The organism is Desulforhopalus sp. IMCC35007 (assembly GCF_005116575.1).
In the GTDB taxonomy this organism is placed as follows: domain Bacteria; phylum Desulfobacterota; class Desulfobulbia; order Desulfobulbales; family Desulfocapsaceae; genus Desulforhopalus_A.
Window position 1 is genome coordinate 1 of record NZ_SWCN01000005.1, and the last position, 115,343, is coordinate 115,343.

General features: G+C 44.7%; 110 protein-coding genes, 7 tRNA genes and 2 pseudogenes (1 of these 119 running past the window's edge). 46 read left to right on the forward strand and 73 right to left on the reverse strand.

What is annotated here, in order from left to right:
• A pseudogene (locus tag FCL48_RS06600) lies at positions 1-262 on the reverse strand (hypothetical protein); the annotation flags it as partial.
• 364 nt (positions 263-626) lie between these two features.
• Between FCL48_RS06600 and FCL48_RS06605 the strand changes: the two are divergent.
• The 4 genes and pseudogenes from FCL48_RS06605 (at position 627) to FCL48_RS06620 (ending at position 4,614) form a co-directional block, all read left to right on the forward strand.
• Entirely contained in the window at positions 627-1,022 is a 396-nt protein-coding gene (locus tag FCL48_RS06605) for an RNA-binding S4 domain-containing protein (RefSeq protein WP_136871475.1), read from the forward strand.
• Between the two features lie 9 nt (positions 1,023-1,031).
• A pseudogene (locus FCL48_RS06610) lies at positions 1,032-1,607 on the forward strand (IMP cyclohydrolase); the annotation flags it as partial.
• Between the two features lie 47 nt (positions 1,608-1,654).
• Complete coding sequence (locus FCL48_RS06615; protein ID WP_136871477.1) at positions 1,655-2,239, forward strand: formyltransferase family protein; 585 nt, start codon at positions 1,655-1,657, stop codon at positions 2,237-2,239.
• 113 nt (positions 2,240-2,352) lie between these two features.
• Positions 2,353-4,614, forward strand: coding sequence for a peptidase U32 family protein (locus tag FCL48_RS06620; RefSeq protein ID WP_136871478.1), 2,262 nt, complete (start codon positions 2,353-2,355; stop codon positions 4,612-4,614).
• A 20-nt stretch (positions 4,615-4,634) separates the two neighbouring features.
• Here the strand turns inward: FCL48_RS06620 and FCL48_RS06625 are convergent, their stop codons facing one another.
• Positions 4,635-5,732 carry a cyclic nucleotide-binding domain-containing protein gene (locus tag FCL48_RS06625; protein WP_136871479.1) on the reverse strand — a complete coding sequence of 366 codons (1,098 nt, stop codon included), beginning with the start codon at positions 5,730-5,732 and terminating at the stop codon, positions 4,635-4,637.
• 326 nt (positions 5,733-6,058) lie between these two features.
• Here FCL48_RS06625 and rpsT point away from each other — a divergent pair, with 326 nt between their 5' ends.
• From rpsT to FCL48_RS06655, 6 genes are all read left to right on the forward strand, one after another.
• Complete coding sequence (gene rpsT / locus FCL48_RS06630) at positions 6,059-6,331, forward strand: 30S ribosomal protein S20 (RefSeq protein WP_136871480.1); 273 nt, start codon at positions 6,059-6,061, stop codon at positions 6,329-6,331.
• A 261-nt stretch (positions 6,332-6,592) separates the two neighbouring features.
• Complete coding sequence (gene trpE / locus FCL48_RS06635; RefSeq protein ID WP_136871481.1) at positions 6,593-8,098, forward strand: anthranilate synthase component I; 1,506 nt, start codon at positions 6,593-6,595, stop codon at positions 8,096-8,098.
• Positions 8,099-8,100: 2 nt separating this feature from the next.
• Entirely contained in the window at positions 8,101-8,706 is a 606-nt protein-coding gene (locus FCL48_RS06640) for an aminodeoxychorismate/anthranilate synthase component II (RefSeq protein WP_136871482.1), read from the forward strand.
• A gap of 54 nt (positions 8,707-8,760) precedes the next feature.
• On the forward strand, positions 8,761-9,795 hold the full coding sequence (gene trpD, locus FCL48_RS06645; protein WP_136871483.1) for an anthranilate phosphoribosyltransferase: 1,035 nt from the start codon (positions 8,761-8,763) through the stop codon (positions 9,793-9,795).
• A 37-nt stretch (positions 9,796-9,832) separates the two neighbouring features.
• The gene (gene trpC / locus FCL48_RS06650) at positions 9,833-10,612 is read left to right on the forward strand and encodes an indole-3-glycerol phosphate synthase TrpC (protein WP_136871484.1); all 780 of its coding nucleotides are present in this window, start codon (positions 9,833-9,835) and stop codon (positions 10,610-10,612) included.
• Positions 10,613-10,616: 4 nt separating this feature from the next.
• Positions 10,617-11,270, forward strand: coding sequence for a phosphoribosylanthranilate isomerase (locus FCL48_RS06655; RefSeq protein ID WP_136871485.1), 654 nt, complete (start codon positions 10,617-10,619; stop codon positions 11,268-11,270).
• A gap of 3 nt (positions 11,271-11,273) precedes the next feature.
• Here FCL48_RS06655 and FCL48_RS25640 read toward each other — a convergent pair whose 3' ends face one another.
• Together FCL48_RS25640 and FCL48_RS06665 are read right to left on the reverse strand one after the other, a co-directional pair.
• Positions 11,274-12,047, reverse strand: a complete 774-nt coding sequence (locus FCL48_RS25640; RefSeq protein ID WP_136871486.1) for a septal ring lytic transglycosylase RlpA family protein — start codon at positions 12,045-12,047, stop codon at positions 11,274-11,276.
• 6 nt (positions 12,048-12,053) lie between these two features.
• Positions 12,054-13,514, reverse strand: a complete 1,461-nt coding sequence (locus tag FCL48_RS06665; RefSeq protein WP_136871487.1) for a cytochrome c3 family protein — start codon at positions 13,512-13,514, stop codon at positions 12,054-12,056.
• 195 nt (positions 13,515-13,709) lie between these two features.
• Here FCL48_RS06665 and FCL48_RS06670 point away from each other — a divergent pair.
• From FCL48_RS06670 to FCL48_RS06695, 6 genes are all read left to right on the forward strand, one after another.
• A tRNA-Thr gene (locus FCL48_RS06670) sits at positions 13,710-13,785 on the forward strand.
• A gap of 394 nt (positions 13,786-14,179) precedes the next feature.
• Positions 14,180-14,788: an Abi family protein gene (locus FCL48_RS06675; protein WP_136871488.1), complete on the forward strand. Its 609-nt coding sequence runs from the start codon at positions 14,180-14,182 to the stop codon at positions 14,786-14,788.
• Between the two features lie 35 nt (positions 14,789-14,823).
• Positions 14,824-15,231, forward strand: a complete 408-nt coding sequence (locus FCL48_RS06680) for a hypothetical protein (RefSeq protein WP_136871489.1) — start codon at positions 14,824-14,826, stop codon at positions 15,229-15,231.
• Positions 15,232-15,405: 174 nt separating this feature from the next.
• Entirely contained in the window at positions 15,406-15,768 is a 363-nt protein-coding gene (locus tag FCL48_RS06685; protein ID WP_136871490.1) for a PEGA domain-containing protein, read from the forward strand.
• Positions 15,769-15,782: 14 nt separating this feature from the next.
• Complete coding sequence (locus FCL48_RS06690) at positions 15,783-16,142, forward strand: hypothetical protein (protein WP_136871491.1); 360 nt, start codon at positions 15,783-15,785, stop codon at positions 16,140-16,142.
• 14 nt (positions 16,143-16,156) lie between these two features.
• Positions 16,157-16,759 carry an OmpA family protein gene (locus tag FCL48_RS06695; protein WP_136871492.1) on the forward strand — a complete coding sequence of 201 codons (603 nt, stop codon included), beginning with the start codon at positions 16,157-16,159 and terminating at the stop codon, positions 16,757-16,759.
• A gap of 358 nt (positions 16,760-17,117) precedes the next feature.
• Here the strand turns inward: FCL48_RS06695 and FCL48_RS06700 are convergent, their stop codons facing one another.
• Complete coding sequence (locus FCL48_RS06700; protein WP_136871493.1) at positions 17,118-18,428, reverse strand: histone deacetylase; 1,311 nt, start codon at positions 18,426-18,428, stop codon at positions 17,118-17,120.
• The gene (locus tag FCL48_RS06705; protein ID WP_136871494.1) at positions 18,428-20,104 is read right to left on the reverse strand and encodes a hydantoinase/oxoprolinase family protein; all 1,677 of its coding nucleotides are present in this window, start codon (positions 20,102-20,104) and stop codon (positions 18,428-18,430) included. The genes FCL48_RS06700 and FCL48_RS06705 overlap by 1 nt, the downstream gene beginning before the upstream one ends.
• Before the next feature lie 602 nt (positions 20,105-20,706).
• Here FCL48_RS06705 and FCL48_RS06710 point away from each other — a divergent pair.
• Together FCL48_RS06710 and FCL48_RS06715 are read left to right on the forward strand one after the other, a co-directional pair.
• Positions 20,707-21,963, forward strand: coding sequence for a putative DNA modification/repair radical SAM protein (locus tag FCL48_RS06710; RefSeq protein ID WP_136871495.1), 1,257 nt, complete (start codon positions 20,707-20,709; stop codon positions 21,961-21,963).
• Between the two features lies 1 nt (position 21,964).
• Complete coding sequence (locus tag FCL48_RS06715; RefSeq protein WP_169309113.1) at positions 21,965-22,738, forward strand: TIGR03915 family putative DNA repair protein; 774 nt, start codon at positions 21,965-21,967, stop codon at positions 22,736-22,738.
• Positions 22,739-23,109: 371 nt separating this feature from the next.
• Here the strand turns inward: FCL48_RS06715 and FCL48_RS06720 are convergent, their stop codons facing one another.
• From FCL48_RS06720 to FCL48_RS06750, 7 genes are all read right to left on the reverse strand, one after another.
• Complete coding sequence (locus FCL48_RS06720; protein ID WP_136871497.1) at positions 23,110-23,313, reverse strand: hypothetical protein; 204 nt, start codon at positions 23,311-23,313, stop codon at positions 23,110-23,112.
• A gap of 258 nt (positions 23,314-23,571) precedes the next feature.
• Positions 23,572-24,195 (reverse strand): hypothetical protein, encoded by a 624-nt coding sequence (locus FCL48_RS06725; protein WP_136871498.1) that lies wholly within the window; start codon positions 24,193-24,195, stop codon positions 23,572-23,574.
• An 85-nt stretch (positions 24,196-24,280) separates the two neighbouring features.
• Positions 24,281-24,889: a class II aldolase/adducin family protein gene (locus tag FCL48_RS06730; RefSeq protein ID WP_136871499.1), complete on the reverse strand. Its 609-nt coding sequence runs from the start codon at positions 24,887-24,889 to the stop codon at positions 24,281-24,283.
• Between the two features lie 76 nt (positions 24,890-24,965).
• Positions 24,966-25,054: transfer RNA gene (locus tag FCL48_RS06735), tRNA-Leu, on the reverse strand.
• A 191-nt stretch (positions 25,055-25,245) separates the two neighbouring features.
• Complete coding sequence (locus FCL48_RS06740) at positions 25,246-26,442, reverse strand: pyridoxine 5'-phosphate synthase (RefSeq protein WP_240744774.1); 1,197 nt, start codon at positions 26,440-26,442, stop codon at positions 25,246-25,248.
• An 11-nt stretch (positions 26,443-26,453) separates the two neighbouring features.
• Complete coding sequence (locus FCL48_RS06745; RefSeq protein ID WP_136871500.1) at positions 26,454-27,410, reverse strand: PhoH family protein; 957 nt, start codon at positions 27,408-27,410, stop codon at positions 26,454-26,456.
• A gap of 11 nt (positions 27,411-27,421) precedes the next feature.
• Positions 27,422-28,288, reverse strand: a complete 867-nt coding sequence (locus tag FCL48_RS06750) for a thioredoxin domain-containing protein (protein ID WP_136871501.1) — start codon at positions 28,286-28,288, stop codon at positions 27,422-27,424.
• Between the two features lie 346 nt (positions 28,289-28,634).
• Between FCL48_RS06750 and FCL48_RS06755 the strand changes: the two genes are divergently transcribed.
• The 9 genes from FCL48_RS06755 (at position 28,635) to FCL48_RS06795 (ending at position 35,139) form a co-directional block, all read left to right on the forward strand.
• Positions 28,635-28,719 (forward strand) — tRNA-Leu (locus tag FCL48_RS06755).
• A gap of 157 nt (positions 28,720-28,876) precedes the next feature.
• Entirely contained in the window at positions 28,877-30,220 is a 1,344-nt protein-coding gene (gene tig, locus FCL48_RS06760; RefSeq protein WP_136871502.1) for a trigger factor, read from the forward strand.
• A 161-nt stretch (positions 30,221-30,381) separates the two neighbouring features.
• Positions 30,382-30,984 (forward strand): ATP-dependent Clp endopeptidase proteolytic subunit ClpP, encoded by a 603-nt coding sequence (gene clpP / locus FCL48_RS06765; RefSeq protein WP_136871503.1) that lies wholly within the window; start codon positions 30,382-30,384, stop codon positions 30,982-30,984.
• Positions 30,985-32,253 (forward strand): ATP-dependent Clp protease ATP-binding subunit ClpX, encoded by a 1,269-nt coding sequence (clpX, locus tag FCL48_RS06770; RefSeq protein WP_136871504.1) that lies wholly within the window; start codon positions 30,985-30,987, stop codon positions 32,251-32,253.
• A 54-nt stretch (positions 32,254-32,307) separates the two neighbouring features.
• On the forward strand, positions 32,308-34,626 hold the full coding sequence (gene lon / locus FCL48_RS06775) for an endopeptidase La (RefSeq protein ID WP_136871696.1): 2,319 nt from the start codon (positions 32,308-32,310) through the stop codon (positions 34,624-34,626).
• Positions 34,627-34,740: 114 nt separating this feature from the next.
• Positions 34,741-34,816, forward strand: a tRNA-Val gene (locus FCL48_RS06780).
• 19 nt (positions 34,817-34,835) lie between these two features.
• Positions 34,836-34,912, forward strand: a tRNA-Asp gene (locus FCL48_RS06785).
• Positions 34,913-34,968: 56 nt separating this feature from the next.
• Positions 34,969-35,044 (forward strand) — tRNA-Val (locus tag FCL48_RS06790).
• A gap of 18 nt (positions 35,045-35,062) precedes the next feature.
• Positions 35,063-35,139: transfer RNA gene (locus FCL48_RS06795), tRNA-Asp, on the forward strand.
• A 55-nt stretch (positions 35,140-35,194) separates the two neighbouring features.
• Here the strand turns inward: FCL48_RS06795 and FCL48_RS06800 are convergent.
• The 3 genes from FCL48_RS06800 to FCL48_RS06810 all read right to left on the reverse strand — a co-directional run bounded on the left by FCL48_RS06800 (position 35,195) and on the right by FCL48_RS06810 (position 37,488).
• Positions 35,195-35,491, reverse strand: a complete 297-nt coding sequence (locus tag FCL48_RS06800; protein ID WP_136871505.1) for an EscU/YscU/HrcU family type III secretion system export apparatus switch protein — start codon at positions 35,489-35,491, stop codon at positions 35,195-35,197.
• Position 35,492: 1 nt separating this feature from the next.
• Positions 35,493-36,530 carry a hypothetical protein gene (locus FCL48_RS06805; protein WP_136871506.1) on the reverse strand — a complete coding sequence of 346 codons (1,038 nt, stop codon included), beginning with the start codon at positions 36,528-36,530 and terminating at the stop codon, positions 35,493-35,495.
• A 268-nt stretch (positions 36,531-36,798) separates the two neighbouring features.
• Complete coding sequence (locus FCL48_RS06810) at positions 36,799-37,488, reverse strand: PilZ domain-containing protein (RefSeq protein ID WP_136871507.1); 690 nt, start codon at positions 37,486-37,488, stop codon at positions 36,799-36,801.
• 362 nt (positions 37,489-37,850) lie between these two features.
• Here FCL48_RS06810 and FCL48_RS06815 point away from each other — a divergent pair, with 362 nt between their 5' ends.
• On the forward strand, positions 37,851-39,047 hold the full coding sequence (locus FCL48_RS06815) for a flagellin (RefSeq protein WP_136871508.1): 1,197 nt from the start codon (positions 37,851-37,853) through the stop codon (positions 39,045-39,047).
• Between the two features lie 149 nt (positions 39,048-39,196).
• Here the strand turns inward: FCL48_RS06815 and FCL48_RS06820 are convergent, their stop codons facing one another.
• From FCL48_RS06820 to FCL48_RS06830, 3 genes are all read right to left on the reverse strand, one after another.
• A complete protein-coding gene (locus tag FCL48_RS06820) occupies positions 39,197-40,057 on the reverse strand; it encodes an IS3 family transposase (protein WP_169309114.1) in 861 nt (286 codons plus the stop codon).
• Positions 40,015-40,329: a transposase gene (locus FCL48_RS06825; protein ID WP_169309115.1), complete on the reverse strand. Its 315-nt coding sequence runs from the start codon at positions 40,327-40,329 to the stop codon at positions 40,015-40,017. The genes FCL48_RS06820 and FCL48_RS06825 overlap by 43 nt, the downstream gene beginning before the upstream one ends.
• A gap of 375 nt (positions 40,330-40,704) precedes the next feature.
• Positions 40,705-42,780, reverse strand: coding sequence for a 6-hydroxymethylpterin diphosphokinase MptE-like protein (locus FCL48_RS06830; RefSeq protein ID WP_136871511.1), 2,076 nt, complete (start codon positions 42,778-42,780; stop codon positions 40,705-40,707).
• 358 nt (positions 42,781-43,138) lie between these two features.
• Between FCL48_RS06830 and FCL48_RS06835 the strand changes: the two genes are divergently transcribed.
• The 5 genes from FCL48_RS06835 to FCL48_RS06855 all read left to right on the forward strand — a co-directional run bounded on the left by FCL48_RS06835 (position 43,139) and on the right by FCL48_RS06855 (position 47,197).
• A complete protein-coding gene (locus FCL48_RS06835) occupies positions 43,139-44,341 on the forward strand; it encodes a flagellin (protein ID WP_136871512.1) in 1,203 nt (400 codons plus the stop codon).
• Between the two features lie 93 nt (positions 44,342-44,434).
• Complete coding sequence (locus FCL48_RS06840; protein ID WP_136871513.1) at positions 44,435-44,794, forward strand: flagellar protein FlaG; 360 nt, start codon at positions 44,435-44,437, stop codon at positions 44,792-44,794.
• Between the two features lie 59 nt (positions 44,795-44,853).
• On the forward strand, positions 44,854-46,299 hold the full coding sequence (gene fliD, locus FCL48_RS06845) for a flagellar filament capping protein FliD (protein ID WP_136871514.1): 1,446 nt from the start codon (positions 44,854-44,856) through the stop codon (positions 46,297-46,299).
• 10 nt (positions 46,300-46,309) lie between these two features.
• Complete coding sequence (gene fliS / locus FCL48_RS06850) at positions 46,310-46,756, forward strand: flagellar export chaperone FliS (protein ID WP_136871515.1); 447 nt, start codon at positions 46,310-46,312, stop codon at positions 46,754-46,756.
• Positions 46,757-46,774: 18 nt separating this feature from the next.
• Complete coding sequence (locus FCL48_RS06855; protein WP_136871516.1) at positions 46,775-47,197, forward strand: hypothetical protein; 423 nt, start codon at positions 46,775-46,777, stop codon at positions 47,195-47,197.
• 120 nt (positions 47,198-47,317) lie between these two features.
• Here FCL48_RS06855 and fliW read toward each other — a convergent pair whose 3' ends face one another.
• The 41 genes from fliW to FCL48_RS07060 form a co-directional block, all read right to left on the reverse strand.
• Entirely contained in the window at positions 47,318-47,752 is a 435-nt protein-coding gene (gene fliW, locus FCL48_RS06860; RefSeq protein ID WP_240744775.1) for a flagellar assembly protein FliW, read from the reverse strand.
• Position 47,753: 1 nt separating this feature from the next.
• Positions 47,754-47,987, reverse strand: a complete 234-nt coding sequence (csrA, locus tag FCL48_RS06865; protein ID WP_136871517.1) for a carbon storage regulator CsrA — start codon at positions 47,985-47,987, stop codon at positions 47,754-47,756.
• Positions 47,988-48,065: 78 nt separating this feature from the next.
• Positions 48,066-49,676 carry a flagellar hook-associated protein FlgL gene (flgL, locus tag FCL48_RS06870; protein ID WP_136871518.1) on the reverse strand — a complete coding sequence of 537 codons (1,611 nt, stop codon included), beginning with the start codon at positions 49,674-49,676 and terminating at the stop codon, positions 48,066-48,068.
• Between the two features lie 15 nt (positions 49,677-49,691).
• Entirely contained in the window at positions 49,692-51,131 is a 1,440-nt protein-coding gene (gene flgK, locus FCL48_RS06875; protein WP_136871519.1) for a flagellar hook-associated protein FlgK, read from the reverse strand.
• Positions 51,132-51,134: 3 nt separating this feature from the next.
• Positions 51,135-51,488: a flagellar protein FlgN gene (locus tag FCL48_RS06880; RefSeq protein WP_136871520.1), complete on the reverse strand. Its 354-nt coding sequence runs from the start codon at positions 51,486-51,488 to the stop codon at positions 51,135-51,137.
• A gap of 1 nt (position 51,489) precedes the next feature.
• Entirely contained in the window at positions 51,490-51,777 is a 288-nt protein-coding gene (gene flgM / locus FCL48_RS06885; protein ID WP_136871521.1) for a flagellar biosynthesis anti-sigma factor FlgM, read from the reverse strand.
• A 14-nt stretch (positions 51,778-51,791) separates the two neighbouring features.
• Positions 51,792-52,370 carry a hypothetical protein gene (locus FCL48_RS06890; protein ID WP_136871522.1) on the reverse strand — a complete coding sequence of 193 codons (579 nt, stop codon included), beginning with the start codon at positions 52,368-52,370 and terminating at the stop codon, positions 51,792-51,794.
• Positions 52,371-52,504: 134 nt separating this feature from the next.
• Positions 52,505-52,816 (reverse strand): rod-binding protein, encoded by a 312-nt coding sequence (locus FCL48_RS06895; RefSeq protein WP_136871523.1) that lies wholly within the window; start codon positions 52,814-52,816, stop codon positions 52,505-52,507.
• A gap of 16 nt (positions 52,817-52,832) precedes the next feature.
• Positions 52,833-53,951 carry a flagellar basal body P-ring protein FlgI gene (locus FCL48_RS06900; protein WP_136871524.1) on the reverse strand — a complete coding sequence of 373 codons (1,119 nt, stop codon included), beginning with the start codon at positions 53,949-53,951 and terminating at the stop codon, positions 52,833-52,835.
• Positions 53,952-53,994: 43 nt separating this feature from the next.
• Positions 53,995-54,681, reverse strand: a complete 687-nt coding sequence (locus FCL48_RS06905) for a flagellar basal body L-ring protein FlgH (RefSeq protein ID WP_136871525.1) — start codon at positions 54,679-54,681, stop codon at positions 53,995-53,997.
• A 1-nt stretch (position 54,682) separates the two neighbouring features.
• Positions 54,683-55,633, reverse strand: coding sequence for a flagellar basal body P-ring formation chaperone FlgA (flgA, locus tag FCL48_RS06910; protein ID WP_136871526.1), 951 nt, complete (start codon positions 55,631-55,633; stop codon positions 54,683-54,685).
• Positions 55,634-55,635: 2 nt separating this feature from the next.
• Positions 55,636-56,421: a flagellar basal-body rod protein FlgG gene (flgG, locus tag FCL48_RS06915; RefSeq protein WP_136871527.1), complete on the reverse strand. Its 786-nt coding sequence runs from the start codon at positions 56,419-56,421 to the stop codon at positions 55,636-55,638.
• A 36-nt stretch (positions 56,422-56,457) separates the two neighbouring features.
• A complete protein-coding gene (flgF, locus tag FCL48_RS06920; protein ID WP_136871528.1) occupies positions 56,458-57,207 on the reverse strand; it encodes a flagellar basal-body rod protein FlgF in 750 nt (249 codons plus the stop codon).
• Positions 57,208-57,467: 260 nt separating this feature from the next.
• Positions 57,468-57,896: a hypothetical protein gene (locus FCL48_RS06925; protein WP_136871529.1), complete on the reverse strand. Its 429-nt coding sequence runs from the start codon at positions 57,894-57,896 to the stop codon at positions 57,468-57,470.
• 24 nt (positions 57,897-57,920) lie between these two features.
• Positions 57,921-58,652: a FliA/WhiG family RNA polymerase sigma factor gene (locus tag FCL48_RS06930; protein ID WP_136871698.1), complete on the reverse strand. Its 732-nt coding sequence runs from the start codon at positions 58,650-58,652 to the stop codon at positions 57,921-57,923.
• An 8-nt stretch (positions 58,653-58,660) separates the two neighbouring features.
• On the reverse strand, positions 58,661-59,560 hold the full coding sequence (locus FCL48_RS06935; RefSeq protein ID WP_136871530.1) for a MinD/ParA family protein: 900 nt from the start codon (positions 59,558-59,560) through the stop codon (positions 58,661-58,663).
• Complete coding sequence (gene flhF, locus FCL48_RS06940) at positions 59,553-60,956, reverse strand: flagellar biosynthesis protein FlhF (RefSeq protein ID WP_136871531.1); 1,404 nt, start codon at positions 60,954-60,956, stop codon at positions 59,553-59,555. The genes FCL48_RS06935 and flhF overlap by 8 nt, the downstream gene beginning before the upstream one ends.
• Positions 60,946-63,042 (reverse strand): flagellar biosynthesis protein FlhA, encoded by a 2,097-nt coding sequence (gene flhA, locus FCL48_RS06945; RefSeq protein ID WP_136871532.1) that lies wholly within the window; start codon positions 63,040-63,042, stop codon positions 60,946-60,948. Before flhA ends, flhF begins: the two co-directional genes overlap by 11 nt.
• Positions 63,042-64,112 carry a flagellar biosynthesis protein FlhB gene (gene flhB / locus FCL48_RS06950; protein ID WP_136871533.1) on the reverse strand — a complete coding sequence of 357 codons (1,071 nt, stop codon included), beginning with the start codon at positions 64,110-64,112 and terminating at the stop codon, positions 63,042-63,044. Before flhB ends, flhA begins: the two co-directional genes overlap by 1 nt.
• Before the next feature lie 106 nt (positions 64,113-64,218).
• Entirely contained in the window at positions 64,219-65,001 is a 783-nt protein-coding gene (gene fliR, locus FCL48_RS06955) for a flagellar biosynthetic protein FliR (protein WP_136871534.1), read from the reverse strand.
• An 8-nt stretch (positions 65,002-65,009) separates the two neighbouring features.
• Positions 65,010-65,273, reverse strand: a complete 264-nt coding sequence (gene fliQ / locus FCL48_RS06960) for a flagellar biosynthesis protein FliQ (RefSeq protein ID WP_136871535.1) — start codon at positions 65,271-65,273, stop codon at positions 65,010-65,012.
• A 33-nt stretch (positions 65,274-65,306) separates the two neighbouring features.
• Entirely contained in the window at positions 65,307-66,080 is a 774-nt protein-coding gene (gene fliP, locus FCL48_RS06965; RefSeq protein WP_136871536.1) for a flagellar type III secretion system pore protein FliP, read from the reverse strand.
• The gene (locus tag FCL48_RS06970) at positions 66,073-66,477 is read right to left on the reverse strand and encodes a flagellar biosynthetic protein FliO (protein ID WP_169309116.1); all 405 of its coding nucleotides are present in this window, start codon (positions 66,475-66,477) and stop codon (positions 66,073-66,075) included. The genes fliP and FCL48_RS06970 overlap by 8 nt, the downstream gene beginning before the upstream one ends.
• Positions 66,478-66,487: 10 nt before the next feature.
• A complete protein-coding gene (gene fliN / locus FCL48_RS06975; RefSeq protein ID WP_136871538.1) occupies positions 66,488-66,856 on the reverse strand; it encodes a flagellar motor switch protein FliN in 369 nt (122 codons plus the stop codon).
• Between the two features lie 13 nt (positions 66,857-66,869).
• Positions 66,870-67,844, reverse strand: coding sequence for a flagellar motor switch protein FliM (locus tag FCL48_RS06980; RefSeq protein WP_136871539.1), 975 nt, complete (start codon positions 67,842-67,844; stop codon positions 66,870-66,872).
• A gap of 16 nt (positions 67,845-67,860) precedes the next feature.
• A complete protein-coding gene (gene fliL / locus FCL48_RS06985; RefSeq protein ID WP_136871540.1) occupies positions 67,861-68,361 on the reverse strand; it encodes a flagellar basal body-associated protein FliL in 501 nt (166 codons plus the stop codon).
• Positions 68,362-68,405: 44 nt separating this feature from the next.
• Positions 68,406-69,185: a flagellar motor protein MotB gene (locus FCL48_RS06990; protein WP_136871541.1), complete on the reverse strand. Its 780-nt coding sequence runs from the start codon at positions 69,183-69,185 to the stop codon at positions 68,406-68,408.
• Between the two features lie 11 nt (positions 69,186-69,196).
• Positions 69,197-69,964 (reverse strand): motility protein A, encoded by a 768-nt coding sequence (locus tag FCL48_RS06995; RefSeq protein ID WP_136871542.1) that lies wholly within the window; start codon positions 69,962-69,964, stop codon positions 69,197-69,199.
• A gap of 324 nt (positions 69,965-70,288) precedes the next feature.
• A complete protein-coding gene (locus tag FCL48_RS07000; RefSeq protein ID WP_136871543.1) occupies positions 70,289-71,560 on the reverse strand; it encodes a flagellar hook protein FlgE in 1,272 nt (423 codons plus the stop codon).
• 54 nt (positions 71,561-71,614) lie between these two features.
• Complete coding sequence (locus tag FCL48_RS07005; RefSeq protein ID WP_136871544.1) at positions 71,615-72,454, reverse strand: flagellar hook assembly protein FlgD; 840 nt, start codon at positions 72,452-72,454, stop codon at positions 71,615-71,617.
• 10 nt (positions 72,455-72,464) lie between these two features.
• The gene (locus FCL48_RS07010) at positions 72,465-74,030 is read right to left on the reverse strand and encodes a flagellar hook-length control protein FliK (RefSeq protein WP_136871545.1); all 1,566 of its coding nucleotides are present in this window, start codon (positions 74,028-74,030) and stop codon (positions 72,465-72,467) included.
• 7 nt (positions 74,031-74,037) lie between these two features.
• Entirely contained in the window at positions 74,038-74,622 is a 585-nt protein-coding gene (locus tag FCL48_RS07015) for a MotE family protein (RefSeq protein WP_136871546.1), read from the reverse strand.
• Positions 74,573-75,034 carry a flagellar export protein FliJ gene (locus tag FCL48_RS07020; RefSeq protein WP_136871547.1) on the reverse strand — a complete coding sequence of 154 codons (462 nt, stop codon included), beginning with the start codon at positions 75,032-75,034 and terminating at the stop codon, positions 74,573-74,575. Before FCL48_RS07020 ends, FCL48_RS07015 begins: the two co-directional genes overlap by 50 nt.
• 25 nt (positions 75,035-75,059) lie before the next feature.
• On the reverse strand, positions 75,060-76,412 hold the full coding sequence (locus FCL48_RS07025) for a FliI/YscN family ATPase (protein WP_136871548.1): 1,353 nt from the start codon (positions 76,410-76,412) through the stop codon (positions 75,060-75,062).
• A 90-nt stretch (positions 76,413-76,502) separates the two neighbouring features.
• Entirely contained in the window at positions 76,503-77,306 is an 804-nt protein-coding gene (locus FCL48_RS07030) for a FliH/SctL family protein (RefSeq protein ID WP_136871549.1), read from the reverse strand.
• Complete coding sequence (fliG, locus tag FCL48_RS07035; protein WP_136871550.1) at positions 77,293-78,297, reverse strand: flagellar motor switch protein FliG; 1,005 nt, start codon at positions 78,295-78,297, stop codon at positions 77,293-77,295. The genes FCL48_RS07030 and fliG overlap by 14 nt, the downstream gene beginning before the upstream one ends.
• 6 nt (positions 78,298-78,303) lie before the next feature.
• Positions 78,304-79,920, reverse strand: coding sequence for a flagellar basal-body MS-ring/collar protein FliF (fliF, locus tag FCL48_RS07040; RefSeq protein WP_136871551.1), 1,617 nt, complete (start codon positions 79,918-79,920; stop codon positions 78,304-78,306).
• 67 nt (positions 79,921-79,987) lie between these two features.
• Complete coding sequence (fliE, locus tag FCL48_RS07045) at positions 79,988-80,287, reverse strand: flagellar hook-basal body complex protein FliE (protein WP_136871552.1); 300 nt, start codon at positions 80,285-80,287, stop codon at positions 79,988-79,990.
• A 3-nt stretch (positions 80,288-80,290) separates the two neighbouring features.
• Positions 80,291-80,722 carry a flagellar basal body rod protein FlgC gene (gene flgC / locus FCL48_RS07050; RefSeq protein WP_136871553.1) on the reverse strand — a complete coding sequence of 144 codons (432 nt, stop codon included), beginning with the start codon at positions 80,720-80,722 and terminating at the stop codon, positions 80,291-80,293.
• Between the two features lie 34 nt (positions 80,723-80,756).
• Positions 80,757-81,173, reverse strand: a complete 417-nt coding sequence (gene flgB, locus FCL48_RS07055) for a flagellar basal body rod protein FlgB (RefSeq protein ID WP_136871554.1) — start codon at positions 81,171-81,173, stop codon at positions 80,757-80,759.
• A 42-nt stretch (positions 81,174-81,215) separates the two neighbouring features.
• Complete coding sequence (locus FCL48_RS07060; protein ID WP_136871555.1) at positions 81,216-83,624, reverse strand: hypothetical protein; 2,409 nt, start codon at positions 83,622-83,624, stop codon at positions 81,216-81,218.
• Positions 83,625-83,932: 308 nt separating this feature from the next.
• Between FCL48_RS07060 and FCL48_RS07065 the strand changes: the two genes are divergently transcribed.
• The 4 genes from FCL48_RS07065 (at position 83,933) to FCL48_RS07080 (ending at position 88,084) form a co-directional block, all read left to right on the forward strand.
• A complete protein-coding gene (locus tag FCL48_RS07065) occupies positions 83,933-84,304 on the forward strand; it encodes a response regulator (protein WP_136871556.1) in 372 nt (123 codons plus the stop codon).
• Between the two features lie 23 nt (positions 84,305-84,327).
• The gene (locus FCL48_RS07070; protein WP_240744776.1) at positions 84,328-84,783 is read left to right on the forward strand and encodes a chemotaxis protein CheX; all 456 of its coding nucleotides are present in this window, start codon (positions 84,328-84,330) and stop codon (positions 84,781-84,783) included.
• An 85-nt stretch (positions 84,784-84,868) separates the two neighbouring features.
• Positions 84,869-85,342 carry a chemotaxis protein CheX gene (locus FCL48_RS07075; protein WP_136871557.1) on the forward strand — a complete coding sequence of 158 codons (474 nt, stop codon included), beginning with the start codon at positions 84,869-84,871 and terminating at the stop codon, positions 85,340-85,342.
• A 276-nt stretch (positions 85,343-85,618) separates the two neighbouring features.
• The gene (locus FCL48_RS07080) at positions 85,619-88,084 is read left to right on the forward strand and encodes a chemotaxis protein CheX (RefSeq protein ID WP_136871558.1); all 2,466 of its coding nucleotides are present in this window, start codon (positions 85,619-85,621) and stop codon (positions 88,082-88,084) included.
• A 55-nt stretch (positions 88,085-88,139) separates the two neighbouring features.
• On the opposite strand, the gene FCL48_RS07085 is transcribed toward FCL48_RS07080, so the two are convergent.
• Complete coding sequence (locus tag FCL48_RS07085; RefSeq protein WP_136871559.1) at positions 88,140-89,606, reverse strand: sigma-54 dependent transcriptional regulator; 1,467 nt, start codon at positions 89,604-89,606, stop codon at positions 88,140-88,142.
• A 37-nt stretch (positions 89,607-89,643) separates the two neighbouring features.
• Positions 89,644-90,132: a cyclic nucleotide-binding domain-containing protein gene (locus tag FCL48_RS07090; RefSeq protein ID WP_136871560.1), complete on the reverse strand. Its 489-nt coding sequence runs from the start codon at positions 90,130-90,132 to the stop codon at positions 89,644-89,646.
• Between the two features lie 552 nt (positions 90,133-90,684).
• On the opposite strand from FCL48_RS07090, the gene FCL48_RS07095 reads away from it, so the two are divergent.
• Together FCL48_RS07095 and FCL48_RS07100 are read left to right on the forward strand one after the other, a co-directional pair.
• On the forward strand, positions 90,685-91,083 hold the full coding sequence (locus tag FCL48_RS07095; protein ID WP_169309117.1) for a thermonuclease family protein: 399 nt from the start codon (positions 90,685-90,687) through the stop codon (positions 91,081-91,083).
• 147 nt (positions 91,084-91,230) lie between these two features.
• On the forward strand, positions 91,231-92,463 hold the full coding sequence (locus FCL48_RS07100; protein ID WP_136871562.1) for a pentapeptide repeat-containing protein: 1,233 nt from the start codon (positions 91,231-91,233) through the stop codon (positions 92,461-92,463).
• A 16-nt stretch (positions 92,464-92,479) separates the two neighbouring features.
• Here FCL48_RS07100 and FCL48_RS07105 read toward each other — a convergent pair whose 3' ends face one another.
• The 6 genes from FCL48_RS07105 to FCL48_RS07130 form a co-directional block, all read right to left on the reverse strand.
• Positions 92,480-93,049 (reverse strand): response regulator, encoded by a 570-nt coding sequence (locus tag FCL48_RS07105; RefSeq protein WP_136871563.1) that lies wholly within the window; start codon positions 93,047-93,049, stop codon positions 92,480-92,482.
• A gap of 16 nt (positions 93,050-93,065) precedes the next feature.
• Entirely contained in the window at positions 93,066-93,899 is an 834-nt protein-coding gene (locus tag FCL48_RS07110; protein ID WP_136871564.1) for a protein-glutamate O-methyltransferase CheR, read from the reverse strand.
• Positions 93,900-93,939: 40 nt separating this feature from the next.
• A complete protein-coding gene (locus FCL48_RS07115; protein ID WP_136871565.1) occupies positions 93,940-95,082 on the reverse strand; it encodes a chemotaxis response regulator protein-glutamate methylesterase in 1,143 nt (380 codons plus the stop codon).
• 7 nt (positions 95,083-95,089) lie between these two features.
• Positions 95,090-95,548 (reverse strand): chemotaxis protein CheW, encoded by a 459-nt coding sequence (locus tag FCL48_RS07120; protein WP_240744777.1) that lies wholly within the window; start codon positions 95,546-95,548, stop codon positions 95,090-95,092.
• Between the two features lie 82 nt (positions 95,549-95,630).
• A complete protein-coding gene (locus tag FCL48_RS07125; protein ID WP_136871566.1) occupies positions 95,631-98,531 on the reverse strand; it encodes a hybrid sensor histidine kinase/response regulator in 2,901 nt (966 codons plus the stop codon).
• A gap of 200 nt (positions 98,532-98,731) precedes the next feature.
• Positions 98,732-99,178, reverse strand: a complete 447-nt coding sequence (locus tag FCL48_RS07130; RefSeq protein ID WP_169309118.1) for a peptidylprolyl isomerase — start codon at positions 99,176-99,178, stop codon at positions 98,732-98,734.
• Positions 99,179-99,520: 342 nt separating this feature from the next.
• On the opposite strand from FCL48_RS07130, the gene hisI reads away from it, so the two are divergent.
• The 5 genes from hisI (at position 99,521) to FCL48_RS07155 (ending at position 105,266) form a co-directional block, all read left to right on the forward strand.
• Complete coding sequence (gene hisI, locus FCL48_RS07135) at positions 99,521-99,904, forward strand: phosphoribosyl-AMP cyclohydrolase (RefSeq protein ID WP_136871568.1); 384 nt, start codon at positions 99,521-99,523, stop codon at positions 99,902-99,904.
• A 44-nt stretch (positions 99,905-99,948) separates the two neighbouring features.
• A complete protein-coding gene (gene hisG, locus FCL48_RS07140; protein ID WP_136871569.1) occupies positions 99,949-100,824 on the forward strand; it encodes an ATP phosphoribosyltransferase in 876 nt (291 codons plus the stop codon).
• 88 nt (positions 100,825-100,912) lie between these two features.
• Positions 100,913-101,497: a ribosome biogenesis GTP-binding protein YihA/YsxC gene (gene yihA, locus FCL48_RS07145; protein ID WP_136871570.1), complete on the forward strand. Its 585-nt coding sequence runs from the start codon at positions 100,913-100,915 to the stop codon at positions 101,495-101,497.
• 246 nt (positions 101,498-101,743) lie between these two features.
• A complete protein-coding gene (locus FCL48_RS07150; protein WP_136871571.1) occupies positions 101,744-103,432 on the forward strand; it encodes a hypothetical protein in 1,689 nt (562 codons plus the stop codon).
• A gap of 13 nt (positions 103,433-103,445) precedes the next feature.
• Positions 103,446-105,266, forward strand: coding sequence for an ATP-binding protein (locus FCL48_RS07155; protein WP_136871572.1), 1,821 nt, complete (start codon positions 103,446-103,448; stop codon positions 105,264-105,266).
• Here FCL48_RS07155 and FCL48_RS07160 read toward each other — a convergent pair.
• The 3 genes from FCL48_RS07160 to FCL48_RS07170 form a co-directional block, all read right to left on the reverse strand.
• Positions 105,242-106,438 (reverse strand): O-antigen ligase, encoded by a 1,197-nt coding sequence (locus FCL48_RS07160; protein ID WP_136871573.1) that lies wholly within the window; start codon positions 106,436-106,438, stop codon positions 105,242-105,244. The genes FCL48_RS07155 and FCL48_RS07160 overlap by 25 nt on opposite strands.
• A gap of 53 nt (positions 106,439-106,491) precedes the next feature.
• Positions 106,492-108,219, reverse strand: a complete 1,728-nt coding sequence (gene msbA / locus FCL48_RS07165; RefSeq protein ID WP_136871574.1) for a lipid A export permease/ATP-binding protein MsbA — start codon at positions 108,217-108,219, stop codon at positions 106,492-106,494.
• A 130-nt stretch (positions 108,220-108,349) separates the two neighbouring features.
• Positions 108,350-109,273 carry a lysophospholipid acyltransferase family protein gene (locus tag FCL48_RS07170; RefSeq protein WP_136871575.1) on the reverse strand — a complete coding sequence of 308 codons (924 nt, stop codon included), beginning with the start codon at positions 109,271-109,273 and terminating at the stop codon, positions 108,350-108,352.
• 398 nt (positions 109,274-109,671) lie between these two features.
• Here FCL48_RS07170 and FCL48_RS07175 point away from each other — a divergent pair, with 398 nt between their 5' ends.
• The gene (locus FCL48_RS07175; protein WP_169309119.1) at positions 109,672-112,527 is read left to right on the forward strand and encodes a pitrilysin family protein; all 2,856 of its coding nucleotides are present in this window, start codon (positions 109,672-109,674) and stop codon (positions 112,525-112,527) included.
• A 199-nt stretch (positions 112,528-112,726) separates the two neighbouring features.
• Positions 112,727-113,122: a hypothetical protein gene (locus tag FCL48_RS07180; protein ID WP_169309120.1), complete on the forward strand. Its 396-nt coding sequence runs from the start codon at positions 112,727-112,729 to the stop codon at positions 113,120-113,122.
• Between the two features lie 77 nt (positions 113,123-113,199).
• On the opposite strand, the gene sppA is transcribed toward FCL48_RS07180, so the two are convergent.
• Positions 113,200-115,056: a signal peptide peptidase SppA gene (gene sppA / locus FCL48_RS07185; protein ID WP_136871578.1), complete on the reverse strand. Its 1,857-nt coding sequence runs from the start codon at positions 115,054-115,056 to the stop codon at positions 113,200-113,202.
• A 55-nt stretch (positions 115,057-115,111) separates the two neighbouring features.
• Positions 115,112-115,343, reverse strand: partial view of a DNA polymerase IV gene (dinB, locus tag FCL48_RS07190; protein WP_136871579.1) — the end only. The gene runs 881 nt beyond the window's last position; only the last 232 of its 1,113 coding nucleotides appear in the window; its start codon lies beyond the right edge, outside the window; its stop codon occupies positions 115,112-115,114.

The following is a 115,343-nucleotide window of genomic DNA, read 5'->3' on the forward strand; positions in this document are numbered from 1 at the left end:
AATGCAGGTTTTGCGGTTCTTTTTGTCGCTGTTTGTCAAAAGCAAGAAGGGATGGGTGCTTCAACTGAAACACTGCCAGGCCGGACATCAGTGCATCACCCAGTGAGATTGTGCAATTGGCACCTCTGTTGTCAGGGATTTGTTGAAAATCCTTGTGTACTGCTGCAAACAGGCTATCGGCATTAAGATGTTTTCTCACTTTTCGTTGGGCAGTTGTGGTTGGTCTTGTCGCATTGGTCGAATTGTAGCTTTTTGATTTCATCGTTTTCTCCTATGTATTTATTTGGAATCACATAGAAAAAACGATTTTTCACTAGCAGCTTTGTCAAGTATAAAATGGCATAGCCGGAAAGTTTTTTATACTATATTTTTCAGTGTTTATACCTCATAAAAGTTGCAAAAGTTTACGAAAGAGCTTTTTAATATATTAAGTTATTTCAAATATATAACTTTTGAGCGGGAATTGCTGTAATATTTCCATGGTGTCTGCTTGTCGGCAGGTGTTGTTTGGCGGAAAATGGGTTCTCCGCTGGTGCCTTCGCTCTATTAATGGTATAAATGTGCCGCTGGTATCTTACTTTTATAACAGGCGTTTTACGCCTTAGGACACAGATCAGTAAAAACATATGGAAAATGACAATTCTGCACTGCGAGTGGATAAATGGCTGTGGGCTGCACGTTTTTTTAAAACACGTTCCATGGCGGCAAAGGCGGTAAGTGGTGGAAAGGTGCATCTGAACGGCTCCAGGGTTAAAGCTTCCCGTACCGTTGCAATTGGCGATCAACTGGTTATCACTATCGGTGTCATGTCGTTTCATGTGGTGGTCTTGGGACTGTCCGGTTACAGGCGACCGGCAAAAGAAGCTCAACTGCTCTACAAGGAATCGGAAGAGAGTATCAAAACGAGACAGGAAGAGAGAGAGCTGCGTCGTATGGCAAATCAGGGATATGTTGCGCCGGGAACAAAGCCGACAAAGCGTGACAGAAGAAAAATAATATCCTTTACGAGAAAGGATGAATAGGAGTCGATTATGGGTAAAGTAGAAAGGGCGTTGATCAGTTTGACAGATAAATCCGGAATTGAAGGTTTTGCCAGCGAGCTCGCAGGGCTTGGAATCGAGCTGCTTTCAACCGGTGGTACTGCCAAAAAACTAAGAGACGCAGGGCTCAAAGTCATGGATGTCTCTGAATTTACCGGTTTTCCGGAGATGCTTGATGGTCGCGTGAAGACATTGCACCCCAAGGTGCATGGGGGGATTCTCAATCAGAGAGAGAATGAGGACCACAAGCGTCAATGTGCAGAGCATGGTTTGAAGAATATCGATATTATTGCCGTCAATCTTTATGCCTTTAACAAAACCGTAGAAGATCCAGACTGTAGCCTCGCTGATGCCATCGAAAATATTGATATCGGTGGCCCAACCATGCTTCGTGCTGCGGCCAAAAACTTTCAGGATGTAACCGTCATTGTAGATCCTGCTGATTACCCCAGAGTTATTCAGGAGATCAGGGAAAATGGGAATACAACGCTGAAAACCAGGTTCTATCTCATGAAAAAAGTCTATGCCCTGACCGCCTCCTACGATACCGCTATTTCTGCCTGGCTCGAAAAAGTAGATGTGGATGCCAACAGTTATTTTGACGGAGAGTAATCATGCTAAAGATGGCAGTATTGCTCTCAGGTAGCGGGCGGACACTGGATAATTTTCATGAACGAATCGAAGATGGGCGTCTGCGGGCTAAAATAGAGGTGGTTATCTCAAATGTCCCCGGGGTTCTTGGTCTGGAAAAAGCAGAAAAGTATGGTTACCCCGCTTTTTGTGAAAGCGATGATGAAAAAATAAACGAAATCATCGGCCGCTACGATATCGATATAGTTTGTTTAGCGGGGTATCTGAAACTGTATATGCCACCACAAAACCTGTTGAGGCGGGTAATTAACATCCATCCTTCGCTGATCCCAAGTTTTTGCGGGGACGGATTTTATGGCCACCACGTGCATGACAACGTGAAAAAACGAGGCTGTACTGTAAGCGGCTGTACTGTCCATTTTGCCAATGAAAACTACGATGAGGGTCCGATCATACTGCAACGGGCCGTTGATCTCGACTACGACGACGATGCAGACACCATTGCCGCAAAGGTTTTTGCCATTGAGTGCGAGGCATTTCCTGAGGCGATAAACCGGGTGGCAGACAAGGGTGTGGACTTTTTCTGGAACAGGATAGGAACAGAATAAAAACTTTTCAGGGTTGCAGAAAATGGATCTCAGATCCAAAGAGTATCTCCATAACGAAGACGTACCACTGCTGTATAGGACATTTCAGTCCACATGAATAAGACACATGCTCTATGAGCTCTTTAGTGTCGAGGGTTGTAAAAGCAAAACAAATGAGTGATATCGAATTATTAGCACCGGTCGGCACAATAGAGACGTTTCATGCAGCACTGGATGGTGGCGCTGACGCCATATATGTAGGGGCGCCGGGATTCAATGCCAGAAATCCTGCAAAGCCTCTTCAACTCGACGAGATCGGGGCGATGACCCAGCACTGCCATGGGCTTGGGAAAAAACTCTATGTCGCTGCAAACTCGGTAATTTTTGAAAGAGAACTTGGTGATGTGATTGAAAAACTCAGTCTCTTTCAAGAGTTGCAGGTCGATGCACTTATTGTTCAGGATCTGGGCCTTTTGCAACTGGTAAGAAAATATTTCCCAAAACTTGCTCTCCATGGCTCTACACTGATGACTGTACATAACTCAGATGGTGTTCGGTTTCTGGGAGAGCGTGGTTGCGAGCGTGTTGTGGTCGCCCGGGAACTTACCCTAAAAGAAATAGAAACGATAGCGGGTAAGAGAGGAGATGTTGAGCTTGAGGTCTTTATTCACGGGGCCATGTGCTTTTCGTTTTCCGGTCTTTGCCTCTTCTCGTCGTATCTCGGGGGGAAAAGCAGCCTGAGAGGGCGCTGCGTTCAACCCTGCCGCCGCGCCTATAGCAGTGGGGCAAAGGGCGGGGCCAAAGGCAAGACCAAGGGCAGTGAGTCGAGTCGTTACCTTTTTTCCATGAATGATCTGACGGGCCTTGCGGTAGTGCCGGCCCTGAAAGACTTGGGGATATCTTCTCTTAAGATTGAAGGCCGGCTTCGCTCGGCGCATTATGTTCAATCTATCGTTGAAGCATACAGGATGGTGATCGATGCAGACAACGACAATATCGAGCAGGTTCTTGTCAAAGCCGAAGCAATGGCAGAACAGGCCATGGGGAGAAAGACAAGCTCAGGGTATTTTTTTACACCTCAACCCCTTGAGGCAATTACACCCTACCATTCCGGGAATATGGGGACCCATCTCGGCCGTTTCAGTGCTGTGAAAAAAGCGGGAGACGATCTGATATGCAGGTTTGTTGTCAAGTCGCCCATTGGAGTAGGGGATCGCCTACGGCTCCATATCGAGCCGGGTGGTGAGCGTATTGCATTTCGTTTGAACTCCATTTTTGTAACCGGTGAAAAAAGGGATGCAGGCCAGGTGGGAGAAAAGGTATCCATAGGTTTGCCGCAAGGTTTTGAGGTGCCCGATGGCGGTCGTGTTGAGGTGTATAAGGTTGACGGCGCAAATAGTGGGGCGACCGGGACAAAGGGATTGCCGCTCAAGCGTGTGGCCGAAGAGCTGAAAGAAAAGAGACGGTTGGTACAACAATACGTCAACCTTGTAAAAGATGAGGTTTGCGCTGACATGAGCGATGTCGAAGGTGCTGGTGAGAGTAAGCTGCCATCCCATCCTGCCAGCCAGGCGTATCATTCCAGTCACCGAAAGATCAGAAAAAAAGTTGGTATAGAGTGGTGGCTTAAAACAGATTCCGTAAAGTTGGTGCTTGGCACACTGCCCTATAGCCCGGATCGGTTTTTATTGCCGTTTGAAAAACAGCTGCTCAGTCAGGTTAGCCAGATAAAAAAAGGTCTGGGCAGCCGCTCGAGAATGGTCACCTGGGCTTTGCCGCCACTTGTCATGGAAAATGATCTTGGCAGGATGAGAAAACAGATCAATCTCTTGATACGTACTGGATTCCGTTCGTTTCAAATTGGACATGTGAGTCAGGTTCTCTTGTTTAAAGGTGAAAAGGTGCATTTATTTGCAGACTACACCCTAAATATCAACAATAGTCAGGCGGTAAGAGAGCTTGCGGCAATTGGTGTCGAGCAGACACAGGTTGGTATTGAACTGGATAAACAGACACTCCACCAGCTATTAAACGGCGTGGCCAGCAGGGGGGGTGGGAAAAAGGTGACGTTGGGTGCCTATGTGTATGGAGCGCCTGCTCTGTATACCTCAAGGATTGCTGCAAAGCATTTTCAATATGAACAGCTTATACAGAGTCCCAAAAAAGAGCTGTACCTGATCCGCAAAAAAGAAGGCTACACCCAGACCTTTCCTGAAAAACCGTTGTCGCTGCTTCCCTACCTGCCGGAGCTGAAAGAAGCGGGCATCCGTTATGCTGTCGTTGATATCTGCGGGCAGGATTCCAAGCGTGGTCTGGAAGAGCTAGCTGACAGGCTTGCCAATAATGGCAGGTACTCAAAATTGCCTACCTTTAACTATCTTGGTGTTTTGGAGTAACGGTTGTTTTGGAGTCAGGGCTAATTTGTTCTCGGCCCTTTGTTCTCATCAAGCCTGCGCATTCCTTCCATCAGAAGCTTCATGAAAAAGCCGATTTCAGGAGTATCGAAATCATCCTGGGATATTCCCGGGGTGAAACGAAATCGGCCGGACTCCTCTTTGAGTATTTCGTAAAACGCCATATCTCCCACATGGGTATGGTATTTCGCCTTGATGAGAGCACCCTGTCTGAAGGAGAATCGTGCTGTTCCCTTGGTGAGGTTGTTGATAGTCAGGATTCCTGTTTTATGGTTCATGTTGAGGGTCTGGAAGAGCGCTTCTGCAGGGATCTCTTTGAGGTCACCGACAATTCCCGAACTGAGGTCCTGGGCGCGGATAGCATTCGACTTGTTCAGTCGCTCCGCCATGATTCTTGAAAAGTACAGCTGAATATCCGGATAGATATCGAGGATTTTGTGAAAATTTGGCTGATCGATGTCCAGAATGGTTGCCTCGTTTTTCACCTGTATTGTTGCAGTTACGGCGTCATTACATATGAGGCTCATTTCACCGAAGACCTCACCTTTGTCCAGCACGGAGATGATAATTCCGGCGTCGTTGAGCACATTGACACTGCCTGATGCGATGATGAAGAGTTTTCCTCCCGGGTCTCCTTTACGGATGACGATATCCCCAGGTTTATATTTTTTGAGATTAAAGAAGCCGACAACTCTGTCGAGGTTCTTTTCTTCAATATTTTTAAAAAATGGAAAGGTTGAGAGAAGGTGCATCATAGATCCGATTTCATCGGATAGAGTATTTTCTTCCTGGCCGTAGAGTGATTTATCTTTTTTGTATTCAAGTCGAATGGAACCTGTACAGCCGGAGCAAGCCAGCATGCAGACCGGAATCTTATCACTTCTCTCATAGTTGATTATGAGTTTGCTCAGGTCTCCATCGAGGATTCTGCAGTTTCTCTTCCCCGGCGGGTGGGTAATAATGGTGGTGGTGATAACACTGTTGTTGGTGGCATTCTTAAGTGGAATTGCTATTCCCGAGAGTTCAAAGGTGTCGTTATATTTATAGAGCGGACAGCTGTTGTTTTCAGTGATGGTGAAGATTATTTTAGGAAATCCCATTGTTTTGCCTTTTGGGGAATCGATAGTTGATTTTCTGTATATTTACAAACAGAGATTCAATTGTATTGTTGCAAGTACAGCATATCGTAACAGTCAATGGCGTGTCAAATTTGTACGACCGGTTCAGCTGATGATCTATCTTGACTAAAGCCGTACGATAACTGTTGACTTTATAGAAATCTTGCATTATAAATTGCTCTCTTTATTTTATTAACTACTAATGTTCCGCCTCGAAATTGCTTCCAGGATGCTCTGAGGGCGGGCATTGATGATACAAGATATCTAACTATACGAATAGACAAGATAATAACAGGAGGAGTATTTTCGTGGCAAATCATAAATCCGCAGAAAAAAGAAATCGTCAGGCTCAGGCTGCCCGTTTACGCAACAAAATGAACAAGAAGAGAATGAAGACTGCAATTCGTAAACTTGATGAAGCCGTAACTGCTGGTTCCGCGGATGAAGCCAAGGTCGCTCTTCACGCTGCAACCATTGTTATTGCCAAGACTGCAAGCAAGGGAACCATTCACAAGAAAAATGCATCCCGCAAAATTTCACGTCTTGCAAAACGTGTTAATGCGATGACTACTGCCGCATAATCCCTCGATTATCCCAGGTAGGTTGGAGCTTTTTCAACTGCAGGAAATATAAAGGCCATGGAACGCAATGTTCTATGGCCTTTTTTCTTTTACACTTTTCGTCGTAACGAGAGATAATCATCTCTCGCATTTCTTTTGCCTTATTGAGGCGCTTTATCTGCTAAGATACTGGACAAAACAGGCAAACAGCTGGTATGTTGCATCTTTTGTGACCAATTGTCAGGTGGATGAGATGAACGATGTAAGCCTTTCCGAGAAGATATGCCAAAAGTAAAATATTCCCCCGCTAGAGAGAAATTTGCCGAAGACAGAGCGGTTTCAAAATTGATCCCGATATGTACAGAGATTATCGCGGATCTTGATACCCCGCTTACGCTGTTTGCGAAAATTGCAGATGAAGGTGACCATGTCTTTTTATTTGAGAGTATGGAGGGGGGTGAAAAATGGGGGCGATATTCCTTTATTGGCTACGACCCTTTGGTGACGTTTTCTTCTCTTGGAGACCGGGTCACTGTTGCTGAGGCCAGAACAGGACTTGAAAATTCCACGACCTTTACCTCCGATCCGCTGGTTGCTCTAAAGGATATGATTGAGGGTTTTAATGCCGCTGAGTACGATTTTCTGCCTAAATTCTGCGGAGGTGCGGTTGGCTCTCTTGGCTATGATATGGTCCGCTTCATGGAAAATCTCCCTGATCATCGGGCGGCCTCGGATCTTCCTGATTCGGCGTTTATGATTCCCCGTATTGTTCTGGTGCATGATAGTTTTAAACAGACGGTCACCGTTGTCTGCTGGGTGCAGACGGACAATGACGATACAAGCGAAACCCTCTATGAGCAGGCCATCGAGGGTATTTCACATGTCATTGAAAAAATAAAAAAGCCCGTTGACAGCAAGCTGTTTGAAGAGGGCGGCAAAGGCCTTGATACACCCCACACCTTCACTTCAAATATGGATAAGGCTCAATTTGGCGAGATGGTCGAAACTGCCAAAGAGTACATCAGGGCAGGCGATATCATTCAGGTGGTTTTATCCCAAAGGTTTCATACTACAACGGAGCTTTCACCACTGGTTTTGTACCGGGCGTTGAGACATATCAATCCAAGTCCATACCTGTTTTACCTGCAACATGGTGATCTTGTTCAGATAGGCTCTTCCCCTGAAATACTTGTTCGAAAAGAAGGGCGGAACATTGAACTCAGGCCTATTGCCGGAACGCGCAAAAGAGGTAGAACCGCAGAAGAAGATCTTGCCCTTGAAAAAGAACTGCTGGCAGATCCCAAGGAACGGGCCGAACATATGATGCTGGTTGACCTCGGGCGCAATGACGTCGGCCGGGTGGCAAAGGGGGGCTATGTAAGGGTTGAAGACTTACTCGTTATCGAGAGATATAGCCATGTCATGCATATTGTTTCTGGCGTTCACGGGGTCATTGATGATGGCAAGGACCAGTTTGATGTTATGTCCGCATGTTTTCCAGCCGGAACGGTAAGTGGTGCGCCCAAGATCAGGGCCATGGAGATCATTGATGAACTCGAACCGGAGAAACGGGGGGCATATGCCGGCTCTGTAGGGTATTTTGGTTTCTCGGGTAATATGGATTTTTGTATTACAATCAGGACATTCGTGATGAAAGGAAAGGATCTCTGGATTCAGGCTGGTGCAGGCATTGTTGCAGACTCCGATCCGGTAAGCGAGTTTGAAGAGACCGTGAATAAGTCACTTGGTTTGCGTCGTGCAGTTGAACTTGCAGAGAAGGGTTTTTAGAGATGATTGTTATTATAGATAATTACGATTCTTTTACGTATAACATTGTACAGACCATTGCCTCCAATGCCCGCGAGGAAAACCGGGTTGAAGATATCAGGGTATATCGAAACGACAAGATAACTATTGCCGAAATAGAGGCCCAGAAACCTGATCGGTTAATGATTTCTCCTGGCCCCAAGTCTCCCAAGGAGGCTGGAATATCTGTTGAAGCGATACAATACTTTGCCGGAAAGGTTCCAATACTCGGTGTTTGTTTAGGACACCAGTCCATTGGTGAGTGCTTCGGAGGTTCTGTTGTCCGGGCACGGCGCCTTATGCATGGTAAAACAAGCCCAATGAACCATGATGGCAAGGGTGTTTTCACCGGCTTACCCAAACCGTTTGACGGAATGCGTTACCACTCCCTCATTGTTGAAGAAACCGATTTACCGGCTTGTCTTGAGATTACCTGCAGAACCGATGAGGGGGAGTTAATGGGCCTTCGTCACAGGGAACTCTCCATTGAAGGTGTTCAGTTTCATCCAGAGTCAATCTTGACCCCGGCAGGGATTACTCTCCTGAAAAATTTTATGAGTGATGGGTATCCGGAAATGCTGAGAGGGTAGGGGCTACCGTCTCCATTATTGTAAAAAAAATACAGAACAAGGCGTATGACATATATGAATATCAAACAGGCCATAGGCGAGGTAATTACTGGAAAAGACCTGACTGAGACCCAGATGGTTTCAGTTATGAATGAGATCATGTCCGGTGCTGCAACGGAAGCTCAGATAGGCAGTTTTATCACCGCTCTTCGGATGAAAGGCGAGACCATTGATGAAATCGTCGGTGCAGTGCGGGTTATGCGGGAAAAAGCCACCTTTGTCGATACCGGCGTCGATACAAAGAGCGGTGAAGTGCTCATGGACATCGTTGGTACAGGTGGGGATGGTTCCGGGACGTTTAACGTCTCTACAACCACGGCTTTTGTTGTGGCAGGTGCGGGGGTGACTGTGGCCAAACATGGCAACCGAGCTGTCTCTTCCAGTTGCGGAAGCGCCGATGTCCTTGAGGCATTGGGCGTTGATCTCAGCCTTGGTGTCGATGCAGTTTCAAAGTGTGTGCGCAGTGTTGGCATAGGCTTTCTCTTTGCCCCGATGCTTCATGGTGCAATGAAATATGCCATAGGTCCACGCAGAGAGATTGGTATCCGCTCCATTTTCAATATTCTTGGACCAATGACAAATCCAGCAGGAGCCAATGTGCAGTTGACAGGGGTTTTTGCCAAAGAACTTACCACAACCCTTGCTGAAGTCCTGGTTCGCCTGGGAATGCGTCATACCCTGGTTGTCTGGGGTGAAGGAAATATGGATGAACTGACGGTGACAGGCACATCATATGTTGCAGAAGGAAGAGACGGTAAGGTGACGAATTACAGCATAGAACCTGAAGATTTCGGACTGGCACGCGCAGGTCTTGCTGATATCAAGGGTGGAGCTACCGCAGAGGAAGCAGCAGAGCAGGTACGGCAGGTTCTCTCAGGACAACCTGGCGCAAAGCTTGATATGGTTCTGCTCAATGCAGGGGCTGCACTTTTTGCCGCCGGAAACGCAAGCAACATCAAAGAGGGTGTGGAACTCGCCCGTACAGTCATTGACTCCGGCGCTGCTTTTGAAAAACTGAATAAGCTGGTTGCCTTCAGTTCACAGCAATAAAGGCTGTTTTGTCTTAGGTAAAGGTATAAAACGTAAAATGGCACAGATATTAGACACAATAGTTGCAACCAAGAAAAAAGAAGTGGCAGCTCTTAAAAGCCGGGGAATTCATCTGCCAAAAGGCTATGAAGGAATTCAGATAAACCCGCCCCGAGGTTTTAGAAATGCACTGCTCAATTATCCAGGGGTTTCTATAATCGCCGAGGTGAAAAAAGCCTCACCTTCAAAAGGTGTTATTTGCGAAAATTTTGACCCAGTTGAAATAGCAAAAAATTATCAAAAAAACGGGGCGCAGGCGGTTTCAGTGCTGACTGATGTCGACTATTTTCAAGGTTCGCTGCTCTACATGATGCAGGTGCGTGAATCCATTGCCCTGCCGGTATTACGAAAAGATTTTATCATAGATGCACTGCAGATACAGGAGGCACATCTGCACGGGGCCGATGCGATTCTTCTCATTGCAGCGATTCTTGAGAGAAATCAGATTCAGGAATATCAGCATCAGGCCGCTGAGCTGGGAATGGATTGCCTGGTGGAAGTTCATGACGAACAAGAGACGGAAAAGGCTTTGGAGGCAGGCAGTCTTCTCATTGGGGTTAATAATCGAAATCTCAAAGATTTTTCGATGGATCTTGAGACAACCTTTCGCCTCAAGAAGATGATACCAGACGAAATCCCCGTCGTCAGCGAATCGGGCCTAAAGACCGAAGACGATTTTAAACGACTCCTCGATGAAGGGATCACTGCAGCCCTTGTCGGAGAGACGCTGATGCGCGCGGGATCGGGCAGTAATCTCCTCCATTCTCTGCGCGGCTAAGTCTATGGAATCAAGGCGAACACGGGTCAAAATCTGCGGCATTACCCGTATTGAAGATGCACTTTTTGCAGCAAACGCCGGTGTCGACGCCCTCGGTTTCATCTTTTATAATAAAAGTCCCCGTTCCATCGGTTTTGACAGAGCAAAAACAATTATTGACAGGCTTCCCCCATTTATCGATAGGGTGGGGGTTGTTGTTAACGCCCCTTTAGCTGATCTTGAAAAGGGCGTTGCAGTCGGTTTAAGCTGTTTACAACTCCATGGTGATGAATCCCCTGAGTATTGCAGGGAGGTAAAAAATGTTTTCCCTGCCTGTACTATTATCAAGGCCTTTCGTGTTGGAGATGAGAGCAGCGCTGCCGATTTTATCCCTTACAACGGTGTTGTGGATGCATTTCTTCTTGATACCTATGTCAAAGGGGCAAAGGGTGGCACGGGTGAGGTCTTTGACTGGGCTATCATAGAAAAGCTGGAGTTGCAGGTCCCTGTTCTTTTGGCGGGCGGTCTTGATCCTGACAATGTCAAGCAGGCGATGGAGTCGACGAACGTCTATGCACTTGATGTCAATTCAGGTGTGGAAGTCTCTCCTGGTGTGAAGGACCATGAGAAAATTGCTCGGCTGATGTCTGCTGTAATGCGTGTAAAGCAAGGGGAGTAGTTTTTATCTGGCGATGATAAAAGCGCCAACATAGCCACTTTCGAGAAGGGCCTTTTCAGCTCTTTCAGCAAGATGAATGTTTTTTCCTGCATATACCTGAACCCTGTAGAGGATGCTGTCCGGCCCGAAATATTTTTGAATCACCGTCGTGTGTCCAGCCTCTGTGAATCTTTCCTGCAATTTTAAAGCATTTATTTTTTGAGCAAACGCACCTATCTGTACATAGAATTCACCCGTCTCCAGATCGGCATAAACGAGATCTGAATCAAGACCGTCTTTTTTCCTCTTCTCTGCAAGAGCCACAACCTGAACGTTGGCTGTTCCATGATTGACAAGACCAATCTTTTTTGCAGCTGTGTAGCTTAAGTCAATAATTCTGCCCCTGACAAAAGGACCTCTGTCGTTGATTCTTACGACGGTCTTTCTACCATTGTCCAGGTTTTTGACCATCACCACGGTATTCATAGGCAGGGTTTTATGGGCCGCTGTCATGCCATGCATATCGTAGATTTCTCCGTTGGAAGTCCGTCTGCCATGAAAGTTTGGACCATACCACGAGGCTTTGCCCTGGGCTTCATATCCGTGAGCTGAGGGAATAGGATAATAGCGTTTGTTCTTTATCACATAAGGGGTTTGGGTGGCTGGACGGGTTACAGCCATTACATCTTCGGGGTATGAATGGGAGAGCAGGCAGACCAAAAAAGTCAAAACACCCAGGCGGGATAAGACCCGGCAATTGTTTGCTGTGATGAATTCAATATCTGGCAAACCTCGCATAATGGTTTATTGCTCTTTGGAGTTTTCGCCAACTGTGCTGATGGCTTTTGAGAGGTTCTCCTGGGCGAGAAACTGCTGAATGCGGGCCTCATAAAACAGACCTGCACTTCCCGTTGTATGGGGTGTGTAAGGACGAAGCCCATGGTCTTTGGCCTGGGACTGGATAGCGTCAAATGGAACCTCTTCATCCTCGGTCATCCAGGACAGTGCGTAATCAAGGCTTGGTCGTAGAACGGTAATTTGGCCATTATCGTCTCTACCAAGTATGATATTTTCCCATCTTCTCGTCAGATATGCTTTGAGCCAGATTCCCTTTGCTCTGGTACCGGTAAGTGTATCGGTCATCGCAATTGGAAGTTCATCTTTTGAGTAGTCAAGATTGTTGGTCAGGAGCTGTTCGATATCGTAGTTTCCCTGGACTGTGAGGGCGGAAAAATCCTCTATTTCATCGGAATCCAGTCGTAAAAATTGTCTTCCCCGGTCATCAAAGCTCCACTGTGCATGGCATGCCTGGCAGGAAATATTTTCAGATGTCGAAAAGTGCGCGGGATGCTGAAGGGTCGGGAGCGGGTGTTCGGTCGCTGATTTTGTTATCAGCACAAAGCCGATATCCTTTTTCACTACATTTTCTGGTCGTTGTTTTTCTAACTCTGTTTCGTCATGGCATCCCTTACAGGATGGTTTTTCACCTTGAAGCATCAGCTCATCTGCCAGATGACAATCAATACATGAAAGTCCTTTCTGCTGGTGGATGTCTGCGCTGAGCTGGTGGTATTCAATACCGTACGGTCTGAAATAATCGTTTTTAGTGGTATAGGGCGTTCTATACTCGGCGTTAAAATCATGCTCGAAACGGCCGTAATAGTCAAACCCAACATAGTTTCCATAGTGGCAGGAGAGACACTGTTCATCTTTTGGCGCACTGAAGGCATGACTGGTCATGGCAGATTCGTAAAAGGGGAGGTGGCAGGCAGCACATCCCTGTCCGTGCCCCGTTGAGGGGTAAGATTCACCAGAGTCGTAAAGATGACACTTAAAACAACGCAGTCGTAAGAGGTTGTCTGCAAGCTCCAGCTCGTTTTCCGGTTCTGGCCTGACAGGAGTATCTACAAAAGAGTTCAGCTCTGTCGTGGCGCCAAACGCTTTGCGAAACATATTGGTACTCTTATTGAGTGTATAGTGGAGTGAATCTTTTGTCTTCTCTACAATTTGCTGGTGGCAGGGAAGGCAAGCTCCTGCCATATGATCAGGATGGGCCGGGCGAGAAACCAGTCCAACATGGGCTTTTTCTTTATCCGCAACACCCTCAACGCCCTGGTGGCAGGTAGTACATTCAAAGCTGTGATTGGCGTCTAATTCCATTTTATGACAGGAGATACATTTGCCAAATTCCTTGTCGACGGATTCGCTGGTGTTACATCCAGAGAGTGCCGTGAGTATGAATAATGTGATAAAGACGCGAACCATTGTAATGATGGGCTGTACCTCAAGTTAATATTTGATATTCTGAAGGTTACTATACTATCTTGGTACTTTGGTAGGAAAAATTTTGATTTTTGTGGTTTTCATATATTTCATTATTGTTGAACTTTCAATAATTACCTGATATATACGCCTACTGTAAATTTGCATTGCATTTTCTCATTTAGAGCAAATCATTACGCCAGCATAGCTCAGTTGGTAGAGCGGCGCTCTCGTAAAGCGCAGGCCAGCAGTTCGATCCTGCTTGCTGGCTCCAATAACAACGGCTACTTAGGGGTATTTCCCTGGGTGGCCGTTTTGCTTTTCAAGGTGGGGTAGTTTCGTCCTAAACACCAACATCACTCTCAGTCAGAGCAGAGTCCATGTCTATTGGTGTTTATCGGAACTTCCACCTTAGGTGCTTATTTGTGGGAGTCATTTCAGATAAGTGGTATGGTGAAAAAGTTGTCGTTATACCTGTACCATATTGATATGCTGTCAAGAATAGTGTTGTTTACAGCGAAGATGTGACCTGTTGGATATAGAAGAGTATTGCAAAAAAAATGAGACATTCTTGTAATGATTGTACAACATAATTCTCGAACAACACCTCCCACGCATCTCGTTAGATCTGCGCACCCAGGGAGGTTACTTTTTTTAGGGGAGTTGTAATGCAGTTCACAAAGCCTGCAATGACGTTTGATGAACAGGTTGAATTGCTTGAGTCCCGTGGCATGGTGATTGGTGACATAGACAGGGCAAAGCATTATCTCTCCCATTTGAATTACTATCGTCTGGCTGCATATTTGCCTCCCTTCGAAGAAACACACTCTCCTCATAAATTTAAGACAGATACCCGTTTCGATACAGTTCTTGAGCATTACATTTTCGACCGTGAACTACGCCTTCTGGTTATGGATGCCTTAGAAAGAATCGAAGTACAGCGAGCGGCCAGAGAAGTTATGACAGAGGAAGAACTTGAGATTTTTGATCTGTTAAAAGAGGATACGCTCACGAAAAAGGAAAAACAAAGCGTTAAGCTTGCTGCTCTATGTTTACTCAAGAAGTTGAAGTATGCAAAAGACACCGTGCTTATTCAAGCATGGCATAAGGAATTACAAAGTCAGGAGCGAGTGAGGCGGGAGATCCAGCTTGTTCTCGGTGACACTCTTCCAGATTCATATAATCTTGATCTGTTTAGTCAGAAAATGGATGTTGTCTTTCAGCATTTGTATAACCAGGCAGAGCAGGGGATGGTTGTACCAGCCTATGCTTCTTGAACATTCCCGGTTGTTTTCAGGAGGGCATATTGTCAGTGGGTAAAATAACCTTGGTTGCAATCATATGGGGCCTGGTATTGCTCGGTCCACCGCAACTTGAGGCTGGAGAAACGATGCCAGAATCAGGTTGTACCGAATATGCACGGCAATGGATCAATCAGATAGAACAGCTACCAAAAGCTGATATCCTCATACGAAACGTTCATTCAGATTGTCAGTTCGCTGCAAAATGGATCAAGACGAATTCTAACAGTAGCAGTGCTGCAAGCTGGAATCGTACGTGTACTGATCTGGTTCTGATCTGGACCCACAAAAAATGTATTTATTACAGAGATTATATTGATCCCAGGACCTATGAACCCTGCAAGGAATGGACTCGAGTGATGTATCAGCACTGTACCGATCAGGACGTGCCCTTTTTTAATGTAAGTGGAGGAGAGTGAGATAGGATCTTCTTCAAAGAAGGGGGAATGTCCTTAGCCTGACGCTAGTAAAATCCGATTTCCATTGACGCCGCGTCAAATTTCTGGGAAAACTGCTTGTGTCTATCTTATGGGGTGGAGTGCATAACATTGAGTTTAAAACGAGAACCTAATAATAGTTAATGAGAGGTTGAAATGTCGCAAATCTGGAGTCTGATGGCAAAGAAAAGTCTGCTGATTACAGCAGCAGGTGCCATGCTTTTTTTATCCGGTTGTGCAGGGTCGACGCAGTTCGGTGCCGCTAAAATCAGCAGTGATCCTGAAGGTGCCGAAGTTGTAAACCTGAGAGACAACAGTCATCTGGGAACAACCCCCGTGAATGTATCGTTTGCAGGAGATGCAGGAACTTCGGAGTTTATGACCATACAACTGCGAAAACAGGGCTACATTGATAAGATCACTACCTTCTGGGTGAATAAAAGACACAAGACAGCCCTCGAAGCTGACGATAATGCGATTGATATAAGTGTCACTTTGGAAAAAACAGGAAACAATTAATGGAGATGTGGCATATGAAAACAGGCATTATGACAAAATTCGGGTTGTTGATAGCATTGCTGGGGTTGATTAGTCTCAATGGCTGCGCGTCAAACCAAAATATTAACCTGAACGTACACACTGAACCCGAAGGCGCGCATATTATATACCGTCTGGATAACAATCGCTGGACATACCTTGGTGTTACACCTCTGGATACCGTTGAGATTATTCACGAAGATGATCTCAGAGATAACCATACCTTCAGCATGAAAGCTATGCGCTGCGGCTATTTGGACCAGGGCAAGGAATGGACGGGCGATGAACTGCTCGAAGAAAATGATAACAAAGGTATGATTTTCTGGACTCCCCGGCTCATTAAAAATACTGAATAACAGCGAAACGACAAATGACAAAAACAAACATTATAAATACACTTCTCTGTTGTGTGTTAGCGACTTCTCTGCTCTCCGGTTGTGGTAAAAAATCTGTCAGTTCCGATGAAATATCACAGAGCCGAAAGCCGGAAGGACGTCTCATAGGAGATGGAGCCAGTCAATCGATTGAAGAAACTGATGGCAATTTTGGTATGGGTGAACTGGAATCTCTTGATAGAACCGGTACCCCTCTCAGTGCTGATAACATGAGCGAAGAACACAAACGCAAGTACGGCAGGTCGACTGGTCCGCTGATGCCGATCTATTTCGCTTTTGACAGTTCTTCAATCAACAGTACCCAGTTCGATAACCTCGGCAGCAACGGTCGTTATCTTCTGGAGAAAAAATCTCCCCGTCTGGTGATTGAGGGGAATTGCGATCAACGCGGCACCGCCGATTATAACCTGGCGCTTGGCGAACTCCGGGCGATCAGTGTGAAAAAATACCTGGCAAATCTTGGCGTTGATCCTGCTCAAATGACGACAACCAGCTATGGTTCACAACGGCCGCTCTTTCTGGGCAGTGATGAAGAATCCATGGCGGGTAATCGCAGAGTCGATCTGATACTGCCGTAAGGTGGTACCTGAGGTGATGTAGAGCAGACGAGTTGTGCGACTACAAGGAGCATCTCGTCTGTTTTTTTGGTACCCTAAATTTTGCTGGTCCCATAGTAGCTCAAATGGACTCAAGGTTCTCTTGTCACCCAGGGCTCTACTCTATTGTTTTGCAGGAGTTACGAACAGGTTGTTAACAAGTTTTCAACAGGGTTATCAACAGGGTTATGAACACACGGTTTTCTGTTTGAATTCCTCAAATGATGTTTTGCTATTCTGCGTTGACCATTTGGTTAACCTACCATTACGGTGGTTTGCTATGGGTTGAAGGCAACTAAATATCTGACAAAAAGGAGGGGTAACCCACCTCGTTTTTTGCCTATTTCACCCGATATTCATCATTGGGTCTATCCTGCAGAAAGATGTGATCATATGTATGGGGATCTGCTGCATCGTACCACTCTAATCCTTGCTTTACGCATGCAGGACAAGCCTTACGAGGAATATGAACGCAGAGAATACGTCTGCTGTGATCAGCTGTGCTGTCTATTCGCAGGGCTCCGGCGCAGTCATCACATATGCGAACGACCTCAAGTTGGGATTCTGAAATATTGTCGGTATCATAGTATATTTGACGATTTCGCGTTTCGCAATTGGGCTTGCTGCGTACGGTTTTCTTGAATTCGTCACGTTTTTTCCATAAATTCACCGCATCCTCACAGGCTTTTTGGATTTCACGCGATAAATGTTTCGGTTGTTGCAGGAATCTGGGGTTATAATCAGGTTCCTGTAACTTACTGTAATCAATACCCGCCATTGCCATGATTATTCCGGCATTAACATACGGTAAAGCACCTTCTATCGAATACCCGCCTTCAAGAACTGCGATATCTGCTTTGAGCATTTCTGTCAGTTTCGCATAGCCCCTGGCTGAAAAATTCATATTGGTGATCGGGTCGGAGTAGTGGTTGTCCTGACCGGCTGAGTTAATGATCAAATCCGGTTTGAAGTCATCGAGGATTGGTAGAACGGCATGTTCAATAGTGTACAGAAAACCTTCATCACAGGTTTCTGGTGGCAGAGGAATATTAATGGTTGAGCCGACTGCATTGGGGCCTCCGAATTCCTTGAGAAAACCACTGCCGGGATAGAGTGTACGACCATCCTGGTGGATCGAAATAAACAGGGTATCCGGATCATGCCAGTACACATCCTGGGTTCCATCACCGTGATGACAATCGGTATCTACAATGGCTACCCGATCTACATTATAGTGTTTTCTGAGATACTCGATCATAATTGCTTCGATATTGATATTGCAGAAACCGCGGGCTCCATGGACTACACGGTTGGCGTGATGGCCCGGTGGACGCACTAAAGCAAAACCTCGTTCAATGACGCCATCCATCACTGCTTTGCCTATGGTTTTGGCACCACCTGCGCTGATGAAATGAGACTCTGTGCATACTGATTCAGGGTCTGGTGCACAGAAATGCGTCCGTTGAATATCTTCAACAGTGACGATATCAGGTTTTAATTCGACAATACCCTCTATATCCATCAGACCTTCTTCGAGCACCTGGTCCTGAGTATAGAGAAGACGTTCTTCTCTTTCGGGATGGGTTGGAGATATCGCCCAGTCGAAGGCAGGAAAGAAGACAAGGCCTGTGGTGTTTTTGGCTCGTAACATTATACTATGGCCTCCTTTCTGATGGAGTTGGGCAATAAACCTGGCTTGACCTGGGCCCGTACACGAATATTTTTTCCCTGTGTATGGAAGCCACGAATCATGTTGAACTGTGACTCTTCGATGATTTCCATCTCCAGATATTCGGGAATTGCCCCACGGCGTAGCGCTTTTGCACGCACCAGATCAAAAGCAATCTGTCGAACATCTTCGAGGGTGATATCCTCTGTAATCTTTTGCTCAAATTTTTCGCCCTGGGCCGTTATTATTTTTTGTGAAGTGTCGGCATACACAGTCACTTCACAGGTGACCCGTGAAAGAGCGCAGCCAATAGCATTAGCTACGTTCCAATGTGGAACGGTTTCTACTTTTCCGGTGAAGTGTGGTGCCAGTCTCTCTGCAAACTGACTAGCAGGGCCACCAAGAACCAATATATGATCCGGCTTTATTTGCAGGTTTTCAAACATTTCATGTACGGTGTATACAGGACGGCTGTTTAAAAAGTTGACCATTTTTCCTGCTGCTCCGAGAATCTCATGACAGGCTAAGTCAATTATGGATTCAGAAATCTCTTCAATTGACACGTTCATTTCAGCAGCGAGCAACGACAGCCCATTTTTTGCGAGTTGAACGTCACCATCTTCGGTGAGGCCAAGAACACACAACGCATCTGTCGGGGTTGAAACAGGGCCTCCGTAGGCCATTGCGACCCCGATGCGGTCAGGTCCAATAGTGAGTTTGCCATTTTGAATGCGGACGACACTGTCACCACCGATCCCGATTGATCTGGTCATCAACGCCCTGATCAGTGTCTTATATGAGCCAATTTCTATTCCTTCTGTTGCAATGACAGGAACCCCATTCAAAATAAGAGCCATATCGGTTGTAGTACCGCCAATATCGAGGACAAGACAGGTTTTGTCTTTTGGCGCTGAGTTAATGGCTCCCATGACGCTTGCAGATGGACCACTCAGGATGGTCTGGGCCGGGTAATCAAGGGATGATGAAAAATTCATACTGCCACCATCCGGCTTCAAAACCCGGATTGGCAGAGAAAGGCCCTGTTTTTCAAGAGACAACTGCACCGCATCAAAAAATGTGCAATGAATGGGGTACACTGCGGCGTTAAGGTAGGTCGTCGTGATGCGACGGGGGAAATTGAGTGTTCCGGAAAGGACATGTCCCATGAAAATATGCTTCACATACGGTGAGAGAAGCTCTGCTATCTGCATCTCGTGGGCCGGGTTACGGACCGAGAATTTTGAAACTATGGCTGCACAGGAAATACCTTGGTCCTTGAGTTGCCTTCCGATATCGACAATCTGGTTTTTGTCGATGCTGGTAATTTCGCGACCGCTATGATCAAGTACTCCCTGGACCACATGATAATGGGCTCCAATACGAAAGTATTCAGGATCGATTCCCGGCCCTGCAGAGACAAGAACTGCAACAGGGGGTAATTTTTTCTGAACAACGAGATTTGTGGCAAGGGTTGTGCTGAGAACAAGACGCTCGATTTCGGCGATGGCCTGATTTTCCGTCAGCCGCTCAAGAGCCTTGATAATTGTGGATAAAAGTTGATCCGGATCAGTGGGGACTTTGACACTGTGTATCAAGCCTTCTTTGCCAATAAGCACTGCATCTGTATGGGTACCGCCTACGTCCAGTCCGATAATCATGAGCCAATCCAGCGGTTAGGGGAAATAGCATCTTGATCGCAACCGGTCAGAACTGACTCAAGCGAAAGACTGGCCAGCGGAAGACACTACAAGATATATAGCGATTGTAAGTAAAATACCCTAGCCTTAACAAAATGTCTATCACTGGTTACTGTCCACCTCTTTCTGATAAAAGCATAGACAATTATTTCTCATTTCAGTTTCTTGGGATGCTTTCCTTTTTGCCGGTTAAATGATTTTACCAACATTTTGTTCTGTAGCGAGTGAGAAACCCGGACAACGTGAAAAATATTCTTTTTAGGAATATCCTCCTTGGTTTTTGTAGGTTTCTTATCGTAAAAAAATCAAGAAGAGGAAATGACCTCATCTCTTGAGTCAATTGTTACAAGACCAGCCAAAAGGAAGTATACTGCACTACTCTTTCCCGGTTATTCAGATATGATCTTTAAAAGGTGTATTACACGGAGGCGTTGACCTTTGTATAGTTGAGATACTTTATCAAGGCGGATAGTACATGTATTGCAGAACAGTTTATTGCTTATCTCATTTTTTTGGGAGCAGGGCGTTTAAGGTCTGAGAGGTAATGCTCAAAACAACTTTTTATGAAAACAGCTGACAAACTCAAAATTCTGGCAGATGCAGCCAAATATGACGCATCCTGCTCCTCGAGCGGGAGCAGTCGGAAAGCTGCACCCGATGGTATCGGTAACGCTGCGACAAGTGGTATCTGTCATAGTTGGGCGGCCGATGGTAGATGTGTCTCCCTGCTCAAAATACTGATGTCCAACGAATGTCTTTACGATTGCAGCTATTGCCTCAATCGCAGGTCAAACACGGTTCAGCGTGCAACTTTTACACCGGAAGAGGTTGCTGATCTTACTATTAATTTTTATCTGCGCAACTATATTGAAGGGCTGTTTTTGAGTTCTGCTGTGTATGCCTCTCCGGATAAGACCATGGCGGATATGGTTGACGTATGCAGGCTGCTCCGCAATAAACATAAATTCAACGGTTATATTCATCTCAAGGTTATTCCAGGGGCAGCAAAAGAACTGGTCCAGCAGGCGGGTTTTCTTGCCGACCGGATGAGCGTCAATATAGAGTTACCTTCAGAGGCCTCATTACAACGCCTTGCCCCGCAAAAGTCACGGCAGGGGATATTGACTCCCATGAAGCAGATTGGTGAGGATTTTACAGGCTTCCAACTTGAACGGAAAAAAAGTCGAAATGCCCCTAATTTTTGCCCTGGCGGACAGACCACTCAGATGATAATCGGTGCCTCGGCGGAAAGTGATTTACAGATCCTCAACCTGACGGAAAAGCTCTATAGCAAGATGAGTTTGAAAAGAGTTTATTACTCCGCCTATATTGCAGTAAATGATGAACCTCTGCTTCCGGCACTGCTGACAGCACCTCCGCTTATACGGGAGCATCGTCTTTACCAGGCGGACTGGTTGCTCAGGTTCTATAAATATCAGTCCCATGAAATTCTTTCACCAGCATTCCCCAATCTTGACGAACGACTCGATCCAAAGGCAGCCTGGGCCTTACGCAATTTTGACTTTTTCCCCATTGATATAAACAAGGCCAGTTATGAAGAGTTGTTGCGTATTCCAGGGGTTGGAGTGACCTCGGCAAGGCGTATTGTTACGACCCGGAGGATTGCTGCCATTCGGGAACAGGATTTAAAGAAAATTGGTCTGGTGCTGAAACGAGCCAGATTCTTTATGACCATTAACGGTAAATATCTGGGTGACAGGTCTTTGTCGCACCATCATTTAGTGAGTGCAATGTGCAAGGTGGAGCCGCCTGTGGCGAAAAAACTTCTGCATGGCGGGCGCCAGCTCAGGCTCTTTTGACATGGATTCGATAATCTATCTCCATGACGGCTCCTTTGAAGGCTTAATGCACGCTGTTGCAGCAGCTGTGAAATCGAAAGAGGACGTTCAGGGCATTTATGCTGAAAAAGAATTTTCACCACGAATTTTTGATACATGTATTCAAATTAAAACAGACAGTCAACAATCCCTGCGGCTCTTTGAATATCTGAAAAAACTAAAGGGCAATGCTGCTCGTTTTGCCATTAATGGTTTTTTAAGTGAAGATCTTCAGGTAGGGATTCATCTTTACTGGCTGGTCAGACAGTGCCTTGTCTATGGTGCTAAGGCGACACAGTTGTACACCCATGATTCGATCCGTCATCTTGATAAACTCTCACAGAAGGTGGGTTCTGAGGCGCATAGGTTTACGGGCCTTATACGGTTTCGCATACTTGAAGACGGTCTGCAATATGGACCTTTTGAGCCGGATTGTAATGTGATCGGTTACTGTGCCCAGCATTTTAGAGAGCGGTTGAAAAATCAAAGCTGGATACTGCATGATATCAGGCGAAACCATGCCCTTTACTGGGACCGTGATTCTCTGCAGTCTATTGATATCGACGAGAGTTTTACCAGCCATGTGCGGCAGTATGGAGAGATCCCAGAATCCAGCCTTAGTGAGGCAGAACGATATTACCAGAAACTGTGGAAATCCTTTCATGCAGCCATTGCCAATCAGGAGAGAAAAAACCTGAATTTGCAGCGCCAGTTTTTGCCACAGCGATACTGGAAGTATCTGGTTGAGATGCGGTAAAATACTTCGAAAAACCCGTTGTTCAGCTCAAGGTATCTTGGATGTTGTGTTGGCGGAGTCTAATCTCATGTATTTGTTCAAACAAATGACGGTATAGGCAACTCTACCTTACTCTGCCATTTCTTAGCCTCTGGGATTTCTCTTTGAAGTGGCTGGGGGGCCTCAAATTTTAACAATGACAATTCTTGCAGAAATTGACCAGAGACGAACCATTTTTTTTGGGGATACGTTCTTGCAGCTGTTGTGGGCCATTAGCCATAAAAAAACCTCCTGTGAGGTTCTATCCGACAGGAGGTTTAAATACTGAACACTTTTACCATGTTAAACATTTTGTATTCAGTTGGCTGTTTTTATCGGTGATGACTTGCGCCTTAGTGGAAGACCCTTTGGCATTTGTTCAGTCTTTCCCTGGCATCCAGATCTTCAATCCATGAACTGTTTTTGTTCCGGGTGATGATAACACAGACTCTTGCAGATTTACTGCAGCTGATTTTTGGTTTTCTGATCGCTGGTTGTTCCTGATTCAGCGACGGTAATGTTGCCTGTTTCCTGGAATCACTCAATTCCTCACTCATATCTCTTCTCTCGCCCCATTTAAGAAATAATAAAAACCGATCCCTTAGTATATGGAAAGCCTATGAAAGAGTAAATGGGTATTAGTACCTATGTCGACGGGGTATAACTGCCCGAATAAGAAATATATTAAATAATATTAGTAAGATATGGATGTAAGTAAAGGTTTGATAAAAAACAACAATAGTGCAATTAATTTTTAAAAAAATAACAACGCCATCATTTATCAAATCGATAACAAAATGATGGAGTTGTGGTTATCAATAATTTTTTTCAAGACCGGCAAAATCAAAATTTTTGGCAAGATCCTGGAGTCGGTCGGCTGACTGAATGGACCGACCCTCGAAAGTAACGGATGTTTTGTCACCGATTTGGAAGCTTAATGTTCCTGTTTGGTCAGTACTATTATACATTTCGGTTCCTGTATATCCCTGGACTCTTATTTGTCTCGTCTGTCCGACCCCAGCGTCTTGACTCAGGCCGGCAAAAATAGAACCTAAGGCGGCAATGCTGGCCATCTTTCCAGTTAACCCTCCAATGGCAATGTTCAGGCTGATATTTGATCCGTCACTGTGACTGTACTCTGCAGTAGCACCTGCAGTTCCGGCAATCGCAGCGCCAGTCCCAACTCCCTGTGCCTGTTTGTTGATCAGCGTATACCCTGCAGGCGGTTCGGGAATGTATTTAAGCAGTTCTGTGGCGGTCAGTTCATTTATTTTAGCAAGAGCATAGTTTATTTCTTCTATGGCCTTTTTGTAATTACCTTCGGATACAAACTTCCTCGCAGTTGCAAGGCTGTCTGAGGCCTCCGTCTGGATATTTTCTGCATGACAGTTCAATGAGAGAGCCAAGGTCAAAGGTACAGCTAAAAAGAATTTTTTCATAGTGAGTCCGTGGGTTAAAATTTGATGGTAGAAAGCAGGATACACGTTGAATATTGTTTGTTTTCTTTTGTAACTCTAGAGTTTGTCAAGTCATATCATTTTGTAACAACGTAATGAGCCGGCCATAGTAGTCAAGGACCAATCTTCCAGTATCACCGAGGTGGCTTCCAATGGCAACAAAGCCGTGGTCTTTTAAGATAAAGAATGTCTGGTTCTGGCGAGCGAGTTCAAGTGCTGATCGTGCCAGTTCAGGGGTGCCATAATCATAAAAACTCTTGGTTGTGCAGATGTCCAGTTTTGAGGCGTTTTCGTTGAGTAGACTGGAGTGGCCGTGGAGAATTACGTTTATCTCAGGAAAGGCAGTGTAAATTTCATGGTGCAGAAAGCATTCGGAGGAGGGTGGAGCCATACCCTGGCTGATAAAGGTCGTGGTCCTTTTGTCAAACTGAAGAACATGGCAGTAGTTGTCGACGACAAGGTCTTTTTGTGGAATCATGCCGGACTTGGTGACGATAAATGTAGAATCTGAAGTTCTATAGGATTGGTTTCCATAGGCACCATCGGAATGGACGGGTGTCAGGCCGAGCTGTGAGAAAAGATAGGTGATTGTATTCAGCTCAGACAGGCGATGGTCAAATTCAAAGGTTGGTGAATCCTGAAGATGATTGAACTTGATTCCACGATAGGTTTCCATAGCAGGTATCTATAATGTGAGTTGAATGGAAATAAAAAAGGGGTTCAGTATTTAACACTGAACCCCTTTAATATTCTGGTGCCTAGAGCCGGGATCGAACCGGCACGGGCGCTAAGGCCCACGAGATTTTAAGTCTCGGGTGTCTACCAATTCCACCATCCAGGCGACTGGTTGCTTTTACCACATGAATAATATTCTTGTCAATCTTCATCCATGGTGTCGAAAAAATATTTTTAGTACTTTGAAAAATGCCCAGTTATTGTTTTGCCACAAAAATATCCATGTCAAATTGATATAAATGTTCGAGTGACAGGAACCATGTCTCTATAGAGACATCGCATTTTCAGCATACAACTCTACAGGCTGAATTTTGCAGATTGAACAATGTTCAACATATCTCTCACGGCCCTATCGAGTCCCGAAAAAGCGGCCCGGGCTATAATCGAGTGGCCGATGGAAAGTTCTTCAATGGTTTCAAGTGCGGCAATCCGTGCAGTGTTTTGGTAATTAAGACCGTGCCCTGCATTCACCCGAAGACCAAGAGATACGGCGTACTCAGCAGCGTCTTCCAGATGCAGGAATTCCTGGTCACGGTCCTGATCGTTGAGAGCATCGGCATACCTGCCGGTATGCAGTTCGACAAAGGTGGCGCCAATTTCACTGGCAACAGCAATCTGTTCTCTGTCGGGATCGATAAACAGAGAAACAGGAATTGCGCCTTTAGTCATCTTTTCAATGACTTTGGCAATTTTCTTCTTCTGGCTGACAACGTCAAGGCCACCCTCCGTGGTCAGTTCCTGTCTTTTTTCAGGTACCAGGGTGATCAAGTCAGGAGCGACTTCTAGAGCAATTTTAATAATGTCTTTGTTTGCCCCCATTTCAAGATTCATCTTGGTCTTGATGGTCTCTCTCAAGAGATAGATATCTCTGTCCTGAATATGTCTTCGATCTTCCCGGAGGTGAACAACAATACCAGCGGCACCTGCCAGTTCGCAGATTGCTGCTGCCGCAACGGGATCGGGTTCTGTGATACCGCGTGCCTGCCTGATGGTTGCAATATGATCGACATTAATTGCAAGATTAGTCATTGATTTGCCTCTTTTGTTGTTAAGTTTGTCCAGGAGTTCCTGTTCTTTTGAGAGCATGATGACTTCATCCTCTTTTGAACGTTCATGGTCGTAGCCCTGAAGGTGGAGCATTCCATGAATAACAAGCCAGGATAAACGTTTTTGAAAGGTCTGCCCATATTGCTTGGCCTCTGTTGCTGCTGTTTCAAGGGAGATAACTATATCTCCCATTTCTTTTACGGGAAGATCGTCAAGTGACAGATCTGCACCATCTTTGAAAGGAAAAGACAAGACATTTGTTGGTGAATCCCTGTGTCTGTATTGGTGGTTGATTTCTTGGATGTGTTTGTCATCAACAAGAGTAATCCCGACATGGTGATCCAGAAGCCCGCTCTCTTTAAGCAACCAGTTTGATAGTTGTTTCAGCCTGTTGAGCTGCAATGGGTATAGGCTTACTTCACACATTACATTAATTGTTGTCGGCACATTGACCTCTACTACTGTTTTTCATACGCATTTATTATCTGTTGCACCAGTGGATGGCGGACAACATCCTGCTTTGAGAAGGTGCAAAAGCCAATGCCTTCAATGTTTGAGAGAATTTTTTTGGCCTGAAGCAGGCCGGACTGGGTTTTTACAGGGAGATCGATCTGTGTCGTATCTCCGGTAATTACAGCCCTTGAGTCAAAACCAATACGGGTCAGGAACATTTTCATCTGTTCTTGGGTGGTGTTCTGCGCCTCGTCTAATATAATAAAAGCGTTACTCAAAGTACGGCCTCTCATGAACGCCAGAGGTGCGATTTCGATCACTTCCTGCTCAATCAGGTCTGCTGCTTTTTCCGGCCCCAGCAAGTCATTGAGCGCATCGTGCAGGGGACGCAGGTAGGGGTTAACTTTTTGCGCGAGATCTCCTGGAAGAAACCCAAGCTTTTCCCCGGCCTCTACTGCCGGACGAGTAAGAATGATTGAGCGAACCTGTCCCATGGCCAGAGCAGATACCGCCATTGTTACAGCAAGGTAGGTCTTTCCGGTTCCGGCTGGACCAGTACCAAAAACGATGTCATTTTTTCGAATGGAATCTATGTATATTTTCTGATTTTGTGTCTTGGGGGATATCACCCGATTTTGGGTGGTGACATACACCTTATCGAGAAATATTTTACCAAGTTTGGCCTTTGGTGTTGTTTCAAGAACCTTGAGACCAAATACAAAATCAGAGCTGTAAACAGGATAGCCTTTGCCGATAAGCTCATACAGTTGCGAGAGCAGATCAGCAACCAGTTCAACCTCGTGGGGCATCCCGGCTATCCTTACATTAGTTCCTCTTGCACTGATACTGACGCTGGTGCTTTTTTCAAGTGCCTGGAGGTTGCGGTTCAGTTCTCCGTAAAGCACGCAGGCATTGCTATTGTCAGAAAAAGTCAGATCACGATGGATAAGGTTTGAATTCATATGCTAACGGGTTATTTCGACTTTTTTTGCAGTTCTTCATTGATGATAGCCTGGTAGGCCTGGGGGCTTCTCTGCTGAGGGCTTCTACCATTAATGAAAACAGTCGGGGTGCCAGTTACACCGGCTTTGAGGGCATCGGAAATATCCTTTTCAACTTTGGCTAAGATTTCAGGAGACTTTTTGTCTGCATTAAATTTATCCATATCTAATTTCAGATCAGAGGCAACCCTGTCAATTTTTTCTTGAGTAAACTCCTGATCAGCAAAGAGGCGGTCATGAAATTCCCAGAATTTTCCCTGCTCATGTGCAGCTAAGGCGGCATAGGCTGCGGGACGTGCCATTTTGTGGAAATTAAGTGGCATGTTTTTAAGAACAACCTTAACGGTTTTAGGGTTGTTTTTCAGCACCTCATCGATCAGTGGTCCCATCTTACTACAGTATGGACACTGAAAGTCTGTAAAAAGTGTGATGGTGACAGGGGCATCTGCCGGTCCTTGAAATGGCGCACCGCTTGTGTCTATGGTGTGAACAAAGGCCACACTCAAGGTTTGAAATTCTTTTGCACCATTATCTATCAGGTACAGGAATTCACCCTGGGGTGCGATATCAATTGCGCTGACACCTCCACTTACAGGAATGGCCCCCTGAAGCTTGCCTGTATTGTCATAGATTTTAACCTGCGCTTTGTTTGTGAGGATGTAGAGGAGTTTGCCATCAAGGGAATGGACCATATCAAGGGTTTTCTCCCCGACAGGCCATTGATTGACGACTTTCCATTCAACAAGATTATCCTTGCCCTCTTGAGGGGTTGCGGCTTGAGCCTGGGTTGCAATGGCGAGTGAGAGAAGGCATCCTGTAAATATTTTTGAATAGTTCATAGATCTCTTAGCTGATTGATTTATATTAATAATAGACTACATTATGGGCAAAGCAGCACAACAATAGCCACTCTGCCCATTTTTAGCAATACTGACGGAACGATCATGAAACGGCACATTTTGAAATAATTCAACAAAATGAAAAAAATACTGGCGTCCCCAGGAGCAAGATGATATAAGACTTTTTTTTATTACATGGCAGGTCAAGGCTCAATTACGTACTTGACGACTGGGTAGATGTGAATTATCTAGTACCGTCTTGATGGGTGTGGTTGAATTGAATTGCTATCAGAAAGAACATCGTTTTTATAGCGTATGTTCGGTTTTGTAAAATTGAAAATTGGATGCGAGGGTGGCGGAACTGGTAGACGCACCAGACTTAGGATCTGGCGCCTTACGGTGTGGGGGTTCGACTCCCCCCTCTCGCACCATTTTTTTCACCAGCCATAAACCTCACCTGCAATTAATCTCCACTCTAGTTATTGTTCTATTCCATGTTTTTCCTGCACTTCCTTTTTAAAAGAGGAAATCTGTTTTATTGAGTGGGGCAGGTGGATAATATAATTTTAATAAAAGGAAGGTACATCGATGGATGTAAAAGTCGAAGAGATCTCTGCGCTTACAAGAAAAATCACGGTTACAATCCCTTCTGAGACTGTTCAGCCAATGCTGGATAAGGCTTATGACAAGTTAAAGAAAGAAGTGAAAATCAAGGGGTTTCGCCGTGGTAAGGTGCCCCGTAATGTTATAGTTAAACATTATAAAGGGCAGGTAGAAGGTGAGAGCAGTGAAACCCTGGTTCAGGAAAACTATTTTACCGCTGTAGAAAAAGAGGGTATCGACCCAATTGTACATCCTGATATTAAAGATGTGAAGTACAACGAAGATGGTTCTTTTACCTTTGTTGCCGAAGTTGATATTCGTCCGGAGTTTGAACTGGGAGAGTATAAAGGCGTTGAAGTTGTAAAAGAAGAAGTTCTCGTGACGGATGAAGAAGTTCAGCTTGAGCTGGAGGCGCTGCGAAAGTCAAACGCTCCTTTGCAGGAGGTTACCGACCGTCCCGTTCAGAGTGAAGATGTGGTCGTCGTTGATTTTCAGGGATACCATGAAGGGACCGCACTGCCACAGGTGAAAAATGATGATTATTCAGTCGATGTCGGCTCCGGCAATATGGGTGCTGATTTCGAAGAAAAATTGATTGGTATGAAGGTTGGTGAAGAGGGAAGTCACGAAGTTGATTTTCCAGAAACCCATCCCAATCCAATTCTGAAGGGTAAAAAAGTTGAATTTCGGATCAGTGTCAAAAAGATTCAAGAGCGCGTTTTAGCAGATTTTGATGATGAGTTTGCAAAGGATGTTGGTGAGGGTGTCGATACCCTCGAAGCCCTTAAGTCTTCGATCAAAGATAAAATCACGGCCCAACGCGAAGAAAGTGCACAGGGTGTGATAACCGATAGAATGATGCAGAAACTACTTGAAAATCATTCGTTTGATGTACCTAAAAGACTCGTGGCTTTTGAGATCGAGCAGATGATCAAACAGACTGAGCAACAGTTTGAGCAGGCAGGTATGAGCCTTGAGGCTGCAGGAATGAGTAAAGAAACTCTTGCCCAGCAGAATGAGCCTGTGGCTGAAAAACGTGTTCGCGGCGATTTTATCCTCAAGAAAATTGCGGAAGTCGAAGAGATCAAGGTTCAGGAAGAAGATATGGAAAGAGGCTTCAAGCGTATTGGTGACACGTACAATATGCCGGTTGCCAAGGTTAAGGAATACTTCCAGAACCGTGATGACCTTCTGCCGTTCATGAACGAGTTGCTCAATGAGAAAATTCTCAAATGGCTCAGGGATCAAGTCGTCTTTGTTGATGCTCCTCCTGCTGCAACCGCTGAAGATACTGCAGAGGTTGCTGTGGAAGCAGAAGAGAAAGAATAGGGCAAAAGCGTCGCCAGACGCCTTGCATATCATCCCATAGGTCTTATAATAGGCAGGTGTGAATTTTAATTTGCATATGCTTGGAAATAGAGAGTTTAATAATAACGACTGCATCTGGTTTAGTACCTTTTGCAGTCGAACCGTTTTAAGGAGAGTGATTCATGAATCTTGTGCCGATGGTGGTTGAACAGAGTCCCCGTGGAGAACGAGCGTATGATATTTATTCACGGCTGTTGAAAGAACGTATTGTTTTTCTTGGCTCAGGGGTAAACGATGATGTTTCAAATGTCATTGTTGCGCAATTACTCTTCCTTGAGGCTGAAAATCCTGAGAAAGACATTACTTTCTATATAAATTCTCCCGGTGGTTCTGTTACCGCTGGAATGGCGATTTATGATACAATGCAATATGTAAAATGTGATATTGCGACTCTTTGTATGGGGCAGGCGGCCTCCATGGGGGCTTTTCTTCTGGCTGCGGGTACAGATGGTAAACGATACTCTTTACCTAACGCTCGGATTATGATACACCAGCCTATGGGGGGATTTCAGGGTCAGGCAACTGACATCGATATTCAGGCAAAAGAAATTCTGCGAATGAAAAGCGATTTGAATAACTTGCTGGCCCACCATACAAAAAATTCCCTTGAAAAGATTTCAGCCGACACAGAACGTGATTATTTTATGAGTGCTGTTGAAGCTCAAGATTACGGTTTAATTGACAAGGTTCTCACTAATCGAGATGAACTTGCTGAGGAAAAATAGATGGATGATGTAAAAGATAACGGACCTGTCTGTAACTGCTCGTTTTGCGGGAAAAGTCAAGACGAAGTAGAGAAGCTGATTGCTGGACCGGATGTGTTTATCTGTGATGAATGCATTGAACTCTGCAATGAGATAGTGCTGGAGAAAGAGGCCGTTGAAGAGGGCGCAGAAGCTGAAGAAGCAAGAGTGACCTTAAAGCCTATGGAGATCAACGCGCACCTCAATGATTATGTTATTGGCCAGGAGTTTGCTAAAAAGGTCCTCTCAGTAGCTGTCCATAATCATTACAAAAGAATCGATGCTCCTGTTGGTGAGGACCAGGTTGAACTCCAGAAATCCAACATAATTCTGATTGGACCGACGGGTTCCGGTAAGACGCTGGTTGCCCAGACTCTTGCCCGTATTTTAAATGTGCCCTTTTGTATGGCCGATGCAACGACTTTGACCGAAGCTGGTTATGTCGGGGAAGATGTGGAAAATATTCTGGTAAGCCTTCTTCAGGCTGCAGAATATGATCTGGAGAAGGCCCAGCGGGGTATCATATACATAGATGAGATTGATAAGATCGCCCGAAAATCTGACAGCCCGTCCCTTACTCGTGATGTGTCCGGGGAAGGTGTTCAGCAGGCCTTGCTCAAAATTATTGAAGGAACTGTTGCTTCCATTCCACCAAAAGGTGGGCGAAAGCATCCCCAACAGGAACTTGTTCAGATAGACACGACCAATATTCTATTTATCGTCGGCGGTGCTTTTGTAGGGCTCGATAAGGTCGTCAGCCGGCGTCAAGGAGCAAAATCCATCGGTTTTGGTGCAAAGGTGACTGGCGATGAAAAGAGGAAGATCGGCGAACTTTTACGCCTTGTGCAGCCGGAAGATCTGCTGAAATTCGGACTGATTCCTGAGTTGGTGGGCCGTTTACCTGTTATTGCCACGATGGAAGAACTGCTCGAAGAAGACTTGGTGCGCATTCTTAAAGAGCCCAGAAACGCCCTGACCAAGCAATATCAGAAACTCTTTGAGTTTGATGGCGTGAACTTAAGGTTTACCGAAGGGGCACTTCTTGCAATTGCTAAAAAGGCACTGAGCAGAAAATCCGGGGCGAGGGGATTGCGATCCGTCATGGAAGCGGCAATGCTGGAGGTGATGTACGATTTGCCCTCGAAGGAAAATGTGCAGGAATGTGTCATTAGCGAACAGGTAATTAATGAAGGTGATTATCCGGTTATCCTTTACCATAATAAAGTAAATGATCAGCTGAAAACCGGTTAGTACGTTTTTACGTGAGTTTGGAAAGGAGATTTTGTGACGAAACTTTACCCCTTGATGCCTTTACGCGATCTTGTGATATTTCCACATATGGTGGCTCCACTTGTTGTGGGTCGTAAAAAATCCATTGCAGCGCTTGAAGATGCGATGGAAAAGAAAACGGCGATTCTTCTGGTAACTCAGAAAAAATCCGCAGTTGACGACCCGGAAAGTGGAGATCTGTATGAATATGGTACTCTTGCTACTGTAATGCAGTTGCTTCGTTTGCCCGACGGAACCATAAAAGCCCTGGTTGAAGGGCAGTCCCGTGCCAAGTTGGTTTCCTACGTTCCACATGAAGAATTTCTTCAGGCAGAGGTCGAAGAGCGTGAAGATGATATTACGCCTACTGCCGCAATCATCGCCTACGAGCGGGAACTCCGCAAGTTTTTCGAAACATTTGCCTTTGGCAACAAGAAGATCGCCAAAGAAGTCCTTATCTCAATAAAAGCAATTGATAACCCTCTTAAACTGCTCAACGTAATCTGTTCCCACATTCCGCTTAAAACACAAGAAAAACAGGAGGTTCTAGAGACTGAACCGCTTGTGGTCCGTATCGAAAAAGTACTCGAGATTCTTAACCGGGAGATTGAGCTTGCGGAGATCGAAAAGAATATCAATGCCAAGGTGAAAATGCGTATGGGGAAAACCCAGCGGGATTACTATCTTGGTGAAAAGGTAAGGGAAATACAAACCGAAATAGGGCAAAACGAAGATGGACTCGACGAGATGGCTGAACTCGAAGAGACCATTAAAAATAAACAGATGCCCGCCATCGCAAAAGAAAAGACTTTAAAAGAATTTAAAAAGTTAAAAAATATGCCACCGATGTCGGCTGAAACCACAGTGGTGCGCAACTATATCGACTGTATTGTCAGTCTGCCCTGGGATAAGAAAAAGAAAACCCAGATAGATATTATCAAGGCCGAAACTATTCTTGATGAAGACCATTACGGTCTTGCCAAACCCAAGGAGCGGATTCTCGAATATCTTGCGGTTCAGGCACAGGTAAAAAAAATCAAAGGGCCCATTCTTTGTCTTGTCGGCCCCCCTGGTGTCGGTAAAACCTCAATCTGCAAATCCATAGCCAGAGCAATGGGGCGTAAATTTGCACGGCTCTCCTTAGGTGGGGTAAGGGATGAGGCGGAGATCAGAGGACATAGGCGTACCTATATTGGTGCCATGCCCGGCAAGATAATCCAGTCCATGCAGAAAGTGGGTTCTGCCAATCCGGTATTCTGTCTGGATGAAGTTGATAAAATGTCCATGGATTTTCGCGGAGACCCATCATCTGCTCTTCTTGAGGTTCTTGATCCTGAACAGAATGTTGCGTTTAATGATCATTACCTTGATATAGACTACGATTTATCCGAGATCTTTTTTATCACCACAGCCAATAGTCTCCACGGTATTCCCGTTCCTCTGCAGGACCGGATGGAGATCATACCGATCAGTGGCTACACTGAAGAGGAAAAACTCAAGATTGCTGAAGGTTATCTGATTCCAAAGCAGTTAGAGGCTAACGGGTTTAAGGTTGATGATATTCAGATGACAGATGGTGCCGTAATGGAGGTCATTCGGCGTTATACAAGAGAGGCCGGTGTAAGAAATCTCGAACGTATCATCGCCTCATTGTGCCGGAAGATAGCCAGAGAACGCCTGAAGAAAAAGTTGAAGAACAAGAAATACCGGATTGGTGTTCAATCTGTTCTGAAGTACTTAGGAACTCCTAAGTATCGCTATGGGCTTGCTGAAGAAAATGACGAAATAGGGCTTACCACAGGGCTTGCCTGGACGGAAGTCGGGGGTGAGCTTTTACAGATTGAAGCAACCCTGATGCCTGGTGCTGGAAAACTTATTATCACCGGCAAGTTAGGTGATGTGATGCAGGAGTCAGCCCAGGCAGCGCTGAGCTACGTGAGATCCAGGGCAGATGTGTTGGGTCTTGATTCAGATTTTTATCAGAAGCTTGATATACATATTCATGTTCCTGAAGGAGCAATTCCTAAAGACGGGCCTTCAGCTGGAATCACTATTGCCACAACGCTTGTCAGTGCATTGATTAAGGCACCAGTAAAGCACCAGCTTGCCATGACCGGTGAAATAACCCTGAGGGGCAGAGTACTGCCCATTGGTGGGCTTACTGAAAAACTTCTTGCTGCAAAAAGAGGGAACATTACCCACGTGCTGATCCCAAAAGAAAACGAACGTGATCTCAATGATGTACCACAGAGAATACGTAAGTCTTTAACCATAAATGTAGTGAATCATATGGATGAAGTTCTGAAACATGCTCTTGTTGTTGGTAAGGGAAAAGCGGTTTTCAAAAAGCAATAAGTTTTTGAAATAGAAACAAAAATATTAATATTATAGGAATATTAATATACCTGAACTTTTTATCTTGACGTACCAGGGGGAAGTTGGTAAATAGTCCCTCACAATTTGTTGCGCGGGCGACTAGCTCAGCTGGGAGAGCATCGGCCTTACAAGCCGAGGGTCACAGGTTCAAGCCCTGTGTCGCCCACCACGCAACGAAGATATCTCATGGAGCGGTAGTTCAGTTGGTTAGAATGCCGGCCTGTCACGCCGGAGGTCGCGGGTTCGAGTCCCGTCCGCTCCGCCATGAGGTAAGCAGTTTGACAAGGAGTAAATGTGTACTAAAAATGTTGTCTATGATACGGGCGACTAGCTCAGCTGGGAGAGCATCGGCCTTACAAGCCGAGGGTCACAGGTTCAAGCCCTGTGTCGCCCACCATCATCACATAGAATTTCTGGAGCGGTAGTTCAGTTGGTTAGAATGCCGGCCTGTCACGCCGGAGGTCGCGGGTTCGAGTCCCGTCCGCTCCGCCAGAAAAGAAAGGGTTTGCAGATGTAATCTGCAAACCCTTTTTCTATTTGTTTATCGTTATTTACTATCTCTGGATACTTTCTCTTTAAACCTGTTATTCACCTTGTAGACGAAGGAGAGAACCTCTGCGACAGTTTGGTAGAGATCTACAGGTATTTCTTCCCCTATATCCACCTTGGACAGAAGTTCAACAAGGTTTGCATCCTGCTGGATATGTATTCCAGCCTCAAGTGCAGTCTCGATAATTTTTTCTGCAATGGCACCTTTTCCTGCGGCGATAACTTTTGGAGCAGCTCCCGCTGTTTCTTCATAGCTTATGGCTACAGCCTTTTTAGGTTTTTGTGTTTCTTCCATGTTAGGCCTTTGTGTCCAGTATGGATTTTCCTTTCGGGACAATTTTTCTGATGAGATCACTTACGGGGTCAGTGGCGTCGCTGGCAAAGGAGATTGATATATTGGCGTTATCGGTGATTGTATCGAGCAGTTCTTTAGAAAATTGTTGGATAAACTCCATCTTTTCCACAGATTCTGCACGAAACCTGATCATGAGAGAGTCATTATTTTTGTTAAAATCGATGTTCAGGTGACCAATGTCAGACATGGTGAGGTGAAGTGAAAATCTGGTGTCATCGCTGCTGCCTGAGCCATCTTTTGAACCATCCTTTTCAATGCTCAGATATCCCGCTTCAATAAATGGCAGAGGCAGAGGAAAAATCAGGAACGCTTCATTATTCGTGTTGAGCTGGGCCAGCTGGAAAAGTTCAATTGTATTAATAACTTTGTTTGCAGTCATGGCAATGGTCTGCGCATCCTTAAAAGTATTGGCGACCTCAAGGAGCGCTGCTTTAAGGGTTGCAGCAGCACTCTCTTTATCACCTCTTGAGAGATTGTGTTCGAGATTGAGGCCTACGCCCTCAAGGAGTTGTTTTAAGACTGTTCCTCCTTCAGTCTTACCAATATCACTTTGCTGTAATGTGAAAAAGCTTTCTATAATAGATCTGCTTGTTGGCGTGAGTTCGGAAAGGGGGGAAGGTGTGGTTTGGCTGAAATTCTGGAAGAGTGAAGAGAGATCAATGTTTTTACCAACCAGTGTGAGAGAGCGGCCGATAAATTGATTAAGGGTATCTGTTACAATCTTGAGTTCAATTTGTGGTGATGTATTGACAACCTGAAGTTGCAGGTTTTGTCCAATGGAAAGCTGGGTTTGAGACTGGGCAGTAAGTTTGTTGCCGCCAATGTCGAGGATGAACTGGTCAGAACCTTTGGCATCAACGACGACTGCTTTAAGCAGTTGTCCTAAAGGCAACTGGTTTTGCTGCGCTTGTTGTCCGCGGCTCTCTGATGTGGTGGAGGCGACGGCAGGTATGGATGAAAGGGGGCGAATTGTATCCATACATCTCTATCGGCAAAAGAAGTAAAAATATTTACATGCTGCTCTTTGGTAGTTGCGCCTCTTGTTGGTGAGACTCTTCAAAAAATAAACAATTTGAAAAAATAAAAAACGATCAATCCAAAAAAGCTTCCTGGTAGCCAATGTACAGCGAGCTTTGATCCGGAAATCCTGTATGCAGAATCCAGTTAAGCAGGTTATCGTGACGGGTTGATTTAAGAACTCTACGAGAAAGCGTCATCCTTTAGCTGTGTTTTAGGCAGGATGCAGATTAATTATCTCGCACCTGTACTTTTAAACGAAGCATTTGTCTCTGGAGAACCAGGCAGGTTCCTATAATCTTGTCTCGGTCTTCGTCAGAAATATCGTCAAAGTGATACGCAACTTCGAATTTACCATCGTGGAGTTCTTGAATACGCACCTGATGGGCAAAAACAGTTATGGTTTCAGGCGAAGCCGACGGCAACAGAACCTCTAAGCGAATATGTTGCGTTTGGGGTGGCTGGTCTTCAAAGATGGCTAAAATACCACTTCCACTGATATCAACAGTTCTTCCGGAGATCGCCTGTTGCTGGCTGTCGTTGTCAAAGACGTTTGTCTCAAACGCTTTGGATATGACATTGGTAACCGCATCCACCCTGAAAAAATCGCGCATCTGTTCATGGTTGATTGATTTTATCATAACCATTTCCAGGGTCTGAGAATTTGTAACATTAAGTATGTTCGCTTCCAATGAAACCGTTGGTCCACCCATATCAACATTTATAATAGCTGCCTGGCTTGTATCAATCTCACCAAGAGGGAGCACGCCCGGTTTGAAGATTAATGCGAACTTGGGTGGCGATGTTTGCTGATAAATACATTGTGCCCGGATTCGGTCTGGTCTGTTCGTTAAGGGAATAAAAATGCGAACAGGTTTTCCATTATTTATTTCGTCCAAAGGAGCAATATCTGTTTCCATTGTGGTGTCTGAAAAGTGATTTTTTTAAATAGGTAATTGTAGAGAACGAATGCCATTATCCCTAGAACTTTATCATTAAATAGAACATGCATCAAGGCATGTTGATATGAAATTGAAATTATTTAGAAATATGCTGTTTGCTGTGAGAGTCAATCGTTGCTAAGAAAAAAATCTTTAGTTATATTTTTAAAAAATATCCAAATAATGTGATATGTTATCTTTTTTGACAATTTGATACAATAAATCTTAATTAAGCACCTTCTCCTTCCGATAAAATAATCAGATTTCAATATCGTTATCCTGCTTACATAAGAGATGCAAGAACAGGACGTTCGTCATAAAGAAAAAATGGAGAAAATAATATGGCTCTCACAATAAATACAAATATCGCTTCCCTCAATGCTCAAAGAAATCTTAATATCTCTCAAGGTGATTTAAATACATCTATGGAGAGATTATCTTCCGGATTACGGATCAATAGTGCAAAGGATGATGCTGCCGGACTTGCAATTTCGGATCGAATGACCTCCCAGATTAATGGCTTAACCCAGGCTGCCCGGAATGCAAACGATGGGATCTCACTTGCGCAGACAGCTGAAGGAGCTTTGCAGGAAAGCACAAATATTTTGCAGCGTATTCGTGAGCTAGCTGTTCAATCTGCAAATGATACCAATAGCTCATCTGACAGATCTTCACTTAATGATGAAGTTACGCAGTTAAAAGCAGAGCTTGATCGAATTGCTGAGACGAGTGAATTTAATGGACGTAAAGTTATCGATGGAAGCATGAGTAATGCGACCTTTCAGGTTGGTGCCAATGCAGGAACTAATCAGACTATTTCTTTTGCAATTAGTGGTGCCACAGCTTCAGATTTAAGCATAGACAATCTGACGACTATAACAGCAGCATCTGCCACCATGACAGCCACCGCAGGATCAACGGGTTTTAATGCGACTGCCGCAACAGCTGGCGCAGAGGGAAATTATGTCTCAATTCGAGTGATCAATGACGATTCAGTAACTGGATCAAGTGTTGTTGCTAATGGCAATGTTGTTACGTTTACGGCGAATCTAAACAGCACTACAGGTAGTTTCGATACTTTCGGTGAAATTTCGGCCCTTATTACAGGTGCTGGAACTGTGGCAAGTTCATTACTGACTATGGGAGCAGGATCAACGGCGGCCAGCATAGAAGGAACATGGACACTCACTGGTGGTGTCGATGCCGGTCTTGAAGGAACCCGTACTATAGATGAAGTAAGCGTTGCTACACGCCAGGAGGCTTCAATTACCATCGAAAGTGTAGACGCGGCGTTGGAAGAGATTGATACTATCCGTGGCGGCCTTGGTGCTATCCAGAATAGATTTGAATCAACAATATCGAATTTAAATAATGTATCTGAAAACTTATCTGCAGCGAGATCAAGGATACAAGATGCCGACATTGCCATGGAAACATCTGCTATGACCAAGAGTAATATTCTTCAGCAGGCTGGTGTTTCAATCCTTAGCCAGGCAAATCAGACTCCACAATTGGCTCTTCAGTTGTTACAAGGATAAGTAACAATGTTTTAGAAATAGTTTTAGTTTGGCAGTTGTGAGAAGTGGTCTAGCTTTTTAGACCACCACTTGGCTGTTTTTAGATATGACGCATAGTTTCAGATCTATTTCCACACCCCTTCCCCGCGGGGAAGGGGTGACTTCGTTTTTCAAGCCGCTAAAAATAATTTTTTACTATACACTTCATTTGGTGTTGCATCAGAAAGAGATTGATGAGGGCGAAAGTTGTTGTACCTGTGAATATAGGCCCCAATCCCTTTTTCCAACTCACGTGGGTTCTCATAGGATTTCAGATAAATGTCTTCGTATTTGATACTACGCCAAAATCGTTCAATGACAACATTGTCAATCCATCTTCCTTTTCCATCCATACTGATAGCGATATTCGCGTCTTCCAGGCACTCTCTCCAGTCATCTGAGGTAAACTGGCAACCCTGGTCTGTATTCATGATTTCGGGTGCTCCTGAGGTTTTTATAGCACGTTTAAGGCATCTGATACAAAATGCAGTGTCCAGGGTGGTGGAGAGTTCCCAGTCGATCACTTTTCTTGAATACCAGTCCATGATTGCGAAAAGATACATAAATCCTCGACGCATTGGTATATAGGTTATATCAGCACACATTACTTGATTTGGTTTATTTATGTCCAATCCTCTCAGTCGATAAGGAAAAATACCCGAGGGCCCACCAGGGATTGTGGTTCTTTTTCGAGGGTAAACAGCTTCAACACCCATTATCCGCATTAACCGACGGACCCGTTCTCGTCCTATCTTTTTCCCAGTTGACCGCCGCAAGTATTTGTACATGCGACGCGATCCTGCTGAGGGGTCATCTAAGTGCAATCGATCTATCTTTTCCATAAGCTGCAGATTCTCAGCAGATTCACCAGACAGCTGGTAGTAAACCATAGATCGAGGTACATGAAGCAGTCGACATTGGCAACGAATGCTCAGTCGGGATTTCCGCGTTATGAGTTTCGCCCTTTCACGGGTATTCCCAACTGCCGACACTTTTTTTCGAGGAAATCTACCTCCATTGTCAATTGACCGACTTTGCTGTGGAGTTGTTCCTTATTCTTCTCCGTGTCTTTTTCTTTTTTGGTGTTTTTGCTCTCGAACAATTCAGGTAAATGTTCAAGCATTTCTTTCTTCCAGTTACTCACCATAACTGGGTGAATCTCAAATTCAGCCGCAATTTCACTCATAGTTTTGAGACCTTTAATCGCTTCGAGAGCCACCCGTGCTTTGAATGCTGCTGTATGTTTTCTTCTTTGCTTTTTCATAATTTCTCCTTGCTGGTTTGTTTGAGAAACTATGCATACTTTCATAACTTATCCAGTGGTCCTAAAAGCTGGGGCCCTTTCTGTGTAACACGGGACCATAACTGTCAATCTAATGTAAGTGATGCGGTATCTACCTCGGTAGACAACGAAATTCTTGCGTTAGCCAATTCTTCTTTGTTTTGCCTGATTACTTGCTTTGCCAGGGTACTGATTATATCGATCTACAATATCACCTTTTCAGTTTCCAATGCCTTGTCTATGTCCTACTTTGACAGGTCTTTGAGATATTTCCACTCGATGAGTGATTATTTTGCTCTCTGCGTTTTGATTTCTCTTACCACCTTGGAAAAAAATTGTGAAATTTTTAAAGGTATCTTATGAAAAAGGTTGCCAATCTTTGACCATCTCTATATCGTTTTCTTTTTCAATATTCGTTAGAAGTATTTGAAAATCATTGTAAATATCTTGAATGTATGAAGTTAAGACTATTTTTGATTGTTCAAAAAAAATGGCTGCAGATTCGTTATTATCTGCTAGTGATGACTGTAGGTAAATATTCACGATAAATTGTTTAAAGCCATAAGAAAGCAAAGATGATGGAAGATAATTGGTTTGATGCTTTCCTGTGTTGATTGCTTTGTCAATGAGTGACAGGACATAAATAATCTCTTCTTTGGTCTTAGGATTTGATTCTGTAAATCCAAGTAAGGCCTGAAAATATTCCTTTACCTGTTCTGCTTGTTTACATTGAAGATGTGCTAATATCTTTTTTGTGGAATAGTTATTGTTGAAGCATTTTGAGATGTCTTCAAGCAGTTTATTCTTTTTAATTTTAGGACTTAATTGATCCGGGAAATGTTTACAGTCAAGAGATTTGCAACCGTTGATTTTCGCTCCTTCCCCTACATTAACCCACTTAATGTGTGGGAATTCTCTAATTTTATCTTCAGTGGTTATCAAAGACCACAATAAAATATCATCTGTTCTAATGGTAGCTCCAAGATTGCCCGTTAAATCATGTTTAGTTTTAGTTTGAACCCTATCGTCAAGGGCCGCACCGTCATAGAAAGTATTAGATGCATGCATTGTCTCACTGTTCAAAGGTGCTCCATAATCCACCCCAAAGAGATATACCTCATCAACACCAAGATCAGCGCACATGGAGATTCCGGCGTTGGTTACAGTGGGGTTGACTGCAGTGGTAAATGGAAAACTAGAGTCTAATAAAGATGAGCCTGGGTCCCTGTATTTTTGGAAAACAAGTGTGTTTTTGTAAAATTTATCAATTTTAGGACTGACAACATTGAGCTTTAAGAGCGTAACTTGCTTTAGTTTTTCAAGGTCATGTTTTTGCTCGTGTTTTTCCAAATGCCAAACTCTTTCTTGTACTATTTCAAAATCTGGTATGATTTCAGCTTTCAGAAGCGGTGTTATTGCGGATCCACAAGAAACTATTATGGCGTTGTCTTTGTATTTTTTTATGTAGTTTATTGATTCATTTAGAGATGGACCACTGCCGACAATAAATGCTCTAAAAAAAAGTTTGGTTTTTCTTCCCGAAAAATGCTTTTGCTGATTCCGTATATTTCGAGCACTAAAATACAAACCCGCTTTTTGGTCCTCGTACCAACCTGAATCAGATTGTTTACGTGCTACTTCGTCAGATTTTGTAACCATGGAAACGACTTCTTTTGCTTGAGATGAATTGAGGTGTGTAAGCGTAAAAAAGTAGGTGGTAAGTGAGAGCATCTTACTTGAAAGAAACTTTATTTCTTCATTTAGAGCCTCTTCAGGCGATTTTCCAATTATTAAGTTGATTCCTTTACTTCTTGTCTGAAAATATTGAAAGACCAATTTCCACGGGGTGGTAAAAAGTGATGTGTAGAATAGATCCACATTAGGTTCGTATATGCTTAAAAAGCTGATATTCTTTTGTTTGATGAGCTCTGTTAAATGAAGGCCTAACCCAATACCATAAATTCTTATCAGCGGAATGAAATCGCTACTGTATTTTTTGAGAGCATTCATAGAATCAGGAGTTATTCTCAGATTGTGAAATGTTCCTCCATCATATAGGCCTTGTAACATTTTGTATTGTATAGGATTGTTTTGCTTCCATCGTTCATCACCAATACCGAGAAATAAACTTTCAATTTTTATGCTAAAGTTTAGTCGGCGAACACTTTCATCTATTGCTTGATTTATCTCTTCGCGTGTGAATAAATTATAAAGAGGTCGGTTATTAGCGAGATCAAGAATATTAGGGCTTCCATCGGGGTTGCTGCAGATTTTAAATTTTTTGCAATGGTGCTTGGCGATAGCGTTATGTATGTCAGCGTTATAACTTTTAAAAAAAATAAGATTAGATTCGAATATAGAATTTGTGAAGTTATCAGGAAACAAGGTCAGAGTTACGTTGATGTCTTTAGGCTCGTTTGAAACTGCCATCATAGATCCTGTAGGTATGGTTGGAAAAATAAGTGTTGTTTGTATCAATGTTTTTGTTTGTATATTGTCGCTAATTCATCATTTAAATACAAGAAAAATTAATCGAAAATTATAGAAATCAATATCTTAAGGTGGATTTTACAATAAAGAAAATATTTTTTTAAAAAGCCTAAAGAAAGGCTGAAGGGCAACCGATAAGTTGGTGTAGGGGTGAAAAGCCCAATGGAATACAACTAAGGTCATCGATAGTAATTTAACGGATAAGGAGGCCAAAATCTAACGTCAGTAAATGTAGCGTGAACAGTAACAAAGAAAAAAACGGGCAAGGATGCCCAATTTTTAAAATTCATGGAGGAAACTCATGGCTATTACAATTAATACAAACGTCGCATCTCTTAACGCTCAGCGCAACTTAGGAACTTCTCAAAGCGACCTTAATAATTCTATGCAGCGATTGTCATCAGGTTTGCGCATTAATAGTGCAAAAGATGACGCAGCTGGTCTCGCTATCTCTGATCGTATGACTTCGCAGATCACTGGTTTGACTCAGGCTGCAAGAAATGCAAATGATGGTATATCTCTTGCTCAAACTGCTGAGGGTGCATTGCAGGAAAGCACAAACATCCTGCAGCGTATTCGTGAGTTGGCTGTTCAGTCAGCAAATGATACCAATAGTAGCAGTGACAGATCTTCTCTCAACGATGAAGTTACCCAGCTGAAGGCTGAGTTAGATCGTATTGCCGAAACGACTTCATTCAACGGTAAAAATGTTATTGATGGAAGTATGAGCAACGCTACTTTTCAGGTTGGTGCAAATGCTGGCGAGAACCAGACCATCTCCTTCGCGATTAGTAGTGCAAAGGCTGGTGATCTTGGTGTTGAGAATTTAAGTACCGTGACCGCAGCAGCGGCCACTCTTGCTGTGAATTCTTCAACATCCAGTGGATTTGATGCGGCAGCAGTTACCGCCGGAGCAGATGGTAACTACATCTCTATAAAAGTTGTTAATGATGCAGCAGTTACAGGCTCAAGTGTAATTACAAACGGTAATATTATAACTGTTACGGCGAATCTAGACAGTACTACAGGTAGTTTCGATACCTTCGGTGAAATAGGTGCACTTATTAATGCCGACACTGCAGCCAGTGCTCTTGTTACGGTGGATACTGCAGCTTCCAATATTGCTGTCTCATCAACCGAAGGCTCGTGGACTCTGTCTGACGGTGTTGATTTGCACCAGGAAGGTTCACGGACCATTGATCAGGTTAGCGTTTCGACTCGAGAGGAAGCATCAATCACCATCGAAAGTGTTGATGAAGCGCTGAAGGAGGTAGATACCATTCGTGGTGGACTTGGTGCTATTCAGAATCGTTTTGAGTCAACTATTGCTAACCTCAATAATGTGTCAGAGAATCTGTCTTCTGCACGTTCTCGAATCCTTGATGCAGATATCGCCAGTGAGACTTCGGCGATGACCAAGAACAATATTCTGCAACAGGCTGGTGTGTCTATTCTCTCTCAGGCAAACCAGACACCGCAGCTTGCATTGTCACTGCTCGGTTAAATTATAACTTAACCTGGGGGCTGGAAGTTTCAGCTCCCAGCTTATATGATAGTTTAAACGATAGCGATTTTAGTCAATCAAAAGGAGAATACTATGCAAGTTGAAGCCATGAGCGTGACCGGTACTCCAATGCAGCAAGCACCAAAAGCAAGCGAAAGTGTGGATACAGGTAGAAAAAATTTAGAAAAAGGTGAGGCGGAGCAACAGCAAACCGCGTTTACCAAAGAAAAATCTGTCCAGGCCGAAGAAATCTTGGGCAAAATAAAGGCATTAACCGAAGACGGGTTATATAGCGTTCGTTTTGAAAGTAACCAGGAATTTGACTCTCTCGTTGTAAAAGTGGTGGATAATGAAACGGACGAGGTGATTCGACAGGTACCTGCAGAAGAAGTTTTAGGTATGAAAGCGAGTCTTGAAGAATATCGTGGGCAGTTAGTTAATACTGTTAAATAAATTGCAGCAGATTTTCTGTTGAGGCTACAGATTCCTATCCAAGTAGCCGAGGAAGAGACATGTCAACGATTACATTTAGTGGACTCGCCACAGGTTTAGACACTGATTCAATAGTTGAAGGGCTAATGGCTGTGGAGAATGCCGCAGTTGAAAGTCTTGAAAAAGATCAGGAATATGAGGCGCTAAAATTAAAGGCCTATAAAGAATTCGATGACAAGCTAGAAGCATTTCGCACGGCAGTAAGTGATCTGAATTTAACAAATGAAGTGCGTCTTACAAAGACTAAGCTGAACTCAGAAGATACTATCAGTGCATCTTCGGATGGTGCACAACTTGGAAGTTATGATATTTCTGTTGTCCAATTGGCCCAGGTACAAAAGGATATAGGAGCAGGCTTCAGTTCGTCGACTGAATCTGTGTTGGGGTCAGGATCCATTACCATTGGGGGGGAGGTTATCACTATTGGTAGTGACAACAATAGCCTTCAGGGGTTAATGGAATCGATTAATGCACTTTCAGGAGAGACTGGAGTTACTGCTACACTTTTAAATGATGGTAGTGATAGTGAAAATTATCATTTGGTGTTTTCCGGTGTTGATGCTTCATCTTCTTTTGAAATCAGCAGTAGCTTGGTCGATAGTTCTGGTTATGCCGTAGACTTTACAACAACAAGAGTCAGAGATGCACAGCAAGCCATTGCCTATGTTGATGGTTTGGAAGTTGTTGGAAATAGTAATACTTTGTCCGGTGTTATTTCCGGGGTTACTCTCAATCTTAATGAGGTAAGTGAGATAGTTACTGCTGCCACAGATGACGAACCCGCCGAGTATGCCACAACGACCCTTACGATTGAAGCTGACACAGATACTCTCAAAGAGAAAATTACTACTTTCGTTTCCGCCTATAATGGAATAATGGAGTGGATTTCATCCGCCTATGATGAAGATCAGTTTGACGTAGATAGTACTACAGATACCGATGATCCAGATGACGATGATGAATCCGATGAGGATACGACTACTCTTGCCTATATCTTGCGGGGAGATTCGTCAATCAACAGTATCAAGAGGAGTTTGCAGAGTACCTTGTCAAGTGCGAGTAATAATAGTGGTTCTCTCCAGATTCTCAGTCAGATCGGCCTTTCGACTCAGTATGATGGGACCTTGTATATGAACAGTTCTAAGGTGGATGAGGCTCTATCTGAAAATTTTGAAGATGTTGTTAAACTGTTTGCTGGTGATGGTACCGTAGACGGGGTCATGAAAGAATTAAATACGTATATGCTTGAAGTGACCTCTTCAGCTGATGGTATTTATGCCACTAAATCTGATAGTTATGACGAAAAAATGGAAGATCTTGATGATCAGATTACACGGAAGGAATATTTGCTTGAAAAAGTTGAGGAAAGAATACGCGCACAATTCTCAGCAATGGAACTTCTCGTGAGTGAGTTGAATAGTATAGGCGATTACCTCACCCAAACATTCAAATCATCATCTTCGTAAGGATATTTAAATGAACAGATATAATATGAATCAGTATTATCAGACGCAGGTGAGTACTGCCTCTCCAGAGCAGATTTTAATAATGCTTTATGATGGTGCCATCAGGTTTACTCGTCAGGCTATTACCGGTGTCGAAGAAAATAAACCGGAACTGCGTCGGTACGGGGTGTCTAAATCAATGGCAATTATTGCAGAGTTTGCAAAGACACTCGACCACAAAATGGGAAGTCATTTTGCCGAAGATCTTGATGCTCTATATAACTTTATGATGAAAGAACTTACCTTAGCAAATATTCACAATGATGTTGAAAAGTTGAAAGTTGTTGAGAAGCTTCTCGTCGATTTACGGGGGACTTGGGTTGAGGCTATAGAATTGAATAAAAAAGAAATGGCTGCAACTGTAGCCGCAAGGCAAACTCCTGAGACTCAATACAGTTCTTTTTCCATGTCTCGTTAAATGAACAGGGCGTTGATCATGAATGAGAATTGTATTATTACAAATGATATTTTTTCTAAATCTTGGAGTAGGACATGTGAGCTTCGTGAACTTATCGTTACCTTGAAGCAGTCTCTGAAAGGGTCTAAGCCAGCAATCCTGATTGCTGGCGGTAAGAAACTGCAAAGTCTTCAGAGTGAGATTGAACTACTTGACATAGAAATTGACAAACGTCTCAAGAGTGGTCCTCCATTATTGGAGCAGGAGAGACAAATTCTTGTTAGTAAGAAAGAACTGCAACAGGAAATACTGCAATTAAACAGGACCTTACTCACAGAAGTCAAAAACATTAAATCGACTCTGGCGGGAGAAATGGCTTCTTTGAAGAGAGGCCGGACTGCTCTTAAAGGTTATGGCCACAAATCTAGTGCTTCTGGAAAAGTCATTAATAAGTCACTATAGAATTGTGAAGGAGAGTAGGTTGGTCAAGAGGGAAAAACTCCCAACCGAATCACAAAAAAAAGCCATCAGAGCAAAAATGCTCTGATGGCTTTTTTTGTGTTTATTGGCCGTTGCGATTTGTTATTTGCTGTCTTGCCCCGGCAAAGGAGTCTTGGTGCTGTAATCACTTTTTTCTAAAATGACTTGCATAGCACGATTTGTTTGAGGCGAAAACAGGATCGGGGCCGCCAGGTTCATGGTTATCTTGTGATCTTGTGGTACTGTGACCACCACCAGAACAAAAATGGTGTCTTCTTTGCCCATTTGCAAGGTTTTTCTTTCAGACTCTTCGGTTTTAATATTATAGTCGAGAAAAAAATTTGTGGGATCAGTGAGTACAAAGGCAAATTCCGGTTCATCTACTGACTGTATCCAGAAGAGTGGCCCTTTTTTCTTGTTTGGCATAACAATGAATTTTTTCAGTTGTGGCAGGCCAATCATCCCTTCTGGAAAATGAAGAAGGTTCTCAGGATCGTATTCTACCTCACCAAAACGTGTAATAATTTTTTCCATCATATTATTTCTTGGTTGTGAGATTGTCGCTAAGGCTATCAAGATCTATCATATTCCACTGAGCTGCATCTTTATTTTGTGTAACTATCCTATCGTACACTTCCTGCCTGTATATTTTTTTATCAGGTGGAGCGTCTATGCCCAGGCGAATAGTACCGCCTTTAATTTCAACAATTTTGAGAGTGATGTCCTCTCCAATGATAATTCCTTCGCCTACCTTTCTTGTTAGGACCAGCATACTGCACTCCGAAGTAATGGCACCTGGCCTGAATAAGTGAAAAATACTAAGATTTAGGAACCTTATTCTAGTCGTTGTCTAAAAATAATCAAGGATTGATATTTGAGAAACCCGTGCGGTTATATTGAGTGCTGCTTCATAAGCGGATTCTTTTTGAATAATATTATTGTACACTTCTATGATATCAGCATCCTGATATCTGGATAATATTGCTTGAAGGTCGATGAGAGCCTGGGATTGGCTGTCTGAAGCGGATTCCACACGTGTGGCTCTATTACCAAGGATGGAACGATAGGTGCGGTTTTGATCCGCTGCAATCTCAAGCTGGTTTATTTGGGTTTCGATAGAACCGTCGGAAACATTACCTGCCCGTATTGCTTCTTCTGTCTGCATGAGAACTGTGAAAATATCTACACGGCCTGAAGCCCCATCAAGATTAGTGGTTGAGAGTCCGATATCACTTAGGCCAGCTCCATCAACATAGACATCTGTAGTTGAATTTGTGGCGATATTTATGGTCCCAAAAACCGTCTGATCTCCGCCAATTCCACTGCTTGCCGAACCTCCTGTGACTGTTTCACTGAGTTCTATTTCAGAGCCATTATCTGGTCCGGTGAGAACAAGAGAACCGCTGGAAATATCATAGCTTACTCCGTTGGATAAAGTCCCTCCGGTAGACGAGAGGTTGGTGGGTTGCGGCAGGCTGTTGGCAAGCGCCGAGGCAAGGCCATCAAGAGTGAAATCATAGCCCGTAGACCCTGTCAAACTAATGGATACAGTTGAACCTCCAGAGGTAATGTCGAGGGCATATGAATCTCCCGCAGTCTCGTCAAAATCTGAGAGTGAAAGTGTTCCGAGGTCAACCGTTGCCGCGTTGGTTGTACTGACGAGACTCGTGCCGCTTTGGTTAAACAGAGCGGAGAGTTTACCGGCATAGTTGTCATCGGTATCAGTGAGGTCTGCGGCCGTAATGGTAACTGTAGTTCCACCGTCCGGTGTTATGGTTATGTCCCCGGTTCCAATGCCAAGGTCCCCTGAGGTTAAGGATTCCCCCTGATATGGACTGGAGTAACCATTAACTGCAATCTCATTGGTTATCCCCATAAAGAGCTCATTTCCCGTAAGGTTCACCTCAAGAAATTCGTTATTGGCAATTTCAAGTTTTGTAGGGTAAGGGTCTCCCTGGTAAAGATACGGCCAGGTGCTTACATCACTGATATCGTATGTAGAGGCGTCATAGCTTTCGTTTTCTACAAAGGGTACAGTGCTTTCCTTATACCCTGCAAAAATGTATTTACCGTCTACCACAGCATTGGCTGAGTCCATTAGCTCCGAGCGCAACTCGCTGATTTCATCTGCGAGAGTGTTAAGATCGGATTGGCTGAGCGAGGAATTTACAGCATTAATTGCAATCTCTTTGGCTCTGACAAGTAGGTCTTCAATGTGGGCCATGTGACTGTCAGTTGAAGCCATTTCATCTGAGGCCTTGCCAAGAGTATCAATATAACGCTCGCTTTCCTGGATTTGTGTTCTGGCTGTCAGAACCGGTCGAACAGTGCCTGGATTGTCCGATGCGGTCGTAAATTTAAGTCCGGTGGCACCCTGGGTACGAAGATCCAACAGGTCGGTGGTAATCCTGTTGAGATTCGTCTGCATTAATCGAAATGTTGAGCTGTCTGTTACTTTCATTGTACTACCGCCTGGCTATTGTTTGATAGAGAGAATAGTCGTCATCATTTCATCTATGGTAGATAGAAACTTTGCGGAAGATTCAAAACCTCGTTGGAACTGAATGAGACTGATCATTTCTTCTTCTAAAGAAACTCCAGATATTCCATCTCTTAAGTTCTCGAGCTGTACCAGGGCATCCTCTGTTCCAGAGAGAGACAATTCGTTTTGATTGCTCTCTACTCCGACTTTTGCAGCTATTTTTCCGTAGAGTGAAGTGAAGCTATCAGTATCATTGACCAGGTAGGAACCAATGCTTGAAAGTAGCAGTGCATTGCGATTATCGCCTTTTGCTACAGAATCCAGGATCGAATCAGGCGCTTCGGCAGCAGCTATTTTGTTTGGATCGGTGATGGCGACGGACATCGCTCTTGCAGCACCTTTATATTCAGTTGCCGTTGGGGAAGCCGCAGGCGGCGACTCTACATAATTTGGAGGCATAGCAAAAAACAGATTACCTGTGCTGGAGTCCAGACCAGCTCCGGCCATATGCTGCAGATTGATCTGCACGCTGAGTTCGTAGGCAAGCTCATCCATATCTGCTTCGAGATCTGGTATAAAGGTGTCCCGTATTTCCATGAGCCCTTTGAATTCACCGCCAAAACTATTCTCGCTGAGTTCTCTGGTTACTCCACCAGCTTCAAGAGATATTGTGAGCTCGTTGCCTACGGCTTCACTGGTAAAGGTCATTGCCATGGTGCCTTCTACAAGTGGAAGGCCATTTGGTAATTGTACAGAAACCATACCATTTTCCGTTTCATAGGTTTCTGCCCCAATGGTCATGGCCAGATCTTTTATAAGTGACTCCCTTGAATCTCTGGCGCTGTTTGCTGTTTGACCATGTATCTCTATTTTGTAAATACGGTCATTGAGTTCTGCTAATTCTTCAAGTTTGCTATTTATACTGTCAATCTCAGAGACCAGTGTATTGTTGATGTCATCCTGAACTGCATCAAGATCGTCCATTATACCATTAAAACTGTCAGCAAGGACGCCACCCTGCAGGATGACATTGTTTCTTTGGATGAGATCACTGGGATCTGCGGCAAGTTCACTTAATGAGTCAAAGAAGGTGTCAATGTCAGAAGACAGATTATCGTCTGTGACGCTAAAGATACGTTCCAGTTCGGCAAGGGGGCTGCTCATGGATGACTGGTAGCCATATTCTGCAGCTTTTTCCTGAATTTGACCTTCTATAAATACATCATGATCACGGCTGACATCTGTTATTTTAACGCCCTGGCCAATGAAGAAATCACCAAAATTCAGTGAAGGGTAGGCCTCCATTACCGTTTGCTGGCGTGAGTAACCCTCTGTATTCACGTTCGAGATATTGTTGCCGATGACCTCTATCGTCTTTTGATTTACTTCAAGAGAGGTTTTTGCAGCATTGAGAGCACTTGTCAGGCCAGCCATATTTTACACCCTACCTGAAAGCAGCCGACCATTAACATGAGAGGCTACGGTATTTGCACGGGAACCATACGTCGATGTGACAGTTCTTTGGCCAAAAAACTCCATGGTATTTCTGATCCAACCAAGAGTGGATTTAAAGAGAAATGCATTGCGTCGGTTTTCGTGGCGGATCTGCATGACAATTTCTTTATCGCTTTCGTCCACATTTTCAATATGAGCGAGAACTTTCATTACCTCAGCTTTTTCTCGTACAGCTTCAGTCATCCCGTCCATATCGAGGTTGATGGCACATTCTCTTTCCTGTAAAATAAGATCACGCATTCTCACGAGGTAATCGTGGGTTGTACCGGTGCTCATATTATTTCCCCTCAACGAGAAATTGAAGCAAGGAAGATGAGACTTTTTGTAAATCAGGCTCATAGGAACCATTTTGAATTTGAGCTTTGAGCTCCTGGACCTTTTCTGCTCGCTCAGTGTTACCACTGGCTGAAGTGGACTGAGCCTTATTAACTTCTTGCAAGATAGAAGAAAATTGAACAGTGTCCCCTCCTGAAACGACCCCTTTTGTTTCAGCGGAGGTCTTATCAGTCTTCTTGAGATTACCGATTTGTCCTGGACCACCGACTCCAAAAAATTCCACACTCATGACTTCACCTGAGTTTAAGATTCTGGGCTGCTTTCAACGTCTGCCCATTCGTCTAATTTGCTGATTACAGCGTCATAGGTTTCGTAAGATATGTCTGGAAGAGTTCCTCCAAACGCGTCTTCAGCTTCTTGAAAACCCTGATTCAGACCTTCTTTTATAGCTTCCAGTCTCGACACATCGCCACCTGCGATTCCCACAGCCAAACTAAAAATTCTTTCAGCTGTTTTTTCTACCCCGAAATATCCATCATCTGCAACTAATTGTTCAGCTTCTTCTGGAGTAATGGTTTCTAAGTTAATTTCTGAGTCTGCAACTGGAATCTTGTATTCGATTCCCTGTTCTTTGAATATGTTGAGGACTAACCCTCTTAACAGGTCGAGCCCATCTCCAGCCGTTTGTTCAAGAGACATGTCGTATTCTTGAATTGTATTTTTCTCAGAATTGTAAGAGATGTTTACCCGGTCGGTAACCTGACTGAGATTGTTTTTCTCAGAAGAAGATTTTGGAGTAGCTTTTATTGTATGTTCGAAAGATTGAGTATTTTTGATAGTTATATTGTTAAGAGGTAAACTATTGCCTGTGTTGCTGATCATTGTCTTGCCTCCCTGCGGATTTCACTGAGCTTCCTTGCCCATTTTCAAGTGTATTTATATCCTCTTATAACTATTATCGGTGTGGAGTTGGGAAAACTTTAGAAAAAACGATGATTGTATCTGAATGTATCGAGCTATTTTTTATTTTCAATATAAGAAGCCATTTGCTCATACATGGCGCTGGCGAGTCCCACGCCTTCGCCCTTCGTGGTTTCTTTTGCAAGTTCCAGATCCAGCATTTCCTGAAACATTTCAGTGGCATTGCTTTTTTCAAACAGACCACCTTCGGGTACTGCTTTGCGCATTGCCTTGTACATTTCCATTACGAACATTGTTTCCATTTCTCTGCTTGATTCTTTCAGGGATGCAAGATCTCTGGTTTTGCGATCGGAGGTATGCTGGGTTGACGCGCTTATGTGAATACGAGGGTCTATTTTGAAATCCATGAGAATATCCTTTTGGTTAGAGAACGATGAGCTCGCCTTGAAGGGAACCGGAAGCTTTTATTGCTTGAAAAATTGCAATAAGGTCGCGGGGAGTTGCACCAATTGCGTTGAGGGCGTTTGCAATTTCACCGATCGAAACACCTTTTTCCATGTCGAGCAGGACAAGCTCTCCATCGTCTTCAATAACATCAACTGTGGTTTGAGGGGTGACGACAGTCTGACCTCCTGATAATGGGGCTGGTTGCGATACCTGAGGGTCTTCGCGAATAATCAGGCTGAGGTTTCCGTGTGAGACCGCGACTGTTGAGAGTCGCACATCTTTTCCCATAACAATGGTGCCGGTTCTTTCGTTCACCACAATTCTTGCTGTTGAATCGGAATCAACGTCGAGGATCTCAAGGGATGCTATAAAATCGACGACATTGTCCTTGTATGGCTCAAGAACCTTCACCTGAACGGTGCCGGGACTATCGGCATAAGCGGTACCTGCGCCAAAACGTTTGTTCACTGTTGCTGCAAGGTTTGAAGCGGTCGTGAAATCGGCATCCCGCAACTGGTATTGGAGTATTCCGTTTTCACCAATCTCCATGGGCACAGATTTCTCAATGATGGCACCACTTGCTATGCGACCTACTGTCGGATGGTTTTGCTGAACTGTGGCTGCTTTGCCTCCATAGGAGAATGCACCGATGGTTATTGGGCCCTGAGCCACGGAATAAACATTGCCATCCGGGCCTAGAAGTGGTGTCATAAGCAAGGTTCCCCCCGCAAGACTCTCAGCATCGCCAATTGAGGCAACCTGTACATCCATTCGGGACCCGGATTTTGCAAATGGGGGCAGGGTACCTGTAACCATTACTGCCGCAATATTTTCTATTTTAATATCGTCGATGTTATCAGGGTCAATGGTGATTCCGTGGCGGACCATCATGTTATATATGGCCTGAAGGGTAAAAACTGATTTTTTCATATCGTCGCCCGTACCGTTGAGGCCGGTGACGATTCCGTATCCGATCAGTTGGTTATCCCGTACTCCATGGATGTTGGCAATGTCTTTAATACGGGCGGCATGAGCACTCTGTACCCCTAAAAGAAGAATTGTACAAAAAAGACACAGTATGGATTTTTTTTTCATAGCTTACACGCCAGGGTGTGATCGATTGTAAAAGAACGTACTGTCAAAAAGGCCAGACATTATCGAGAAATCGCATTGCCCAGCCGGGACTCTGTTTGTCACTGATGGAGCCTTTTCCGGTATAGCTGATACGGGCGTTGAGTATTTTTGTCGAACTCACTGTATTTGCAGCAGTAATATCGACAGGTCTGATAATACCGGTGAGGTAAATCATCTGCACTTCACTGTTGACCATAACTTCCTTGCCACCACGGATTTTCAGCTGACCGTTTGGATATCTGCCAACCACCTGGGTGGTCAGAGATGCGGTAAGGTCTTCTGTTCTGCTTGTGGAGCCACTTCCATCAAAGCCATTGGCAAAGTCTGCATTAACAAGATTTGAAAGATCTACAGGATTATAGCCCTCCCAGACATCGTCATTTTCAAGGCCAAAAAAGTTAGAAATGGCAGCAGACATGTTTGTCTCTCTGGACGTACTTGTGGTTGCGGCTTTAGAGGCACTGGATGATTCAGAGATGAGAACGGTCACAATGTCGCCTATCTGCTGGGCCTTATGATCTGTAAACATGGAACCATTACTCTGATTCCACAAGGAGCCGGATTCCTTTGCCACTTCTTTACTGTCATATATTTCTTCGAGTGGCTCCTGAATAACACTCAGCGTAGTTTCCTCTTTTGCACAGCCGCCAAGTGCGATGATCAACAGGAAAAATAAGATAGAATGTTTCATGTTATAACATAACCTCCACAATACCGGGCGCTGTGACTCGCCCAAAAATCACCTTATTGGAATTGATGTTTTGTACTTTGATCAGTTCGTCAAGTTTGCCGTCACTATGGGCAAGACCTGTTGCTGTCAGCATCATTGGCCCGGACTGGATGACGATTTTAACTTTTTCCCCCCGGTGTACCACCGGTAAACTTTCAACCATTGACATGGTAAGAGGGGTGCTGGCAGAAATGGAACGGGTGATTTTTTTCCCTATAAACTCATCAGGGGAAAAACCGGGATCCTTAATGTCACTGATATCCATGACTGCTTCCTGCAGGTGGCGTGGCTCCAGGATGGTTCCTTTTTTTACCGGCGTTGCTGCAGTGATAATGTTGGCACGGGCCTCAACTCTGCCACGAACAGACATGTTTTTGACAACCGTATCATCTACGCTGAAAATAATGGAAAACCTGGAACTGCTGAGTATCCCGGGGTTGGACGGGATAACCTGATAGCTTAGATCTCCTGTTGGCAGGGTGAATGGCAAGGGAAGTGCTGATGGAATAAAATGGATTACAGCCAGCGGCAGATTATCCTTTTGGGACCGCAGGTATTCGGCAATGATATCGAGCATTTTTGTCGAATCAATGAAAATACCTTTTCTTTGGACTTTAACAGAAGGCGCACCGCCCCAATTGATATTGTCTGGTAGTGACTGGCTGGTGGAAAGATATTTTTTAATATTAGCGGTGCGAAAATATGTTGTTTCTCCTGGTTCGGGCGCATTGGCAACAGGAACAGTCAAGAGTGCCTTGCCAAGTTCGGAAACCGTGTCAATCGTGGCAACGTCGCCGAGTTTCACAAGTGCGTCATCAACCTCTGCCATTTTTTTAAACGTCACGTCAAAGGCATGCGCTGTCTGCAGATGGGTCAAGAAAAGCAATGTGAAGAGGGCAAGTAAGCGAATCATAACTATATGAGGTTGTTTGTCGTCTGCATCATCTCATCAGACGTTTGAATTGTTTTGGAATTGATTTCATAGGCCCGCTGGGTGGTGATCATACTGGCAAGCTCTTCGACGATGTTTACATTGGAACCCTCAAGATAGGTTTGCAAAAGAGTACCGTATCCTTCATCACCCGGTGTTCCGGTTTGCGGTGTGCCGGATGAGGACGATTCTTCGAAAAGATTCTGGCCAATGGCAAGTAAGCCGGAATTGTTGGTAAAAGTGGCGAGTTGTATGGTCCCGAGTTCGGTGGACTCGGTGTCATTATCAATCAGGGCGCTGACGATACCGGTTTCACCGATGGTTATCTGAGTGTACCCGTCTGGAATAGTGATGGCTGGAGTGATTGGATAGCCGTCTGAATTGGTAAGGCGTCCGTCACTGTCAAGTTTTAACGCTCCCGATCTTGTGTAGCCAGTGTTCCCATTGGGCTGTTCAATTTGAAGAAAACCATTGCCCTCAATGGCGATGTCTAGCTCATTTTCGGTTTGAATGAGATCTCCCTGGGTAAAGATTTTCGTTACAGCTGCAGGCTTGACGCCCAGTCCTATCTGGATGCCGGTGGGCGATTCGGTGTCTGCTGAGGTCTGGCTGCCGGGAACCTTCATGGCTTGATAGAGCAGATCCTGGAAATCAGCCTTGCTTTTCTTGAAACCTGTTGTGCTTACGTTGGCGAGATTATTGGCAATAACATCAATGTTTACTTGCTGCCCGTGCATTCCTGTTGTGCCTGTCCAAAGAGAGCGGATCATAGTATGCTTTCCTTCTAAAATATAAATGAAATAAACTTAGCTGAGTGTACCCAGTTCTTCCTGTTGTTCGCCGATGGTGGAATAACTTTTTAGTACTTTGTGGTACGTTTCAAAAGTTCGGTAGCTGTCAATCATTTTGGCCATTTCTGCAGCCATATTCACGTTTGACAACTCGAGACTCCCCTGAAGAATTCGGGAGTTGTCATCGGGGAGTTCTGTGGCTCCATCTGCAAGAGAAAAGGTGGTGTCTGATTCTCTTTTGAGTTTTGCAGGGTCACTGATCTGAAAAATACCGAGTTGGCCGACTTCTGTTTTGGCTCCTTCTTCCCCTAGGGTATAAATAGCTCCGGAGTCGCTAAAGGCAATTTGAGTGCTATCTGTATCGGGAATGATTATCTCTCCACCGGTATCGTCGAGTACGGGGAGTCCGTTACTTGTCGTGAGAAGGCCTTCTCCGTTTACCGCTAAATCACCTCTTTTTGTGTAAAGTGGTCCCTCCGGCCCCTGGACCTTTAAGAAGCCCTCACCGTGGATAGTAATATCCAAAGGGTCTTCGGTCTGGCGGATGGCTCCGGGTGAGAAATCTGTGAAATTCTGATTAATACGGTTGTAGTTGATACCTTTTGCCTGTTTGGCCTGTGTTTCACCTTTCAGTACAGACTCAAAGCTCACATTGGACTTTTTATAGCCTGAGGTGCTCACATTCGCGAGATTGTTGGTGATGTTGGCAATAGCCTGTTCGCGGGTTATGGCACCTGAGAGCGCACTGTATTTTCCTGAAACCATATCGTTCTCGTGGGGTAAAAGTTCATATTTACTGCTTGAAAACTGCGGTCTGACGAGGCTTCAATCTTACGCAGTGTAATCGTATCCTCGAAGGCAGCTGTAAACTCGGGTGCCGATCTCTTTATATGAAATAAAAAGTAAGGCCCTTTTTTATCCTGCCGAAACCTCTCCTTTTTGAGATGAAAACTGTGTGAAAATCCTATAGTTACTTATCGGTTCTTTCCGCCTGTTCTTTAGTAGGAAGATGGCTTTCAACGGTATCAGGCAGCTGGAGTTATCGTAGAGAGGCATACCAGCTGGCGGGCTTCATGGAGGGAGATTGACAAAACAGATGCAATTTCATCAGGTCCCATGCCGTTTTCTATGAGTGAGTGTATATATTTATACTTTTCAGGGGTACTGTTTGTCTTGTGACTGCTGGTTTGGCTGTGGGCAGCCTGTAATCGAGGTGCCTGAAATTTGGTGGTAAGTTCAGCTTGTTGCATTGAGTTGTGAAAGTTCATGATTTCGTTGTGTCGCCACTCTAATTCAGTCAATTTCTGTCTGTGCAGTTCAAGTTGACTGGTGGTGGTTTTTATCTCCTGGGCGAGCAGCTTGTTCTCTTTTTTGACGAGAATATATTTTGTTAAGCTTAAGAGACATAACACACTGGGGATAATCAGGAAAAAAATTGCAAGAGAGTGTTGCATTGCTGTCTCCTCCGGGGCTGTTGCCTAGTAAATTTGGGTGGCAAGCTTTGTTTTTAACTTTATCAGAGCTTGACTGTGTAACTGTGAAACTCTTCCTTCGGAAAGGTCGAGAACCTCGGAAATCTCTTTTTGGGTGAGCTCTTCGTAATAATAAAGGGCAACAACTAATCGTTCTTTTTTAGAAAGCTGTTCCAGTATTGACGCCATCTTCTCGGTGAGTTGTTGTTGCTCAATCCGTGCGCCGGGAAGAATTTCACTTTTTTCATCGGTAATTGAGTCGATAAAGGATCGACCTTCCTCACTGCTGTCGAGGGTTTCATTGAGACTGACGCAGCCGAGATGGCTGACTTCAGCCAAGAGGCTCTGGTACTCGTCCAGCGATAGTTCCATAGCCTCGGCGACTTCATAATCTTCAGGGTCGCGGCCCAGCTTGAGCTCAAGGCTGAAAATAGTTTTGCCCACCCTGTTCTGCTTGTCCCGCAGTGAACGGGAAAACCAGTCCAGTTTTCTCATTTCGTCGAGAATGGCGCCCCGTATTCGATATTCGGCAAAGGTTTTGAATTTGATATTTTTTGCAGGATCGAAGCGTTTTGCAGCATCGAACAGGCCAAGCATGCCGGCACTTTTCATGTCATCGCTGTTCATGAAAGTGGGGACCTGGGTTACCATCCTGCCCACAAGGATATCCACGAGATACAGGTGGTCCTTTATAATTTGTGATATATCTTCCGCTTGCGGTCGTCGATCATAGAGCATCACTAATATTACCCCCGCATGTTAAGCAGTTTTTTCCAGAAAAATTGTAGATTCCCTTTCGGGGATGTTTGTGAGGGCTCTGAACTGATTCTTGTTGCGAGTTCCTTAAAAGATTGGGTTATCTTTGAGTTTGGAAAGATCTCGCTGATGACCCGCTGTTTTCTGATCGAATCAACCATCTGCCTGTCTTCGGGGATAGATCCCAGGTAATCAATAGATATATCGAGATATCTATTGGCTACCATGGTGAGCTTGCGATAGACATCAAGAGCATCATCCTCATTTCGAATCTGATTGACGACAAGGTTGAACTTCTTCTCATGATACTGGGTTGAGAGCAGCTTCATTAACGCATAGGCATCAGTTATTGCAGTGGGGTCCGGTGTGGTGACAACCAGAATATCCTGTGCAGCCGTGTTGAAGTAGGTAACATTTTCGGAGATTCCAGCCTCGGTGTCAATGAGAACAAAATCAAAATGATTATGCATTGCATCCAGGCCGTCCAGTAAGCGCATTTTTTGCTGGGCATCAAGCCTGATGAAATTTTGTATTCCCGAGCCTGCCGGGAGGATTTTTATTCCTTTGGGGCCGTCTACCATTATCTCCTGCAGTTCACGTTCGCCGGAGAAAAAGTGATTGAGATTAAAGAGGGGTGACAGGCCAAAGACAACATCGATATTTGCAAGGCCTAAATCTGCATCGAGAATGAGAACCCGCTTTCCCATTGCGGCAAGATTGTAGGCAAGATTTGCGACAACTGCAGTTTTCCCCACCCCACCTTTTCCGCTGGTGATGGAGTAGACACTGGTCGATTGCGTATCGTTTATTTTTATCGCGCCAGTATCAGGAGCGCTGATGTTTCTCAGCGTTTTGGCCTGGTCATCGGCAGATCGTGATGTATTACTCATGCGTGGATCCTTGGTCTTGAGACATGATCAATTTCGCTATCATTTGAGGTGTTATTTGCAAAAGATCCTCAGGAACTCTTTGTCCGTTCGTAATATAAGATATTGGTTTTTCATTATGAATTTGTGTATTGAGGAGAACCCCAAGGTTCAAACATTCATCTATTTTTGTAAAAATAGTATTGGAAAAGTCAAGTTTCTGAAATTGGCGAATGGTTTCAGAAAGTTCACTCTCACGGGTGGTTGCGGAGAGAACTAGATGTTTTTCTATATTGTATTCCGGGGACAAAAAAGAGGCAAGCTCGTCAATACAGTAGCTGTCCCTTGGGCTCCTGCCTGCGGTGTCGATAAGAATGAGTTCTTTGTCCTTGTGTCTGTTAAGAGCCTGTTCAAGTTGTTCCGGGGTGATAACCACGTCCACAGGAAGATGCATGATCTCTCCGTAGACTTTCAGCTGTTCCACTGCGGCAATTCTGTAGGTGTCGATTGTAATAAGAGCTATGGAATTGGAAGATTGCATCATGTGTGCAGCTGCAATTTTTGCAAGTGTCGTGGTTTTTCCTACCCCAGTAGGTCCAATAAGGGCAATTCTTTGCTGGCCGTGGAGTCTTGTTACGCGAGGTGGATTGATTACCTGAATTAATTTTTGCAAGGTTTCAAGGATGGCATCTGTGGCAACATTTATGTCATTGAGATCACGATCGGCAAAGCTGTCTCTGGTCTCAGCTGCTATCGTCTCTGCTGTTTCTGTCTCTATTCCTCTTGCAATAAGAAGTGAGATGAGTGGATCTTTTGTGATCTGGGAGACAGTTTCTTGATCGGAAATATATGCCGATTGCGTGGCAGCATTGCGTGAAAGTTCCGTAGAGCCAGACCCGGAGCTGTTTGATTGGCTGAATGTTGATATCTGCCCGGCAAGATCTTTGACCATTTTTTTGAGGTCGTTGACCTCCGTTTCAAGACCTGAAAGCTGCTTGGGGGGAGCTGAGCCGCTACTGCTCATTGATGTGGCGGGCTCGGGAGCAGTGGAAGGGGGCTCCGGTGCCGCAGATCGTGTTGCCGAGGCAGAAGAAGGATATTCTCTAAAACATTCCTGAAAAGGCTCCTCTGTTGTCTGGGGTTTGAGATCCTGATTTAAAAACTGGACAACAGGATCATTGACAACACGGTTAAAACTTTTTCTTTCCGGAGAAGGTAATTTTATTTTTCCCGGTGCGGTTTTTTCTTTAAAATCATTATCAATAGCAGCTGTAATTTCCAGAATCGGTCTACTCAACAAACCAAACTTGCCATTCCTGATGGTTTTTGTGGAAAGAATAAGCGCATCAGGACCGAGTTCTTGTTTAATCATTTTCAGGCCGCTTGCCATATCTTCTGATTGAAAGACTCTAACTTGCATTTATCGTCACCGTGCCAAGAGATCTGACTTTTAGACTCGGAGTAATCTCATTGTGTGAAATTACAGTGAGTGCCGGGTAATATCGTTCTGTAAGGTTACGAACGTATGGGCGTATTTGAGGGGCGGAAAGTATTGTCGGTCTGCTGCCACTATCAAATAATGGAATGGCCTTGCCTATAGAATCGAGTATTTTTTGTGCAGTAGTGGGATCGATTGCAAGATAACTGCCTCTGTCTTTGTGCTGTACGGCTTTTTGGATAGCCTCTTCAACAGGCTTTGAAAGAGTAAGGACCGGAATAACACCGTTTACAGCAAGGTCGTTGCTGATGGTTCTGGAAAGTGCGTGGCGAACATATTCCGTGAGGATATCTGTATCTTTGGTTGACGGAGCCCAGTCAGCCATGGTTTCAAGGATGGTTCGAAGATCGCGAATGGAAACACCTTCTTTAAGCAGGTTCTGCAAAACCCGCATAATAGCTCCAAGAGAGAGAATTGTTGGTACCAGTTCTTCAACAAGTTTTGGATACATTTTACCAAGATTGTCGAGCAGAGCCTGAACTTCCTGTCTGCCGATAAGCTCGTGGGAATGCTGTTTGATAACTTCACTGATGTGGGTTGCCATAACAGTGGTGCAATCAACAACGGTATAACCTGCAATCTGGGCCCGGTCCTTTTTATCCGATGAGATCCATATGGCTGGCAAACCAAAGGCAGGTTCGGTCGTTGCGACTCCAGAGATGGTTTCTGTCACAAAGCCTGGGTCCATGGCCATGAAATGGCCGGGCAGGATTTCAGACTGGGCGATCTGCACACCTTTGAGTGAGAAGGAGTACTGGTTCGGGGCTAATTGCAGATTGTCGCGTATATGAACAGGGGGAACTATAAAGCCGTTATTGAGGGCAAATTGTTTGCGTATGGACTGAATTCTGTGGAGTAACTCACCATCCTGGGCTGAGTCGACAAAAGGAATAAGCCCATAACCCACTTCCAATTGTAAAAGATCCACATGGAGCATCTCTTCGTAATTTTCTTCCTGTTTTGCAGGTAGTTTGGGTGGCTCTTCTTTGATGACCTGCTCCGCCACCTTTTTACCTTTGTCGATCTGAAAGGCAAGAAGTGCCAGAGAACCTGATAAAATAAGAAAAGGGAAGAACGGCAGGCCTGGAATCAAGGCAAAGAGCACTAATATTCCGGATACAACCCAGAGGGCTACGGCATTATGTGAAAATTGCTTTTTAAGATCAGAGCCAAAGTCCTTGTCACCCGTGGAACGTGTGACCAGCAGACCAGCGGCGGTTGAAATGATCAGGGCGGGGATCTGGCCAACCAGACCATCGCCGACAGTAAGGATGGTGTAGTTAGCGGCGGCTTCGGCCATGGGCATACCTTTTTGGGCCACACCAATAATAAAGCCAGCACCAATGTTGATAAGGGTGATAATGATGCCTGCAATGGCATCTCCCTTAACAAACTTTGAAGCACCGTCCATTGCTCCATGAAAATTTGCCTCGTTACCGACGTCTTCACGTCTTTTTCTTGCTTCTGACTCATTGATAAGCCCGGCGTTGAGATCGGCATCAATCGCCATCTGTTTTCCTGGCATGGCGTCCAGGGTAAATCTGGCTGCAACCTCAGCGACACGTCCAGCACCCTTGGTGATAACCATGAAATTGATGAGAACGAGGATTACAAAGATTACAATACCTACGACATAATTTCCTCCGACGACAAATTGACCAAAAGCCTGTATGACAGAACCCGCAGCGGAAGGGCCCTCGTCGCCGTGTAGAAGTATGAGACGGGTTGAAGCAACGTTCAAGGCAAGGCGAAACAAGGTTGTCGTGAGAAGTATTGAAGGGAAAATAGAAAAATCAGTCGCCTTAACTGTGTATAAACTGATGATAAGAATTAAAAGAGCGATGGTGATGTTGGTTGATAAAAACAGATCGAGGATGATCGAGGGCAGGGGGATGATCATGATCATCAGGATCGACACCAGTCCCACGGCTGCAACCACATCACTGCGACCGAAAAGCTGCTTGAGCCTCAGGCCGACAAGATTGGGTGTGATACTGGTCAATTCCATTAGAAATTATTTCCTTTTAATGAATAAACATGGGCAAGGATCTCTGCGACTGCCTTGAAAAGATCCTCAGGGACATATTCTCCTATTTCAAGGTTATGCAATAAACGCGCCACAGGAGGATTCTCGACAATAGGGATATCGTTTTCACGGGCGAGCTCCCGGATTCGCATTGCGATATGATCGGCACCTTTAGCAAGGATTATGGGGGCATCCATTTTTTTTGAATCATATTGAATCGCAACAGATATGTGGGTTGGATTCGTAACAATTACATCAGCTTTTGGTACATCAGCCATCATTCTTTTTCTTGCCATTTCTCGCTGGATCGAACGAATCTGCGCTTTGATATGCGGATCTCCTTCAGCTTCCTTGTACTCTTCTTTGACCTCCTGTTTGGTCATTTTCATTTTTTCTTCCATTTCCCATTTGAGAAACATGAAATCAAGAAAGGCCAGGAATATAAGCAGAGCACAAATTTTGGCGAAAACAATGAGGGCAATCCTGCCTAAATAACTTATTGCAGAAACAACACTTACATCCACCAGAATGAGGGCTTCCTCAAAATTATTGAGAACCGTGGAGTAACCTATAAAAGCGATAAGAATGACCTTAAGCAGAGATTTCACAACTTCCAGCATAGATTTTTTGGAAAAAAATCTCGACATACCACTGATGGGATTCATTTTCGAAAAATCAGGAATAAGCGGTTTGCCGGTGAGCAGCCAGCCAAATTGAAAAATGCTGGAGAAGATTGCAATGATCAGTACCAGGACAAAAAGAGGCGCCATGAGCAGGGCAAGCTGCTGTAAAAGAAAGGCTGACAGGCTCATGGTGGAGACAGGGGTTATCTCGAATTGTCCGCTTGATTGCCAGAGAGAAAAAAGCAGCGTTGTTATTTTATTCCAAAAATCAGGGAGATAAAATATCCAGAAGAGCAGGACTATAGAGAAAAGGGCCGCCGTCTGTACCTCTTTGCTCTGGACTACCTGTCCTTTCTTGCGAAAATCTTCTCTTCTTTTACTCGATGGAGATTCAGTTTTCTCTCCACCTGAGCCGCTTTCTTCAGCCATGACCTATCCGTGAAATCAATTGTATCCAGTGATTATTAACACCGTGCACAGTGTTTTTTGAAAACTAAAAGTCTTCTTGCAAATATGGCACCTGCCGAGTTGACGTTCAATTGGCCAGGTACTGTAGAATTGTACTGAATCGCTCCGGTAATGAGTCAAATTCTCGTCCTAAAAGCATGGCAATGAGGGGGAGTGTCAAAGCAATGACAATAAATGCCGTGCCGATATTGATGGGAAAAGAAATGAGAAAGACATTAAGTTGCGGAAAAACCCTCGCCAATATCCCGAGGATAAGTCCCGAGAGAAGAAGAACCGTAAGGACAGGCGCGCTGAATTGAACCCCAAGAGCAAACATGTGAGATGAAAGTTCAAAGAGATAAGGAACAGCCTCTCCGGAAAAGTTGAATTGACCCGGTGGAAGGAGTTCGTAGGAACGAACTGCCGTACGGATAAAAATATGGTGACCGTTTAGCGCCAGAAAAATCAGAATGGAAAAAACATTTTGAAACTGGGAAATTAAAGCCACCTGTCTCTGGTTTTGTGGATCAAATACATTCGCCGCCGCAAATCCCATTTGAAAACCAATAACTGTAGCACCAAATTCGACGGCTGTAAAAATGAGCCTGGCTATAAGTCCGATCATCAGCCCGAGTAAAACTTCTGCGATAATAAGCATGGCAAAAGGTGTGATTTCAAGAGAAACTTTACCGACTGAGGGTTCCATGAGGGGAAACAGCAGAAGCGACATGAGTACGGTTAGACCTATTTTAACCTGGGTGGGTGTCTGTGAGGTGGAGAAAACAGGAATGGCACTAATGAACCCGGCTACTCGGGCGGTTATGATAAGAAAGATCTGAAACTGTTCAACAGGTATGAACTGGGTATCCACTTGGCGCCTTAGAGTGTGACCATAACGTCAAAGAGGCCAACTGTAAAAATTGTAAGGGTGTTAATGATCCAGGCCCCAAAGATTAACAGGGTGATAAATACTGCAACAATTTTAGGAACAAAGGTCATCGTCTGTTCATTTATCTGGGTTGCGGCTTGAAAGATCGAAATGAGAAGGCCTACAAGCAGGGCAATGATCAGCATTGGTGCTGAACACATCAGAATTGTCTGTATGGCCTTGCGACAGATATCAATTGCTATTTCAGGAGTCATACTGTCTTCCTTGGTGGTTGAGAAGTCTCATGTTCAGGGACTAAAACTCTTTATCAACGAGCCAACAACGAGGGTCCAGCCGTCAACCAGAACAAAAAGAAGGAGTTTAAACGGCATTGAAATAATTACAGGGGGGAGCATCATCATTCCCATCGACATCAGAATGGAAGCGACAATCATGTCTATGACCAGAAAAGGTATATAGATCATAAATCCCATCTGGAAGGCACGCTTGAGTTCTGAGAGGATAAAGGCAGGAATCAGTGTCATTGTCGGCACGTCTTCCGGGGTCTGGGGTTCCTCGCCCATGGTGATATCTGTCAAGAGAACCAGCTCGCTTTCTCTCACCTGACTGAACATGAAGCTTCGCATGGGTTTAATGGCGTTTTCTAATGCCTTGCTCTGGTCAATCTGCTCATTGATGTAGGGTTGGAGAGCTTCCTCATTGATAGTGTTCAAGGTCGGTGACATGACAAAAAAAGAAAGAAACAGAGACAAGCCGAGAATGACCTGGGTTGGTGGCATGTTCTGGGTTCCCATTGCCTGACGGACAAAGCCCAAGACTATCACGATTCGGGTGAAACAGGTCATCATCAGAAGAATCGCCGGAGCCACGGAAAGAATGGTGAGGACAAAGAGAATCTGCAGGGCATTGGAAACCTGCTGTGGATTCTCCGCATCTTCAACGCCAAAGGTGATAGTGGGCAGGCCCACACCACTGGCAATGATCGGAGAACCGAGCAGTATCATGACGATAATCAGAGCGTGTAAATGTTTTCTTTTAAGCCGGGAGTCTTTTTCAATCATATTTTTCTCCCGTTTCAGCTTGTAGTGTCTTGGAAAAGCTCTGTTTTTTTTTTGCAGGCAGAGTGGCGATGTTTGAAATGTTTGATTCGCTGATGCCCAGCAGGTATTCTGTACCTCGAATTTCAACCAGGCAAAGAGCCTTCTTGCCCATGAGCGGTTTAATTTCGATAATGTTGATTTGTTTATCCGGGGAAGATGAGAGGAGCGAAAATCGTTTTCTCAGTAACCCATACAGCAGCAGAATTATACCAAGTACAATGAGAAGGCCCCAGACCACACGAAACGAGCTGGTCAGAATATCTGAATTGTCGTATAGGCCCAGAGGTTTGGTCGATTCGGCAAAGGCTGTCGAAATGCAGAGCAACACAATGACAGCCGATGCAAGAGTAGTTTTCATGGGTTGATGTCTAGCCAAGATTTTCAATCCTGTCAGCGGTACTGACAACATCGGTGAGCCGGATGCCAAATTTATCGCCGACCATCACCGCTTCACCTTTGGCAATGAGCTTTGAATTTACGTAAAGATCAAGCGGCTCACCGGCGAGCTTGTCGAGTTCAAGGACGTATCCTTCGCCCATTTTCAGCAGATCTTTGAGTTTGATCTTGCTTCTGCCGACTTCAACGGAGATGTTCAGCGGGATATCGTACAGAAAATCAAGATTGCGTCTATCCTCCTTCCGAGAACCATCTCTTGATAATGAAGAAGGTCCATCTTCTCTCAGAAGTTCTTTTATCTCTTCAGGGTCGGGACGACTGTTATTTGTTGTATTTACCATTGGATATCCTCAATCAATAAGTTCCTTTTAGACTAATGGCCTTTTTACCATTGTGTGTTCCTGGAATAGCATAGTATTTGGGGCTGTTTTCAACCAGCACCTGTATCGGAGAAGTCGGATCATAGTCGAGGCCAATAATATCGCCGACCTGCAGGTTCAGCACTTTTCTGACGTTCATTTCAATGGTTCCTGATTGTGCAATGACGGTAACTGGCATTTCCTGAAGTTGTTCCTCTATGATCTCGTACCAGTTACTTTTTGTCTGGGTTGAAATATTGAGCAGTTCCTTGAGTAAATCCCGTAAAGGTTCGAGGGTGGTAAAAGGAAAAACAAGATGAACATGTCCTGAATACTGGCCTGCTTTAACAAGTAAGGTTCCTACAATAACTTCACCTTCTGGATCGACGATGGATACGAGGCGAGGGTTATTTTCTACCTTTATCAGGTGACTTCTGATACTGAGCAGCTGGGAGAATGCTTTGTCAATATCTAAACAGGCATCGTCCATCGATGCCTTTAGTATATTGAGTTCGATGGTGGTGAGATTTCTATCGAGTTCAAGGGATTCAATGTCAGAGGATGCTCCCAGCATAATTTCCAACATTGAAAAAGAGAGCTTTGGATCAAAAATAATAAGAGCGCCTTGCTTTAAAGGGGGGAGATCAAGAATACCAATGGAACCGGGCTTACTTTTGTCGGCCATAAATTTTTGAAATTCAAAGGTTTCAAGACCCACCCTGGTGACTGAAAAGGTTCTCTGAAGCTGGTTGGTGAGTGAGGTCGCATAGTATCGGCAGAATGTATCCAGGATGATATCAAAGTTGGGTATACGAAATTGTTCCTTGTCCGGGCGGGCAAGCTGAAAAAGATTCACCGGGGTGCAGTGAAGAAAATCCTCCTGACCACCATCTAGGGCAAGTGACACCTGACCTTCATGGATTGCCTTGAGAAGATCTGCGATTTCTGCTCTGCTTAAAGTAGGTTCCATAGGATGTCGTGATGCCTTACTGAACAACAAAGTTTGTAAAATAGATTGCCCGAACCTTGCCAGTTTGGAGAAACGAGTTGATTTTACTGGTTAGTTCCGCTTTAAGTTGCCTTTTTCCCTGAAGATCCTGCAACTCTTCGTAGGTTTTATTACCAATCAGCAGGAGCACCGCATCCCGGACCTGTGGCATTCGTTGTTCGACCTCAGGCTTTACCGCTTCGTTACTGAGCTCAACAGTCAGAGATGCCTTAACATAATGTGGCGTATCTCCGCTGATGATATTGACGACAAATTCTTCAATATTAACCATCGGTCCAATTTCAGTCTGCTGCTGAAGGTCGGGAACAGGGACCTTGAGTCCAGGATCGACTTCTTCGGGGGGAGGCGGCTCTGGTTTGAGAAAATACCATCCGCCAACGCCTCCACCGACGAGCAGGAGGAAAACGACGGCACCTATGATGATAAAAAGTTTCTTTTTGCTACCGCCCTCTGGTGATTTTTCTTTTTTTTCAGCCATGTATGACGCCTTGGTTAATGTTCTTTAGGGTATCTGTGATTTCTTTAAAGAGGTAGAGCGTTTTCTGGAGATGCTAGCTTCGTTTTGCTCACATTACTTTGAAGTTTCAGGAAAAAATCGACCCGTCGGTTTTTGCTCCTGCTTATTTCATCGCGGTTTGGAACGATGGGGCGATCCTGGCCATATCCGGCTGCGGCCATCCTGTCTAAAGGAAGAAGATCGCCCTGGGTAAAAAATCTCATTACTGCAACGGAACGGTCAACAGAGAGGTCCCAATTACCATAGTTTGAGCTTGATACAGGGATATCATCGGTATGGCCCTCAATACGCAGATCCATGGGAAGAGGGCGGATGATATCGGCGATAGTGCGAAGAATGGAATACGCCTTCGGTGAGATTTTTGCCTGGCCTCTCTCAAACATTACGGAGTCGCTGATTCTGAGGATGATGGATTCGTCATCGTTTTGGATAACGCCGACATTATTGTTTAAACGTCTTGAATCGATCTGCGACTTAATTTTGTCATAAACCTTTTTTGTCGTTTGTTGCTGTATCGGTGAAAACTGGGTTATCGGCGGAGACGGAAGTACAGGAATTGCAAATTCAACATGTGCTGGTTCATTGTGCATACCAAAGGCATCTTTCAATGAACTGGATGCCTCGGTAAAGCGAACAGGATCCATACTTGCCATGGACAGCAGAAGGACGAAAAACGTCAACAGCAGGGTGACAAGGTCAGAATATGTCACCATCCATGCAGGGGCGCCCACCGGGCACTCTGGGCATTTTTCTTTTTGTTCTTCTGCTTGCGCTTCTTCTGCCATAACCAGTGCCTTTACTTGTTAAAAGTAGACTGACGGAGTTTCGGAGCGATAAATGCGTGGAGTTTCTGTTCCATTATCCGTGGGTTTTCTCCGGAGAGTATCGACTGCATACCTTCTATAATGAGCATCTTGGTGAGCACTTCTGCGGCGGATCGATTTTTGAGTTTTCCTGCCATCGGAGAACAAAAGACGTTCGCGATAACGGCTCCATAAAACGTGGTAAGAAGGGCTACCGCCATGGCAGGTCCGATTGATGCCGGGTCATCCATGGTCTGCAGCATCTGTACCAGGCCAATCAGTGTTCCTACCATACCCATAGCAGGGGCGTAGGCTGCAATGGCAAGAAAAATGTCGGCACCTTTTCCGTGGCGCATCTGGATGTACTCTATCTCAGTGTTCAACATTGCACGTAGTGTTTCCGGTTCCTGGCCATCAACAGCCATCTGCATTGCTTTTTTAAGAAAAGCATCGTCCACGGAATCCATCGCACCCTGCAGGGCCAGAATACCTTCTTTTCGTGCCTTATTGGCAAACTCCATTAACTGAGCAATGAGATCATTTATGGGGCGCTCTTTATGAAGAAAAGTTTTTTTGGCAACATTGATGGCATCAAAGACGTCACCAAAAGGATAATGAACGAGGGTGTTGCCAAATGTCCCGCCAAAAACGATGAGGAGTGAAGGAACGTTAATAAATATTGATAAAGGCCCACCTTGCAAGATGGCCATAAGCATAAGTCCAAAAGCTGCACCGATGCCAATTACAGTTGAAAGATCCAAAAAATCCTCCGCGACAGATTCATGTTAAGAGTAAAAGCATGCTTTGCTGAAAAGCTGCGTCTCATGTTTGTTGAGGATGTAAGTGTCAGAAGCAATTGACTCTTTCCTCAGCTGATACAGTATTATCGTATCATAGACGCAGTAACTCTAAAACTCAAGTTTGCATAAAATATTCCAATTAATAAAAATAATATCAGAAAGAGTGCAGAAACGGGTTGAGCAGAGGGGGGAAGGGCGAAAAAAAATTGAGAAATAGCAAAAAGAAAAGGCCCCAGGTGGAGAGAACCCCCCTGGAGCCGGACCGTTGTGTCAAAAATATGACAACTAACGTTTAAGGTTTATAACTTCACTCAAGAGCTCGTCTACCGTAGTAATAATCTTGGAGTTTGCCTGAAAGCCACGCTGGAGGGTGATCATTTTGACAAATTCAACCCCCATGTCAACATTGGACTGCTCGAGTGAGTTTGTATATATCGATCCAAGTTCTGCACCTGGAATCCCAACCCTGGCAGCGCCTGAGTCTTCGGTTTCAGAGTACAGGTTATTACCGACAAGATTCAGACCATTCGGGTTTATAAATTTTCCAAGTACCAGCTGCGCAATTTTAGTGCTTTCGCCATTATCGTAAAAGGCGGTGACATTACCTTCTCCGTCTATCTTGACACCGGTGAGACTTCCAGCACCATAACCATTCTGGTCCTGAGACAGGACGACTGAGTCGCTGTTATATTGCGTGGTGTTAAACGTTATGGTGATACCTGTAAGCTCAGAATTGTTGCCCCAATCCAGATCACCGGCAGCAATATCGGCTGTAGTATCCACTGCAGGGTCCGCAGCATCTCCTACCAGAATACCATTTTCGGTAAACACCAGGTTATCGGCAAATTGACCCTGGAGTATATTGCCATCAGCATCTTCTGCGCTCCAGGCCGAACTCCACGTATTATCACCGGTTTTGATGAAATATGTGGTCAACAGATGAGAGTTGCCAAGACTGTCATACACCTGCGTGGACGAAGAGTAGTTGTAGGTGTCATTGTCATCGATATCAAAATCAGCCAAGGCAAGAACAGCCGATTCGGAGTCGAGATTGGTCGTGAGGGTGAGTTCTGTCGTTGATTCACCAGCGATAAGACCCGTATCTTCGATCTGAATATCTGTGGCATCTCCGGCCGCTAGTTCGCCATTGACATCATATAATTTACCCTGTACCCGGAGTCCTTCAGGATTGGTTAAATAACCATCTCCGTCAAATCTGAACGCGCCTGCTCTGGAGTAATACGCAGTTTCGTTGCCTTCTTCTTTGAGGATAAAAAAACCATCGCCTTCGATGGCAACGTCTAAATTTGATTCCGTTGACTCGAAAGTTCCTTGACTGAATATACTGTCCATGGTTGAGACTCCAACTCCACGACCAACCTGAGAAGTTCCACCAGAACCGTTAATTGTTGTGGAGAGGAGATCAGAAAAAACATGCCTGGATCCCTTAAATCCTATGGTGTTTGTATTGGCGAGATTATTACCGACCACAGTCATTGCCTGGGAGTTAGAGTTGAGACCACTGACTCCACTGTAAAATGCACTTGATATACCCATTTGTTCTCCTGTTATTTAGAAGTCAGTTTATTTAAACCGTTCTTTCCTTGTTAATTATGATGTTAAACTGTCAGCGACGGTTTCACCTGTCTCAATTGTTTCTTCTAAAGTATCAACCGTTTCTTCTAGAGTATCAACTGTATCGGACATGCTGTCGAGGGCAGATTCTTCATCAGATTCTTCTTCTGTGTCGTCGGTTGTAGATGAAGATATGCTGGTTCCAGATTCGTAAACACCGATGATTGAGGTAAATGCAACTTCTCCTGCACGTGTTACAAGGTTTCCACCTGCACTTCCCGCAAGATCAACGCCCGTAACTTCAGATTTAACCAGAGCTGTTGGAAAGATACTGGTTCCGGAGGCAGTTTGAGCGGATATTGAAATGGTGTAATCACCAACCGGGGCAGCTTCCCCGTCATCAGTAAAGCCATTCCAGGTGAGGAAATGATTTCCGGCGGTCAGTCCTGTGCCACTGAGTGTTGCAACCGTTGCCCCATCATGTTTGAGGGAAATTGTCACCTCAGCGGCCGTCGTCGGCAGGCTGTAACCAAATTCCAGAGGGTCGCCTGAAAAGCTCGTTTCGTTACCTTCAAAAACAACATCTTTTCCAATTGTACTCAGTGCCGACAATTGGTTGGAGTTGGCATTTGATTCTACCAGGCTTTCCATGTTTTCATTAATATTATACAATTGCTCCAGTGAGCTGAATTGCGCAAGTTGGGCTGTAAATTCAGTTGGATCATCAGGGTTCAGTGGGTCCTGGTTCTGCAGTTGCGCGACAAGAAGTGTCATGAAATCTTCTTTGCCCATTACTGAGCCATCATCTGTGTTGTAGAGGCTTGTTCCAGTAGTTGATGCCGCCGTTGAATTGAGGACGTCAATGTTGCTGCTCATAACTTCTCCTTTAAACTTTTACGTTGACCCCTGAAGTGACGTCATTACTTTGTTCTTGGAAAGTATCCAGGATAAATGGAGTATGGGGTTCTGCTTTTTTATCCTGTGGAAAGAAGCTTGAGAAATCTCTGTTTGGCAGCTGCTGGTTAAAAAGATCAGAACTGTCCACCATTTCAGATGTTGTGGTCACTGTAATTTCCTCTACATTAAAACCCTGTTGCTCCAGTGTGGATTTGAGCTTTGTTAAATTTCTTTCCAGGATCTGCTGTACGTGTTGACTCTGTGCTACAACATTGGCACGGATAGACCCTTCTTTCACAGTGAGATCAATTTTCATTTCTCCAAGTTCAGCCGGGTGAAGCTTGAGTTGGATTTTTGTGTCAGCGTCTTTTCTGCTGAACTGAAACCGTTCAATAAATTGTTGCAGCACTTCCTGGTCTTGAACAACCACTCCGGAGGGGAGTACAGTTGTTTTCGAAATGTCAGTAAGTTGTCCTGTGCCGGTACCCATCAAAGAGCTTCCGGAGAGGTTGAAAGTGCTTGTTGTATCAGAGGTTGCAGGGGATGTGCCGAGCTGGCCAAAGCCAGATCCCGGCTGCCCCATTTCACTGTTTTGCTGGTTTCCGGAAGGATTGCCAGTATCTTTCATTCCGTTTTCTGGCTGAACCTTTGCATCATAAAAGTGTTGTGTGCTGTCATGCCTGACACTATGCAAGGAAGTCTGCCGGGAGTTCAGGGTGGGGCCAAAAACACCTTCTTGCAGAGAAGTTAAGCTGTTACTTTGTTTGCCAGTGGTAAGAGGGGATGCGATGTTTTCTTCTACCTGCACTTCCGTGATCGTTGCAAAAAGGCTGCGAAGTGGTGACCCGTTATTGAATTCAGTTGCAGACTTCATTGAAAGCGTTCCTTTTTCTGAGGAATTGTTCAGTATATTCTGAATTCTCTCAAGAAATGCTGCTTGTTCTCTTGTCAATGTCAGAGGAGTGCTCTGGGGCAAGCTACTATCCGTGATCTGGGCAGCATCTCCAAAGAGGGTCTTACCTAAAGCAGATGCCAGACTGTTGGGATTGGTTTTCTCTTGCTGTGTCAACACTGCTGAGCTGATCTCTTTGTCCATTGGGATGAGGCTTTCTCCTGTGGAACCTGCAGAAAAATTATTCAGCAATTCAACAAGTTCTTCGTTTGTGAACATATCGTCAAGTAAGCCCGCCTCCTCTTGAGGTACTTGTGCACTTGTTTGATCGTTTGAAGCGGCCTGGTTGGGAGAGCCAATAGCAAAAAACTCTAAAAGTGCAGAGATCTGAGACTTCAAATCATAATTGTCAGAAAGCAGAAGAGCCTCGCCGGCTTCTTCTGAAGTCTTTGTTGAACCTTCTGTGCTGCTGGGTTCATCAGTGGATGGTTTGGAGGATGAGGCCTTGATGTTTGTTTCTTTAGGTAGGGCAGTTTGCAGAATTGAGTTAAAATTATTCTCTGAGTCTTGGGTTGGAGAGCCCTGAACTGGAACACCTGACTGTTCAGTCTGAATTTTCTGGAAATTCTGGGTATTCATTTGAACATTAAAAGATTGTGGCATAATTAAGTCACTCTATTTGCAAGGTCGTATATGTTGTACTGATCTCTGAGGTCTTTTGTTTGGAAACCTGATCTAAAATTTTTGCAGCTGCTTTGACCTTCATTTTCTCTAACAGATCTGAGGCGAGCTGCTGTTCCAGTCCGGTTATCGCAAGAGCCGCCTTTGCAGGGGTCATCTTTTCGTAAATTTTTGCAAGACTCTCAATTTTCTTTTGCTCTACAGCTGCTTTCTCTTCAAGAAGGGTTTCTATTTTCCCCTGCAGTACCTGGAGAGATTTCAATTTGTCGTCAATTTCAGCTAATTTCTTATCGACACCTTCTTCAAGAGCCTTTAGCTCCTTTTTACGAAGATCGATCTCTTCTCTTTCTTTTCGAATTTTTGCCCGTTCTTCGATGATTGTATTTTCAATACGTCGCTCCTCGACGGAGCTGTAGTTGTCTGCTGCCTGGGAGAGAATTGCTGTCTGAGAAAGGACCAGGGTAAACAGGGCGATGGTGATGGGTCTGTGTATGAAGGTGTTTTGTATCATATCAATGTAATAATTATTGTTGATCGAGTGGATCTTTGCCGTGCCGGATAATGGCGATTTCATCGAGCATAGCAGCTTCTTTTTTATCTAAATATCGTTGCCAGGACACATTTTGTTCAATTTTTAAACGGTCCATAATCTGGCGTTCCCGACTGCGTTTGAGGAGGTTTGTTTGTTCCTGTTCAACAATTTTCGCCTTCTCCTGCAGGTTCTTTTCAATGGCGATGACGTTTTTTTGTGAGGCCGTGATTTTTTCTTCAAATAAAATTAATTTTCTGATTTCCACTCCCTCTACCTGTAGTTGTGCCGTCTCTTCGATGAGAATGGTCAGAGCTAATTTCTCTTTTTGAAGTTTTTCTTGTATTATTGCGTGGATATTCCTTGCTTCATAGAGCCGGTTCTTGGCCAGATCTTCGAGTCGTTTACGATAATTGAGAACTGTTTCAAGACTAAAGGGCTTGGGTTGTAAGGCCACGGGTCATCACGTATTGTGTAATTTTTTATTGATCGGTCTGTCGCCGGTTTTTGCGGGGCGGCTCTTCGTCTTTCCGCTCACTGAGTACAGCACCCAACAGTTCAAGAGAGTTTTTCAGGGAGGTTGTTTCGTTATAGTTTTGCCGCAGAAAATCAGTAATGGCATCTATCTTACTCAGGGCGTAGTCAATTTTTGGATTTGACCCCTTCACGTAAGCTCCAATATTTATAAGGTCTTCGGCCTCGGCGTAACTTGCAAGGACGTCCCGCGCCTTACCGGCAAGCTCCTGATGGCGCTCTCCTGTGATATCTCTCATGACACGACTGGCTGAACTGAGAACATCAATCGCTGGAAAGTGATTTTTGGCAGCAAGTGCACGGGAAAGAACAATATGGCCATCAATGATAGACCGAACAGAATCCGCAACAGGCTCCGTCATATCGTCGCCATCGACGAGTACCGTGTAAAGTGCTGTAATGGATCCCTTGTTTTTAAAGTTACCGGCACGTTCAAGGAGTTTGGGTAGAGTGGCAAATACTGAAGGGGTGTAACCTTTGGTGGTTGGTGGTTCCCCTACGGCAAGGCCGATTTCACGCATGGCCATGGCAAAGCGGGTAACGGAGTCCATCATGAGCAGTACGTTTTTGCCATTATTGCAAAAAAACTCAGCGATGGCTGTGGCGACAAAGGCCCCCCGCATACGCAGAAGAGGAGACTGATCCGAGGTGACCACAATAATTACTGACCTTGCAAGTCCTTCTTTGCCGAGATCGCGTTCGATAAATTCCCTTACTTCCCGTCCACGCTCACCTATTAATGCAATGACGTTTATATCGGCTTTGGCGTATTTTGCCATCATGCCAAGAAGCACGCTTTTTCCGATACCTGATCCCGCCATAATTCCCATGCGCTGCCCGGTACCACAGGTAAGAAGCCCGTTTATGGCACGCACCCCAAGGTCCAGGGAATCACTAATGTTCTGGCGCTCCATAGGGCCAGGCGGAAGGGAATAGAGATCTTTTTCTTCAGTGAGAAGAGGGGCCGGGCGTCCATCCTGAGGGATTTCCATAGCATCGATTACACGGCCTAAAAGGTTGTTGCCAACGCTTATAGTTGCACTGGTGCGCACCACACGGATAAGGCTGCCGGGGCCAAGACCTCTGAGTTCTCCGAGTGGCATGAGCAGAGCAATATTGTCCTTGAAACCGACTATTTCTGCATAAATCTTTTCGCCGCTGTCTATGGGTGTGAGTTCACAGAGTGAACCAATTGAGGCATGGGGACAGTATCCTTCAATGACCAGGCCGACAATTCTTGTCACTTTCCCCCAGATTTTAATGACGTTGAGATTCTGGATTTTATTGGAGTTAAATGCCATTTTGAGTCAAACTGGGGTTGAATTAATTTTTGTAGCAAGGCCGCCTAACCGCAGGAGGATATAGTCGGACAGGAACCCGTGAAAGTTGTGTCACGGAGAATTTCTGGCAATTTCTTCCCGAATAGCATCAAATTGACTCGAGACTGTTGCATCGATAATACAGTTTTCGGATTCAATTTTGGCACCACCCTTTTCAATAGCAGGGTCAGTTTTAATGACAATGTTGCTGAGGCCACTGATGCCACTTATAAGTTCTGTTGACTTTTCCGTAATAATTTTGTGGTCATCGGGGTTAATATAAATGGTAAATTCATCAGATTTCACTGCACGTTGAAGAGCCTCTTCAATGGTGGCGACGATAGTTTTGTCCTGTTCCCTGATGGATAAACGAATGATTTTTTCAGCAATAAGAATGGCAAAATTTTCGAGCTCAGTACTGCTGTTGTTTACAATGGTCTCTCTGATTACTTCCAGTTGTTCGCAGATCGTGGACAGGGCCTTTGTGGCGGTATTGTAGTCTTCTTCGGCCTTGGTCATACCATCACGGAGCCCTTGCTGGTACATATCTTCTGCTTGCTTTTGCGCTTCTGAAAGCAGAACATAATTGCTTAAATCGATGGGATTTTTTTCTTCATCTTGGTTGCGGGTCTCTGTAACCTCATCGGTTTGTGGGGGAACCTGTTTATGTTGACTGGAATCTGGAGCGGGCGGCTTTGCCACTTTTTGAGGAGAAGGGGGAGGGCCGGGGCGGGGTATATTAATTTTTTCTGGCTCAAAGGGAGGCGAAGCAGGTCTTGCTTCTGAATGCCAGCCTTTATTTTCAGAAGAAACCGCTTTTGTAATTTCTTCTGCGACAAAAGCGCTCGAATCCTTAAAATATTTAGACAAGCTCATCGCCACCTCCAGTGCCCAAGACCAGCTTGCCTTCTTCTTCAAGTTTCATTGCAATCTTGACGATGGACTGCTGCATGAGTTCTACTTCGGAAAGTCTTACAGGGCCCATGGCCTCAAGGTCATCGCGGATCATGTCTGCGGCTCTTGAAGACATGTTCGCGAAGATTTTCTCCTTCATCACTTCAGAAGCTGTTTTGAGTGCCATCGTAAGTGAATCATTATTTACCTCGCGCAAGATCATTTGCAGTGATCGACCGTCAAGGGCGATAAGGTTCTCAAAGGTGAACATCTTTTTACGAATCTCTTCCGCCATTTCCGGGTCCGTCTGCTCCATTGCCTCAAGAATTTCACTGTCGAGATTGTTCTTCATGTTATTTAAGATACCGACAACAGTATCCAGCCCTCCCACTTTTTTCTGGGTTCCACCAGAGACAAGTCCGATTTCCCGGTGAAGAGCGTCTTCAATGCGGTTGAGCACCACAGGAGAAACTTTTTCGATTTTGGATATTCTGTACGCTACATCGGCCATAATCTCTTCAGGGAGATGGGAGAGTATTTCAGCTGCATGTTCTATGTGCTGGGTGGACAGTATCAAGGCTACCGTCTGGGGATGTTCCTGCTCCAGTAGCCCTGCGACCATGGTTGGTGCCATAAGGGAGATTGTCTCCAGTGATTTGGTCTCTGTTCCTGAAAGAAACTGATCCATCAGAAACTGCGACCTCTTGTCTCCAGGAGTGGCTGAGATAGCTTTTTTAGCAAAGTCATCACCTTTGACAAAAAGTCCTGCAAATTGTTCCTTAGACTCCCTGTAGCTCTGGAAAACCCGTTCTTTGATCTGCACGGGAATATGATCGATACTTGCCATTGCCCGGGTGATTTGACGCACTTCGTCATCCGAGAGCTCTTCAAAAATTTTGGCTGCGGCCTCCTCACCTAAACATATAAGCAAAACGGCAACCTTGTTTATACCGGTAAGTGTTTCAATTCCCATTGTCGCTTAACCTTCCTGGATCCAGTTTTTAATAATAAAGGCAGTGGGAACCTGGTTCTGATTAACTTCTCTTCGCAGCTGGGTTATTGTGTCATCAACGGGCTCTACAGGAAGCTCCGGCTCTACTTTTTCCTGTTGTAGAAGTTTCTGTTCCCGTTCGAGCTGTTCCACCGTTTTGTAATGTTCTTTTACCTCGCCTTTCATTGTTTTCACCACTGGACGAATGAGTAGGAAGTAGATAAGCAGGGCCCCTAGAGCAATCAACCCGTATTTAATCATAGGGAGGGACTGGTACAGGGAGCTTTCGCCTTCACCGCCTGCCGTTATGGCTTCTTCTTTCTGGGCGACAAAGGGCATGGAAATTACATTAATCACATCGCCACGTTCAGCAACAATTCCAATTGCACTGGCCACCATTTCTTCAATGGACTTCAGCTCCTCCTCACTGCGTGGTGTGACCTCTTTGACCTTGCCATCAGCATCGAGTGCCACGCGGTCTGCGACCAGTACCGAAACGGACAGTTTTGTTATGGTTCCAACGGGGTTGATGATACGACTGATGGTTTTGCTGATTTCGTAATTGGTCGTTCTGGAAGTCTTTGTATCGGTTGGACCGGCAGTGTTTTCGCCAAAAACATTGCCCTGGAGGTTAGATTCAACTCCAGGCACACCACCGTCGGTTTCGCTGCCCGAAAGCTCCTCGTTGACCTGTTCACTGCGAATGACAGGCTCTTCGCCATCATAGAGCTCTTCGGTTTTTTCAACTTTTGAAAAATCAAGAGTCGCAGAAATTCTTACCATGGCATTGTCTGTGCCCATGGTTTTATCGAGGAGTGCCTGGGCACGCATTTCCATCCGGTGCTCCACTTCCTGCTGGAACTCAAGCATTTCCCCTGAAAAAATCTGGCTCTCATCTTTTTTCTTTTCAAGCTCCAGTACCACACCGTTGGAATCGATAACTTTGACATTTTCAGGATCAAGGTTTGTGACGGACCCTGCAACAAGATGAATAATGCCCTGGACCTGCTGCTGGTCAAGGTGTTTTCCTGGAACGAGAGTGACGATAACAGAAGCTGTCCCGCTGGATTGCTGATTTTTAAACAGCCTTTTTTCTGGTAGGGCCAGGTGTACCCGTGTTGATTCAACAGGTGCCAGCGAAGTTATTGTCCTTGCAAGCTCTCCCTGTAGTGCTCTGGTGTAGTTTACTTTCTGAACATAATCGGTGAGGGCGAAACTCTGTTTGTCAAAAATCTCAAAACCGACCCCTCCTCCGGTAGGCATTCCGTTTGCTGCAAGATCAAGTCTGGTCTGATAGATTTGGTTTGCAGGAATCCAGATATCTTTGCCACCGTTTTTAAGGGTGTAGTCAATTTTCTGGTTTTTCAGCCACTCGACAACCTGCGACGCGTCATTCATGGGAAGATTCGCGTAGAGGAGTTGTTGGTCTACCGTTCTTGCCTGGATAATCAAGAGGGCAAAAAGTGCAATCGAAATCACCAGCACGGCCCCTGTTGCCACCTTTCTAGAGAGCGGCCAGCCCTGAACGAGCTGTATCAGGTTTTTTTTCTCTATTGTTGCCGGTTGGCTTGTTGTCGTTTCAACGCTTTTTTCTGCGACTTCCATGGGATCCTGTGTCCTTTAAATTTCATCCATCGACTTGAGTGACTGCTCTTTGACAGAGAAAATAATGTTAAATCTGCATCCTCATGATTTCTTCATAAGCGGCCAGTGCTTTATTACGCACCTGCACGAGCATTTTGAGTGACATCTCCGCTTCTTCAACAGCAATCATAACCTCATGAAGATGCTCGGCGTTTCCCGCCTCGAGATTAGCCACGGCATTGTCTCCGATGGCCTGGCTCTTATTGGTTTCACTGACCATATTTTTCAGCATATCACCAAAGGCACTACTGCTTTTTTCAACGTCACTTGTGGTGTTTGTTGGAGCAACTGTGGTTGCCAGGTTACTAAGGCTTTGTATGCTATTCATAATTTATTTTCCGATATCGAGGGCTTTGAGAGCCATTCTCTTTGCCATTTTAATGGAAGTAACGTTTGCCTGATAGGATCGAGTGGCGGACATCATATCAACCATTTCCTCCAGAACACTGATGTTGGGCATTTCAACATATCCATCTTCGGCCGCATCGGGGTGGGAAGGGTCGTATACCTTTCGTGGCGGAGTTTTGTCCTCTAAGATCTTGGAAACCTCAACCCCTTTGACGCTTTGACTGACCTGGTTGTTGAGGTGATCCTGAAAGCTGAGAGATTTGGTGCGAAAATAGGTGGATTGCTTCTTGTACGGCCCACCCTCAGGGGTTGAGGTGGTTTCTACGTTGGCAAGGTTTGAGCTGATTGTATTCAGCCTGAGACTCTGGGCTTTAAGTGCTGAAGCACCTATTTTAAAAGTGTTTAATATATCCATTTGTTACCTCGGTGAAATCGACTGTGTTAATGTTTTATTGTCCGCCAGCTATGACATATTTCAAAATAGTGATCTTTTTCTTGAGTAACTGGGCGGAAGTCTCGTAGAGCAGTTCATTTTCTGACAGAGCCAGCATTTCCTGATCGACACTGACGTTGTTATCATCGCCAATACCTGACTGTTCCTCTTCGATGGTTATTTTTCCTGTGACACTGTTAAAGTTAGATGGTCCAAGTGGCAGATGAGCTTCATGTGAAGTTGCCAGTTGCACGCCTTTTTTATGGCCAATGGCATTTGCCAGTTCGTCTTCGAACTGAAACCGGGAAGGCGAAAAACCCGGAGTCTCCGCATTGGCTATGTTGGAAGATATGACTTGCGCTTTTGTTGCACGCAGGTCAAGTACCTTACTCAGTAACTGCATGTTCTGGTCGAGAAGGTTAATAGGTGCCATATATTCTCCAGTTTTTTGAAACACTTTCGAGGACTGTAGGTTTTAGTATCGGTCCTTCTGCGTTGCGTATTGCAAATCCCGTTCCGCGTATTGTTTCCATTTTGAGTTTTCTTCTGTTTCGACAATTTTTTGCAGAAAAGTTAGTGCTATTTCGTCATTCCCCAGTTCACGGTTGATCTCAGCGAGTCGATACAGGCTTTGATGGTAGAAGAGATTGTCTTTGGTTATTTTATTAAAAATTTCTGCTGCATAGCTGAAGTTTCCTGTCTGGTAAGAGCTTTCAGCCAGGAAAAAATTTTGTTGTTCTGTCAGTAAGCCATTCATTGCCAGCAGCTCGTCCAGGGTCGAAATTGTTTTATCGTAATTATCGGTTCGAAAAAAAAGTGTGGCGGCCAGCGGGTGAAAGGATCCGTCATCAGGAAGAGTTGAAGGGAGAGCCTGTAAGGCCTCAGTGAGTCGTTCGTCTGCGACAAGGGCCTTGATACGGAGGAGGAGGATTTCATTGGAGTATTTACCTTCTGGGTAGTTATATGTGTACTGCGCCGCATAATCCTCAACGAGGCTGAAGTTTCCATGGTCGAAAGTAGCCTGGATCATCGGAAGATAGTATTTCTCCCTTTCATCCGCCGACCTGATTTCAATGAGATAGAGGTAGAGTTTCTGCGATTCATCGTAAATACCGACCTTGTGATACGCCTCTGCAATGTCGACAAGAAAATCACTGTTTATCCAGTTGTTCTGGAAGAGCTCTTTGTTTTGTTTGGCGAGAACAAGGGCGTCAACATAATCCCCAGCGTCTACGAGCCGTTTGATTTCTTTTGGCAGGATATCGATGAGCAGGGCCTGCGCCGAGATTCTGACACCACCGATCTGAAATTCTCTGAGAAAATTGCGAAGCATTGAAACGACCAATCCATTTTCCCCTTTGAGTGCATGGATCAGAATGGTTTTGAATTCCGCTTCCTCGCTAATGGATCTGCTTGAAGCTGTTTGTGCAATTCTTTGGTAATTTTCCAGGGCTTTGTCTGTCCATTGATTGTCCGTAAGAAGTCGAAGGTCTGTTGCTTTAATGGCGGCCAACAGTCCTGCATCCGTGCCAGGGTAGGCATTTTCAATCTGGGCAAAGTCATCGATGAGTTCCTGTCGCTCAGTGAATTGTAGTTTGGACATGTTTTCCCTGTAGGCGATGAGTCCGATTAATTTTTCTCCGGATACCAGTGTCTTGAGGTCTTTGTATTCTTTAGCCGCATCTTGAAAATATTTCTGGTCATAGAGTGTTGAACAGTAACCGCCAGACGAATAAGGCTGAGATCGCAGAAGTGGGGAGTTTTCAAGGAGCTTATATGCTGCATATGCTTTTACAGTCTGGTTTGTTGCATACCAATAATCCGCCTGTCTGATTTTCATTCTTTCCTGAATCTCAGCGGGGAGGGCGATTGAATCAAGCAGGAGAAGCTCGTTTAAATGTTTGTATTCCTGGGTGGCCAGGGAGGTTTCAACTTGAGATAAATGAAAATATGGAGCCAGAGGGCTTTTGTGGGATATTTGAGGAGCAAGACTTCTGTACTCATACTCTGCAATAAAGGGGTCTTCATATCTCGCTCTGAGCCAGATAAGAAGGTAGTTGGCGTAGACACCTAAATGCTCTTGGGCATATTCTTCTTTGAGGAGATAGAGCTGCTTAAAGGCGCCCTCGAAGTTGCCGCTTCTCATCAGGGCTTCTCCATAGGTGAGTGCCAGTAGCTTCTGTGCTTCTGGTGCCGTGGTTATCTGGATTTTTGCAAGGATTGTTGATGCAAGGGTATCCCAGTTTTGGTTTTCCGCCATAATCATCATATCTTCAGTGAGAAGATCGAGATTTTCTCTTCCTCCCGGAGGTAAAATCTCAATAATAGGGAAGGGCGGAGGGGTGAAAGTGACTGGGATCTTGATTTTTATTTCACTTTCGTAGTTTGAAAAAAAAGATGTCCAGTCCGACTTATAGGGGGAAAGAATGTAAGGATTGGTAAAATCAGGAGTTGCTCTGTCGACAACCGTCAGCCCTTTGAGTTTTTCCGCCAGATTTTTGTAGGATGTAGAGTATTCGTTTCCGAGAAGTACTTCGAGAACTACACTGTTGTTAGCATTGGCCGTAAGTTTATATTGTTGTGGTTCATAGCGAAAAAAGAATGAGACGATGAGAACGTCCTTGTTTTGTCGAGTCAAAGTTTTGACAATTTTGTCGTCAGGGCTGAAGAGTTGCAGGGTTTCAGACGCCTCTGTTCCCTCAAACTGGACATCCACTCTTCGTTTATTGGACGTTCCAGAAAAAACAGGGGCCTGGTCAAAGGTGAAGTAGATCTGCAGAACATTTTTCGTGTCGACGCGAGATGTTCTGATGAGTTCAGAGGCAGCAAGGTCTCCAAACCAGGCAAATAGTAACAGAAGTATAAGAGAAAATATTCGTATCATACTCAGGTCTTTGCAAGAAAAAGGCCATAAGGCTTTGTTGGAGTGATGAAGATGATGGCGGTCATAAAACTGCCGTCTCATCCATAAGACGGCAGGGGGCAATAAAAGTGGAGGAGAAAACAGAGAAAAATTTGTTTTTTTCAATGGAAATTTGACATTTGGCAGTGCTTATCGATAGTATTTACAGTGAAACAATTTGGTTGGAATGATCTGTGTAATACCAGATTGCAAGCCAATATTATTACAGGGCGCTTATACTGAAAAAACAATTTATATAGGGCGCAAGGAACAACATATAGGAGAAAATAATGGGAAAAAATGTATTGCTGGTAGATGATTCAAGCACAATGAGAAAAATTGTCGGACGTTCCTTGCGTCAGGCAGGAATTGAATTTGATAACATCTTTGAGGCGGCGGATGGCCTGGAAGCTTTAGAAGTGCTCGAAAAAGAAAAGGTCGATATCGTACTCAGCGATATTAATATGCCGAATATGGATGGCATTGCATTTCTAAGAGAAAAGGCCACGAGGGATGCAATTAAAAATATTCCAGTGCTTATGATTTCTACAGAAACCGGGGATGACATTATCGGTGAGGCGAAATCCCTTGGTGCACTGGGAGCAATCAAAAAGCCATTTACCCCAGATAAGGTGAACGAAGTACTTGGTCCTCTTCTCTGATAATATGAGCGAAGGAGGTTCAAGTGGATATATCTGCACAAATAGTAGAATCTACTCATGAAATTTTTTCTTCTATGGTGATGATGGAGGTGGCTCTTCACGGAGTCGTCAGGGACAGTATGGCGCCTCTGACAGACAGTATCACAGGAGTTATAGGGCTTGCTGGCACTCATAAAGGGGTGCTCGCAATCCACTTCCCCGAAACTGTTGCCATGGCCATTACGGGAAGTTTTCTTGGAATGGATGTGGATGAAATCAATGAAGATGTGGAGGATGCGGTTGGCGAGCTTGCCAATATGCTGGGCGGTAGTGTCAAGGCGATTCTCTCTGCTAACGGCAAGGATATTAGTCTCTCTCTACCCTCAGTAATAGCTGGTAAAAGTTATGATTTTCAACCGACACAGGATGTTGAACGTGTTGTTGTCCCTTTTACCTGTGACGCCGGTGAATTTGTTGTTGAGCTGGAGTTAGAAAAATAAGTGTTTTAATAAGAACAATATAATTAAGACAGTTGCTCTTATGTGAGCAACTGTCTTTTTCGTATTTCAAATATAAGGATAAAGGATGCTAAATAGCCTTAATATTGGGAATGAAATAATAGCAGGATGTAAAGATGTCTTTTCTACTATGTTGATGGTTGATCTGGAACCGGGTGAAGTTGTCGTTCAACAGAAGGTTGATATCAAATCTAATATTACCAGTATGATTGGTCTCGGTGGAGGGCTTAAAGGCTTATTGGCTGTTCATTGTCCCCAAACTGTAGCGACTCATATAACCAGTACATTTCTTGGGATGGATGTTGATGAGATAGATGATGACGTGAAAGATGCCATCGGTGAGATTGCTAATATGGTGGCTGGAAATCTGAAAATATCCTGTGCCAGTGCTGATGTAAATATCGAACTTGCTATTCCTACATCTATTGTGGGGGACTCGTTTTATGTCAGTGGCAATGCCCAGTCCACCCGACTGGTGGTCCCTTTCTTTATGGAGCAGGATTGTTTTTGGATTGAGTTGATGTACGTCTTAAACAGTTAGTTCTACACTCTGCTAAAGCTTGATTTTATACCGGTTTTTAAAAAATCTGTTTCACCTGGAAGCAAAACTCAGGTGAGGGGATTTGTCCTTAATAGATTATCTGTATGTTTGTGGTAAACTTTCTTGCGGGTCTTGCTCTTGAACGAAATTGTCAATTATCTAAGGTACGTTTATTGCATAATTATCCCTGTTGTTCAAATTCTTAACTTTCACCTGTAACATGACGATACTGTGTTAGTGTAGAGTATTACAATCAATTTAAGATAATTGCATCCTATGACGCAGCAGAAACGAATCGATAAAATATTGCAGGCGGTTAAAGCCCGTGTTCAGGAAGAAGTCGGAGCCCTTCTCGGTACTGTTTTTGCCCTCACCGATGAATCCTATGATCGTGTAAGTAAGGAGGATGCTTTTGCTGATCTCCAGGGTAAGCAGATATCTGCTGAAATGGACATTACTGGTGAAGTGTCAGGAAAAGCTTGTCTTCTTGCTGGAATAAAAGATGCGATTCGTCTTGGTGGTACGCTCATCATGCTGCCGCTTACAGAACTCGGGGAGGTAATAGGTCGGGAGGAGTACAGCGAAGAGATCGAAGATTCCTATGGTGAGATCGCCAATATTATCGCCGGATCTTTCACAAAAGATTTTGAGGAGATGTATCCAAAATCGTGCAGGTTTGTACGAAAGAACCAGGAAAAGATCGTTCCTGCAAAAGTAGAGATCGATTCGGCTGCGCCTGTTGAGAATGTCCAACTTTACAGGGTGAGTTGGGCCATGAGTCTCGATGGGACTTCCATGGGCAATCTTATCGTGCTGTTGCCCGCAGTGACTTTTGAGCTGGAAGAAGAAAGCGCCGCCAAGTCCGCACAGCCCGCGGCAGAAGAAAATACCGAGAGCACTTCTGATACAAACGTTTCAGGTGAGGTTGAAGAAGTTGTTGCTGCTCAGCCAGACGATGCGGCCCCTGTGAAGATTGATTTTGAAAAACAAAAAAAACGGATTGATCGGATTTTAGATGAGTGTCAGAGCCGTCTGCAAAATGAAATTGGCGGTTTACTTGGCGTTCCTGCAGTATTGACTGATATTCGAAATTATTTTGTTGGTAAAGAAGAGTTTTTTGAAGATCGCGTAACGGGCAAGCAGATCATAGCGGATATGGAGGTGGTCGGTGACGCCGAGGGAAACAGCTTTTTCTGCGCTAGCATTAAAGATGCCGTTCATCTTGGTGGTGTGCTTATTATGCTGCCACCAACTGAGCTGGAAATAACGGTCAGTGAAGAAGAATTTGGTGCAGATGCGCAGGATGCCTATGGTGAGATAACAAATATTATATCAGGTGTTTACACGGCGGTTTTTGAAGAACAGCACACCAAGAAATTACGGTTTATAAAAAAGGGACTCACTGAGGTTCAACCCGCTCAAGTCGACATCGCCTCAGCTGAACCAATCCCGGACGCTCTTTACTACGTCAGTAGTCTTTCACTCAGTGTAGATGGAAAGCAACTCGGTAAGGTGCAGATGCTTTTCCCGGCTGCACTGCTTGAGCTGTTTCCACCCGGCCATGAAACAAAGCCTGTGGAAGAAAAGCCCTCAGCTGCTACACCTCAAACAGCGGCTGTCCATGATGAAAATACTGAAGAGGAACCAGTTAATAGATCTTCGGAATCAGTTGAAAAGTCGCAGGTAAATGTCACTCAGCATAAAGCAAAAGTCGATAAGCTCCTCGGCTTATGCCAGAAAAAAATGCAGGAAGAAGTGTCAAACTTGTTGGGTACCGATGTCAAACTTCGAGATATCAGCAATAAAGTCATTGATAAAGAAGGGTTCTTCTTCGATGAGGTCTCAGCTAAACAGGTTATCACGACTCTTGAAGTTGTGGGTGCACTTGAAGGGAAAAGCTATCTCGCCATAGATCTGCGCGATGCCATTCGGGTTGGTGGCACACTCATAATGTTGCCAGCAGGAGAACTGGAATCCGTTGTCTCAGATGAAGAATTCGGAGAGGACGCCGCGGATGCTTATGGAGAAATTGCAAATATTATCTCTGGAGTGTACACGGCAATTTTTGAAGAGCAGTATACAAAAAACATTCGTTTCATAAGAAAAGACCTGCAGCAGGTTACTCCGATGAAAATCGAGATTGAGTCGGACGAACCAATTCCGGACGAAAATTATTATCAGAGTAGTATGGTGCTGGAGATTGGTGGAAGTCAATACGGCAAGATCAATCTCCTGTTCCCGCTCTCACTCATCGAACTTGAGGGCTTGCTTGCCGTCAACGAGGCTGATGCTGGAGAATCTTTACCCCAAACAGCGCGTTCATCCGACACGGATACCGACGCACATGAGCGTTCTCAGAAGGTGACAAGTGAACGTGAGTCACTTGATATTTTGATTATTGGTGATGATGAAGCAACAGCTGAAACAATGGTTTCCACCTTTCTCGACTTGGGGTATCGAGTCAAAAAATTGTCTTTTAAAGATAATATTCATGATTACCTGCCCGGAGAGTTGAAGGCGGTGTATCTGGTGATGCATGAAGTAAATGAACAGGTCTTTGGAAGTGTTATAAAGATTAGTGCCGCATGCAATCTGCCCCTTGTTGCTGCGGGGCCGGGCTGGACAAGATCCAAGGTGATTAAGGCCGTGAAATATGGAGTACGCGATATTCTTTTAACCCCGGCCACAAAGGATCAGATAAAGGAAAGCATTAATAGTAATCTGCTCGAAATGGCTGCCTGATAGCAGATATATTCAAATTTTCTGAGCTGGAAGATTTTTGGAAGAGAGAAAGTGGCTATTTTTCCCACAAATCATCTAAGGCTTTTTTCTTAATTTTTTCAAGCAGGGTTGTGCGTTTGAGATTGAGAAGTCTGGCCGCTTCTTTTTTGTTTCCCTCTGCCTGTTTCAGTGCCTGGATAATAAGTTGTGTCTCAAACTCATTTATGAGTTCGTTAAAATCTACCTGGCCGTCCTGCCAGGAGATGTCTTGCCTCTGGTTTTGTTGGTCGACGGCAGTCTCTTCTCCTGAAGGCTCTGCCTGAGCAACAGTAGTGTCGAGCAGTTCATCGGTAATTTCAACGGTATGAAATTTTTCTGGGAGATCGATAAGATCAACCTGTTTTCCACTGTAGAGAACAGCCATGTGCTGAATAAGGTTTTCAAGTTCGCGCACGTTGCCCTTCCAGTCATAACAGGAAATCGAAGCGTAAGCTCTGGGGGTAAAGGTAAACGGCTCCCGGCCCCTGTTTTTGGCGTACTTTGCCAGGAAGGATTCAATGAGTAATGGGATATCCTGTTTTCGCTCCCTCAGGGGAGGAATGTGCAGAGGAATGACACTGAGCCTGTAATATAAGTCTTCTCTGAACTTGCCCTCTTTCACGAGAGCTTCAAGGTCACAATGGGTTGCCGCCAGAATACGGGTATCAACAGGAATTGATTTGAAAGCACCTACGGGTTCAAATTCTCTTTCCTGTATTACTCGGAGTAATTTTGCCTGCAGGGAGGATTTCATGTCGCCGATCTCATCTAAAAACAGCGTGCCTTTATCAGCATATTGAATCCGTCCTGGCTTATTGTTGTTGGCTCCGGTGAATGCTCCTTTCGTGTAGCCAAAAAGTTCACTTTCCAACAGATCATCGGGAATGGCTGCACAATTTACCGGCACAAAATTTTTGTCTTTACGATTGCTCTGGGCGTGTATTGCTTTGGCAACCATTTCCTTTCCAGTACCTGATTCACCTCTGATGAGTATTGTTGCAAGGTCGTCTTCTGCGACCTTTGTTATCATGTCAAAAAGACGGGCCATTGGTTTACTCATTCCGATCATACCCTGGAATGGTTTATGTTTGGGCCTGGCTGAAGGTTCCTGGGCTGAGGGTAGGGAAGGGATGTTTTCATATGCTCTTTTGAGGGCTACGACGGTTTCACTGAGCTCGAGTGGTTTATGCACAAAATAAAAAAGATCAAGCTGAAATAGTTCCCTGACCAGCTGGGGCTTGCCCTCAGGGATTATAGGCAGAATATAGAGGTCCGGGTGATTAGCTTGAATAGAAGCCAACAGAGAATCGTCATTGTTATCGGGGCCAAAATCGAGATCAATGATGAGAATCTGATATCGGCTTTGCTGAAGTCTCTTCCTGAGGTCCTGGATATCAGAAGCGTGCGTAAATTGACAGCCGAAGGGGAGTTCAGAAAAAGCAGTCCCGGTAAAAATGGTTCTGGACTCGTTATCTGCAATAAGTATGTTTATCTCTTGTGGCATTGAAATGTATTGAAAGCTATAGGGTTGTGCTTTTCATTTATTGATAAGATTGAAGAAAATCAGCGAGTTTACTCGACGTTCTTCTCATATTCAGGCTGAGCAGTCGGGCTATTTTTTTTATCACCTTGATCCCGAGAGTCGGATTCTTTTCCGCCAGAAGATCAAAACCCTTTTCCGTAAGGGTCACCATGGTTGTTGCCTGTTTTGCAATGACAGTTGCGGATCTGACAGACTGATCAATAATGGCCATTTCACCAATGGAGCTGCCTTTTGTTAATCTGGCCAGCGGAACTCTCTCTCCTCCCGAAGTACTTTTTTGCACTTCTAATACCCCGCTTACCACAAACCCCATAAATGTCCCCTGATCTCCTTCCATAAAAAGGTATTCGCCTCTCTGCAGGTGCACAAAGCTCATATGTTTTGCAAGTACGGATAGTTCGTCCAGTGAAAAAGATGAAAAAACAGGGAGGTGTATAAGGAATCCCCTTGTCTCCTCTTCACTCTCGCTCAGGGTTTGGTGTGACATAGCCTCAATAAATAATAGGGTGAAAAAACGAACTTACAATATTGTTACACGCGAACTGCTGACCAGTTCATTCTCATTGAAGCAACTTTGACTGCGTACTGCTTCAGCCAGACTTCGGTTGTGCAGGAAAATGTAATCCGGGGTGGCGGCGTAAACTTCGATGTTTTGTTCTTGCCTGTGGCAAATTTTCCGTCGCACCGTAAGCCTGCAATGAAATTTCGAAATATTCAAGGAAACCTTTCGCAAACCTTCAGGCAGCCTTGGACAGCACCTGGCGATCTTAATTGGGACTGACAATGCTTTAACTGATTCTAGCACATAAAAACTGATAAAAACAACAGTGTTTTCCTCATTATATGTTATCATCAAGAAAAACACAGTGGCTTTATTTGGTTTGACCAACTGTATCTACTCGACTTTGTTCTCTCCTGAGTTATCACAATGAAAAGAAGACGCATTTGTATTTTCTGTGGCCTGTTATTCTTTATATTATTTTCTGTCCAGTCCCATTACGTAGAGGCGAAAAAAGCATTTTACGCCAAGGTGACCAAAGTGATAGATGGCGATTCCTTAAAAGTCAGCAACGAGAAAAAAACTTATGAAATCAGACTATATGGAATAGACGCTCCGGAGTACGATCAACCCTATGCTTCAGAGGCAAAGGGTATGGTGAAGAATATCGCCCTTGATCAGCAGGTGCAGATTATACCCGTGGAGTGGGACAAATATAATCGTCTTGTCGCCATAGTTAATATAGGTCAAAGCTCTGTGAATAGTGAACTGCTGCGTAATGGTCTCGCCTGGTATTACCCTAGATATTGCACAATGCGAGTGTGCGGAGTTTGGAAAGAGACGGCTAAAGAGGCAAGAAATAAAAGAAAAAACATCTGGAGTCAAAAAAAACCTGTAGCTCCATGGAGATGGAAGCAACTTAAATATCAAATGAAATAAGATTCTGGATCCAGGGCCTGATATTCTGGAATAGTTGACACTCCTGGTAAATTTACAGTACATACAATATTTATTTCGAATTGTGGTCCAGCACCATAACGTAATCTATTTGCAATTTACCACTTTCATAACCGATGAGTCATAAATATGAAAAAAACATTTTTCTACCTGGGTTGTGCTGCAGTCCTTGTCGCAGCTCAGACAGGTAATGGCCACGCCGCACCTAGTGTTACAGCAACCGAGAATCTTGCAAAGCTCGTTGCAACCAGGAGTTGCAGAGGCTGTGAGCTTTCCGGGATCAATTTTAACCGAATGGACCTTTCAAAGGTAGATCTCGAAGGTGCTGATCTGTCCACCTGCAGTTTTTTACTCACCAATCTTTCCTACGCAAATTTGAAAAATACCATTCTTCATGGTGCTGTCTTTGGTGGCGCAGATCTTGGTGACGCTGATTTAACTGGGGCAGATTTACGAGGGGTCTCCTTCGATTCTGCCTATCTCGGTGGCACGAAAATGTCCGGCGAAATAGTTACCACAAAACCTTTTGAAAGTATTGGTGTGGATGAGGTCGAAAAAGATGTGTATGTAGAGGACCCGGCAATACCGAAAAAGACACCGCAACAACAAGAGGTTAAGGTTGGTGAGAGAAGAGATTTCAATGATGTTCCTCCTGTTGCCGTAACCAAAAAGGCAGCAACACCGGCACCAGTGACAGAGATCAAAAGTGTTGAGGTAAGTGCACCGCCGGAAACAGCGGTCCCCCAGGCGCCACCCGCTAAAAAGAGTAGTTTCATTGAGCAGGCCTCTGTACCCGAAACGATAAGTGATGCAGTAAAGGAGAGGGGGGACGATGCGGCTGTTGAAAATGAAGTTGAGACAGTGACTGAGACAACTGTTCCAGAAGAACCTGTTCCACCAGCTGTCGTAGAGACAAAGGTGGTGCCTGGTAAGACGGTGCCCAGGGTTGCGGAGGTCGTGATTGCTCCTGAAATTACTGATGAGCCGGCGATTCCCCCTGTTGAAATCGATAAAAATAAATTGGCTGATCTTGAGGTTCTGCTTGATACAAAGAGGTGTTTTGGCTGTGATCTTTCCGGCCTTGATATCTCTGGCAAAAATCTGGAGGATGCTGATCTTGAAAAAGCCAACCTGTCTGGAGCAAATCTGGAAAGGACCGATCTGGAGGGCGTAAATCTCAAAGGTGCTCTTCTTGTCGGGGCAAATCTCAAAAAGGCAAATCTTAAGAATGCGGATCTCTATAAGGCAAATCTGACAGGAGCGGATCTGACAGGGGCGAACCAGAAAAATGTTTCTTTTGATAACGCCTTACTCGACGGCAGCGTCGGGGTTGAAATGTCACTGATGCTAAAAGAGGACTAGGATACGTAGCAGGTGCTCAGGTTTCTCTGATAATTGCCAGGGCACTTGCAACCCTCTCTTCTGATGTGGCACCATCCTTTTCAAGAGTTGTTTCAATCTCATCTAACGATTGCTGGAGTTTACCGCACAGAAGTTCCAGCATCTGTATCGTCTGGCCGGCTTCTCCCTCCGTTCTGCTGAGTGCCAGTCTCAAGTCCACGGCACTTCTATACATTGTCTGAATATTGGCAATCTTGTCCAGCCGGAGAAAAAGTTCATCAAAATTGACTGGTTTTTCCAGGTAATCAGCAGCACCTTTTTTCATGGCCTGTACGGCGGTGTCAACAGAGGAATGGGCTGTAATGAGCACCACTTCAATCGAACTGTCTTTTTCTTTGGCAAGTTCAAGAACTTCAAGGCCTCCAATGTCGCCGGGCATCATCAGGTCTGTGAGGACAACGTCAAAAGATTGTTTGTGAATTAAATCCCTTGCCACATATCCATCTTCTGCACTTTCAACGCTGTACCCTGCAATTTTGAGCCTTTTTCTCAGTAAATGCCTGAGAACAGGATCATCGTCGACGACAAGAATGGATAGGTTTTTCATGGCGATACCCCGGCAATTATTTTTTTTGATAAAAAATTGATCGCAAATGACGTTTGGGAACAAACAGAGGGCAGACCCCGGTCAGGGATTCGGTAGAGCCGATAATCAGGTAGCCATCGTCGTTCAAACTGCCAGCAAGTTTGGTAAAGAGTGTTTTTCGATCTGCCAGTGTGAAATAGATTGCAACGTTTCTGCAGAAAATGATATCAAACTTGCCGAGCGCCGAAAAAGGCTGCATAAGATTCAACTTTTTGAAATTTACCATGGCGCGAATTTCATCCTTTATCTTCCAGGAGTCGCCCAAAAGGGTAAAATATTTCTGCAGATTTTTTTTATCGAGCCCTCTTTCTATCTCAAATCTGTTGTATTTACCATAGCTTGCCTGGGCGATTGCAGCATCGGAAATATCGGTTCCAAGAAGGGTAAAGGTGTAATCATTACTGTCTTTAAGCAGCTCTTTGATAACAATGGCAATGGAGTAGAGCTCCTGCCCGGTTGATGCGGCTGCACTCCAGATCTTGATCCTCGGTTTGAGAGCCGATTTTCCAGAACGGGCGTCTATTACTTCTGGTAAGATCTTGTGCTGTAATAATTCAAACGGTCCTTTATCCCTGAAAAAAAGGGTTTCATTTGTCGTAATCGCATCAACGATTTCTTTTTCAATTTTTTTGCTCAGATCACGCTTTGCAAGATTGTACAGGTCCTGATAGTTGGCGCATCCGTGAGCTTCGGCAACAGAACTTAACCGTGTCTCGAACAGATAGGTTTTACTCTGGTCCAGATATATTCCAGATATTGCCTGAATATATTGAGCAACAAGATTAAGTTCTGTTGGTGTGATCTTTATCATTATATTAAATGGTTCGATTTACAGGTTTGATGATTCACCCTTATCTTTTAACACTCTTGACTATTTCATCGGCTATTTTGTCCAGTGGCACAACGGTGTCAAGATAACCAAGTTCTGCCGGTGCCTTTGGCATGCCGTACACGACACATGATGCCTCGTCCTGGCCGATGATATATGCTGACTTATTTTTTAAAACCTCCAGACCTTTTGTGCCATCGGATCCCATACCGGTCATGATCACAGCTGTCGTCCTCCCCACATAGTAATCAGCAACAGATCGAAAAAGATAATCTACCGAGGGTTTGCATGAATTTTCAGGTGGATCGTCTGTGAGTTTGATTCGTCTGTGTTGCCCGTCGGTTCCGGCGACAAGTTTCATTTGTTTGCCCCCCGGCGCAATATAGGCAACATTTGGAAGAATATTCTCTCCGTTTTCAGCTTCCTTTACCGTAAGTGCACATTTTTTATCAAGGCTTGCTGCAAGTGATTTTGTGAAAACAGGAGGCATATGCTGAACAATGAGTATCGGTACTCCTAAATTACCGGGCAGTTTTGGCATCATCTGGTTCAGGGCGTTTGGACCGCCCGTTGAGATACCAATTGTCACGATCTCAGATTTGCCTCTAGGCGAGGTTTTCAGGGGCGCTGCAGTACCCAGTGGCCGGAGTGGTTTTATACTGGACGTACTTGCGGGAGGAGTACCAATAGGTCTTGCTGACCTGGAACTGTTCAAAGTTGTGGGTGATTTACCCACACCAGGGCGGTTTTTCGATTCTTTAAAGGCCTTTAAGATCGGTTCCAGGGCTTCTCGAATCGCTTTTTTACCTTCAAGCTGGTTTTTTGATTGAGGTTTTAAAACAAAATCAAAGGCTCCGAGGTCCAGGGCCTTCATGGTCATGTAGCTCCCTTCGTCAGTGAGGGTGGAGAGCATTATCGCCCCCACTTCGGGGTAGTTTTTCCTCAGCTCAGCTAACACCTCTATCCCGTTCATCTGCGGCATTTCGATATCAAGTGTCAGGACATCGGGTTTTAAGGTTTTGATCTTGGCAATAGCAATGCTCCCGTTATGAGCAACCCCTGCCAACTCAACGCCTGGAATTTCTTCTATGATGTCTGAAACGGCCTTCCTGTACACTATTGTATCATCGACGACAAGAACGCGGAGATTTTTCCCACCTAACATATGTTTATCAATCCTCAATACTCAAAACTTTATCTACATCTAAAATACCAATGAGATTGTCGTCGGTTTTATAGACCCCGGTAAAGTATTCTCCCTGGATTCCGCTCATGTTAGCAGGAGCTCTCTCTCTTTTTTTCATATCAGCAGAGACCACGTCACTGATGCGTCTGACCAGAAGACCAACGTGTCCACCGGATGAGTTGACGATGATGTTTCTTGGATCCTGAGAAATATCCGTTTCACCGAGGCCAAGTTTGCGGCCGAGGTCTAGGATAGTCACGATTTGACCCCGAAGATTGAGAATCCCCAGAACATAGTCAGGGGCCTGTGGAACCTTGGTCATCTGCATGAGTTTATTAATTTCCTGAACCTTGAGAATGTCCATGCCGCAGAGAGCATCACCAATATAAAAGGTTGCAAGTTCAACTATATTTTTCGGCTGATCTGCCATATGTTTATCTGTCATAATTCATACCTATAAAACTATTTAGTTTTGAGCGTACCCTGAAGACATCAAAGGGAGAGAGGCCTCTCCCTTCTATCTGACTTTAGTATCTTCTTTTGATGTAATCATGGACCGATACCATGAGTCGTTCTTTGTCGAGTTTGATATGGTATTCGTTGACACCAACCGCTTTCCCACGTTCGACATCTTCAGCTGAAGCAAGGGTAGTGAGGGCGATAATGGGTAAATTTTTATATCTCTCGTTCTTGCGGATTCTCTGGGTGAGTTCAAAGCCGTTCATGTTGGGCATTTCTATGTCGGTCACCAAAAGTGAGATTTCATCGGCGTGTTCTTCGAGCTGGTTCCAGCCCTCGAGACCATCTTCTGCTTCGATGACATTATAGCCAACTTCCGTCATATAGTTTTTCACCTGATTGCGGAAAAATTTTGAATCTTCGGCAATCAGAACAGTGGGAGGAGGCCCTGTCTCTTCAATCTGACTCAGATCAAATTTTTCCTGGTGTTCAAACCACTGAGGAAAGAGATTCTGAACCATTTCAAAAACGTTGATGAGCATGGTGGTATTATTGTCAATGATAATTGAGCCCATAATACCGGGCTGACTCAGGGTGGTGTCATCGATGTCTGCGGTGACTTCAAGCGCATCAATGGGCCCAATAGCCAGCAGTCCAACGGGACGTTTGGCAATGTTGAACACGATAACGAGCAGATTTTCATCGTCAGCAAGGGGGGCGACCATGGCAACATCATCGACGCAGATAAGGCTTAGGCTGCCACCTCTGTATTTCATGATGCGTCTGCCACCAAGATCTTCAATATCTGAGCGTTTGATTTTTTCGATCCGTTCGACCTGATTGAGCGGAACGCCAAAATGCTCCTCCCTGGAGTTTTTAAAGATCAGCAGAGACTGCTTGTCTTTTTTTGCATTTATCGCATCTTCTGCGGCTTTTGCCACTTCAGCGGCGCGGTCTGAGCCATCTATGGATGTGAGATGAGCCATGCGAGCGAGATTGCTAACATCGAGGATGAGTGCAATACGCCCGTCACCCATAATGGTGGCACCGGCATATCCTTTACATTGCTGCAGATGACGCCCAAGCGGCTTGATAACAATTTCTTCTGAGTCCTGAAGCCTGTCTACTATGAGGCCATATTTCATAGCCCCGGTAGAGACCACAACAATATTAAGCGCACTAGAGGCAGAGGAGCGTCTGTCGATGACGGATCGAGGTCTGTCTGGACTCTGATTTCTGTGGTTGTTTCCAGAATGCTTGTCGTTAAACAGGGGAGAGTTTCGTCCTCTTCTGTCTGCTATTTGTTCTCTCCTGTCTTCTTTGACGTCCTGCTCGTTGTAATCATAGTAGGTGCGATCGGCACCGATAACATCAGAGAGGCGAATGAGTGGCAGGAGTGTTCCCCGAAGTCGGACGACTTCTGCATCACCAACCCGCTCTACCCGGTCTTTCACCTGATTTGCTGGAATTCGTAACAGTTCTTCGAGATTCACCTGGGGGATGGCATAACGCTCGCCACCTGTCTCTATTATCTGACAGGGTATAATTGCAAGGGTAAGGGGCAGTTTGATGGAAATCGTTGTGCCATTGCCTTTTTCCGAGATGATATCGACATTGCCACCGAGCTGATCGAGGTTGGTCTTGACAACATCCATGCCAACACCCCGGCCCGATACATCGGTGACGGCGGCTGCTGTTGAAAATCCCGGGAGAAAAATAAGGTTTACTTTCTCCTTATCTGACATGGCCTGAGCCTGTTCAGCAGTGATAAGGCCTTTATTTACGGCACTTGCAGCCAGGGCCTCGCCATCGAGCCCTTTACCGTCATCACTGATCTCGATGACGACCTGACCGGCTTCATGATACGCCTTGAGGATAACGAGGCCATTTTCAGGTTTGCCGATTTTCTTTCTGTCCGCCGGCATTTCGATGCCGTGATCAACAGAATTCCGGACAAGATGGGTGAGGGGGTCGTTGATAGACTCAATTATGGTCTTGTCCAGCTCAACATCTTTACCGACGATGGTGAGGTCAATGGTTTTGTTCAGTTTTTTTGCAAGATCCCTGACAACTCGAGGAAACTTATTAAAAACGTTTCCTATCGGCTGCATTCTGGTGAGCATGATTGCTTCCTGCAGCTCGGAGGTGATCAGGTCAATCCGCTGGCCGACGGCTTCAGCATTTCTGAGGTCATCTGAGCCAATGGTCTGGAGAAGCTGATTGCGACTGAGTACCAGTTCTCCTGCAAGGTTCATGAGAGAATCAAGCAGACTGACATGAACCCGGAGTGAAGTTTCCGTCTTGGCAGGCGGTGCCTGTTTGGCTGCAGTTGCCGGAACATTTACGGCGGGAGGTTGTACTGGTGCCACGGGCTCAGGTACAGGATTTTGTGTTCTGGTAACCTCAGGTTCTGGCTCAGGCTCGGTTTCTTCATCTTCATCGGTCTCTGGTTCTTCTATATATTCCTCCTCAGTCTCTTCAGGTTCTTCAAAAACCGGTTCCACAGCCTCAGGTTTCACGGTAACCTTAGGCTTTGCCTGCACGGTATTTTTCTGTTCCGGCTCCATGGGTGGCTGTGAGAAGGTTCCATCGGCTATGGCGTCGAGTGGGTTGATGTGGGATGAAATGTCAACATCGTTGCTGTTATGAACATCCTCAATCATCCGTTGCAACTGGTCAGACGCCATGAGGAGAACGTTTACAATTTCAGGTGTTGGGATGAGTTTTTTACTTCGAATCATTCCAAGCACATTTTCAGTGGAGTGAGATAATCCCTGAATGGCGGTAAGGCCCATAAACCCGGCACCGCCTTTGATTGAGTGGGCTGCTCTGAAGACTTTGTTCACAAGATCTTCATCAATATTTGCACCAGCTTCCTCTATTGCTAAAAGGTCATTTTCTATATCTGCGAGGTGTTCGAGTGATTCTTCGATAAATCCTTGCAGTATTTCGTCATCTTCTATTTCCATAAAACACTCCCTACTATGATTGTTAGAACTGTTGGTTTTCTAAGTTTATACATACGGCAATTCGGATGTACAGGAGTTTTTTATTAAAATATTTTTGAAAAACGTGGCGGGGTAGAGCAAAAGAGAAAGGAAACAGCCATTCTGGTGGCGGATAAAGACCCCAACATAAATGGCTGTTTGAAATGGTAAAGCGGGAGAAATCAGTTACTTTTTTTTATGTCAAGCAATTCAACTCTGTAGTTGAGATGGTGTCCTGCAAGGGGATGGTTGTAATCCACCGTGACCTGGCTTCCCTCGACCTCAATAACTGTTGCAGGTATGCTTACTTCCTCACCATCCTTGTTGGTTTTCAGTGAAATAACCATACCAGGTTTTGGTTGAACCCTGTCAATGACCTCCTGATTGTCGATGGTCTGCAGCAGTTCCTTTTGCCGTGGACCATAAGCTTCTTCAGGTGGTACTCTTACTTTTTGCAGGTCGCCAATCGTCATTTTGCGGACGGTTGCTTCAAGGCTTGGTGGGAGATTGTTTCCACCTATCACAACGTGCATGGGATCATCTTTTTTGACTTCATAAAAAATTTCACCGTTATCAAGGGATCCTGTAAAAGCGAGTACAACAGTGTCGTTATTCTGGGGTGTGTTCACGATTCAACTCCTTTTGCTGTTGGCATTAGTTTGATTAAAATGGCATTTAAATATTTTATAAACTGCGGTTATCGTGTACCACAGATTTCTTATTTTCGAATCGCGACATAATATAGAATGACATGGGGCGAATGCAAGGCATTAGCATGGAAAAGTGCAAAAAGGTGAGAGTTGCTTGACAAAAATGCAATAGCTGTCTAATTTACACGGTTTTTCATTAAGACTCGTATCCACTGAGAAGATATTGTTTGAGGGATATCTCCTATTGTGGAATACACCGCAATTCTTCACTCATTTTATTCTTTTTGTTATTCGTTCATTAAATTAAAGATTGAGAAAACGATGGTATCACTAGATTTTAGTAAATCCGCTGATGGTCTTATTCCTGCAATTGTTCAGGATCATACAACAAATGAGGTGCTGATGCTGGCTTATATCAATCAGCTGGCCTGGGAAGAAACACTGAAGACCGGTAAAGCACACTACTGGAGTCGTTCGAGATCAAAGCTGTGGTTAAAAGGTGAGTCCTCTGGCCATATTCAAAAAATTCATGAGATACTCGTTGACTGTGATGATGACACGGTTGTCTACAAGGTAGAACAGTTAGGTGGGGCTGCCTGTCATACGGGACATCGCTCCTGTTTTTATCGAATTGTTGACGGTGAAGAGCTTGTCGTTCAGGGTGAAAAGGTTTTTGACCCGGAAAAAGTATACGGAAAAAAATAACATAGATTGCGTCACTGGCGTGATATAGGTCGAGGAGAGCTGTAATGAATCAACTGAAGTTAGGATTGCCAAAAGGAAGCCTGGAAAAAGCAACCATTGCCCTTTTTGAAAAGGCAGGCTGGCGGATAAAACCGGCTGCACGAAACTACTTTCCAAAAATTGATGACGATGAGCTCGATTGCTCCATCTGTCGTCCCCAGGAAATGTCGAGGTATGTTGAAAGTGGTATGCTTGACGCCGGAATTACAGGAAAAGACTGGACTATGGAAAACCGTTCAGATACGGTTCTCGTCTGCGACCTGGTCTATTCCAAGGTGAGCAATAGACCGACAAGGTGGGTTATTGCTGTGGCCGGGGACTCGAATATTACCTGTCTTGAAGATCTTGAAGGAAAAAAAATATCCACTGAGCTTGTGGGTGTTACCAAGAGGTTTTTTGAAGAAAAGAACATCAATGTTACAATTGAATTTTCCTGGGGTGCCACCGAAGCAAAAGTCGTATCAGGTCTTGCCGATGCAATTGTTGAGGTTACTGAAACTGAGTCAACCATTCGGGCTCATGGTCTCAGGGTGATTTATGAACTCATGGAATCAAACACCCAGTTCATTGCCAATAAAGACGCATGGGCTGACCCATGGAAGCGTGAAAAGATCGAGAATATTGCACTGATGCTCCAGGGATCACTCAACGCGGACCGAATCGTTGGTCTGAAGATGAACGTTGCCAGCGAGCATATGGAGGCACTGGTTGAAATACTTCCGTCTCTCAACGCCCCTACGGTGGCAAGTCTCTACAATAAGGACTGGTATTCCGTTGAGACCGTTGTTTCTGAGGAGGTGGTGAGAGAACTTGTACCCAAATTGAAAAAGGTAGGTGCTGAGGGTATAATTGAGTATGCTTTAAATAAAATCATTTCCTGATCTTTTATGTAGCATTGTGGATGCGCTTTTGTCGGGGGGGGAATCCTGATGAAAGCGTATTGAACCCCGCCTTAACGTGAGAAACAGAATGGATTTTTCAAAAGTAGATTTTCTCCTCAGTGTTCATAGTATCAAGCAATTGCCAGAAGAAGGGATGCCGGAAATCGCTTTTGCTGGAAAATCCAATGTCGGTAAGTCAAGCCTCATGAATACACTCATTGGCAGAAAGGCTCTGGTGAAGGTCAGTGCAAGACCGGGAAAGACCCAGGGGCTGAACTATTTTCAGGTTGGTAATCAATGTTATCTCGTTGATCTTCCGGGATACGGCTACGCTAAGGTACCAAAGGCAATGAAGGATGCCTGGCAGGGACTTATCTCCACCTATCTTGAAAAAAGAGCAACCCTGAAGTGTGTTGTGGTCATCATCGACATCCGGCATGAGGCCAAGGCCCATGACAGTCAATTAATTGAGTGGCTGAGAGAGCAATCGATACCCTTTCTACCGGTCTATACCAAGATTGATAAATTATCGGGCAGTGCAAGGGGGAAGCATGCACGGTTGCTTGACCTGGGCCACGGGATCAATAAAGATGAACGGATTCTTTTTTCATCCCATACAGGGCAGGGCCGTGATGAGCTCATAGCAGCATTGCAGTCTTTTCTTTTTTCTTGATCTTTCCAGGGGATCGGGCGCCCCTGGCTTCAGTTCCGTTTCCCCCGTTTTTTCTTTTCCTCCCCCCCCAAAATTATTGCCACCCTGTAAATTCTCTGATAGCCTCCAGTTACTCTTTAGCAATTGAGCCACTTGTGTAGTATTATTGAAAGAGTAGCTGAGGGTACTGCACCCCAGTCGTCATAATCTGTTTAATGTGCCGCCAGCTCAATCCTCTGTGCAGATCAATATTATAATGGAGTTGTAATGCAGGAATTGTCAAAATCTCAAAAGGCACGACACGCTATACGAACCTTTAAAATCCTTGCGGACTCTCTTACCCTGCAGGGGGCGTACAAACCCTCAGGAAAGGTGGGCGAGCAGCTGGCTGATGCGCTGGAGCAGTTAAGCCCTGAAATATATGGTTCAATGAGTGATCCCAGGGTCTCCGAATTAAAAGGGCTTGAGTATGTTATTGATCGCATGCCAAGAGGCATTGAGAATTGCACGAGGGTCATTCTCACCGCCCAGGAAGATTTTCAGCAGACATCCTTTGAAAAAATATCTCCCTTAAAACGACGGAGAATATCCTACGCTGTCTCAGATAAAGAGATCTGTTTTGTCATAACTACAGGGCAGAGTGAAATCTACGATATCCTCACTCATATTACGTTTCTCAATATTGAGGCGAAGAAAATCTATCAGCAGGTCTGTAACCGTGTTGAAGGTTTAAGTACAGAGTGGGCCGACCTTGAGCGGCTGGTGAAAAAAGATCATCAGCTCGGTAAAGAGGAGCTTGAACAGTCCATATGGAATCTATCAATTATTCTCGGCAGAACTTATAAGGAAACCAGAGAGACTTATGACAGTCTTGAAAAAAACCGGCGTGAACATGGGACAAACAATGGTCTTTTCAAAATAATTTACGGTATTGGTAAAAGGGTTATAGCAGAGCAGACCAACGGTGAGCACGAACTCACTGTATATTTTACCCCGTCGTTGAAAGAGATGATTAATCATCAGAAATATGCAACTCTCTGGGCGAAAATTCTGAAAGAAAAACTGATGGCTCTTGGCCTTGAGAAAAGACCTCTGCATATTGTGAGCGCTAATATGCATTCCATGCGTAATTTACTCTATGGTGCAGGTGCCTTGCGTGATGCTGGTCAAAGCTGTGCTGCCGATATTTATGAGATGGTCATGCAGCTAAGGGATAAGGAAAAACTTGTCGTCGATTATGCAGAAAAAAACGGCTACTTGTTTTTGGATGATCGATCCGGGTCGACCATTGATGTAAATATTATCGATCTGGATGCGGTTGACCTGACAAAACTCCACCCGGATCTGAAGATCAATCCGAGTTATATCAATAACCACAAACCAGTACTTCTGGTGATTGATTACGCCTTTGGAACGCAGGCCTATGACATCATGGATGAGCTGTTGACCTCATTGGAGTTTGGAGATCAGGCGCTTCAATGTGATTTTAAGTCCATCTCCATTATGGGGAAGGCTGGTGTTTTGCCGGGTAATAAAGGCGATCTGATGCTCGCCACTGCCCATGTGATGGAAGGAACCGCGAACAACTATATCGTAGATAACGATCTGACCCGTGATGATTTTCCCGGTAATGTCGAGGTTTTTGTTGGACCAATGGTGACGGTTCTCGGCACATCCCTGCAGAACAGGGATGTGCTTGAACGTTTTCATTCTTCAAGCTGGCGGGCAGTAGGGATTGAGATGGAGGGAGGACATTATCAGCGGGCCATCAGCGGCGCCATCATAAAAGGACATATTCCTCCTTTCATGAAGACTCGATATGCCTACTACGCCTCTGATAATCCTATGATCAGCGGGCAAACTCTTGCTTCTGGCCCCATGGGGGTTGACGGTATTGTACCAACTTATATGATTTCCAAGGTCATTTTGGAAAAAATCATTAATCATATTGACTAAAAGCCCGTACCCTATGGACAAAAACAGCAAAAAATGGCGCCTGCAATTGTTGGGTTCTTCTCCATGGCTTCTCGGGGCGGCCTGCATCCTTTTACTGCTGGTAATCGCTTTTTTTGCTGTGAGCAACTATACCCGGGAAAAGCAGCTCATCAAAACTGCCATAGAGCAGAAAGGGCTGACGCTGGTCCGTTTTATCAACAGCGCGGTGAGGGATTCTGTGCGCAGCAAATTAATGGATCCTGCCTATGAAAAATGGGAAATTCATATGCAGACGGCCCTGGAGCTTGCAGCGGAACAACCTGGTGTAGATTCTATTGTACTTGCTGACAAAAATGGCAATATTGTTGTTGCTGCAGGTGAAAAGAATTCGGCCCGAACTACGGTAGACCCTGAAGAATTAGAGCTCATCAGGCTGGTATCGGCAACCCAAGAACCCAGGTGGCGTACTCAAATAATTCAGCAATCAGAAACAGGGGAGAAAAAGGCGCTGCTTGCCTCAGCCTATGCCATTCCAGGATTTCCCGGCGGGACGAAAAACATCGGCCATCGTGGAATGGGGGCAGGGCGGTTTCGTTTCTCCCAACATTTCAGTGCCTTTCAAGAAGATTTTGAAAAACTCAATACCCTAGCACCAGTATATCTTGTACAGCTTGATCTGAGCCAGTTTACCGCACCACTGAATCGGCAGCTCATCCAGATTATTTTGGAGTTGGCGGCAATTGCCCTGGTGGGTCTTGGAGGAACTCTGTCTTTTTTCACTCTTCGTGGGCTAAAAGGCTCGGAGAAAAAACTGGATAAGATGAGAACCTTTAATGAAATCGTGGTCTCATCTCTGCCTGTTGGTCTGATTGCAACCGATGAAAATGGGTTGATCCAGGTCTGCAATGGTGCTGCGGCAAACATCATTCAACTCGACCCGCACAAGTGTATCGGTAAAAAGTCTCAGGAGTGTTTACCCACAGCTCTTTATCAATTGCTCGGACAAAAAAATGATGGAGGCAATGAACGACAAGAGATATTTCTCGACCCGGACTCTGAAAAAGGTCGTAAAACTCTAGATGTGACTGTCGTAACTGTCTCGGCTACCTCAGCGATTCCTGCAGGAGAAGTCATGCTACTCAGAGACCTAACTCTGGTCAAGCAACTTGAAGCAGAGCTTCAGCGAAGTGAAAGACTGGCGGTGATCGGCAAGATGGCCGCCGGGGTGGCCCACGAGTTGCGAAATCCTCTCAGTTCCATAAAGGGCCTTGCCCTGCTCCTGAAAGGAAAACTTGAAAAAGAATCCAGCGATACGATGGCAGTCAATACCCTGGTGAGTGAGGTCGAGCGGCTCAACAGAAGTATAGGAGAACTCCTGGACTATGCTAAGCCGGGAAACCTTCTTCGTGAACCCTGTGCAATTGATGGTGTAATTGAAAAGACACTTTCACTTATTGAACCCGATATTACAAGCCTTGGCATCATGGTAGAAAAAGATTTTTCACCTGATATCCCACTGGTGGTTGTTGATCAGGATAAGATCAGTCAGGTTCTGCTGAATATATTTCTTAATTCTCTGCAGGCAATGGAAGACAACAGTATGGAGCGACTTCTGAAAATATACATCCGGGGGGCCGGCAACACCGTTCTGGTAAGAATAACCGATAATGGTTCAGGAATTTCAGAGGAACATCTCAAACGGATATTTGACCCGTATTTTACGACAAAAAGTGGTGGGACAGGGCTTGGTCTGGCGCTCTCTTTGAAAATAGTTGAAGAGCATGGAGGCAAACTCCTGATCAGCAGCGTACCCGGGATACAGACAGAGGTTCAGATCCTTTTACCCTCATCCTGAACAGCAGAAGGCACTGAGAGCAGGACAGCGGACATGATAGCGAAAAAGTGTCCCGGGTGAGAATCGTAGAGAAACGAATTCATCAAACAGCCGCAGGACATGGCAACGACCACCCCCTGCAATAGATAGTTGTATGGTTTTGGCCTACCGAACGAGGTGATAAAGATTCCACAAAGAAAGGCCAGGTAAAGGGCCAACCCAGTGAGTCCTACCTGTTCTGCTATGAGTAGATATTCGTTGTGAGGATTGTCTGATGGCTGGGTTTGAGTTCCCTTGATCAGCCGTTTCTGGCTGACTGCAAAAGAGCCTGTTCCATGACCGAAAATCGGTTTTTCCTTTATAAGGGTAAGGCTGTTATGCCACCAGTCAAAACGCATGCCAAGGGATGTGCGGGAAACACCTGGCTGGTAATTCTGAATCTCCTTTACCGCTTCATTGACCCTCGTTGAAAAATTATGAGAGGTGTAAAATGCCCCGCTGACAATACAGGCACAGAGGAGAACCCCAAAAAGAGAATATTTGAGAGACAGTCGCTGGAAGACAGTGAGCAGCAAGAGGGCAATGGAGATAAGCATACCTGTTCTGCCTGGCGCGATGTAGAAAAGATTTATGGAGGTTGCAATGAAAATAAGTAGCCAGAAAAAACGCTGGCCAGCCCCTTCGATGAGTTTTTGCAGGGCCCAAAAGGCAAGGGTTGCCATAAATAAGCTATGGGTTATGTGGTAGACCGTGGAGTATCCGTACCTTTCTGAAGGGATAACACCAAAATACATAGCATACGATATAGAGAGCAGGAGAATCGAGCCACCGATGAAACACTTTTCCGCAAGAACCGCCTTGTCCCCGTTACCAGTAAAAAAAGACAGCGCCATAACAAAGAGCAGGAGTTCACGGTATTTTTTTAAGGATGACAGGGCCTCAGCTGTCTCCGCCGGGCTGTAGAAAACACCCGCAATAAGGAGCAGAAAAAGCGCCATCGCCAGAAAAACCAAAGGTCTGGTGACAAGCATTTTGGGCAATTCTAATATTTTGCCAGACAATATCCAACAGGCAAGAGCGATGATGGAGGTCGCTCCCATGAGAGAAGAACTAAAGGGAATAAAAACGCAGGATGCTACCAGGCTGTAAAGCCCAACGCTTTGTAATCTGCTGGAAATTTCTTGTTTTGTCATCGGCTCAATCGTATAGGCTGTCAGTAAATCTTCTCAACGTGAAGGATTGTGATTTATTTATACTGCATATTGTAAAGAGTTTCGTATTCACCTTGCAGCTGGAGAAGACTTTCGTGGGTACCTTCTTCCACAATTCTGCCATCTTTAACCACCACAATTCTGTCTGCGTTTTTAATGGTGGACAGCCTGTGGGCGATGACAAAGGTTGTTCGGTCTTTCATGAGGTTTTCAAGGGCTTTTTGCACTTCCCTCTCCGATTCGGTATCCAGGGCTGAGGTCGCCTCATCGAGAATGAGGATCGGTGCATTTTTTAAGATTGCCCTGGCAATGGAGATTCGTTGTCGCTGGCCACCTGAGAGTCTTGCACCACCCTCACCAATAATCGTGTCAAAACCATCGGGCAGGCTTTCAATAAAATCGAAGGCGTGGGCTGCCCGCGCTGCACTATGTACATCCTCAATGGCTGCATCCTGATTGCTATAGGCGATGTTATTTCTCACCGTGTCGTTAAAGAGTATTGTTTGCTGGGTCACCATGGCAATCTGATTTCGAAGAGATGCAACGGTGACGTCCCGAATATCCATACCATCTATCAGGATTGCCCCTTGTTTAAGATCGAGGAAACGGGGAATGAGATTGGTGAGTGTGGTTTTTCCTCCACCGCTTGGTCCGACTATGGCCAGAGCTTCGCCTGCAGTAACCGTAAGGTTGATATCTTTGAGAACGGTTGCCTCATCGCTATACTGATAGCTGAGGTTTTTGAATTCAACTGTTGAATTGAAAGCCGGCAATTCTATTGCGTCTTGTTTGTCCTGTATTTCAGGCTCAACGTCAAGGATGGCAAAGACCCGTGAGGCGGCGGCTAAACCCTGCTGAATTGTGGAGTTAACGCTGGTAACACCTTTGATAGGTTCATAGGCGGCGATTAAGGCTGTTAAAAAAGCAAAAAAGGCTCCTGGTGTCATGGTGTCATTCATTACTTCGCTTCCACCAAACCAGATAACAATGGCTATGGCAAAGCCTCCGATAAACTCCATCATGGGATGCTGCAGACAACGATATTTGGCATCCTTCATGGTCAGGCTGAAAAGTCCTATCACTTGATTTTCGAAGCGATTTCCTTCGTATTGTTCTTTGGTGAAGGCCTTTACGATTCTGTTGCCGGTGATTGTTTCGTGCAGAATATTTGAAACGTGGGCAACCTCTTCCTGAGTAGATGTGGATAATTTTCTAAATTGACGACCAAACTTCACAATAAAAAAAGCGGAGAACGGAAGAACGATAAAGGTGATCATGGCCAGACGCCAGTTCATGGCAAAGACCACCCCCAGCAGGATAACAACCTGAAAAAAATCGCGCACTGATCCAACAAGGGCCTTGGATACAGCCTGCTGTAACAGGGCAACATCGGATATGATCCTTGACATGAGGGTTCCGGTCGGCATCTCATTAAAAAATGAAAGGGCCTGTTTGTGAATATGTTTGAAAATAGTAATACGGAAATCCCGGATGACAGACTGCCCGACGTATTCGAGCAGCATGGAATAGACATAATAAAACACACCCTTCATGAGGAAGATGGAAATGAGGACAAGGGGCAGGAGTTTAAGGTAAACGGTGTTTTTCTCGATAAAAATTCTATCGAGAAGGGTTTTGACCATGTACGTCTGGGCACCCGTAAAACAGGCAACAAATATCATGGCAATCATGGCAATGATAAGTTTGGTTTTATAGGGTTTAAGAATGATGTAGAGACGAAGGAGTATTTCTTTATTAGTCATCGAAAATTGTTTTTTATAGGAAGTGAATCGGCAAAAAGCCTCTCTGGTTCCTGCTGTTGATTGAAAAGTAAAATTGAAAATACAAGTTGGACCGCATCATAATACAGACCCAACAGAGTATGAAGGAAAATTACAAGAAAATATCTGTTAAGGATCTCTTCACAGGCGGGTAGTCTTTTTTTCCCCAGAGCCTGTGGAAAAGGCTGAACCACTGTTCTGGATATTTGCGAATGAAGGGTTCGTAACTTTGTATTGAACGGGTAGCTATATCCTTTATGCTCTCTTCATTGGTTTCTGTATATGAGGGAAGGTTGACCCTGGCAAAATCTATATGTAACTTGCCTTTATCCATGTAGTAGACACTGGTAAAAACAGGTGCTCCGGTTCTGAGGTGAAGGATTGGAGCGCCTTTTGCGCAGGCAAGCGGTGTGTTAAAAAAAGGAATAATTACACCACGATTGGTATAGCTCTGGTCGAGGCTTACAATAAGGAGTCTATTGTCATGAAGGGCCTGTTCATACACCTTCATGCCATCATAACTGCTCAGGTGTTGTAGACTGGTACCATATCGACAGCGTTGCTGGACAAAGAACTGGTCTGAAAGCGGGTTACTCTGTTTTTGATAAATAAGGCTTGTTGGCAGGTTTTTCAGATTAAACCAGGCAAAATATGCTTCAAACCAGCTGCCGTGAATGGTTGTGAGGATAACACCTTTTCCCTGCTGCAGGGCTTCCTGGAGTTCATCAAGACCAGTAATTTCGGCATTTTCAATGATTGTCAGGAGTTTTTTCCTGTGGAGGATAAATACCAGACCAAAGGTCCTGGTGAACTGAAGATACACCTTTCTCATCAGCTTGAGTTTTGCCCTGTGGTCAAGCTCGGGAAAGACGGTACTCAGATTTTTATAGGCAACCCGCAGGCGAAAAGGGAAGACAACCCAGGCGAAAGAACCGATCGTGCTGCAGAGAAAAAGGATCGCCTGAACCGGTAACAGGTTCAGGAAAAAAATCACGCTTCGTAAAAGAGCATATTCAAGTTTGTGCTTGGTTCTCATCAATAACTATCTGGTGCGTATAAAGGTGTAATGGCGCTTTATTTGGTTGGTGATCTGACAAAGACAGCAAAACGTTTTCACGGGCAGCTGGCATAGCCTAGGTCAATGTCTTAAGCCTTTCAAGAATTCTGCGAACCCATGAAAAATAAGTTTCCTGTCTTTATTTATGCCGATTCCCAACCGGAGGGACATCGGGGACCGTATACTTCTACAACACTCCATGTTGGAAACAAAGGGGTTTTTGCCTGTTTATGATGAAATGGTACAATTGAATGGCATGTTTGTCTCAAATTTTATGAAGAGTTGGTGCAATTTGAGGCACAGGTCATATAGTAACAGCGGCGTAGCCATCACCTCTATTTTTTGGAATTATTTTTATTATGAGATCTGTATCAAAAATGAAAAAATCGGTACATGTTGTTCTTCCCTTGGCTCTTATGGGGATAATTGTTCTTCTCTTTTTCCTATTATATCCACCTATTGCAAAATCCGGTCGTGGCAATGACAATGTTGTTGTCAGCTGGCCCAGTTATAACAGCGACTTACAACCTGATCCCTCGCTTACCCGCGGAGCACTCGACAATGGGCTGCGTTATGTAATCAAACAAAACAGTGAGCCTGAACAGCGTGTGGCTGCGTATCTGGTGGTTTTGGCTGGATCTATGCACGAGAGTGAGAATCAGCAGGGAGTTGCACATTTTCTGGAGCACATGATGTTTAATGGTTCCACACACTATCCTCCGGGAACTTTGATTGATTATTTCCAATCCATTGGGATGGATTTTGGTGGAGATACCAACGCTTATACTGGTTTTGATCAAACCGTCTATCATGTTATTTTGCCAAGTGGAGATGAAAAGGAGCTTGAAATTGGCTGTAACGTTCTTGCCGATTTCGCAAGAGGAGCACTGCTTCTTGATTCTGAAATAGATCGTGAGCGCGGAGTCATTTTTTCAGAGAAAAGAGACCGGGATTCTGCGGAATACCGCAATTATGTCTCCTATTCAGATTTTGCTTTCAAGGGGACTCGGTACCCCCTCAGGTGGCCGATCGGTAAAGAGGAGGTGTTGAACAAGGCTGACCATAAGCTCATGAAAAGCTTTTACGATAGCTGGTATCGCCCTGATAAAATGGTTGTCGTTCTTGTGGGTGATCTTGATATTTCCATCGCCCAACAAGTCATAGAGGAAAAATTTGGCCATCTCAGGGCAGGCTCTGTGCCGCAACTTGAACCGGATTTTGGCAAAATCGACCGCAGGGGTCTTGACGTTTTTTATAACTATGACCCAGAACTTGGAACAACAAATGTTTCCATAGAGACAATCTGGGACGTGCTCCCTGAGGTTCCCACCAAGGCACTGAAAAAAAAGGAGCTTATACAGATCATAGGAGACCTGATTGTCGGTTACAGACTGGAGAAAAAACGTGAAAATGAGAGTCCTCCTTTTGCGATTGCACATTACTCATCAGGAATAATCGAAAAGCGTATAGGTTATGGATCGTTGTCTGCAACAACTGATGGGAGCTCATGGAAGGAGACCTTGGCCTCTCTCCATTCTGTCCTGGAGCGGGCTCGGTTGTATGGGTTTACAGAATCCGAGGTCAAACGGGCAAAAAACGAAATATCTGGCGAACTCAAGGAAAATGTTCAGACGAAATCTTCACGGCATTCCCGGTCAATTGCCGAGAGCATAGTGGATGATCTCACCGTAGATGATGTGTACTTGTCCCCGGATCAGGAACAGAAGCTTTATGCTCCTATGCTGGCTGAAATAACAGCAGACAATGTTAATGCCAGTTTCAGAACTATCTGGAACCATTCAGGACGTCTTGTCGCAGTGACGGGGAATACGAGGCTTTCAGGTAATGCTAAAGATGAGATCCTGACTTTTTACAAGAAGGAGGAGAAGGCAACTGTCACCAATGGTACCTCTGTCCAAGACATTATTTTTCCATATTTAAAAGCCTATGATGGACCTACTGCCGTTGTGGAACGACGGCAATTCCCAGAATTGCAGATGACCCGCTATACCCTGGCAAATGGTCTTGTTATAAATTGCAAAAAAACCAGTTTTGAAGACAATAAAGTCCACGTTTCTGCAAATTTTGGCAGGGGGGAACTCGAAGAAAGTAAGGCAGGTATGGCTCTTGTTGCAGATGATGTAATTAATCTTTCAGGCACCAGTTCCCTGTCACCTTCGGCTCTGGATACGGTTCTCGCTGGCAGTTCTGTTGATCTCTCCTTTCACATCGGTGAACAGGCAAGCTCGTTGTCCGGTACCATGCTGTCCGGTGATTTTGAATTTGGGGTCCAATTGCTCCAGGCCTTGCTGCTTGATCCCGGCTGTAAAGAATACGCCTATAAGGCGGTAATGCAACGATTTGAATTGATGTATACAAAGTTGCAGGGTGATATGGATGGAGCGATTCTCATGCAGGTGCAACCCTTTCTTGCAGGAAACAGCAGGTACTATGGCCTGCCAGGCTGGGATGAGATTCGTCAGCTGAGCTTTGGCGACGTAAAGTCATGGGTTGAGCGGGTATTTACGCTAAAAGATCTGGAAATTTCAGTTGTTGGGGATTTTGATGAGACGGTGGTTATTTCAATCCTGTCAAAATATTTTGGAGGTCAGCATTTCGAAGCCGCTCCGGTTCGCGGACGCAACGATGCCCCTACTTTTCCAGTGGGTCAGATTTTAAAAGTCGCGGTATCGTCAGAGATTGAAAAGTCGACGGTCTTGATAGCCTGGCCTACAGATGACTTCTGGGATATCGGCAGAACGAGGCGCCTTAGTATAGTAGCCAGCATTTTAGAAGATCAGATCAGGAAAACGATAAGGGAGAAAATGGGGGCGAGTTATTCGCCAAAGGTATTGAGTTATGTAAGCAGGGTGTCCCCGCATTTTGGCTATATCCTGGCCGAGTTGAACGTTGAAAAGGGGAAAGAGACAGAAATTATAGATGAGGTAAAAAAACTCGTGCGTGACCTCAGAACTAAGGGTTTGACGCAAGAGGAATTAGAACGGGCAAAAAAACCACTATTAACCTCGGTTCTTGAAAATGTGAAGACCAATGAGTACTGGTTGTATTCCGTCCTCTCTCTGTCTGTCTCTTATCCGGAGCAGCTTATCTGGCCAACGAGCATTGTTGATGATATCTCAGGTGTGCAGCTACAGGAATTGACGAGTTATATTACCCAGTATCTTGACAATACCGAATCGGCCGTAGCGATCATTACATCAGGAAAAAGTTAAGGAAGATGTTTGCCAGGTATGTTACAAATGGGCAGGTAGAGGTGACTTTGTTTATAACTGTTTTATCAGCACTTTCAGTGAACAACGAAGAATAAGCATTTGCCTCTTTTAGAGATAAACAGTAGATATAAATTGTTACACTCATTGAGTTTGCATTTCTCTACATGAAATTACAAAACAGAGCATATACTGAACGGGTATGGAGAATACGAGCGTGCAGGGAGATATTGAATTAATTTTTGGCAGACGTACGAGAAAGTTTCGTAGGGCTAGAATAGATGGATTCGTATGCCAGCTTGCTGAAAATAAATCTGTTTTCAAAGGGGACGTTGAGGATTTATCAGCCCAGGGCTTTAGCATGAGCAAGGTTCCAGAGCTTTTTTGTGATGAGGCTAAGATATATCGAGCTATCTTTTCTGAAGGTGACAATTACTATAAAATTATAGTTGTTCCACGCTGGTCGAAACTCTCTTCTAATGGCGAAGGCTTTACAGTTGGCTATAGGATTCTGGACAACGATTGGAAGTGGGTCCGGTTCTCAATGGAAAGTCTTTCCTTAAAACCTCAAGGACCTACAGAATCGGATCAGACCTGAGGTTTTCATTCCGGGCAAAATGACCTGCACTGGCATAGTGCAGGTCATTTGTGCATCTTACTGCTCTTTTGCTGCAATCAGTTTAGAAATGGCTTTATTTCGCAAATTGCATAAACCCCAAAAGGGTCTTCAAGACTGAGGGCAGGTGGCAGTTGAAGGGTCAGGATCTTTTGTATCTCCCTGAACCAGTGGGACTCAATGATGACCGGCAAGGATTTTACGCTGGCTGAAAAATATTGCAACAGCTGCTCTTTGACTGAAGCGGGTGGTTGAATGTAACGAGCCTTATCATCGGAAAGCCCGGCAAGCCTGCCGGCAGCTTTTATCCCGTCGGTCAGAGACCCTATGCTGTCGACAAGACCAATATCTGCTGCTGAAATTCCGTCATAGACGCGCCCTTCAGCGATTTTTTCAACGTCCTGCCGTTCAATCCCACGACCACTTGAGACGATGTCTAAAAATTGTCCATAATTGTATTCGATATTCTGTTGAATAGAATCTTTAATAGGCTGTGCAAGAGGTCTGGTCAGATTGAGACCGGAGGCTACAGGCGTGGTACCTATGCCGTCACTGTATATGCCAAGGGAATCAAGGGTATTTTCAAAGGTGGGAATTGCTCCGAATATTCCAATTGAGCCTGTGATTGTCGAAGACTCTGCCCAGATTTCATCCGCATCGGCGGCTATCCAGTACCCACCAGAAGCAGCAACAGTACCCATGGAGACGACAAGAGGCTTGTTTGTTTTTTTGTATTCAAGCAGTGACTGCCTGATGACTTCTGAGGCAAATGCAGAGCCGCCGCCACTGTTTATCCGCAGTACCAGTGCTTTGATTGTCGAATCCTCTCTTGCCTTATCGATGAGTGCTGACAGAGAATCTGCTCCGATAAAGCCCGTTGGCTGTTTTCCGGGGAGGATATTGCCTTCAGCCACAATCACACCAATACCTTGTTGTCCTGACCCATCGGGGGTGTATGAGGGGGAGACCGTTTCAAGGTATTTCTGGGTGCTGGTTATCGGCGGACTGCTGTTTTTGCAGTTACACAGGGCGCTTAAGTACTCTTTGACCTGGGTTCGGGTCATGATGTGATCGACGAGTCCCATGTTGAGTGCAAGTTGGGCTGTATTGCCCTGGACTTTTGATAATTCCTCTGCGATATTATTGGTATATCTGCGAAGCTGGAAGGAGTTGATTTTCCGGTTCTCGGTTACAATATTGCTGTAGCCCTGCCAGAGTTTTGCCAGCCATGCTTCATTTTGCAGCTGATCCTGTTCTGACATGCCGGTTCTGGTGAAAGGTTCAAGGGCTGATTTATAGGTGCCAACCTTGAAGATATTGTAGTTGATTTTCAGTTTATCAATTGCATCTTTAAAATACAGACGATAGACCCCAATTCCATGAATATCAACGCCACCCATGGGGTTGATAATTATGGAACTTGCAAAAGAAGCCAGAAAATATTGGGCCTGGGTATAGTAATCCTCGGTGGCAACAATTTCTTTACCGCTCTTTTTAAATTTGTTCAGGGCTTCTCCGATCCTCTCCAACTGATTCAATCCGGCTTTGTCCATATGTTTGAGGTTAAGAACAATGGCCTGAATCTGATCATCAGTGGTACTGGCTTCAATAACATCCAGGAGGTCCTGAAGCAGGGTCTCCTGCTGCTGAGACTGGCCCAAAAATGGATCTTCAAATAATTTTTCAATGGAGCTGAGAATCTTACGCTCTTCCACGATATTCCCAGAAATATCAAGACTGAGTATGCTGTTTTGCTTTGGTTTTCCCTCGGTTTTGTCCCCGGTTGGCAAAAATGAGAAGACAACTATACCTATGAAAAGGAGAAAGAGCAGATTGAAAAATGTGTTTCTGAGGATTGTAAAGAATTTGCCGGTATATCTGAAAATATTTACTATGGCCGAGATGAGGTCTTTCATGAAGCGTTGTATGGTAAATTGTTAGTAGAACGGGCGTGTAGAATGCGCAGATAGATTAATCACCTTCATTATATTGATCAAGCATCTTTGGGGAAATAAAGGGGAGCGGCAACTGGATAGCTCTTGAATTTCTGTCGATCAGCCTGGAAATTGACAGACCCAGGAGTCGAACCGGTTTGTTGCTGACATTGCTTGCCACCAGTAGACGAGGGAGAATGTATTGTATGTCATTGCTCGTGAACATAGGGGTTTTCAATGTTTGCGAACGGGAGATCGTCACAAAATCA

Bases quoted from the DNA above. Each gene is read 5' to 3' on its own strand.
- FCL48_RS06605 (WP_136871475.1), top strand. From the start codon at position 627: ATGGAAAATGACAATTCTGCACTGCGAGTGGATAAATGGCTGTGGGCT.
- FCL48_RS06615 (WP_136871477.1), top strand. From the start codon at position 1,655: ATGCTAAAGATGGCAGTATTGCTCTCAGGTAGCGGGCGGACACTGGAT.
- FCL48_RS06620 (WP_136871478.1), top strand. From the start codon at position 2,353: ATGAGCTCTTTAGTGTCGAGGGTTGTAAAAGCAAAACAAATGAGTGAT.
- FCL48_RS06625 (WP_136871479.1), bottom strand. From the start codon at position 5,732: ATGGGATTTCCTAAAATAATCTTCACCATCACTGAAAACAACAGCTGT.
- trpE (WP_136871481.1), top strand. From the start codon at position 6,593: ATGCCAAAAGTAAAATATTCCCCCGCTAGAGAGAAATTTGCCGAAGAC.
- FCL48_RS06640 (WP_136871482.1), top strand. From the start codon at position 8,101: ATGATTGTTATTATAGATAATTACGATTCTTTTACGTATAACATTGTA.
- trpD (WP_136871483.1), top strand. From the start codon at position 8,761: ATGAATATCAAACAGGCCATAGGCGAGGTAATTACTGGAAAAGACCTG.
- trpC (WP_136871484.1), top strand. From the start codon at position 9,833: ATGGCACAGATATTAGACACAATAGTTGCAACCAAGAAAAAAGAAGTG.
- FCL48_RS06655 (WP_136871485.1), top strand. From the start codon at position 10,617: ATGGAATCAAGGCGAACACGGGTCAAAATCTGCGGCATTACCCGTATT.
- FCL48_RS25640 (WP_136871486.1), bottom strand. From the start codon at position 12,047: ATGCGAGGTTTGCCAGATATTGAATTCATCACAGCAAACAATTGCCGG.
- FCL48_RS06665 (WP_136871487.1), bottom strand. From the start codon at position 13,514: ATGGTTCGCGTCTTTATCACATTATTCATACTCACGGCACTCTCTGGA.
- FCL48_RS06675 (WP_136871488.1), top strand. From the start codon at position 14,180: ATGCAGTTCACAAAGCCTGCAATGACGTTTGATGAACAGGTTGAATTG.
- FCL48_RS06685 (WP_136871490.1), top strand. From the start codon at position 15,406: ATGTCGCAAATCTGGAGTCTGATGGCAAAGAAAAGTCTGCTGATTACA.
- FCL48_RS06690 (WP_136871491.1), top strand. From the start codon at position 15,783: ATGAAAACAGGCATTATGACAAAATTCGGGTTGTTGATAGCATTGCTG.
- FCL48_RS06695 (WP_136871492.1), top strand. From the start codon at position 16,157: ATGACAAAAACAAACATTATAAATACACTTCTCTGTTGTGTGTTAGCG.
- FCL48_RS06700 (WP_136871493.1), bottom strand. From the start codon at position 18,428: ATGTTACGAGCCAAAAACACCACAGGCCTTGTCTTCTTTCCTGCCTTC.
- FCL48_RS06705 (WP_136871494.1), bottom strand. From the start codon at position 20,104: ATGATTATCGGACTGGACGTAGGCGGTACCCATACAGATGCAGTGCTT.
- FCL48_RS06710 (WP_136871495.1), top strand. From the start codon at position 20,707: ATGAAAACAGCTGACAAACTCAAAATTCTGGCAGATGCAGCCAAATAT.
- FCL48_RS06715 (WP_169309113.1), top strand. From the start codon at position 21,965: ATGGATTCGATAATCTATCTCCATGACGGCTCCTTTGAAGGCTTAATG.
- FCL48_RS06720 (WP_136871497.1), bottom strand. From the start codon at position 23,313: ATGAGTGAGGAATTGAGTGATTCCAGGAAACAGGCAACATTACCGTCG.
- FCL48_RS06725 (WP_136871498.1), bottom strand. From the start codon at position 24,195: ATGAAAAAATTCTTTTTAGCTGTACCTTTGACCTTGGCTCTCTCATTG.
- FCL48_RS06730 (WP_136871499.1), bottom strand. From the start codon at position 24,889: ATGGAAACCTATCGTGGAATCAAGTTCAATCATCTTCAGGATTCACCA.
- FCL48_RS06745 (WP_136871500.1), bottom strand. From the start codon at position 27,410: ATGAATTCAAACCTTATCCATCGTGATCTGACTTTTTCTGACAATAGC.
- FCL48_RS06750 (WP_136871501.1), bottom strand. From the start codon at position 28,288: ATGAACTATTCAAAAATATTTACAGGATGCCTTCTCTCACTCGCCATT.
- tig (WP_136871502.1), top strand. From the start codon at position 28,877: ATGGATGTAAAAGTCGAAGAGATCTCTGCGCTTACAAGAAAAATCACG.
- clpP (WP_136871503.1), top strand. From the start codon at position 30,382: ATGAATCTTGTGCCGATGGTGGTTGAACAGAGTCCCCGTGGAGAACGA.
- clpX (WP_136871504.1), top strand. From the start codon at position 30,985: ATGGATGATGTAAAAGATAACGGACCTGTCTGTAACTGCTCGTTTTGC.
- lon (WP_136871696.1), top strand. From the start codon at position 32,308: ATGCCTTTACGCGATCTTGTGATATTTCCACATATGGTGGCTCCACTT.
- FCL48_RS06800 (WP_136871505.1), bottom strand. From the start codon at position 35,491: ATGGAAGAAACACAAAAACCTAAAAAGGCTGTAGCCATAAGCTATGAA.
- FCL48_RS06805 (WP_136871506.1), bottom strand. From the start codon at position 36,530: ATGGATACAATTCGCCCCCTTTCATCCATACCTGCCGTCGCCTCCACC.
- FCL48_RS06810 (WP_136871507.1), bottom strand. From the start codon at position 37,488: ATGGAAACAGATATTGCTCCTTTGGACGAAATAAATAATGGAAAACCT.
- FCL48_RS06815 (WP_136871508.1), top strand. From the start codon at position 37,851: ATGGCTCTCACAATAAATACAAATATCGCTTCCCTCAATGCTCAAAGA.
- FCL48_RS06825 (WP_169309115.1), bottom strand. From the start codon at position 40,329: ATGAAAAAGCAAAGAAGAAAACATACAGCAGCATTCAAAGCACGGGTG.
- FCL48_RS06830 (WP_136871511.1), bottom strand. From the start codon at position 42,780: ATGATGGCAGTTTCAAACGAGCCTAAAGACATCAACGTAACTCTGACC.
- FCL48_RS06835 (WP_136871512.1), top strand. From the start codon at position 43,139: ATGGCTATTACAATTAATACAAACGTCGCATCTCTTAACGCTCAGCGC.
- FCL48_RS06840 (WP_136871513.1), top strand. From the start codon at position 44,435: ATGCAAGTTGAAGCCATGAGCGTGACCGGTACTCCAATGCAGCAAGCA.
- fliD (WP_136871514.1), top strand. From the start codon at position 44,854: ATGTCAACGATTACATTTAGTGGACTCGCCACAGGTTTAGACACTGAT.
- fliS (WP_136871515.1), top strand. From the start codon at position 46,310: ATGAACAGATATAATATGAATCAGTATTATCAGACGCAGGTGAGTACT.
- FCL48_RS06855 (WP_136871516.1), top strand. From the start codon at position 46,775: ATGAATGAGAATTGTATTATTACAAATGATATTTTTTCTAAATCTTGG.
- fliW (WP_240744775.1), bottom strand. From the start codon at position 47,752: ATGATGGAAAAAATTATTACACGTTTTGGTGAGGTAGAATACGATCCT.
- csrA (WP_136871517.1), bottom strand. From the start codon at position 47,987: ATGCTGGTCCTAACAAGAAAGGTAGGCGAAGGAATTATCATTGGAGAG.
- flgL (WP_136871518.1), bottom strand. From the start codon at position 49,676: ATGAAAGTAACAGACAGCTCAACATTTCGATTAATGCAGACGAATCTC.
- flgK (WP_136871519.1), bottom strand. From the start codon at position 51,131: ATGGCTGGCCTGACAAGTGCTCTCAATGCTGCAAAAACCTCTCTTGAA.
- FCL48_RS06880 (WP_136871520.1), bottom strand. From the start codon at position 51,488: ATGAGCACCGGTACAACCCACGATTACCTCGTGAGAATGCGTGATCTT.
- flgM (WP_136871521.1), bottom strand. From the start codon at position 51,777: ATGAGTGTGGAATTTTTTGGAGTCGGTGGTCCAGGACAAATCGGTAAT.
- FCL48_RS06890 (WP_136871522.1), bottom strand. From the start codon at position 52,370: ATGATCAGCAACACAGGCAATAGTTTACCTCTTAACAATATAACTATC.
- FCL48_RS06895 (WP_136871523.1), bottom strand. From the start codon at position 52,816: ATGGATTTCAAAATAGACCCTCGTATTCACATAAGCGCGTCAACCCAG.
- FCL48_RS06900 (WP_136871524.1), bottom strand. From the start codon at position 53,951: ATGAAAAAAAAATCCATACTGTGTCTTTTTTGTACAATTCTTCTTTTA.
- FCL48_RS06905 (WP_136871525.1), bottom strand. From the start codon at position 54,681: ATGAAACATTCTATCTTATTTTTCCTGTTGATCATCGCACTTGGCGGC.
- flgA (WP_136871526.1), bottom strand. From the start codon at position 55,633: ATGATTCGCTTACTTGCCCTCTTCACATTGCTTTTCTTGACCCATCTG.
- flgG (WP_136871527.1), bottom strand. From the start codon at position 56,421: ATGATCCGCTCTCTTTGGACAGGCACAACAGGAATGCACGGGCAGCAA.
- flgF (WP_136871528.1), bottom strand. From the start codon at position 57,207: ATGGTTTCAGGAAAATACAGTGCGCTCTCAGGTGCCATAACCCGCGAA.
- FCL48_RS06925 (WP_136871529.1), bottom strand. From the start codon at position 57,896: ATGCAACACTCTCTTGCAATTTTTTTCCTGATTATCCCCAGTGTGTTA.
- FCL48_RS06930 (WP_136871698.1), bottom strand. From the start codon at position 58,652: ATGCTCTATGATCGACGACCGCAAGCGGAAGATATATCACAAATTATA.
- FCL48_RS06935 (WP_136871530.1), bottom strand. From the start codon at position 59,560: ATGAGTAATACATCACGATCTGCCGATGACCAGGCCAAAACGCTGAGA.
- flhF (WP_136871531.1), bottom strand. From the start codon at position 60,956: ATGCAAGTTAGAGTCTTTCAATCAGAAGATATGGCAAGCGGCCTGAAA.
- flhA (WP_136871532.1), bottom strand. From the start codon at position 63,042: ATGGAATTGACCAGTATCACACCCAATCTTGTCGGCCTGAGGCTCAAG.
- flhB (WP_136871533.1), bottom strand. From the start codon at position 64,112: ATGGCTGAAGAAAGCGGCTCAGGTGGAGAGAAAACTGAATCTCCATCG.
- fliQ (WP_136871535.1), bottom strand. From the start codon at position 65,273: ATGACTCCTGAAATAGCAATTGATATCTGTCGCAAGGCCATACAGACA.
- fliP (WP_136871536.1), bottom strand. From the start codon at position 66,080: ATGATTGAAAAAGACTCCCGGCTTAAAAGAAAACATTTACACGCTCTG.
- FCL48_RS06970 (WP_169309116.1), bottom strand. From the start codon at position 66,477: ATGAAAACTACTCTTGCATCGGCTGTCATTGTGTTGCTCTGCATTTCG.
- fliN (WP_136871538.1), bottom strand. From the start codon at position 66,856: ATGGTAAATACAACAAATAACAGTCGTCCCGACCCTGAAGAGATAAAA.
- FCL48_RS06980 (WP_136871539.1), bottom strand. From the start codon at position 67,844: ATGGAACCTACTTTAAGCAGAGCAGAAATCGCAGATCTTCTCAAGGCA.
- fliL (WP_136871540.1), bottom strand. From the start codon at position 68,361: ATGGCTGAAAAAAAAGAAAAATCACCAGAGGGCGGTAGCAAAAAGAAA.
- FCL48_RS06990 (WP_136871541.1), bottom strand. From the start codon at position 69,185: ATGGCAGAAGAAGCGCAAGCAGAAGAACAAAAAGAAAAATGCCCAGAG.
- FCL48_RS07000 (WP_136871543.1), bottom strand. From the start codon at position 71,560: ATGGGTATATCAAGTGCATTTTACAGTGGAGTCAGTGGTCTCAACTCT.
- FCL48_RS07005 (WP_136871544.1), bottom strand. From the start codon at position 72,454: ATGAGCAGCAACATTGACGTCCTCAATTCAACGGCGGCATCAACTACT.
- FCL48_RS07010 (WP_136871545.1), bottom strand. From the start codon at position 74,030: ATGCCACAATCTTTTAATGTTCAAATGAATACCCAGAATTTCCAGAAA.
- FCL48_RS07015 (WP_136871546.1), bottom strand. From the start codon at position 74,622: ATGAAATCGCCATTATCCGGCACGGCAAAGATCCACTCGATCAACAAT.
- FCL48_RS07025 (WP_136871548.1), bottom strand. From the start codon at position 76,412: ATGGCATTTAACTCCAATAAAATCCAGAATCTCAACGTCATTAAAATC.
- FCL48_RS07030 (WP_136871549.1), bottom strand. From the start codon at position 77,306: ATGAGCTTGTCTAAATATTTTAAGGATTCGAGCGCTTTTGTCGCAGAA.
- fliG (WP_136871550.1), bottom strand. From the start codon at position 78,297: ATGGGAATTGAAACACTTACCGGTATAAACAAGGTTGCCGTTTTGCTT.
- fliF (WP_136871551.1), bottom strand. From the start codon at position 79,920: ATGGAAGTCGCAGAAAAAAGCGTTGAAACGACAACAAGCCAACCGGCA.
- fliE (WP_136871552.1), bottom strand. From the start codon at position 80,287: ATGAATAGCATACAAAGCCTTAGTAACCTGGCAACCACAGTTGCTCCA.
- flgC (WP_136871553.1), bottom strand. From the start codon at position 80,722: ATGGATATATTAAACACTTTTAAAATAGGTGCTTCAGCACTTAAAGCC.
- flgB (WP_136871554.1), bottom strand. From the start codon at position 81,173: ATGGCACCTATTAACCTTCTCGACCAGAACATGCAGTTACTGAGTAAG.
- FCL48_RS07060 (WP_136871555.1), bottom strand. From the start codon at position 83,624: ATGATACGAATATTTTCTCTTATACTTCTGTTACTATTTGCCTGGTTT.
- FCL48_RS07065 (WP_136871556.1), top strand. From the start codon at position 83,933: ATGGGAAAAAATGTATTGCTGGTAGATGATTCAAGCACAATGAGAAAA.
- FCL48_RS07075 (WP_136871557.1), top strand. From the start codon at position 84,869: ATGCTAAATAGCCTTAATATTGGGAATGAAATAATAGCAGGATGTAAA.
- FCL48_RS07080 (WP_136871558.1), top strand. From the start codon at position 85,619: ATGACGCAGCAGAAACGAATCGATAAAATATTGCAGGCGGTTAAAGCC.
- FCL48_RS07085 (WP_136871559.1), bottom strand. From the start codon at position 89,606: ATGCCACAAGAGATAAACATACTTATTGCAGATAACGAGTCCAGAACC.
- FCL48_RS07090 (WP_136871560.1), bottom strand. From the start codon at position 90,132: ATGTCACACCAAACCCTGAGCGAGAGTGAAGAGGAGACAAGGGGATTC.
- FCL48_RS07100 (WP_136871562.1), top strand. From the start codon at position 91,231: ATGAAAAAAACATTTTTCTACCTGGGTTGTGCTGCAGTCCTTGTCGCA.
- FCL48_RS07105 (WP_136871563.1), bottom strand. From the start codon at position 93,049: ATGAAAAACCTATCCATTCTTGTCGTCGACGATGATCCTGTTCTCAGG.
- FCL48_RS07110 (WP_136871564.1), bottom strand. From the start codon at position 93,899: ATGATAAAGATCACACCAACAGAACTTAATCTTGTTGCTCAATATATT.
- FCL48_RS07115 (WP_136871565.1), bottom strand. From the start codon at position 95,082: ATGTTAGGTGGGAAAAATCTCCGCGTTCTTGTCGTCGATGATACAATA.
- FCL48_RS07120 (WP_240744777.1), bottom strand. From the start codon at position 95,548: ATGACAGATAAACATATGGCAGATCAGCCGAAAAATATAGTTGAACTT.
- FCL48_RS07125 (WP_136871566.1), bottom strand. From the start codon at position 98,531: ATGGAAATAGAAGATGACGAAATACTGCAAGGATTTATCGAAGAATCA.
- hisI (WP_136871568.1), top strand. From the start codon at position 99,521: ATGGTATCACTAGATTTTAGTAAATCCGCTGATGGTCTTATTCCTGCA.
- hisG (WP_136871569.1), top strand. From the start codon at position 99,949: ATGAATCAACTGAAGTTAGGATTGCCAAAAGGAAGCCTGGAAAAAGCA.
- yihA (WP_136871570.1), top strand. From the start codon at position 100,913: ATGGATTTTTCAAAAGTAGATTTTCTCCTCAGTGTTCATAGTATCAAG.
- FCL48_RS07150 (WP_136871571.1), top strand. From the start codon at position 101,744: ATGCAGGAATTGTCAAAATCTCAAAAGGCACGACACGCTATACGAACC.
- FCL48_RS07155 (WP_136871572.1), top strand. From the start codon at position 103,446: ATGGACAAAAACAGCAAAAAATGGCGCCTGCAATTGTTGGGTTCTTCT.
- FCL48_RS07160 (WP_136871573.1), bottom strand. From the start codon at position 106,438: ATGACAAAACAAGAAATTTCCAGCAGATTACAAAGCGTTGGGCTTTAC.
- msbA (WP_136871574.1), bottom strand. From the start codon at position 108,219: ATGACTAATAAAGAAATACTCCTTCGTCTCTACATCATTCTTAAACCC.
- FCL48_RS07170 (WP_136871575.1), bottom strand. From the start codon at position 109,273: ATGAGAACCAAGCACAAACTTGAATATGCTCTTTTACGAAGCGTGATT.
- FCL48_RS07175 (WP_169309119.1), top strand. From the start codon at position 109,672: ATGAAAAAATCGGTACATGTTGTTCTTCCCTTGGCTCTTATGGGGATA.
- FCL48_RS07180 (WP_169309120.1), top strand. From the start codon at position 112,727: ATGGAGAATACGAGCGTGCAGGGAGATATTGAATTAATTTTTGGCAGA.
- sppA (WP_136871578.1), bottom strand. From the start codon at position 115,056: ATGAAAGACCTCATCTCGGCCATAGTAAATATTTTCAGATATACCGGC.